The sequence below is a fragment of the Sphingobacteriaceae bacterium genome (assembly GCA_016715905.1).
Lineage (GTDB): Bacteria > Bacteroidota > Bacteroidia > B-17B0 > Aurantibacillaceae > Aurantibacillus.
This window is the reverse complement of the sequence record JADJXI010000005.1, coordinates 1-115,343: the sequence shown is the minus strand read 5'-3', so window position 1 is coordinate 115,343 and position 115,343 is coordinate 1. Positions and strand designations below refer to the sequence as shown.

The 115,343-nt window shown below is 35.6% G+C and carries 103 protein-coding genes and 1 tRNA gene (1 of these 104 running past the window's edge); 40 read left to right on the top strand and 64 right to left on the bottom strand.

What is annotated here, in order from left to right; all coding sequences use genetic code 11:
• The 8 genes from IPM51_08430 to IPM51_08395 form a co-directional block, all read left to right on the top strand.
• Positions 1–1,585, top strand: the 3' portion of a protein-coding gene (locus tag IPM51_08430; protein ID MBK9284337.1) for a TonB-dependent receptor. Its footprint begins 857 nt before the window's first position; only the last 1,585 of its 2,442 coding nucleotides appear in the window; its start codon lies beyond the left edge, outside the window; the stop codon is at positions 1,583–1,585.
• A complete protein-coding gene (locus IPM51_08425; GenBank protein MBK9284336.1) occupies positions 1,582–2,448 on the top strand; it encodes a DUF4249 domain-containing protein in 867 nt (288 codons plus the stop codon). Before IPM51_08430 ends, IPM51_08425 begins: the two co-directional genes overlap by 4 nt.
• Positions 2,445–2,882: a PaaI family thioesterase gene (locus IPM51_08420; protein MBK9284335.1), complete on the top strand. Its 438-nt coding sequence runs from the start codon at positions 2,445–2,447 to the stop codon at positions 2,880–2,882. The genes IPM51_08425 and IPM51_08420 overlap by 4 nt, the downstream gene beginning before the upstream one ends.
• Before the next feature lie 57 nt (positions 2,883–2,939).
• Complete coding sequence (locus tag IPM51_08415; GenBank protein ID MBK9284334.1) at positions 2,940–3,935, top strand: tryptophan 2,3-dioxygenase; 996 nt, start codon at positions 2,940–2,942, stop codon at positions 3,933–3,935.
• A 92-nt stretch (positions 3,936–4,027) separates the two neighbouring features.
• Entirely contained in the window at positions 4,028–4,930 is a 903-nt protein-coding gene (gene gldA, locus IPM51_08410) for a gliding motility-associated ABC transporter ATP-binding subunit GldA (protein MBK9284333.1), read from the top strand.
• A gap of 473 nt (positions 4,931–5,403) precedes the next feature.
• Positions 5,404–7,830 (top strand): phenylalanine--tRNA ligase subunit beta, encoded by a 2,427-nt coding sequence (locus IPM51_08405; GenBank protein MBK9284332.1) that lies wholly within the window; start codon positions 5,404–5,406, stop codon positions 7,828–7,830.
• Positions 7,831–7,833: 3 nt separating this feature from the next.
• The gene (locus IPM51_08400) at positions 7,834–8,904 is read left to right on the top strand and encodes a CoA transferase (protein ID MBK9284331.1); all 1,071 of its coding nucleotides are present in this window, start codon (positions 7,834–7,836) and stop codon (positions 8,902–8,904) included.
• Positions 8,901–9,347 (top strand): GNAT family N-acetyltransferase, encoded by a 447-nt coding sequence (locus IPM51_08395; GenBank protein MBK9284330.1) that lies wholly within the window; start codon positions 8,901–8,903, stop codon positions 9,345–9,347. The genes IPM51_08400 and IPM51_08395 overlap by 4 nt, the downstream gene beginning before the upstream one ends.
• Positions 9,348–9,353: 6 nt before the next feature.
• Here IPM51_08395 and IPM51_08390 read toward each other — a convergent pair whose 3' ends face one another.
• The 6 genes from IPM51_08390 to IPM51_08365 form a co-directional block, all read right to left on the bottom strand.
• Entirely contained in the window at positions 9,354–10,067 is a 714-nt protein-coding gene (locus tag IPM51_08390; GenBank protein ID MBK9284329.1) for a methyltransferase, read from the bottom strand.
• An 82-nt stretch (positions 10,068–10,149) separates the two neighbouring features.
• Positions 10,150–11,202, bottom strand: a complete 1,053-nt coding sequence (locus IPM51_08385; protein ID MBK9284328.1) for a PorP/SprF family type IX secretion system membrane protein — start codon at positions 11,200–11,202, stop codon at positions 10,150–10,152.
• 7 nt (positions 11,203–11,209) lie between these two features.
• Positions 11,210–14,323 (bottom strand): gliding motility-associated C-terminal domain-containing protein, encoded by a 3,114-nt coding sequence (locus IPM51_08380; protein ID MBK9284327.1) that lies wholly within the window; start codon positions 14,321–14,323, stop codon positions 11,210–11,212.
• A 265-nt stretch (positions 14,324–14,588) separates the two neighbouring features.
• Positions 14,589–17,030 (bottom strand): TonB-dependent receptor, encoded by a 2,442-nt coding sequence (locus IPM51_08375; GenBank protein ID MBK9284326.1) that lies wholly within the window; start codon positions 17,028–17,030, stop codon positions 14,589–14,591.
• A 73-nt stretch (positions 17,031–17,103) separates the two neighbouring features.
• Positions 17,104–17,637 (bottom strand): hypothetical protein, encoded by a 534-nt coding sequence (locus IPM51_08370; protein ID MBK9284325.1) that lies wholly within the window; start codon positions 17,635–17,637, stop codon positions 17,104–17,106.
• 18 nt (positions 17,638–17,655) lie between these two features.
• On the bottom strand, positions 17,656–18,465 hold the full coding sequence (locus IPM51_08365; protein ID MBK9284324.1) for a 2,3,4,5-tetrahydropyridine-2,6-dicarboxylate N-succinyltransferase: 810 nt from the start codon (positions 18,463–18,465) through the stop codon (positions 17,656–17,658).
• A 58-nt stretch (positions 18,466–18,523) separates the two neighbouring features.
• Here IPM51_08365 and IPM51_08360 point away from each other — a divergent pair.
• Together IPM51_08360 and IPM51_08355 are read left to right on the top strand one after the other, a co-directional pair.
• A tRNA-Arg gene (locus IPM51_08360) sits at positions 18,524–18,597 on the top strand.
• A gap of 94 nt (positions 18,598–18,691) precedes the next feature.
• A complete protein-coding gene (locus IPM51_08355; GenBank protein ID MBK9284323.1) occupies positions 18,692–19,066 on the top strand; it encodes a hypothetical protein in 375 nt (124 codons plus the stop codon).
• Here the strand turns inward: IPM51_08355 and IPM51_08350 are convergent.
• Positions 19,061–19,774 (bottom strand): (d)CMP kinase, encoded by a 714-nt coding sequence (locus tag IPM51_08350; protein MBK9284322.1) that lies wholly within the window; start codon positions 19,772–19,774, stop codon positions 19,061–19,063. The genes IPM51_08355 and IPM51_08350 overlap by 6 nt on opposite strands.
• 125 nt (positions 19,775–19,899) lie before the next feature.
• On the opposite strand from IPM51_08350, the gene IPM51_08345 reads away from it, so the two are divergent.
• Positions 19,900–21,255 carry an adenylosuccinate synthase gene (locus tag IPM51_08345; GenBank protein MBK9284321.1) on the top strand — a complete coding sequence of 452 codons (1,356 nt, stop codon included), beginning with the start codon at positions 19,900–19,902 and terminating at the stop codon, positions 21,253–21,255.
• A gap of 5 nt (positions 21,256–21,260) precedes the next feature.
• Here the strand turns inward: IPM51_08345 and dnaJ are convergent, their stop codons facing one another.
• From dnaJ to IPM51_08315, 6 genes are all read right to left on the bottom strand, one after another.
• On the bottom strand, positions 21,261–22,400 hold the full coding sequence (gene dnaJ / locus IPM51_08340; GenBank protein ID MBK9284320.1) for a molecular chaperone DnaJ: 1,140 nt from the start codon (positions 22,398–22,400) through the stop codon (positions 21,261–21,263).
• Between the two features lie 4 nt (positions 22,401–22,404).
• The gene (locus tag IPM51_08335) at positions 22,405–22,980 is read right to left on the bottom strand and encodes a nucleotide exchange factor GrpE (protein ID MBK9284319.1); all 576 of its coding nucleotides are present in this window, start codon (positions 22,978–22,980) and stop codon (positions 22,405–22,407) included.
• Between the two features lie 75 nt (positions 22,981–23,055).
• Entirely contained in the window at positions 23,056–24,273 is a 1,218-nt protein-coding gene (locus IPM51_08330) for an OmpA family protein (protein MBK9284318.1), read from the bottom strand.
• Positions 24,274–24,798, bottom strand: coding sequence for a TlpA family protein disulfide reductase (locus IPM51_08325; protein ID MBK9284317.1), 525 nt, complete (start codon positions 24,796–24,798; stop codon positions 24,274–24,276).
• Positions 24,799–24,839: 41 nt separating this feature from the next.
• The gene (gene murA / locus IPM51_08320) at positions 24,840–26,147 is read right to left on the bottom strand and encodes a UDP-N-acetylglucosamine 1-carboxyvinyltransferase (protein MBK9284316.1); all 1,308 of its coding nucleotides are present in this window, start codon (positions 26,145–26,147) and stop codon (positions 24,840–24,842) included.
• A gap of 8 nt (positions 26,148–26,155) precedes the next feature.
• Positions 26,156–26,794 (bottom strand): DUF4290 domain-containing protein, encoded by a 639-nt coding sequence (locus IPM51_08315; GenBank protein ID MBK9284315.1) that lies wholly within the window; start codon positions 26,792–26,794, stop codon positions 26,156–26,158.
• A gap of 277 nt (positions 26,795–27,071) precedes the next feature.
• Between IPM51_08315 and obgE the strand changes: the two genes are divergently transcribed.
• Positions 27,072–28,076, top strand: a complete 1,005-nt coding sequence (obgE, locus tag IPM51_08310; protein ID MBK9284314.1) for a GTPase ObgE — start codon at positions 27,072–27,074, stop codon at positions 28,074–28,076.
• On the opposite strand, the gene ybeY is transcribed toward obgE, so the two are convergent.
• The 6 genes from ybeY to IPM51_08280 all read right to left on the bottom strand — a co-directional run bounded on the left by ybeY (position 28,053) and on the right by IPM51_08280 (position 32,167).
• On the bottom strand, positions 28,053–28,484 hold the full coding sequence (gene ybeY / locus IPM51_08305; GenBank protein ID MBK9284313.1) for an rRNA maturation RNase YbeY: 432 nt from the start codon (positions 28,482–28,484) through the stop codon (positions 28,053–28,055). The genes obgE and ybeY overlap by 24 nt on opposite strands.
• 4 nt (positions 28,485–28,488) lie before the next feature.
• A complete protein-coding gene (locus IPM51_08300) occupies positions 28,489–29,055 on the bottom strand; it encodes a hypothetical protein (protein ID MBK9284312.1) in 567 nt (188 codons plus the stop codon).
• The gene (gene serS, locus IPM51_08295; protein ID MBK9284311.1) at positions 29,055–30,329 is read right to left on the bottom strand and encodes a serine--tRNA ligase; all 1,275 of its coding nucleotides are present in this window, start codon (positions 30,327–30,329) and stop codon (positions 29,055–29,057) included. The genes IPM51_08300 and serS overlap by 1 nt, the downstream gene beginning before the upstream one ends.
• A gap of 67 nt (positions 30,330–30,396) precedes the next feature.
• Complete coding sequence (rpmA, locus tag IPM51_08290) at positions 30,397–30,654, bottom strand: 50S ribosomal protein L27 (GenBank protein ID MBK9284310.1); 258 nt, start codon at positions 30,652–30,654, stop codon at positions 30,397–30,399.
• 60 nt (positions 30,655–30,714) lie between these two features.
• A complete protein-coding gene (gene rplU, locus IPM51_08285) occupies positions 30,715–31,212 on the bottom strand; it encodes a 50S ribosomal protein L21 (protein ID MBK9284309.1) in 498 nt (165 codons plus the stop codon).
• A 79-nt stretch (positions 31,213–31,291) separates the two neighbouring features.
• Positions 31,292–32,167: a DMT family transporter gene (locus tag IPM51_08280; GenBank protein ID MBK9284308.1), complete on the bottom strand. Its 876-nt coding sequence runs from the start codon at positions 32,165–32,167 to the stop codon at positions 31,292–31,294.
• Between the two features lie 95 nt (positions 32,168–32,262).
• On the opposite strand from IPM51_08280, the gene IPM51_08275 reads away from it, so the two are divergent.
• The 5 genes from IPM51_08275 to IPM51_08255 all read left to right on the top strand — a co-directional run bounded on the left by IPM51_08275 (position 32,263) and on the right by IPM51_08255 (position 36,495).
• Complete coding sequence (locus tag IPM51_08275) at positions 32,263–33,255, top strand: aspartate-semialdehyde dehydrogenase (GenBank protein MBK9284307.1); 993 nt, start codon at positions 32,263–32,265, stop codon at positions 33,253–33,255.
• Between the two features lie 67 nt (positions 33,256–33,322).
• Complete coding sequence (locus tag IPM51_08270) at positions 33,323–34,432, top strand: T9SS type A sorting domain-containing protein (protein ID MBK9284306.1); 1,110 nt, start codon at positions 33,323–33,325, stop codon at positions 34,430–34,432.
• Between the two features lie 39 nt (positions 34,433–34,471).
• Entirely contained in the window at positions 34,472–34,993 is a 522-nt protein-coding gene (locus IPM51_08265; GenBank protein MBK9284305.1) for a 3-hydroxyanthranilate 3,4-dioxygenase, read from the top strand.
• 81 nt (positions 34,994–35,074) lie between these two features.
• Positions 35,075–35,773: a phosphoribosylformylglycinamidine synthase subunit PurQ gene (purQ, locus tag IPM51_08260; protein ID MBK9284304.1), complete on the top strand. Its 699-nt coding sequence runs from the start codon at positions 35,075–35,077 to the stop codon at positions 35,771–35,773.
• Between the two features lie 5 nt (positions 35,774–35,778).
• A complete protein-coding gene (locus IPM51_08255) occupies positions 35,779–36,495 on the top strand; it encodes a glycosyltransferase family 2 protein (protein MBK9284303.1) in 717 nt (238 codons plus the stop codon).
• On the opposite strand, the gene IPM51_08250 is transcribed toward IPM51_08255, so the two are convergent.
• The 13 genes from IPM51_08250 to IPM51_08190 all read right to left on the bottom strand — a co-directional run bounded on the left by IPM51_08250 (position 36,496) and on the right by IPM51_08190 (position 53,274).
• On the bottom strand, positions 36,496–37,926 hold the full coding sequence (locus IPM51_08250) for a hypothetical protein (GenBank protein MBK9284302.1): 1,431 nt from the start codon (positions 37,924–37,926) through the stop codon (positions 36,496–36,498). It abuts the gene before it with no gap.
• Positions 37,923–38,267, bottom strand: a complete 345-nt coding sequence (locus IPM51_08245) for a DUF2304 domain-containing protein (GenBank protein ID MBK9284301.1) — start codon at positions 38,265–38,267, stop codon at positions 37,923–37,925. Before IPM51_08245 ends, IPM51_08250 begins: the two co-directional genes overlap by 4 nt.
• The gene (locus IPM51_08240; GenBank protein ID MBK9284300.1) at positions 38,260–38,976 is read right to left on the bottom strand and encodes a glycosyltransferase family 2 protein; all 717 of its coding nucleotides are present in this window, start codon (positions 38,974–38,976) and stop codon (positions 38,260–38,262) included. Before IPM51_08240 ends, IPM51_08245 begins: the two co-directional genes overlap by 8 nt.
• Entirely contained in the window at positions 38,969–40,279 is a 1,311-nt protein-coding gene (locus tag IPM51_08235; protein MBK9284299.1) for a hypothetical protein, read from the bottom strand. The genes IPM51_08240 and IPM51_08235 overlap by 8 nt, the downstream gene beginning before the upstream one ends.
• A gap of 154 nt (positions 40,280–40,433) precedes the next feature.
• Positions 40,434–42,026 carry a glycosyltransferase family 39 protein gene (locus IPM51_08230; protein ID MBK9284298.1) on the bottom strand — a complete coding sequence of 531 codons (1,593 nt, stop codon included), beginning with the start codon at positions 42,024–42,026 and terminating at the stop codon, positions 40,434–40,436.
• Positions 42,023–42,559 (bottom strand): hypothetical protein, encoded by a 537-nt coding sequence (locus IPM51_08225; protein MBK9284297.1) that lies wholly within the window; start codon positions 42,557–42,559, stop codon positions 42,023–42,025. Before IPM51_08225 ends, IPM51_08230 begins: the two co-directional genes overlap by 4 nt.
• Positions 42,559–43,215: a CoA transferase subunit B gene (locus IPM51_08220; protein MBK9284296.1), complete on the bottom strand. Its 657-nt coding sequence runs from the start codon at positions 43,213–43,215 to the stop codon at positions 42,559–42,561. Before IPM51_08220 ends, IPM51_08225 begins: the two co-directional genes overlap by 1 nt.
• Position 43,216: 1 nt before the next feature.
• On the bottom strand, positions 43,217–44,263 hold the full coding sequence (locus IPM51_08215) for a hypothetical protein (protein MBK9284295.1): 1,047 nt from the start codon (positions 44,261–44,263) through the stop codon (positions 43,217–43,219).
• Entirely contained in the window at positions 44,263–45,669 is a 1,407-nt protein-coding gene (locus tag IPM51_08210) for an MBOAT family protein (GenBank protein ID MBK9284294.1), read from the bottom strand. Before IPM51_08210 ends, IPM51_08215 begins: the two co-directional genes overlap by 1 nt.
• A gap of 12 nt (positions 45,670–45,681) precedes the next feature.
• A complete protein-coding gene (locus IPM51_08205) occupies positions 45,682–46,395 on the bottom strand; it encodes a CoA transferase subunit A (GenBank protein MBK9284293.1) in 714 nt (237 codons plus the stop codon).
• 80 nt (positions 46,396–46,475) lie between these two features.
• Entirely contained in the window at positions 46,476–48,032 is a 1,557-nt protein-coding gene (locus IPM51_08200) for a hypothetical protein (protein ID MBK9284292.1), read from the bottom strand.
• Between the two features lie 28 nt (positions 48,033–48,060).
• The gene (locus IPM51_08195) at positions 48,061–50,319 is read right to left on the bottom strand and encodes a transglycosylase domain-containing protein (GenBank protein MBK9284291.1); all 2,259 of its coding nucleotides are present in this window, start codon (positions 50,317–50,319) and stop codon (positions 48,061–48,063) included.
• A gap of 90 nt (positions 50,320–50,409) precedes the next feature.
• Positions 50,410–53,274 (bottom strand): T9SS type A sorting domain-containing protein, encoded by a 2,865-nt coding sequence (locus tag IPM51_08190; GenBank protein ID MBK9284290.1) that lies wholly within the window; start codon positions 53,272–53,274, stop codon positions 50,410–50,412.
• 192 nt (positions 53,275–53,466) lie between these two features.
• On the opposite strand from IPM51_08190, the gene IPM51_08185 reads away from it, so the two are divergent.
• The 5 genes from IPM51_08185 to IPM51_08165 all read left to right on the top strand — a co-directional run bounded on the left by IPM51_08185 (position 53,467) and on the right by IPM51_08165 (position 56,600).
• Positions 53,467–54,234 (top strand): LexA family transcriptional regulator, encoded by a 768-nt coding sequence (locus tag IPM51_08185; protein MBK9284289.1) that lies wholly within the window; start codon positions 53,467–53,469, stop codon positions 54,232–54,234.
• Positions 54,235–54,269: 35 nt separating this feature from the next.
• Positions 54,270–54,872, top strand: a complete 603-nt coding sequence (locus IPM51_08180) for a hypothetical protein (protein ID MBK9284288.1) — start codon at positions 54,270–54,272, stop codon at positions 54,870–54,872.
• A 56-nt stretch (positions 54,873–54,928) separates the two neighbouring features.
• Positions 54,929–55,576: a hypothetical protein gene (locus IPM51_08175; GenBank protein ID MBK9284287.1), complete on the top strand. Its 648-nt coding sequence runs from the start codon at positions 54,929–54,931 to the stop codon at positions 55,574–55,576.
• Between the two features lie 116 nt (positions 55,577–55,692).
• Positions 55,693–56,181 (top strand): hypothetical protein, encoded by a 489-nt coding sequence (locus IPM51_08170; protein MBK9284286.1) that lies wholly within the window; start codon positions 55,693–55,695, stop codon positions 56,179–56,181.
• 83 nt (positions 56,182–56,264) lie between these two features.
• Positions 56,265–56,600 (top strand): hypothetical protein, encoded by a 336-nt coding sequence (locus IPM51_08165; protein ID MBK9284285.1) that lies wholly within the window; start codon positions 56,265–56,267, stop codon positions 56,598–56,600.
• A gap of 68 nt (positions 56,601–56,668) precedes the next feature.
• Here the strand turns inward: IPM51_08165 and IPM51_08160 are convergent, their stop codons facing one another.
• From IPM51_08160 to IPM51_08120, 9 genes are all read right to left on the bottom strand, one after another.
• Positions 56,669–57,613, bottom strand: coding sequence for a WD40 repeat domain-containing protein (locus IPM51_08160; GenBank protein ID MBK9284284.1), 945 nt, complete (start codon positions 57,611–57,613; stop codon positions 56,669–56,671).
• On the bottom strand, positions 57,603–58,490 hold the full coding sequence (locus IPM51_08155) for a hypothetical protein (GenBank protein ID MBK9284283.1): 888 nt from the start codon (positions 58,488–58,490) through the stop codon (positions 57,603–57,605). Before IPM51_08155 ends, IPM51_08160 begins: the two co-directional genes overlap by 11 nt.
• Positions 58,429–59,304, bottom strand: coding sequence for a hypothetical protein (locus IPM51_08150; GenBank protein ID MBK9284282.1), 876 nt, complete (start codon positions 59,302–59,304; stop codon positions 58,429–58,431). The genes IPM51_08155 and IPM51_08150 overlap by 62 nt, the downstream gene beginning before the upstream one ends.
• A complete protein-coding gene (locus IPM51_08145; GenBank protein ID MBK9284281.1) occupies positions 59,301–59,738 on the bottom strand; it encodes a membrane protein insertion efficiency factor YidD in 438 nt (145 codons plus the stop codon). The genes IPM51_08150 and IPM51_08145 overlap by 4 nt, the downstream gene beginning before the upstream one ends.
• A gap of 2 nt (positions 59,739–59,740) precedes the next feature.
• Positions 59,741–60,367, bottom strand: coding sequence for a VTT domain-containing protein (locus IPM51_08140; protein ID MBK9284280.1), 627 nt, complete (start codon positions 60,365–60,367; stop codon positions 59,741–59,743).
• A complete protein-coding gene (locus IPM51_08135; protein ID MBK9284279.1) occupies positions 60,364–60,666 on the bottom strand; it encodes a rhodanese-like domain-containing protein in 303 nt (100 codons plus the stop codon). The genes IPM51_08140 and IPM51_08135 overlap by 4 nt, the downstream gene beginning before the upstream one ends.
• 16 nt (positions 60,667–60,682) lie before the next feature.
• A complete protein-coding gene (locus IPM51_08130; protein MBK9284278.1) occupies positions 60,683–61,477 on the bottom strand; it encodes a phosphosulfolactate synthase in 795 nt (264 codons plus the stop codon).
• 2 nt (positions 61,478–61,479) lie between these two features.
• Positions 61,480–62,892: a tetratricopeptide repeat protein gene (locus tag IPM51_08125; GenBank protein MBK9284277.1), complete on the bottom strand. Its 1,413-nt coding sequence runs from the start codon at positions 62,890–62,892 to the stop codon at positions 61,480–61,482.
• 175 nt (positions 62,893–63,067) lie between these two features.
• Positions 63,068–64,207, bottom strand: coding sequence for an acyl-CoA dehydrogenase (locus IPM51_08120; GenBank protein ID MBK9284276.1), 1,140 nt, complete (start codon positions 64,205–64,207; stop codon positions 63,068–63,070).
• Between the two features lie 82 nt (positions 64,208–64,289).
• Between IPM51_08120 and IPM51_08115 the strand changes: the two genes are divergently transcribed.
• The gene (locus IPM51_08115; GenBank protein MBK9284275.1) at positions 64,290–65,363 is read left to right on the top strand and encodes an anhydro-N-acetylmuramic acid kinase; all 1,074 of its coding nucleotides are present in this window, start codon (positions 64,290–64,292) and stop codon (positions 65,361–65,363) included.
• 83 nt (positions 65,364–65,446) lie between these two features.
• Here the strand turns inward: IPM51_08115 and IPM51_08110 are convergent, their stop codons facing one another.
• The 7 genes from IPM51_08110 to ychF all read right to left on the bottom strand — a co-directional run bounded on the left by IPM51_08110 (position 65,447) and on the right by ychF (position 75,693).
• The gene (locus IPM51_08110) at positions 65,447–68,101 is read right to left on the bottom strand and encodes a DNA gyrase/topoisomerase IV subunit A (protein ID MBK9284274.1); all 2,655 of its coding nucleotides are present in this window, start codon (positions 68,099–68,101) and stop codon (positions 65,447–65,449) included.
• 181 nt (positions 68,102–68,282) lie between these two features.
• The gene (locus tag IPM51_08105; GenBank protein MBK9284273.1) at positions 68,283–69,695 is read right to left on the bottom strand and encodes an LPP20 family lipoprotein; all 1,413 of its coding nucleotides are present in this window, start codon (positions 69,693–69,695) and stop codon (positions 68,283–68,285) included.
• A gap of 1 nt (position 69,696) precedes the next feature.
• Positions 69,697–71,052 (bottom strand): hypothetical protein, encoded by a 1,356-nt coding sequence (locus IPM51_08100; GenBank protein MBK9284272.1) that lies wholly within the window; start codon positions 71,050–71,052, stop codon positions 69,697–69,699.
• A 59-nt stretch (positions 71,053–71,111) separates the two neighbouring features.
• The gene (locus IPM51_08095) at positions 71,112–71,690 is read right to left on the bottom strand and encodes a hypothetical protein (GenBank protein ID MBK9284271.1); all 579 of its coding nucleotides are present in this window, start codon (positions 71,688–71,690) and stop codon (positions 71,112–71,114) included.
• A gap of 140 nt (positions 71,691–71,830) precedes the next feature.
• Positions 71,831–73,690: a type IIA DNA topoisomerase subunit B gene (locus tag IPM51_08090; protein MBK9284270.1), complete on the bottom strand. Its 1,860-nt coding sequence runs from the start codon at positions 73,688–73,690 to the stop codon at positions 71,831–71,833.
• 32 nt (positions 73,691–73,722) lie between these two features.
• Positions 73,723–74,499: a TIGR00266 family protein gene (locus tag IPM51_08085; protein ID MBK9284269.1), complete on the bottom strand. Its 777-nt coding sequence runs from the start codon at positions 74,497–74,499 to the stop codon at positions 73,723–73,725.
• A gap of 93 nt (positions 74,500–74,592) precedes the next feature.
• A complete protein-coding gene (gene ychF, locus IPM51_08080; GenBank protein MBK9284268.1) occupies positions 74,593–75,693 on the bottom strand; it encodes a redox-regulated ATPase YchF in 1,101 nt (366 codons plus the stop codon).
• A 204-nt stretch (positions 75,694–75,897) separates the two neighbouring features.
• On the opposite strand from ychF, the gene IPM51_08075 reads away from it, so the two are divergent.
• From IPM51_08075 to pgeF, 6 genes are all read left to right on the top strand, one after another.
• Positions 75,898–76,746 (top strand): transketolase, encoded by an 849-nt coding sequence (locus IPM51_08075; protein MBK9284267.1) that lies wholly within the window; start codon positions 75,898–75,900, stop codon positions 76,744–76,746.
• A gap of 33 nt (positions 76,747–76,779) precedes the next feature.
• Positions 76,780–78,150 carry a VWA domain-containing protein gene (locus IPM51_08070; GenBank protein ID MBK9284266.1) on the top strand — a complete coding sequence of 457 codons (1,371 nt, stop codon included), beginning with the start codon at positions 76,780–76,782 and terminating at the stop codon, positions 78,148–78,150.
• On the top strand, positions 78,150–79,109 hold the full coding sequence (locus IPM51_08065) for a transketolase family protein (GenBank protein ID MBK9284265.1): 960 nt from the start codon (positions 78,150–78,152) through the stop codon (positions 79,107–79,109). The genes IPM51_08070 and IPM51_08065 overlap by 1 nt, the downstream gene beginning before the upstream one ends.
• Positions 79,106–79,543 (top strand): hypothetical protein, encoded by a 438-nt coding sequence (locus IPM51_08060; GenBank protein ID MBK9284264.1) that lies wholly within the window; start codon positions 79,106–79,108, stop codon positions 79,541–79,543. Before IPM51_08065 ends, IPM51_08060 begins: the two co-directional genes overlap by 4 nt.
• A gap of 72 nt (positions 79,544–79,615) precedes the next feature.
• Entirely contained in the window at positions 79,616–81,043 is a 1,428-nt protein-coding gene (gene pyk / locus IPM51_08055; GenBank protein MBK9284263.1) for a pyruvate kinase, read from the top strand.
• Positions 81,044–81,051: 8 nt separating this feature from the next.
• Positions 81,052–81,753, top strand: coding sequence for a peptidoglycan editing factor PgeF (gene pgeF / locus IPM51_08050; GenBank protein ID MBK9284262.1), 702 nt, complete (start codon positions 81,052–81,054; stop codon positions 81,751–81,753).
• A 5-nt stretch (positions 81,754–81,758) separates the two neighbouring features.
• Here the strand turns inward: pgeF and dut are convergent, their stop codons facing one another.
• The 5 genes from dut to IPM51_08025 all read right to left on the bottom strand — a co-directional run bounded on the left by dut (position 81,759) and on the right by IPM51_08025 (position 86,186).
• On the bottom strand, positions 81,759–82,196 hold the full coding sequence (dut, locus tag IPM51_08045; protein MBK9284261.1) for a dUTP diphosphatase: 438 nt from the start codon (positions 82,194–82,196) through the stop codon (positions 81,759–81,761).
• Positions 82,150–83,679 (bottom strand): polysaccharide biosynthesis C-terminal domain-containing protein, encoded by a 1,530-nt coding sequence (locus IPM51_08040; protein ID MBK9284260.1) that lies wholly within the window; start codon positions 83,677–83,679, stop codon positions 82,150–82,152. The genes dut and IPM51_08040 overlap by 47 nt, the downstream gene beginning before the upstream one ends.
• A 106-nt stretch (positions 83,680–83,785) precedes the next feature.
• Positions 83,786–84,721: an SDR family oxidoreductase gene (locus IPM51_08035; GenBank protein ID MBK9284259.1), complete on the bottom strand. Its 936-nt coding sequence runs from the start codon at positions 84,719–84,721 to the stop codon at positions 83,786–83,788.
• Between the two features lie 8 nt (positions 84,722–84,729).
• Positions 84,730–85,308: a DUF3109 family protein gene (locus tag IPM51_08030; GenBank protein ID MBK9284258.1), complete on the bottom strand. Its 579-nt coding sequence runs from the start codon at positions 85,306–85,308 to the stop codon at positions 84,730–84,732.
• A gap of 59 nt (positions 85,309–85,367) precedes the next feature.
• The gene (locus tag IPM51_08025; protein MBK9284257.1) at positions 85,368–86,186 is read right to left on the bottom strand and encodes a transporter substrate-binding domain-containing protein; all 819 of its coding nucleotides are present in this window, start codon (positions 86,184–86,186) and stop codon (positions 85,368–85,370) included.
• A 274-nt stretch (positions 86,187–86,460) separates the two neighbouring features.
• Here IPM51_08025 and IPM51_08020 point away from each other — a divergent pair, with 274 nt between their 5' ends.
• From IPM51_08020 to IPM51_07980, 9 genes are all read left to right on the top strand, one after another.
• On the top strand, positions 86,461–86,787 hold the full coding sequence (locus tag IPM51_08020) for an iron-sulfur cluster assembly accessory protein (GenBank protein ID MBK9284256.1): 327 nt from the start codon (positions 86,461–86,463) through the stop codon (positions 86,785–86,787).
• Between the two features lie 14 nt (positions 86,788–86,801).
• A complete protein-coding gene (sufB, locus tag IPM51_08015; GenBank protein MBK9284255.1) occupies positions 86,802–88,256 on the top strand; it encodes a Fe-S cluster assembly protein SufB in 1,455 nt (484 codons plus the stop codon).
• A gap of 11 nt (positions 88,257–88,267) precedes the next feature.
• Positions 88,268–89,029: a Fe-S cluster assembly ATPase SufC gene (gene sufC, locus IPM51_08010; protein ID MBK9284254.1), complete on the top strand. Its 762-nt coding sequence runs from the start codon at positions 88,268–88,270 to the stop codon at positions 89,027–89,029.
• 11 nt (positions 89,030–89,040) lie between these two features.
• The gene (gene sufD, locus IPM51_08005; GenBank protein ID MBK9284253.1) at positions 89,041–90,309 is read left to right on the top strand and encodes a Fe-S cluster assembly protein SufD; all 1,269 of its coding nucleotides are present in this window, start codon (positions 89,041–89,043) and stop codon (positions 90,307–90,309) included.
• 9 nt (positions 90,310–90,318) lie between these two features.
• A complete protein-coding gene (locus tag IPM51_08000; GenBank protein MBK9284252.1) occupies positions 90,319–91,554 on the top strand; it encodes a cysteine desulfurase in 1,236 nt (411 codons plus the stop codon).
• The gene (locus IPM51_07995; protein MBK9284251.1) at positions 91,551–91,967 is read left to right on the top strand and encodes a SufE family protein; all 417 of its coding nucleotides are present in this window, start codon (positions 91,551–91,553) and stop codon (positions 91,965–91,967) included. The genes IPM51_08000 and IPM51_07995 overlap by 4 nt, the downstream gene beginning before the upstream one ends.
• Before the next feature lies 1 nt (position 91,968).
• Positions 91,969–92,298: a DUF59 domain-containing protein gene (locus tag IPM51_07990; protein ID MBK9284250.1), complete on the top strand. Its 330-nt coding sequence runs from the start codon at positions 91,969–91,971 to the stop codon at positions 92,296–92,298.
• Positions 92,299–92,309: 11 nt separating this feature from the next.
• Complete coding sequence (locus tag IPM51_07985; GenBank protein ID MBK9284249.1) at positions 92,310–92,819, top strand: DUF2480 family protein; 510 nt, start codon at positions 92,310–92,312, stop codon at positions 92,817–92,819.
• A gap of 73 nt (positions 92,820–92,892) precedes the next feature.
• Positions 92,893–93,174 carry a hypothetical protein gene (locus IPM51_07980; protein MBK9284248.1) on the top strand — a complete coding sequence of 94 codons (282 nt, stop codon included), beginning with the start codon at positions 92,893–92,895 and terminating at the stop codon, positions 93,172–93,174.
• A gap of 2 nt (positions 93,175–93,176) precedes the next feature.
• Here IPM51_07980 and IPM51_07975 read toward each other — a convergent pair whose 3' ends face one another.
• Positions 93,177–93,830, bottom strand: a complete 654-nt coding sequence (locus IPM51_07975) for a carboxypeptidase-like regulatory domain-containing protein (GenBank protein MBK9284247.1) — start codon at positions 93,828–93,830, stop codon at positions 93,177–93,179.
• A gap of 85 nt (positions 93,831–93,915) precedes the next feature.
• Between IPM51_07975 and IPM51_07970 the strand changes: the two genes are divergently transcribed.
• On the top strand, positions 93,916–94,599 hold the full coding sequence (locus IPM51_07970; protein ID MBK9284246.1) for a hypothetical protein: 684 nt from the start codon (positions 93,916–93,918) through the stop codon (positions 94,597–94,599).
• A 45-nt stretch (positions 94,600–94,644) separates the two neighbouring features.
• Complete coding sequence (locus tag IPM51_07965; protein MBK9284245.1) at positions 94,645–96,750, top strand: cation:proton antiporter; 2,106 nt, start codon at positions 94,645–94,647, stop codon at positions 96,748–96,750.
• Between the two features lie 64 nt (positions 96,751–96,814).
• On the opposite strand, the gene IPM51_07960 is transcribed toward IPM51_07965, so the two are convergent.
• The 10 genes from IPM51_07960 to IPM51_07915 form a co-directional block, all read right to left on the bottom strand.
• On the bottom strand, positions 96,815–100,399 hold the full coding sequence (locus IPM51_07960) for a gliding motility-associated C-terminal domain-containing protein (protein ID MBK9284244.1): 3,585 nt from the start codon (positions 100,397–100,399) through the stop codon (positions 96,815–96,817).
• A 213-nt stretch (positions 100,400–100,612) separates the two neighbouring features.
• Complete coding sequence (locus tag IPM51_07955) at positions 100,613–101,542, bottom strand: gliding motility-associated C-terminal domain-containing protein (GenBank protein MBK9284243.1); 930 nt, start codon at positions 101,540–101,542, stop codon at positions 100,613–100,615.
• Positions 101,518–104,196, bottom strand: coding sequence for a hypothetical protein (locus IPM51_07950; protein MBK9284242.1), 2,679 nt, complete (start codon positions 104,194–104,196; stop codon positions 101,518–101,520). Before IPM51_07950 ends, IPM51_07955 begins: the two co-directional genes overlap by 25 nt.
• Before the next feature lie 213 nt (positions 104,197–104,409).
• The gene (locus IPM51_07945; protein ID MBK9284241.1) at positions 104,410–110,580 is read right to left on the bottom strand and encodes a gliding motility-associated C-terminal domain-containing protein; all 6,171 of its coding nucleotides are present in this window, start codon (positions 110,578–110,580) and stop codon (positions 104,410–104,412) included.
• A 12-nt stretch (positions 110,581–110,592) separates the two neighbouring features.
• Positions 110,593–111,057: a hypothetical protein gene (locus tag IPM51_07940; GenBank protein MBK9284240.1), complete on the bottom strand. Its 465-nt coding sequence runs from the start codon at positions 111,055–111,057 to the stop codon at positions 110,593–110,595.
• 163 nt (positions 111,058–111,220) lie between these two features.
• Entirely contained in the window at positions 111,221–111,982 is a 762-nt protein-coding gene (locus tag IPM51_07935) for a glycosyltransferase (GenBank protein ID MBK9284239.1), read from the bottom strand.
• Positions 111,979–112,524: an HAD family hydrolase gene (locus tag IPM51_07930; protein MBK9284238.1), complete on the bottom strand. Its 546-nt coding sequence runs from the start codon at positions 112,522–112,524 to the stop codon at positions 111,979–111,981. The genes IPM51_07935 and IPM51_07930 overlap by 4 nt, the downstream gene beginning before the upstream one ends.
• Positions 112,499–113,206: a nucleotidyltransferase family protein gene (locus tag IPM51_07925; protein MBK9284237.1), complete on the bottom strand. Its 708-nt coding sequence runs from the start codon at positions 113,204–113,206 to the stop codon at positions 112,499–112,501. Before IPM51_07925 ends, IPM51_07930 begins: the two co-directional genes overlap by 26 nt.
• Positions 113,206–115,194, bottom strand: coding sequence for a tetratricopeptide repeat protein (locus IPM51_07920; GenBank protein MBK9284236.1), 1,989 nt, complete (start codon positions 115,192–115,194; stop codon positions 113,206–113,208). Before IPM51_07920 ends, IPM51_07925 begins: the two co-directional genes overlap by 1 nt.
• A partial coding sequence (locus IPM51_07915; GenBank protein ID MBK9284235.1) for a hypothetical protein occupies positions 115,191–115,343 on the bottom strand: 153 nt, incomplete at its 5' end. The genes IPM51_07920 and IPM51_07915, both read right to left, overlap by 4 nt.

Below are 115,343 nucleotides of genomic sequence, written 5' to 3'. Positions count from 1 at the left end.
TTATTACTTCTATGATCTTAATGCCAAAGTTAATTACATCCTTAACGATAAAGACCGCATTTATTTAAGTGGGTATTATGGCCGCGACCGCTTTTATTTTAAAAGTGATGAGGATGAATTTGCTACTGAAATTCCTTGGGGAAATGCAAGCGCTTGCCTGAGATGGAATCATATTTATAACACCAAATTATTTTCTAATACTTCGGCCATTTTTACAAATTATGATTTTAGTTTTATTGCCAGTCAAGACGACTTTGAAGCAACCATAAAATCCGGCATAAGCGATTATACTATTAAACATGATATTAATTATTATCCAAACTCCAGACATAATATCAAAACCGGCATTCAATATATTTTCCATGTTTTTGTACCTACCAGTGTTAGTGCCAAACAAGGTGAAACCGTATTTGATTTAGGAAAAGTAGTAAAACTTTACGCACACGACGCTTCCGTCTACATTGGGGATGATTGGGAAATAAGTCAAAAAATAAAATTAAATGCGGGATTACGTTTTGGGAATTTTACTCAAATTGGTCCCTTCTCTCGCTATAAAAAAGATTTTTTAGGGCGTATTTCCGATACGGTAAATTATAAAAACGGAGAAGTAGTTGCCAATTATAATGGATTAGAACCCCGCCTATCTTTACGTTACGCTATTACGCCAAAATCATCTTTAAAAGTAGCCTACACACGCAATTTTCAATACATACATTTAGGAAGTATTTCTTCCGTAAGTTTACCAACCGATGTTTGGATGCCAAGCACCGAAGAAGTAAAACCTCAACAAAGTGATCAGTATGCGATCGGTTATTTTCAAAATTTTAAAGAAAATAATTATGAGGCCAGCGTTGAAGCCTATTACAAAACCATGACCAATCAAATTGAATATAAAGAAGGAGCTACACCTTCCGACAATGTTTATGATAATCCGGATAATGCATTTACTTACGGCAATGGCTGGGCATATGGTGTTGAGTTTTTCTTGAAAAAAAATCGCGGAAAATTTTCAGGATGGATTGGATATACTTTATCATGGACCTGGCGACAATTTGAAGCCATAAATTATGGAGAAAAATTTTTAGCGAAATATGATCGCAGGCATGATGCCTCATTAGTTTTAACTTACGATGCCAATAAATTATTCAACTTTGGTTTGGTTTGGGTATACGGAACAGGCAATAGAGGAACTTTGCCTCAGGGATTTTTCCTATATGAAGGAAGCCAAAGTCATGATTACGGATTACGAAATTCATATCGTTTTGCGCCTTATCATCGACTGGACTTAAACGCAACTTATACACCTGATAGAATTAAAAAACTCGAAAGAAGAAAAAACAAATTAATAAAAGAATATTTAGAAGCCGGCAAAGACACGGCCAATATTGTTAACACCAAAAAAATATTTAAAAAATTTCATCACAGCTTTACCTTAAGTGTGTTTAATGCCTACAACCGTTATAATCCGTATTTTATTTATATAACACGTCAGGGTGATTTCACCAACGGAACACTTAAAGTTGGAGCTAAACAAGTATCTTTATTTCCCCTATTACCCAGTATAACTTGGAATTTTAAATTTTGAAAATTACCATCACATATTTGATTCTTTTCGCTTTGCTTTTTAATTCTTGCCGAAAAGATATAAAACTAAATATACCCGATTACCAGCAAAAAGTGGTAGTTGAAGCCTCCATTGAAACTAACGGTCCGCCTATTGTATTACTTTCCTGGTCGGTTCCCTATTTCGGAACGTTTGATTTCACTACACCGGAAAAAGCATTTATAAAAGGCGCAAAAGTAATTGTGAGCGATGGAATTTTAACGGATACTTTGGTGGAGTTAGACCCAAGCATAGGTTACTTTTATGCCGGATTAAAAATAAAGGGAGAAGTTGGTAAAACTTATCAATTGCAAATAGAAGTAAACGGAAAAACCTATAATGCAAGTTCCAGCATTCGCACTCCGGCAAAACTGGATTCCCTCTATTTTAAAGGTGAGCAAGATAGTTTAGGATATATTTGGCAACGCTTTTCAGAACCGGCCGGTGTTGGAGATTTTTATCGCTGGTTTGCCAAACGAATAACTAAGGATGATTTTTATGCGGCACCATTTGGCTCTGCATTTGATGATAAATACATTGACGGAAAATCCTTTGATTTTGCGTATGACCGCGGACCACAACCCAATAAAATTCAGGAATTCAGAGATGATCCGGAACAAGGTTATTTTAAAAGAGGAGATACCGTTATAGTGAAATTTTGTAAAATCGGAAAAGAAGAATACGATTTCTGGAATACCTATTATCAAAACAAAGCCAGTAACAGCAATCCGTTTAGTGCACCTTCTAATATTAAAAGCATGCTCAATAGTAATGACAAAGATGTTTTTGGTTCTTTCACCGCATACTCACCTTCCTTTGACACTATAATTATACCTAAAAAATGATGCAACACCCACTTATTTCAGATTACATTAAACACAATCAATACGGCCAATTAATTGGCATGGATTTTGAAATTATTAAGTCCGGCTTGTTACATTATCGTTTAAACATTCAAGCCAAACATTTAGCTACTCCATTAGCAGCACATGGTGGTTTAATTGCTTCCCTGTGCGATGCTGCCTTAGGCGTAGTAGCATTAAGTGCGGTTTGTGAACAAAACAAAGTAGTGAGCACGGTAGAATATAAAATCAATTTTATTTCTCCGGCTCAATTAAATAATACTTTACTGGCTGTTTCTAAAGTAGAAAGCAAAGGAAATAGAATTATAGTAAGCAGTTGTGATGTTTTTTGCGAAAATGATAATATGCGTTTAGTAGCCAAAGCATTGGGAACATTTAACGCCTATCCCGCTGAAAAGGCCGGATATTCAAAATAGTTAATATGACTAAACTCATTTATCCTTAAAAAAAGAAATTCTTACATTTATAAAATCATGGAAAAACAAATTATAGATAAAATAAAGTTACTAGAAGAGAAATATGCCCAAATGGGTCAGAATTTAGACGGTTATTTAGACGGTTTATTACTTTCCAACTATTTAACGTATTGGGACTATACCCAAGTGGATACCTTATTAACTCTTCAAAATCCGAAGACTGATTTTCCGGATGAGTTAATTTTTATCATGTACCATCAAATAACCGAGCTTTATTTCAAATTAGTTATTCACGAACTACAACAAATTGCCAATAACGGAAGAGACATACAACCAAACGGCCAGGACAACGGTTGGAAAGATAAATTGGATCCGGCATTTATGGCAGAACGCATTATGCGGGTAAATCGTTATTTTGAGGCCCTAACCAAATCATTTGAAATTATGATTAATGGTATGGAGAAGGAACAGTTTTTACGTTACAGAATGGCCTTATTACCGGCTAGTGGATTTCAAAGTGCGCAATACCGTATGATTGAAATTATGAGTGCAGATTTTATTAATTTGGTAGATAAAGATGTTCGTGCTAACTATACGGGAAAAAATGCAAGCATTGAAGAAATGTTTCAGTACATCTATTGGAATAAAGGCGCTACTGAATTAGAGAGCGGCAAGAAAACACTTACTTTAAAACAATTCGAAAAGAAATATTCAGCTCAATTTATTGCTTTGGCCAACGAATTCAAAACAAAAAACATGTGGCAGAAATATCTTTCCGTAAATGATAAAGAAAAGAGCAACACCAATTTAATCAACGCCATGAAACAGTTGGATGTAAATGTTAATATCAACTGGCCTTTGGTTCATTACAAATCTGCAGTGCGTTATTTACAACAAAATGAAGGAGATGTTGCAGCTACCGGAGGAACTAACTGGCAAAAATACTTGCCACCGCGTTTTCAAAAAAGAATTTTCTTCCCTGAATTATGGACAGAACAGGAAAAAAATGATTGGGGAAGAGGTTGGGTAGAAACCAATGTGCTCAAAATTTAACCTTGGTTTTCCTTTTCCAATTATTTTGTTCAAAATTTATTGAGCCGCAGTTTTGATTTCCCTCTATTTAAGAATACCTTTAGGGAAAGAAAATGTCAATTTCCGTACAAAATATTACCAAACTTTACGGCACGCAAAAAGCGCTTAACAATGTTTCATTTGAGGTGGGCAACAATGAAATTGTAGGTTTCTTGGGTCCGAATGGTGCCGGTAAAAGTACCATGATGAAAATTCTTACCTGTTATATTCCCCCAACTTCCGGAAGTGCTCAGGTTTGTAATCACGATATCATCACCTCAAGTATGGAAGTTCGCAAACAAATTGGATACTTACCGGAACACAATCCTTTGTACCTCGATATGTACGTAAAAGAATTTTTGGAATTTACTGCGGGCTTGCATCACATTGAAAAAATAAAGGAAAGAGTAAAAGAAATGATTGAGCTAACCGGCTTACAAATTGAACAAAAGAAAAAAATAGGCGCTTTAAGTAAAGGATATCGTCAGCGTGTAGGTTTAGCGCAAGCCATGATTCACAACCCTAAAGTTTTAATTATGGATGAACCTACAACAGGTTTAGACCCTAATCAATTAGATGAAATTCGCGCTTTAATAAAATCGCTCGGTAAAGAAAAAACGGTTATGCTAAGCACCCACATTATGCAGGAAGTGGAAGCGGTTTGCGATAGAGTAATTATTATCAATAAAGGTGAAATTGTAGCAAACGATATCACTAAAAATCTTCAGTCTAGTGCCATAAGTCAAATCATCACTGTAGAATTTGATAAAGCAGTTAGCCACGAAAAACTCAAAGAAATTCCTCAAATCGAAAAAATCATAAACATAAAAGAAAACACCTATCAATTGGTATCCTCCACTCAGGACGATTTAAGAAAATCTATTTTTGATTTTGCAGTTCATAATAAATTATCCGTTTTAACCTTAAATCGTGAAATTCAAAAGATGGAAGATGTGTTTAAGGAGTTAACCAAGTAATAAAGAGCAATATTTACAAAAATTGCCAGTGCTATTCAATGCCCTTTTCTAAAGATCCAATTGGCAGAAGTTTCAATGCTAATGAGATTAAAAATAACAAGCATTGCGGTTAATTTTAAAACAACAAAAATTTATACAGCCTAACATTAATACATCGGAAATCTAGTCTTTGTAAAAGGAAAATTAAAAGAAATGGATGGAATTATGCCGCTTTTTGCCGGCTTTTCTCTTCCGCAGTACCGAAATTAAAAAGTTGGAATAAAAAAGATTAAGCATTAATTCAAGACACTAGCGTTTCATTTTATGGTTATCCACTTCCTTAAAAAGGCTAAGGAAATATCAATTAATCCTATATTTTTATTTTCAAAATAGGTAAAAATCTTTGCATAGTTCTCATATTTCATTGAGAAAATTAATAATCTACATTTAATTCTTACACAATTAAATGTATCTTTATTCTCTATTTTAAACGCATGAAAATTTCATATAATTGGTTAAAAACCCTCCTTCCTGTTCAGCTTTCTGCCGAAGAAGTTGCTGCCTTATTAACTGATTCAGGTTTAGAGGTTGAGTCGGTAGAGAACTATGAATCTATTCCCGGTGGCCTGAAAGGACTAATTGCCGGAGAGGTTTTGGAATGTACCAAACACCCGGATGCCGACCGATTAAGTTTAACCAAAGTGGATGTTGGTAACGGCAATCCCCTATCAATTGTTTGCGGCGCACCCAATGTTCAAGCCGGACAAAAAGTTATAGTTGCAATGGTTGGTACTAAATTATTTCCCGTAACCGGAGAACCCTTCGAAATCAAAAAGTCCAAAATACGTGGCGCACTTAGCGAAGGCATGTTATGTGCAGAAGACGAAATTGGCATTGGTGTTGGACATGCTGGTATATATGTTTTACCTCAGGATACCCCGGTAGGAAAACCCATTTCCGAATATTTTAAAATAGAAAACGATAGCGTTTTTGAAATAGGATTAACGCCAAACCGAAGTGATGCCGCATCTCATTTAGGCGTTGCCCGCGATTTACAAGCCATACTAAATTCTAAAAATAAGGATTCGCAGATTCAGATTATAGAAAATGGCTATCAGGAATTACCGGAATCCAGTAACATCAATAAAATTGAAATAGAAGTTACCAATCACGAAGATTGTCCACGTTATTCGGGCATTATAATCAGCGGAATTGAAGTGAAAGAAAGTCCTGATTGGTTAAAAACCAGAATAAAATCTATTGGATTAAGAACCATTAATAATATTGTTGATATCACCAATTTTGTGATGCATGAATTAGGTCAACCCTTACATGCTTTTGATTTAGAAAAAATCGAAGGCAAAAAAATTATTGTAAGAAGAGCCACAAAAGGTGAAAAATTTAAAACACTAGATGAAATTGAACGAACATTGCACGAAGAAGATTTAATGATTTGTGATGCTGTAAAACCCATGTGCATTGCCGGTGTTTTCGGCGGTTTGCATAGTGGGGTAAGCGCCAATACAAATTCTATTTTTATAGAAAGCGCTTATTTTAATCCGGCTGCTGTTCGCAAAAGTTCAAAGCGACATGGATTAAAAACCGACGCATCATTTCGTTTTGAACGTGGCGCTGATCCGGATTCTACTTCAAAAGCTTTAGTTCGCGCAGCTAATTTAATTTTAGAAATTGCAGGTGGCACTTTAAGCATGGGATTAAAAGATATTTATCCCAATATTTTAGAACCTTTCAAAGTTGCATTTTCCTATAATAACTGCAATAATTTAATCGGAAAAGAAATTGATAAGAGTATCATCAAATCCATTATTCAAAATTTGGGCATCCAAATTGAAAAAGAAGGTGCCGATGGATTACTTTTAAAAGTTCCCTGTTTTAAAAGTGATGTAACCCGAGAGGCTGATGTTATTGAAGAAGTTTTACGGATTTACGGATATAATAATGTAGAGTCTGCAAAAAACATTCATTACAGCACCGGCACCAATACCAATAATGAAACCGTACTATTTGAACGGAGAGTTGCAGAAACTTTAATGGGTTGTGGCTATCACGAAATGATGGGCTTATCACTCAGTTCTGATCGTAATTATTCAAACATTGATCACTTGGTTAAAGTTATAAATCCGCTTAGTTCAGATTTAAATGTTTTACGTGCAGAAATGCTCTATGGTGGACTCGAAGCGATAGCCTATAATATAAACAGAAAATCCTCTGATCTCCGGTTTTTTGAAATTGGCAGAACTTATCAAATTAACCCCGATTCGGAATTTAAATATGCAGAACAAAAGCACATTGCCTTATTTCTTACCGGAGAGGTATATCCCGAAAATGCTTATGGGTTAAAAATGAAAACCGATCTTTCGGTTTTAAAGGCAGCGCTACAAACTTTATTTTTAAAATGTGGTGTTAACGCATATAAAGTATCAGAAAGCAATCATGAGTGTTTTGAATACGGCTTGGACTTTTCTCTGAATGGAAAAATAATTGCTGAGGCCGGTTTGGTTAAAAAAATGATTTGTAAAAAATCAGATGTAAATCAGGCTGTCTATTATGCGAAAATAAATTGGGAACTATTATTAAAGGCATTTAAAAAACGGCATATCGAATTTAGTGAAATATCTAAATTCCCTGCTGTGCGTCGTGATTTAGCTTTACTACTAAATTCTTCCGTTAAATATAATAGTATTGAAGAAATTGCTTTTGCGTCGGAGAAAAAATTATTAAAAGAAGTGAATCTATTTGACATCTATAGTGACGCTAAGCTTGGAGATAAAAAATCTTATGCTTTGTCATTTGTGTTACAAGACGATCAGGCAACATTAACCGACAAGCAAATAGACGGAGTAATGGATAAATTGCTTAAAAATTTCAAAGAAAAATTAGGCGCTGAATTAAGACAATAAATTTTGAAAGAAATTTTTAAAAACCTTAAAATTGTAGAACTCGCAAGTGTACTAGCCGGTCCTTCGGTTGGGTATTTTTTTTCGGAATTGGGCGCTCAAGTTATCAAAATTGAAAACCCAACCAACAATGGTGATATTACCAGAAGTTGGAAATTAAAAACAGAAGATGCTAACGATAAAGAAAGTGCATATTATTGGAGCGTAAATGGAGGCAAAGAAATTTGCTGGCTTGATTTAAATATTCCATCTCAGATAAAAAACTTTTACGCTTTAATTAAAGACGCAGATATATTAATTTGTAATTTCAAAAAAGGAGATGCGCAGAAATTAAAAGCAGATTACAAAACGCTTTCCAAAATAAATAACCAATTAATTTGGGCAAACATCAATGGGTTTGGAGCAAACTCCAAAAGAACGGCTTATGACTTAATACTTCAGGCAGAAAGCGGATTTATGTCTATGAATGGAGAACCAGGATCACAACCCGTAAAAATGCCTGTAGCTTTAATTGATGTATTAGCCGGTCATCAAATGAAGGAAGCTATCCTGATAGCCCTTCTTCACCGCTTTCAAACAGGAAAAGGTGCGGAAATTCATGTTTCGCTTTTTCAAAGTGCTATTGCATCATTGGTAAATCAAGCCACCAATTGGCTTATCGCAAATCATTTACCAAAAGCAAGCGGCAGCCTTCACCCTAATATTGCCCCTTACGGCGAGTTATTTGAAACCAAAGACAAACAACTGATAACCTTTGCAATTGGCAGCAACAAACAATTTATAGCGTTATGCGCATTAATTAATTACCCGAACTTGGCCAATGACAGAAATTACTCCAGCAATCAATTAAGAGTAAAAAACAGAAGTCAACTCTATCATATATTATACAATTACATAAATAAAATTCCTTTTAAAAAACTGTTTCAATCTTGTTTAGACAAAAATATTCCCATCGGAAAAATAAGGGATTTGAAGGAAGTTTTTGAATTACCGGAGGCTAAGGAAATGCTCCGGAATTTTGAAAACAAAAAAAAGAAGATAACAACTGTATCCGGAATTGCTTTTAAAATAAAATGAATATCCAATACAAAGTATTAAAAGCTTCATCCGTTGAGGAGCTTCAAAAAATAATTCAACTACGCGTGAAAATTCTACGCGCTCCCTGGAAACAACCTGCCGAAACTGCCACTGACGAATTTGAATCCAATGCAATTAATGCTTACGTATTAAATGATCTAAATGCAGTTATTGCCTGTGGTCGATTGCAAATTAATTCAGAGGAAACCGGGCAAATCCGTTTTATGGCCGTAGATGAAAATTATCAGGGTTTGGGCTTAGGTAAACATATTCTTTCATTTTTAGAAGAAGAAGTTAAAAAAATAAATCTTAAATACATTGAACTGCAAGCTCGTGAAAATGCAGTTTCCTTTTACGAAAAAAACGGATACCATATAGTTGAAAAATCATTTTTACTTTGGGGGATCATTCAACATTTTAAAATGGTAAAAAAAATAAATTAAACAATTCTAGAAATTGATGTAATAATCTCTGGTTAACATTTTATACGCTTCGCTGTATGTTCCGGCTTTTTCGCCTTCAATTATTAATGTTGCTTCAGAAAATTCAGTTTGTTTAAATTCAAACAACATAATATGTCTCTTTTCGTTTGAATTATCAGCTCTCGTTTTTATTCGTAGTAATTTAGAAAGGTATAGTCCCTTTTCTTTAGCTTCTTCTCTAAAAATTGAAGCTTCTTTGGTGGGCAAAATCAAACAGAGTTTTCCGTTTTCAGTGAGTAATTTTTTAGCGCCGGATAAAATATCAGTAAAAGATAAATTCTGATTATGTCTGGCTATTTTCCTATTCTCATCCTGACTTTTGAGTGAGTCGATAAAGTAAGGGGGATTTGTTACAATCAAATCGAATTTATAAGCTGTAGTTTCAGATAACTCTTGAAAAGAAATGTGTTGTACAATAATATTTTTAAAAATGCTGCTTTTTACATTTAAATGGGCTTGTTCTGTAGCGTGCTTGTCAATATCAATGGCTAAAATCTGCGCATTGGATTTCTGTGCAAGCATAAGTGCAATTACCCCGGTTCCGGTTCCTATATCCAATATATTTGTACTCCCATTTGGAATTACCCAGGCACCAAGTAACACCGCATCGGTATTCACTTTCATAGCGCATTTATCCTGCTCTACTTTAAATTGCTTAAAAACAAAACTTGCATTGGGCATATAGCTATTTTGATGCTTGCAATTTAGCCGGTATCAAATATTTTAATATTAAAAAAGCGTTAATAAATTAACGCTTTAAATTTTAATAGGAGGCTTTACTGTTACTTCTGCCTAAATTCTTTCCGTATCCCGGAGAAGTATTGTACCTCAACATAACCTCTAATCCTCCCGCTCTTTTTGAAGCCGGTGTTAATGCAGATACGTTGATATCATAAGACAAACCTAATGCGTATTTATCGTATTGCCATAAAATAGTTGGCACAATTGCATCTTTATAACGGTACTGGCCTCCAATGGAGAAAGCGGATGGTTTACGGATATTAGTGCGAATAGATTGATCAGACAAAATAAACTTAAATAATGCGCCAATCATTAACTCAGAGCTTGTTCCCTGACGCATATAAATAACGCTGGGCATAATTGCATTTTTAGAGCGAGGTATATTTATATCCCCTGAAGCATGTAGAACAAAACGGGTTTTTAATTTTTCTGATGTAACAAAAAAGGAGTTATTTGGAATGTTGTAGTGATACGCTGCAGCCCCGATATTTAGTTTGTTACCATCTTTAGAACTAATAAATTTTTCGCTTTGTGCATAATTAAAGTTAATACCTCCACCAACGTCATAAGAAGATATTGCACTCCTAGGCACTTCAGCTTCACCACTTGGTCGGGTTTCATCAAACTCATAACCGTTAAATTGTCGGTCCCAACGTAAACTGTTTACGTCAATAGTTTTATACATAAATCCACCGGAAATTCCGGCCGACACTTTCATTTGCTTATTAATTTTTTGAACAGCGGTAATTCCTAAATTTGGATTTAAATTGCCCAATTTAGCATCACCGGCCATGTCTCTGAAAATACTTCCACTCATCGCGAAATAATTTTTCTTTAGTTTTTTGTGCTTAATAGCCTGTTCAAATGCTACTCCAAAAGTACGATAAGCAGCAGAAACTTTTCCCCACTGTGTTCTATAAGAACCAATGAGGCGTGTATCATACATAACGCCTGTTAATGCAGGATTTAATGCACTCGACATCTCGGTGTATTGCGAAAAATGTCTGTCCTGAGCCTGGTATGATTGCACCAAAGCTACAGTCAAAACTATTCCGTATATTTTTTTCAGTTGCATAATTTCTTTACCTAATTAGTGTGACATTGCCTTTTTGCGAAAAGGCCTTCCCATCAAATGTGATACCTTCTACTCTATAAACAAATACATCGGTGTTCAACGGTTCTCCTTTAAATGTTCCATCCCATCCCACTTCTTTATCATTGGTTTCGAATACTTTTTGTCCCCATTTATTGAATATCATAAAGGTCATGGTTTCTAAACAATATCCCCTTACATACAATACATCATTGGCACCGTCATTATTTGGCGAGAAAGCATTAGGTATGAAGGTTTCGCCACAATCCTCTAACACAATTATATTAATAGTATCACTGCTATAACATGCTTTACTGGCATAACCCCATACATGATAGGCTGTTGTTTTTCTTGGAGTAACAGTTACCACCGAACCGGTTGTTGCAGAAATATTGTAATTCGGATCCCATTCATAGCTGGCACAATTAGTTGCCGTTAATGTTATACTCTGTCCATACCTAATCGTAGTATCCTTTTTACCTCCGGTTAAAAACGGAAGTATTTTGGGATTTGGCACGTCGACGACTTTGATATAATTCATCCGTGCCTCAAAATCATAACTACCCGTGACCGTATTGGTATACGGATTTCGGACATGTAAGACGACATTATAATTACCTGGAAGGTTATAACAAATAGTTGGATTCATTGCGTTTGATATGGATGGTTGTCCACCTGCAAATGTCCAGGTATAAGTTTGCGGTCCGCCCGCAGCCGTATCGGTTAAATTTACAAAAGTGATACAAGTTCTTGAACAAATAGTATCATTAGGAATAGAAGTTGTAAACTGTGCTGATGTTGTAGTTAATGACCTACAATCAACAACTCGTATGGAAACAGTATCCATTCGTTTACATCCTTTTCCGTCAACCGGAATTCCATTATACCCAGATTGAACGCTAAATGTAACTATTCCCGGTGTTCGTAAAGGTGCTGCCAGTATCACTGAAAAATCATTAACTGGCACAGGAATGGATGCTTGTGAATAAGTTGGTGAATATGGCGAAATCCATGTGTAAGTTGGAACAACGCCAGGTGGAAGCACGTTAGAATTGCTATTAGTAGCTAATACATTTATTAAAGCAGCTGGATTGGATCCCGTGGAAGAACCTACGTAACAAATGGAATTGGTAACCAAACCGTTTACTATTGGTAATGCAATGGCTGTTAAAGGTTGCGGTAATACCGTTACAGGAACATATTTAGGAACTGAAGCACATCCTCTTCCATCAACGACCTCAGCTGAATAAGTAACCGGTTGCGCCATATTGGTTGGAGAAATGACGACGGTTTGTGAGAGCGGATTGGTTAAACTTGGTGGAGGCGCATTAGCCGGTTCCGTCCAATAAAATTGATGTGGTGTATAACTGGAAGTTATTTGAGTCATATACATGGAAAGAGAATCTCCAACACACATATAAGGTTGTTTAGGTACCACATTCATACTGAATTGTGGAATTACGGTAACACAAACAATAGCTGATCCGGAACAAACTGAGGTATATCCGGTAACTGTGTAACAGGTAGAAACTAATGGTTTAGCGGCCACACATGGACCAATTGAATAATTCAATGAGGATGTGGGGTTCCACAAGTAAACGCCTGCACCCGTAGCGCAAAGATTCACAGGCTTTGATGTCGCAGGATAATTTGCCGCAATACAAGTAGTGGCGGTTTGCGGAGACGTTGATAATTGAAGATTCAAAGGTGGTGCTAAAGTTATATTTACAACCGTATAAGCTGCGCAAGGCAAACCGTTAGTTAAAGCTTCTACAGTGTAAATTCCAGGGCCAACAACAATACTGGAAGATGCTATTGGTGGAGCTATCCCGGTACCCGACCAAGTGTAACTTCCGGCTCCGGCTGCGGTTAATGTAGATTGAAATCCAACACAAACGGCCGAAGCTGTAGCTACAACAGAAATTAATGGGAATTGACCCATAGTTACTAAAACTGTACCACTTCCCGGACATCCGCTTAAATCTGTACCACTAACAGTAAATACAGTTGGAACCGAAGGAGTAGCTAAAACCGGAGTACCAAACAAGGGACCGGGTGTCCAAGTATGATTTGTTCCACCTACAACATTTAAAGTTGTTGTTTCATTTGGACAAATCAAAGTAGGAGAAGCTGTTGCTGTAAAATTTAATTGAGCAACAGCGTTAACAGTAAAACTCACACTTGAAGTTAAAACTCCAAGATTTGTTGCATAGGATGTTAAAGTATATATACCCGGTGCCGGTATTAAAATAGCCGGATTAGCAACATTGGAAGGAGTAAATATTACGCCACCCGGTGAAGAAGTCCAGGAATAAGAATCTGTAGGGGCCACTGTATTTGTAGGCGTTGGCTGCCAGGTAAAGTTAGCACAAACTTGCGCCGGTACTGTATAAGTAATTTGAGGAGCCGTTAATTCAACATTATCAATAGCTACAGCAACGGCGCCAGGACCCGGAACGTTAGTGTTTGTCCAAACAAATCCAACTCTTAAATTATTAACCCCATCACATGCTGCCGGTAAGGCGTATGTAGTTGCAGTCCATTGTGCAGTTGGAGCACAAGGCCCGGGCGTTGAAGATAAAAAACCTAAAGACTGCCAAGGACCATTAGCGATTGAATATAAAACTTCACAAGCATCAACTGTTGGATTTCCAACCGCCATGTAATCAAAATTCAACATAATGTTGTTTTTTCCGGTGCAGTTGGCCACCGGCGATTCCATCCTTTTATTCGTTTCAGAGTTTGCAGCTTGGGTATAAAATGCTCCAGCGTCCAAAGCCGGTAAAATTAAATTTTGTCCTACATGTAAACTTCTATTGGTAAAACCGGCATTATTTAAACATCCGTCGCCGCAAGTACCTACAGGTCTTCCTGCTTCGGTGGCGGAAATAAACCACTCGTTTGCAGCAGCACCGTTGGGTCCAGTATTTGTTGCAACCCAAATACCATTAGTTGGAGTAGCAACAAATCCTGCTGCTACCTGGCCTTGGTTACATCCTAAGCCAAATGATTCTAACCAAAATGTGGTTTGATTTACCTGAGATTTTACCGAAGTAAAAACAAAAAGGAAAAAGAGAAAAAAGTAAACGAATAATCGTTTCATACAGTTATTTTTAAAAGTCCTAAAATTAAACAGTTCACTTTATCTGAAATCAGGTATTTAGCCTAAAATTCAAATACTTGCTAACCCGTAAATGTAAACAAAATATCAGTTATTTCATAGGGAATTCATTCCTAAATTACCACTCATAACAGGTTATTGGAGGTTTATACGAGTTTAAAGCCGAAAAGGTTTGAATTTTCGCTCATTCAAAATGTAGTTCGACTCAGGCCTTAACTCAAATAATTGTTAATCAATAACTTATAATTTACAATTTATAACGCAGACTTAGTAAAAAGTTACGTCCCGGACCATTTATTCCGGATGAAAAAGGCCTGTAAAGTGCGTCCAAAATGTTTTCCACCCCGACCATAAGGTTAAAATTCTTACTTATAAATACACCTGCCTTAAAATTTAAGGTGTGCCATGCCGGAACAAATGGTTTTTTATCGGCTGAAATGGCGTAAATATAAGGCTCTAAAATTTCCGATAAAGGAAAATCTTCATATTGCATTTTAGCATGGTAATTAACATAAAAGTCTAACTTAATTTTCCGAGCGGCGTACATTAAATGAATATTTCCAAATACAGGTGTGGCATGTGCTAAGGCATAATAGCGTGCGCTGTCTGAATTATTTTCTTTAGCAACTTGCCATGTAATGTGATTGGTAAGAGAAATTCCTTTTCCAAAATAAATTTCTACACCGGATTGGGCTCCATAAACATAAGCATGATTCGCATTTTGAAGAGCATATATTCTACTGTTTTGTCCATTGTAAAAAAGACTATCCACTCCATTATAAGTAAAAGGTCTCCTTACTAAAGCATTGGATAAATAAGTATAATACAAAGCCAAATCGAGTTTCAAAAAATTGGAGAATGCTTTTGTACTTCCAATTTCAGCGTTATAAGCATATTCCGGTTTTAAGTTTGGATTTGGAATTATTACAGATCCGGGTTGCGAATCAAATACTTTACCAATATCATCAATATTAGGTGCCCTGAAACCTGTTGAAGTATTCATATATACCTGCAAGCTTTTTTGCGGTGTAAACACAAAACCTAAACTTCCATTCAATGCGCCATTGCCAATGTTGGCTTCTGTTATTGGGTATACAAACAAACTAGTATCAAATAAAGCCTTAATTCTGTATATAGAATAACGCATTCCGCTTGTTATTAAAAATTTTGAATTCATTTGGTGTTTTGCACTTAAATACAAACCCATCGTTTGCCAGGTAGAAGCATTTGGATAACGGGGATTTAGTTGTTGTTGCGCTCCGGTATAAACGTTTATCCGTTCGGAATTTGAATTAATTAAATTATAAACGTATTCAGCGCCATAAAATATACTTGTACTTTCTCCCACTTTTTTATCAAGATCGAGGTTGGCTGAATAAGCATCTAATTTTTCATATTGATGTCGTAGATTAGATGATCCGCTTGTTTTACTACCGTATAAATTCATTCGCCTATCGTGTCGACTTTCTTCAAAATGCTGATAAGCTGCCACAAAGCGAAGGTTGTTATATATTCCTGTATTTCTTTTGTGTTGTATTCCTATTCGGTGCATTTGCCATAATTGCGGACCGTAATACCACTCTGAAAAATCTAATATTCCATCGGAATTAGCATCAGTAATTAAACGATCATAACGTGGCGCATCGGTACTTTCTGAGTGATGAATAGCGTAATCAATCTGTAAATTTTGAGTGGGTTTAAATGCAATCTTCTGCATAAAATTAATTTGACTGTATTTTGAATTCACCTGCAAATGTGGATTAGTATTTACCAATTGCGTGTCTTTATCTGCGCGAACAACCTGAATTTTTTTTCTTAGATAGGAGGTGTCGCCTCCTATAGTTCCTGAAAGTAAATCCTCGTATTTTGCCGTTGTGAAAGAAGTGACAAAAGCAATTTTTTTAAATCCCACTTGCAAATCCAGGTGTCCTGTGTTTTCAATATTAGCTGTTGAAAAACGAGCTAAACCGTTAGCTTTAACAAGTCCATTGGCTGAATCTGAGAATAGCGTTTTTTTGGTGTGAAAGTCCATAACTCCACCAATAGCGTCGCTACCATACATCACCGCTCCCGGCCCGAATAAAATTTCAGCGTTTTCCATCGCATTTGCATCCAAAGAAATAACGTTCTGCACATTCCCACTTCTGAATATTGCGTTGTTCATCCGAACTCCATCAATAACCAGTAAAACTCTATTTGTTCCAAATCCACGAAGCATGGGCGAGCCGCCCGCCTGTTGGCTTTTTTGAATGTAAACGTTGCCTCCAGAACCTAACATGTCGGCCGTGGTTTGCGCATTCTGAAATTCAATCTCTTTCCTTTTTATCACATTAATTCTCCCCGGATTTTCAATTTTTGATTCCTCCCATCGATTAGCCGAAACAATTACTTCATTCAAATTTATATTCGATTCTCTAAGCTGAATTTTTTCTTTAATTTGCTCAACTTGTGAACGAGTAAATAATTTTTTTTCATAACCCATAATTACACACCAAACTGTATCCACTTGCTTAATGTCGTTTAAATTAAGCTCTCCTTTTGAGTTGGTGACAGCCAGTGTTTTTCCTTTACTATCATAAAATACTACTCCGGGTAAAGGTTCACGGGTAGTAAGCTCAACCACTTTAATGGTTTGTGCTTTACACAAACTTGAAACGAGAAAAAATATTAAAATAATTACATTTTTCACAATAATGAATTAAAAAAACAATTGATTAAAAGCGCAAAAATAATTGCGTTAAAAAATTAAAGCAGATGTTAGTTCAACTAATTGGAGGTTTGATCTCCGGTAGAAAATACTTGGCAACAATTTTCTGCTCTAAAGGCTTTGCCCGATTGAAAAGATCAACAACATTTAACATGCTATAAATATTATCGTTGCTTGTGAATTTTAATGAAAGAAATTGTTTGAGCAATTTTAAAAGACCGGATGATGAATCGGAAGAATCATACTTGTTGTAAATAGCAGCGAAATTCCGTTTCAAAAATTCTTCCTTCTCATCTGCAATTAATTTCAATACCACATTTTTACTTTTTACCGTGTAGGTTAACACATCGTGTAATTTTCCATTCAAAACAACTTCATGATTATTATCCACCCATTGAATGAGCGCGGTGTTTTTAAAAAGTTCAGCAATTGGTATGGTTAACTCAATAATGGCTCTATTATTTTCCTGAACTGCCCAAGCTCTGAATTCTTGTTTATAGGATTTTATATAGGCTTGATAAACAAAGAAAGTGCCAGATGAAAAAAAAAGTACACAAACTAAACTGAATATGGCGAAAATTTTTTTCAATATTTTTCTTTTCAAATTTTAAACAGCAACATTATGCTCACGCAATGCATTGTTTAATGAAGTTTTTAAATCAGTACTTTCTTTTCGCTTTCCGATAATAAGGGCGCAAGGCACATGAAAATCACCGGCCGGAAAATTTTTTGTATAACTTCCCGGAATAACAACCGAACGTTCGGGCACATAACCCTTAGTTTCAACAGGCGTTTTTCCGGTCACATCAATAATTTTAGTTGACATGGTTAATACCACATTAGCACCCAACACGGCCTGTTTACCAACATGCACGCCTTCTACCACAATACAACGTGAACCAATAAAACAATCATCTTCAATAATTACAGGGGCTGCTTGCACAGGTTCTAACACACCACCAATACCAACCCCGCCACTTAAATGAACATTTTTTCCGATTTGCGCACAACTGCCAACAGTTGCCCAAGTATCCACCATGGTTCCGGAATCTACATAAGCACCAATATTTACATAAGAGGGCATCATAATTACACCCGAAGCTAAATAAGATCCGTAACGTGCAATAGCATGCGGTACAACACGAACCCCTAATTTAGCATAGTCTTTTTTTAAGGCCATTTTATCATGAAATTCCATTGGGCCTGCTTCAATTGTTTGCATTTGTCGGGTAGGAAAATACAGGATTACCGCTTTTTTTATCCAATCATTTACTTGCCAAGTACCATCACTCTTAGGTTCGGCAACTCTTAACTTTCCTTTATCAAGTTGCTCAATAACATCTTCAATAACTTTAACTACCGCAGAATCTTTCAATAATTCGCGGTTTTCCCAGGCTTTTTCAATAGTGTTTTGCATAATAGAATTGATTTGCAAGTTAAATAAAAAATGTATATTTGCAGTTCTTAAAAATGCAGGTCCCGTAGCTCAACTGAATAGAGTATCTGACTACGGATCAGAAGGTTAGGGGTTTGAATCCCTTCGGGATCACGATCAAAGAAAAAACACCTCCAAAACAATGGAGGTGTTTTTGTTTTTAATAACTCTCAAAAACAAAAATGAAATTTTTATCTTCACACTACACATGGGCGAAACCGCAACTCAGGAAATAAACGAAACCATAACAGCAGAAAGTACACAACGCATCACTTTAGAAGAAGTAGAACGGCAAACCATCGTTCATTGCAATTGCGGTGATGTTTATGCGTACCGAGTTTGGCCAAGCACTTTTTTGATTGAACAGGAAAGTGGTAATCGTTTACGTTTACTCAATATTTTTAATATTACTTACGCTCCGGATTGGACCATTAATAACGGACAAGGATTTACCTTGGTATTTGAAGGTTTGAGTAAAGATTGTAAAATGTTTGATTTGATGGAAATTATTGATGAGCCCGGAGGATTTGAAGTGAAAGGAATTCAAAGAAATAAAACAGACGTATATAATGTGAAATTATAAATGCTTATGTTTTTCAGGAGTTAGGTACAAATCTTCAATTAGCTTCATCACAAATTCCAACTGTTGTTCTCTGTTTAAATCAGTATTATCTAAAACAATGGCATCATCTGCTTTTGTCAACGGATTTTCCTTACGCGTGGTGTCTGCATGATCCCTTTCTATTAAATTTTTTTCTACTTCTTCCAAAGTATAAATTTGTCCTTTACTGCTTAATTCATCCAATCGTCTTTGTGCCCGCACTTTAGTATCGGCGGTCATAAAAATTTTCAATTCTGCTTTAGGAAATACATTAGTGCCAATATCTCGTCCATCCATCACCATTTCCTTTTTTTTACCCAGATTTCTTTGAATGGAAATCATTTTTTCACGCACTTCCTTTACCGCACTTACTCGGCTTACTATATTACTAATTTCCATGGTTCGGATTAGTTTTTCCACATCTTCCCCATTTAAAATAGTGTGTGAACTTTTATTGGTAGAGTCGTACTTGAAATTTAATTCAATTTTATCCAAGGAGCGGATTAATTTAGCTGTATTCAAAGAATAATTTTCGTCAATTATTTTATTCCGTAGGGCAAATAATGTAACTGCTCTATACATGGCTCCGGTATCTACATAACTGTAATTCAGTTTTTGAGCCAGCGCACGGGCTAAGGTACTTTTTCCGCAGCTGCTATATCCGTCTATTGCAATTGTAATTTTTTGCATTGCTTAAATGTACTCATTGCCCAACAATTCTCAAATGAAAAAAATTAAAACAATGTTTTTAAAATGTTATTAAAATTATGGCGTAAACTTAAAAGGAAGACTACATTTGTTCTTTAATTTTTACTATGAGCAAAGCAGATGTTTTATTAGGACTCCAATGGGGAGATGAAGGCAAAGGAAAAATTGTAGATGTACTTACCCCTTCGTTTGATATTATTGCACGATTTCAGGGCGGACCCAATGCCGGTCATACACTAGAATTTAATGGAATTAAACATGTGCTTCACACAATCCCCAGTGGTATATTTCATCCTACAGCAATCAACATTATAGGTAATGGAGTTGTTATTGATCCGGTTATTTTTAAAAAAGAAATAGATGCTTTAAAAAAACTAGGCGTTGATGTGCGTAAAAAACTTATTGTATCAAAAAGAGCCCATTTAATTCTCCCAACACATCGATTATTGGACGCAGCCAGTGAAGCAGCCAAAGGAAAAAATAAAATCGGATCTACCTTAAAAGGAATTGGTCCAACGTATATGGATAAAACCGGAAGAAATGGTTTACGTATTGGGGATATTGAAACCAAGGAGTTTAAGGAAAAATATGACGTATTGGTTGAAAAACATAAACAATTATTGGCCTATCATAATTTTGAATACAATTTAAATGAACTTGAACCGGCCTGGTTTGAGGGGATAGAAGCCTTGAAAGAATTACGTTTTGCTGATACCGAACATTTAGTGAATAAGGCATTAATGGATGGAAAAAAAGTTTTAGCCGAAGGTGCGCAAGGCAGTTTACTGGATATTGACTTTGGCTCTTACCCTTTTGTAACCAGCAGCAATACCATTTGTGCCGGAGCCTGCAATGGCTTAGGCATTGCGCCCAATAGAATTGGAAATGTAATTGGAATATTTAAAGCTTATTGTACACGCGTTGGAAGCGGTCCGTTTCCAACTGAATTAGAAGATGCTACCGGTGAAAAAATCAGACAAATAGGAAGAGAATTCGGAAGCACAACAGGACGTGCAAGAAGAACAGGCTGGTTGGATATACCTGCACTTAACTATGCCATTATGGTAAACGGTGTAACCGAATTAATGATGATGAAAGCTGACGTGCTGAGTGATTTTGAAGAAATAGAAATTTGTACACACTATATCTACAACAACGAAAAAATAGATTATCTGCCATACAACATCGATCCTAATTATTTGAAAATTGTAACTACTAAAGTTAAAGGGTGGAATTGCGATTTAACCGGAATAAAAAGGCAAAGCGATTTACCAAAAGCTTTAATGAATTATGTAAAATTTATTGAAAAGGCAACCGGCACACCAATCAGTATTGTTTCGGTTGGACCAGACCGCACCCAAACCATTCGGATGAAAAAAGAAAAGGCAGTGAAAAAAATCGCAGTTAAAAAGAAGGTGGTTAAAAAATCGAAATTAAAAGTTAAGGCCAAAAAGAAACGCTGATTTAATTAATCAAAATATTCTTTCATTCGATCAAAAAAGCCTCTTTCCTTTTTATTAGGATTAGGTTCAAAGTTTTTTGATTCGCGCAATTGCTCCATTATTTTCTTTTCTTCATTACTTAAATTAGTTGGCGTGAACACACTAATTTCAACCAATAAATCTCCTTTACCATATCCATTAATATCGGGCAAACCTTTACCTTTCAAACGAAGCACTTTGCCACCCTGAGTACCCGGATCAATTTTAATTTTTGCTTTACTGTCAACTGTTGGAATTTCAACAGAAGTTCCTAGTGTTGCATCCGGAATACTAACGCTTAAACTATAAATTAAGTGATTGCCTTCGCGCTTTAAGAGAGGATGTTCCTCTTCTTCCACAAGAATTAATAAATCGCCATTAATGCCTCCCCGGGGTGCAGCATTCCCTTTGCCACTCATGCTCAATTGCATGCCATCGGCTACACCGGCAGGAATATTAATATTAATAACCTCTTCATTTCTTACCACGCCATCCCCGTGACAAGAACCGCATTTATCTCTGATTATTTTTCCTTCCCCCGAACATGCGCTACAAGGTGTTTGTGTTTGCATGGCACCTAAAATAGTTTGTTGTACACGGGTTACTACTCCACTTCCGTTACATTGTTTGCAAGTATCATATTGTCCGTTTTTTGCTCCACTCCCACTACATGTTTTGCAACCAATGAATTTGTTCACTTTGATTTTTTTCTCAACACCATGAGCAATTTCACTCAAATTCAATTTTACTTTTACTCGTAAATTTGAGCCTCTGTTCACTCTTCGTCCACCTCTGCTTCCGCCGCCGCCTCCAAAACCAAATGCTCCTCCAAAAATATCTCCAAACTGGCTGAAAATATCATCCATATTCATACCGCCTCCGCCAAATCCGCCTTGTCCACCATTTACACCTGCATGACCAAACTGATCATATCGCTGTTTCTTTTCTGCATTACTTAAAACTTCATACGCTTCAGCCGCTTCTTTGAATTTTTCTTCGGCTGTTTTATCATCCGGGTTTTTATCCGGGTGATATTTAATAGCCAATTTACGATAAGCTTTTTTTATCTCATCATCTGAAGCACCTTTTTGCACTCCTAAAATTTCGTAATAATCTCTTTTTGCCATATGCTTATTGTGCAATCACAACCTTTGCGAATCGTATTACTTTATCTCCTAATTTATATCCTTTTTCAATTTCATCTACAACTTTACCTTTTTGCGAATCATCCGTGGCCGGAATGTGTGTAATGGCTTCCATGGTATCTGCATCAAATGTTATACCTGCACAATCAAAGGCAGTTAATCCTTTTTGCTGTACGGTAGATTTTAATTTGTTATGAATTAATTTTAATCCTTCTTTGATTGATTGAATATCATCAATTGTTTCATTTGCCTTAATGGCTCTGTCAAAATCGTCAATAACGGGAAGTAAGGCCTTAAAAACATCTTCAGCAGCTGTTTTTATTAAATCAGAGCGTTCTTTAATTGTTCGCTTCCGATAATTATCAAATTCAGAATATAGGCGAAGATATTTATCATTTAACTCGGCAATTTTTGCATCTTGATTAACTGAGCTTTCATTTGAATCAGAATTAATGACTGAATCGTCAGTCTGATCTGTATTTTCAGCCTTAATGTCAGTATTTTCGCTATCTAAATTCACGTTTTCGATGTTCTCTTTATCGGTTTTTTCATTCTCTCCCATAGTAAATGCTTTTTTGTTATAATTCCAAAGGTATTATGCAATTCTCTTGCCAGAAGGAAATAAATGGAAAAATTGTCAGTTTTTATACACTACAAACTCTATACGTCGGTTTGATTTATGGTCATCTTCACTACAATTGGTACATTTTTTACGGGGATTTGACTTGCCCTTAGGACTTTGTTTTATTCGAGATTCCTCCACCCCTTTATTGATTAGATAATTTTTGACTGTATTGCATTGCGTTTTAGTTAGTAAATAGGATTCAGCATCTTTTAATTTTGAATCTGTATATGCCTTAACCTCTACTGCCAATGACTTATTTTTTTGGAGAATTAAAACTATAGCATTTAATTCCGTTTCATCTTTGGGTAAAAGTCCGGTTCCGTTATTTTTGAATACCAGATCCTTGATTACATTTACAGTACCAATTTTCCCGCCTAAGGTTGAATGATCACCTTCTGTTATTTGATTAGCCATACCCGATGGAATATAGAAAATAAAACCGCCCTTGTGGGTTTTGCCTTCCATGATTTTTTCTCCGCTTTGCGAATAGAGCGCAATTGGATCAGAGGTGATAATATCCGACTGATTATCTACTTTCAAAATGAAATCCTGATTTAATTTAATATTTCCGAAAACAAACCCGCCATTTTGATTTGTGGTGGTTAATCCCAATGAATCACCATATGCATCAAACAAATATAATTTACTGTAGCGCAAAAGATCAGAAGGATTGGAGGAAAGTGCCAACGTTCCAACAACATTTTTTTTGACCGGTAAAAAATTCTTCTTTTCGTCCAGAATATCTTCCAGCACTCTTACATGTGGATTAATTGCTAAAATGGTCCCTTCATGATCAATTAATATATCGGTTGGCACTTGTGTAATTCTGTATAATTTACAAACTTCTTCCTTATATCCTCTTAAGGCTATTCCATGTGTAAAATTATTTAGAGTATCTTCTTTTATCGAATTATTCCAGGCAGTTTTATCACTTTGTACCGCAATAGCTACAACTTCAAATCCATCTGCATTTCTATATAAAGCATTTTTATATCTTCCGGCAATACGATTTAATGTTTTGTTATACACTTTTGACCGACCTACTGAACTGCTCCAAAAATGTAAAAGCACCAAACGATTCATGTACGGCATATTAAAACTTTGTACACTGTTTTGCTGAAGGTTTATTAAAAAAGAGGGCGCTTTATCTCCCACTTTTAAAATAACAGGTTCATCCTGTGCAATAATTTTTGCGCATAAAAAAATTAATATGAATGCTAATTTTTTCACTTATTGGTTCACCCATTTATTTAAAGTTTTCTCCAGATTTTCTCCCCTCAAATTTTTTGCCACAATAATTCCTTCGCCATTAATTAAAAAATTGGTGGGTATACCTTTCACATCATAAGTGTTTACGGTTGCTCCATCCCACATTTTTAAATCACTTACGTGATAAGGCCACACTAATCCGTCACTTTCTACAGCATTTTTCCACTTTGCTTTATTTACATCTAAAGAAACAGAATACACCGTAAATCCACTGGCGTTTTTAAACTCCTGACTTTTGAATTTGTTATAAGCTGAAACCACTATCGGATTTTCTTGTCGGCAAGGCCCGCACCAAGCTGCCCAAAAATCAATAAGTACCATTTTACCTTTTAAAGAAGAAAGTTCGATTAAACTGTCGTTAAATGATTTCAAATTTATATCAGGTGCTTTGTTTCCCAGATTTAAGCCAATATTTGAAGATGACGGAGGAGAATTTTGGGGTTTGGAATCAACAACAGGCTGTTTATTCGATTTGCACGAACTCATTCCGGTCAAAATAATTAATGCTATGTAAATTTTATTCTTAATCAATTTTTGCGGTTTATTTGAGCGCCTATGGCATTTAATCTTCCATCAATATTTTGATATCCCCGGTCAATTTGATTTATATTATAGATAACGCTTTTCCCTTTGGCACTCATGGCAGCAATTAATAAGGCAACGCCGGCGCGTATATCCGGACTCGCCATTTGAATTGCTTTTAATTGGGTTCGTCGATCTAGTCCCATAACGGTTGCCCGGTGCGGATCGCACAAAATAATTTGTGCACCCATATCAATTAATTTATCTACAAAAAACAATCGGCTTTCGAACATTTTTTGATGAATCAGCACATTACCTCTAGCCTGAATAGCAGTTACTAAAGCAATACTAATTAAATCCGGAGTAAAGCCCGGCCAAATTGCATCACTAACGGTTAGGATAGACCCGTCGATGAAGGTATCAATTTCATAATGTTCTTGTTCAGGGATAAATAAATCATCGCCTCTTCTTTCCATCTGTACACCTAGTCTACCGAAAATAGTAGGTATAATACCAAGGTTGTCGTAACTTACATTTTTAATTGTAATTTCAGATTGCGTTACTGCTGCTAAACCAATGAATGAACCAATTTCAATCATATCAGGCAACATCATGTGCGTTGTTCCCTTCAATTCCTTTACACCTTCAATAGTTAATAGATTTGAACCTACACCTGTAATTTTTGCCCCCATTCTATTGAGCATTTTACACAATTGTTGTAAATAAGGTTCGCAAGCTGCATTATAAATAGTTGTAATTCCCTCTGCTAAAACTGCAGCCATTACAATATTAGCCGTACCGGTTACCGAAGCTTCATCCAGCAACATGTAGGTTCCCCTTAAATTTTTACCTTCTACTTCAAATATTTCATTCTCCTGATTATATTTGAACTTAGCCCCTAAGGCTTCAAAGCCCATAAAGTGTGTATCTACTCTTCTTCTTCCGATTTTGTCTCCTCCCGGTTTTGGCATATACGCTTTTCCGAAACGCGTAAGCATAGGGCCTACAATCATCATACTTCCTCTTAAACTTCCGCCCTTTTTCTTAAACTCAGGCGATACCAAATAATCTACATTTACCTGATCGGCCTGAAAAGTATATTCTTCATGTCCGGTTTTTTCAACCTTTACACCTAAATCAGCAAGTAGTTCAATTAATTTATTGATATCTACAATATCAGGCACTTTGCCTATTACAACTTTCTCTTTGGTGAGTAATACCGCGCATAAAATTTGTAATGCTTCGTTTTTTGCGCCTTGTGGAATTATTTCCCCTTTTAATTTGTGACCACCATGTACTTCAAAAATTGCCATAGATCTGTTTAATATTTTCTGTTATTGTTCTTATGCTTGTGATGTCCACCCTTGTGTTTATTATTTTTATTGTGATAGAATTTTTTTCCGGAATTTCCTCTCAATTCCTGATGCGAACTTAATGCAGCATTCGCATCCATCTTTAATTCACCACCGGAAAGCTCTTCCAAATTTTTAAAAATAACATCATCGGTGATGTGATCTTTATTCCAATTGAAGTACGACTTTTTTAAATGATTGGCAATTTGCCTGGTTAACTCAGCCTTTTCAGCGCCTTCCGGCAACTCCTTAGCTTTACGAATAATGTCTTCTATGGTTTTACCATAATGCTTGTAACGAATTTTACCCTTAGGATAATCGAGTTTTTTAGGTTTCTCTTTAAACGATTCCGGACTTGGAATAGGATATGGACTTTCAACATCCAGCTTAAATTTTGAGATGATGAACAAATGATCCCACAATTTATGCGTGTAATCACTGGCATCCCGCAAATGCGGATTCAATTGACCCATTACCTGAATAATTGCTTTAGCACAAAGATTGCGTTCATCTTTATCTTTAATTCCTACGCAATGTTCTATCATGCCTTGAATATTTCTGCCGTATTCCGGTATGATTAATCGCTCTAATTGAGTATTGTATTCCATAATAATTTAAAATACTAATATAACCAAAATAGACCTATCTTTTTATGGCAAATCATTAATAATCACCAATGATTTGTTAGTAAAAGTTTACGAAGAAGATTTTATTTTATTACTCGAAAAAAGCCTTTGGTCGTAATATAGATTGATTTAATACGCTTTTATTGTAGGCCATTGTAGAGATTTAATTTATTCTTGCAATCCCAATTTCCCTTAAAAACAGCGTTAACGGCATTTTGAATAAATCCATTTTCTCTGTTTTAATACTATCTTTGCCTCAATGGACTCGAATTTTGTTGACTATGTAAAGATTTGTTGCCGAAGCGGAAAAGGCGGTGCGGGCTCAATGCATTTTCATAGAGACAAATTTACGGCTATGGGCGGACCCGATGGTGGAAATGGAGGCAGAGGCGGACATATCATTGTGAGAGGAAATAAACAATTATGGACGCTCATACACTTAAAATATCGCAAACATGTTATTGCCAAAGAAGGCGAAAAAGGAGGAAGTGCACTTTGTAGCGGAAAACAAGGGGCTGATGAAATTTTAGAAGTGCCCTTAGGTACAATAGCCAAAGATGCAGAAACCGGTGAAGTACATTTTGAAATTACAGAAGATGGGCAAGAAGTAATATTAGTACAAGGAGGCCGTGGAGGATTAGGCAATGCGAATTTTAAAACTGCGACCTTGCAAGCACCGCGACATGCACAGCCCGGAGAAGATGGCAAAACAGAGTGGAAAATATTAGAATTAAAAGTTTTGGCCGATGTGGGTTTAGTTGGTTTTCCGAATGCCGGCAAATCGACTTTATTATCGGTGGTAAGCGCTGCAAAACCTGAAATTGCCAATTATCCGTTTACCACATTAGTACCTAATTTAGGCATTGTAGCCTACCGCGATTACAAAAGTTTTGTGATGGCCGATATTCCAGGAATCATTGAAGGAGCTCATGAAGGAAAAGGAATTGGCTTGCGATTTTTAAGGCATATTGAGAGAAACTCTACGCTATTATTCATGATCAGCTGCGATACATCAGATATTTTATCTGAATATAAAATTTTGCTGAAGGAATTGGAAGAATTTAATCCGGATTTATTGGATAAAAAAAGATTGCTGGCGATAACCAAATGCGATTTAATGGATGAGGAATTAGAAACAGAAATGCAGAAAGAACTTACCAAGAAGTTTAAAGGAAAATATAAAATACCGTTTATTTTTATTTCAGCGGTGAGTGGTAAAAATATTACCGAACTAAAAGATTTACTTTGGAAAATGCTTAACTAATTTCTTTAAAGCACTTTCTTCCTTTTTTCGCATTTCTAATTTGGCTTCTTTAGATTTGTCTTTATATCCACACAAATGTAAAATCCCATGAATCATTACCCGATGTAATTCCTCTTCAAAGGGAACTGATAACTTGTTTGCATTATCTCTAACTCGTTCGGTACTGATAAAAATTTCTGCGCTCAATTTTTTATCGGAAGAATAATCAAATGTTATAATATCCGTATACGTATTATGCTTAAGAAATTTCTTATTGTATTTCAGCAATTCATCATCATTCAAAAAAACGTAATAAATTTTTCCCAATTCTTTTTTTTCGGCAAGTATAATTTTTTTAATCCAAGTTTTTAACAAACTTGCATTTTTTAATTTGAAACTAGTGTCAGTATTTGTGAAGTGAATGGCCATGATTTTATTTTTCAATAAGCGGTAAAACACCGGCATTTTTTGATTTTAATACCTCTTCAATTCCGGGCAAAATTAAATTGAACTGTTCCATTAATCGTTCAAATGCCTTTTGTTGTCCATACGTTTTTTTAGTTAACTCCTTTACACCCGAAATCTCCTGATTCAAATAAATTTGTGTTTTACTATATTCAGCTGTTCCGTTTTTAATATCTGTACTCAATTTGTTAATTTGAGAATTAAGCAATTCACTCCGGGCCATTAACGATTTTCGATTCTCGTTAAACTCCATTAAATTTTTTCCACATAAAAAGAATTTCTGTAATAAATCGCCCTGTTGCACATTTAAAGTATCATTTACATTTTGCTTTATAAATAATCGGTAATTCTCAAATTTCAGAATAGCAGCCCGACGAGAAACAGAATCTATCATTTTAAGTTCCTGAACTTTAGTTTGCAATGCACCACTCAAACTATCCAGCGTGTGCAATTGACTTTCTTCTTCACCTGAACCTAAACATGAGGTAAAAAAACTAACGAAACAAATTAATATGAGAATAAAATATTTCTTCATTAGGAAATCATATCAAATCCGCAATAAGGAATTAATACCTTAGGGATTTTTATTCCGCTTTCAGTTTGATTATTTTCTAACAGCGCAGCCACAATTCGGGGTAAGGCTAACGCACTACCATTTAAACTATGAGCCAATTGCGTTTTACCGTTTGCATCTTTAAATCTGCACTTTAATCGGTTGGTTTGAAATGATTCGAAATTACTTACGCTACTTACTTCCAACCAACGTTGTTGTGCGGCACTCCATACTTCTAAATCGTAAGTTAATGCACTTGCAAAACTCATATCCCCTCCACATAATTTTAATGTCCTAAACGGTAATTCTAATTCAACCAATAATCCGGATACATATTCCCGCATTTGCTCCAGTATTTCGTAACTTTTATCGGGATGCGCAATTTGAACAATTTCTACTTTATCAAACTGATGCAAACGATTTAAGCCTCTTACATCTTTTCCATAACTACCTGCTTCTCTTCTAAAACAAGGCGTATAAGCTGTGTTTTTTATCGGTAATTCGCTTTCTTTTAAAATAACATCTCTGTAAATATTAGTAACCGGAACCTCAGCGGTTGGAATCAAATATAAATTATCAATTGTAGCATGATACATTTGCCCTTCTTTATCCGGTAATTGTCCGGTTCCATATCCACTTTCTTCATTTACTACAATTGGAGGTTGAATTTCTAAATATCCTGCTGCAGTAGCTTTTTCTAAAAAATAATTGATAAGTGCTCTTTGCAAACGTGCACCTTTTCCTTTGTAAACCGGAAATCCTGCTCCCGTAATTTTTACACCCAATTCAAAATCTATTAAATCGTATTTGGTGGTTAAATCCCAATGAGGTTTTGCTTGGGGACCTAAATTTGGTTTCACACCCTGTTCATTGACAATCTCATTATCTTGTGCCGTTTTACCTTTGGGTACGCTTATATTCGCTGTGTTTGGGACGCTAAGCAAAATTGAATTAATATCGCTTTCTAATTTTTTGAGTTCATCATCCAGTAATTTTTCTTTCCCTTTTATTTCAGCCGTTTTTAATTTAACCCCTTCCGCTTCTTCTTTTTTTCCGGACTTCATCAGCTCTCCTATTTGCTTGGCAATTAAATTAGCTTCCGCTTTCAAATCATCGCTTTGTTTTTGAATATTTCTTCTGGCCGCATCCAATTCAATGATTTTATTCATCACTTCTTCAGCAGCAGAAAAGTTTTTTATTAATAAACGTTGTATTACCTCTTCTTTTTTTTCGCGAATGTAATTTAATTGTAACATATTGAATTTTTAAAAATAAAAAAGCCTACCGAATACGATAGGCTTTTACTTATTTAAATGAATAAATTTAAGCCTGTGGAATAACTGAAACGTACGAACGATCGTCTTTCTTCTTCTTAAAAACCACGGTACCTGCAGTTAATGCATACAAAGTGTGATCTTTTCCGATTCCTACATTCTCGCCCGGATTATGTTTTGTTCCGCGTTGACGCACGATGATGTTACCCGCAATACATGCCTGTCCACCATAAATTTTTACGCCTAAACGTTTACTATGTGATTCGCGACCGTTCTTTACTTTACCTTCGCCTTTTTTGTGTGCCATGCTATTTTATTTTTTATTTCTTGAATAATTGATTAAGATCAACTGTTCTGAAATTGGTTATTAATCTTCTTTTTTCTTTGCCGTTTTTTTAGCGGCTGCCTTTTTAGCCGGCGCTTTTTTAGCGGCTACTTTTTTCGCAGGTGCCTTTTTTACTGGCGCTTCAACATCTGTGGTTGCATCTGCCCCTACTCTTTTCACTTCCCAAACTTTTCTTTCTGCTTTTAACTCTTCTTTCAAAGTTTCTCCTTTTGGAAGAACGCCTTGAATTAAAATCTGAGTTAAAGCCTGACGGTGGTTGTTCCACTTTTGAGTTGTTTTACGTCTCTTTTTCTTAAATACAATCACCTTATCTCCTTTAAGATGACTGATTACTGTTGCGGCAACTTTTGCTCCCTCAACAGTTGGGTTTCCAACTGATATTTTACCTGCGTTATCAATTAATAATACACGGTCAAACTCAACTTTGGTACCCTCATTAGCCTCAAGGCGGTGAACGTAAACTTTGTGTCCACGTTCCACTTTAAATTGTTGCCCGGCTATTTCTACGATTGCGTACATGTTGGTTAATTTAAATGGTTTATAATTTTCCCTTTAAAAAGGGAGGCAAATATAGGTAATTTAGTGAAATTGAACAAATTTATTTAGAACGGTTTATGTAATAAACACTTAAAATAATTACCAAAATAGCAAAAACTTGCACCGGATGTATTGCTTCGTAATCCACTAATCCCCAAATAATTGCAACAATTGGGATTAAATACGTACAGGTACTGGCAAAAACAGCGCCGGCCTCGCGGATGAGCACATTAAAGGCAATAACAGAAAGGGCCGTACCAATAATGGCTAATATTCCAATATAAAGTAAAGAACTTTGCGCATTCGTGTTTTCCGTTACATGTATAGTAAAATCAGTAAAAGTGAATAAATAAATTAAACTTAAAGGTCCGGTAAAGGTGAAGGCCCAAACGGTAGCTTTAACCGGATTTAAATCGTGTAAATAATATCGGATTCCGTTTACCGAAATGGCGTAAGATAAGGTAGCGCCTACCACCAACAAACCAAAAAGTGCATTTTTAGACTGTGAGTTATTTCCATCAAAATACAATAACAAAATCGCTGCAATTAATCCGCTAATTATTCCAACGCCTTGAATTTTTGTGGGCTTAACTTTTAACCACAAAACACCAACCACAATAGTAAACATAGGTGTTAAGGCATTCAGCATTCCGGCTAAACTGCTGCTTATTTCCGTTTCGGCTTTGGTGAATAAAAAAGCGGGGAAAAAATTACCAAAAAACCCCATTAATAAAATACCGGGTAAATACTTTTTAAAATCGATTTTATGGTGTTTTATTATTAAGGGCGATAAAAAAACAAAAGCTATTCCTATTCGTAAGGCGGCCACTTCATCACTGCCAAAAGCCATCATGCCCTTTTTCATCAAAATAAATGAACTTCCCCAAATTATTGAAAGTAATATTAAAAGAAACCACGAAAGTGTTTTGCCCCGCATGGCCGCAAATGTATTGAATTAAATGAGAGTGTTTGTAAAAAGCTGAGCCGGAATAAAATGAATTTGTAATTTTGTTTTTCTAAAATTAAAAAATTATGAAAGTTGCCGTGGTTGGCGCTACCGGATTGGTAGGCACAAAAATGTTGGAAGTATTAAATGAAAGAAATTTTATGGTAAGCGAATTAATACCGGTTGCCTCTGAAAGATCAGTTGGAAAAGAAATTGAATTCAAGGGAAAAAAATACAAAGTACACAGTATGCAGCAAGCCATCGATGCAAAACCAAATGTGGCTTTATTCTCAGCCGGGGGAAGCACATCATTAGAGTGGGCTCCTAAATTTGCAGCAGCCGGTATTACGGTAATAGATAACTCTTCCGCCTGGCGCATGGATGAAACTAAAAAATTAGTAGTGCCTGAAGTAAATGCACATGTGTTAACGGCAAACGATAAAATTATTGCCAATCCCAATTGTTCCACTATACAAATGGTGGTAGTATTACAACCCTTACATGCCAAATATAAAATTAAACGCGTAGTGGTTTCAACTTATCAAAGCGTAACCGGCACGGGCGTAAAAGCGGTAAATCAATTAATGAATGAAAGAAAAAACGGCAGTAGTGATGAAATGGCCTATAAATACAAAATTGATTTAAATGTTATTCCGCAAATTGATGTATTTATGGATAATGGTTACACCAAGGAAGAAATGAAAATGGTAAAGGAAACCAATAAAATTATGGGAGATAACTCCATTAAAGTTACAGCCACTACGGTTAGAATTCCGGTAATGGGCGGACATAGTGAAAGTATAAATATTGAATTTGAAAATGAATTTGACTTGAAAGAAGTTACTGCTCTATTAAAAAATACAGCGGGAGTAATTGTAGAAGATGATATACAAAATCAAATTTATCCCATGCCCATGAATGCGCATAACCGCGATGAAGTTTTTGTAGGGAGAATCCGAAGGGATGAATCGCAGGATAAAACACTTAACCTTTGGGTGGTGGCTGATAATTTACGCAAAGGTGCTGCCACCAATGCAGTACAGATAGCGGAATATTTATTAGGAAAGAATTTGATTTAACAATCTCTGGCATCAAACTTGCTAATGAGTAAATGTGAAAAATTGTGTTACTCTATTATTTGTTCTTTTGGCGAAGTTTTTTGTTGGACAATGTCCGCCCCACGTGGATTTTTTTACGCATAATCTTTCACGCACTTTAACGTGCAACAATCCTACCTTATTGGCAAGTGGGACTTCAACTACAAATAACACCGAATTAAGTTGGATTGTTCCTTCCACTCCGTCTCTGATTAATTCACCAACCATAATCATAGGTTCACAAACCGGACCTCCAACTTCAACATCAACTTTGATATACGCTCAATATACCCTTGTTGCAACAAACACTTTACTTTCCTGCTCAACAACTTCTGTTATTCAGATCTATCAGAATTTTAAACCTCCTACCGTTAACATCGCCATTTCTATCGCTACTCCTACCACTATCTGCAATAATTCTTTTCCGGTTTTAACTACTGGTACATCTATAAGTATTGGACTGCCTTGGCCATTTTTGAATAATCCATGTTGGTCCGGCCCTCCTCCTCAAACTTACACTTGTGGTCCTTCTTCTTATACTTGTAATGTTCCGGGTATCTATAGTTTAACATTAACTGACTACTACAACGGTTGCTCAGGTTCTGATACCATAAACGTAAAAGACACCCGCCCTCAATTCGGTTTGCAAGGTAGCGCTCCTACTTCATCCCTCAATTGCGATGGTTCATTAATTGTTACTACGCAAATTCCTAATGGATATACTTTGTCTGCAAGCTCAGGTTCCTTAAACGGTACCACATTAAATAATTTATGTTACGGCTGGGTAAAATTATGCATGACCTTTACCGATACCCAATGTTATAAATGCGATTCAATTTTAATGAACGAAGCCACGGCTATAAAAGAAATAAATCCGACAGCTATCGGATTAGAAGAACAAGTTTTAATTTATCCGAATCCAACTAACTCAGATTTTTTTATAGAGAATAAGTCTAACGAAAATTTGAGCGTGAAAATTTACAATGTAGATGGAGAATCTATGGAGGCTGAGGCTCTAGAAGCCGGAGCTTTAACAAACACAGTTGCTTCCTATAAAACTACAAAAATAAAAGCGGGCAATTTAGAAAACGGACTTTATATTCTTGAACTAAAAATAGATACCCAAATCATACGCAAGAAAATCCTCATTCAAAAATAATTTCTTGTGCTTTTCCCTTTAAAGGCTTAACTTTAAAGTATGGTAACACGTCCCTTTAATTTTAAAAAATGGATAGATGAAAATCGTCATCTCCTTAAACCTCCGGTAAACAATAAAGTAGTTTATAAGGATGCTGAATTTATTGTTATGGTGGTTGGCGGGCCCAACTCCCGTAAAGATTATCATTACAACGAGAGCGAAGAATTTTTCTATCAGTTAGAGGGTGATGTTACTGTTCAAATACAGGAAAACGGAAAAGCCATAGATGTACCCATTAAAGAAGGGGATATTTTTTTGTTACCTCCTAAAATTCCACATAACCCTAAACGAGGACCCAATACCATTGGCTTGGTGATGGAAAGAAAAAGAAGCGCAAGTGAAAAAGATGGTTTACTGTGGTTCTGTGAAAAGTGCAATCATAAATTACATGAGGCCTATTTTCAATTAACCGATATAACCACGCAATTTCAAACAGAATTCAAACTGTTCTACGAAAATGAAAACTTGAGAACCTGTAAAAAATGCGGACATGTTATGGAACCGCCTCCTGTAATTAGTTAGTTTCAGGGTTTTATAAGCTGTTCAAAAAGTATTCACTTAAATGCTATAAATTTTCTAATTTTATAGTCTAATTCTATTCAAATGAAATTTGGTGTTGTTGTATTTCCCGGTTCTAATTGTGATGAGGACATGGTGTATGTTTTAAAAAACATCATGGGACAAGAAACCGTAAAACTCTGGCATAAAAATACCGACCTGGAAGGTTGTACCCATATTATTTTACCCGGCGGGTTTTCTTATGGTGATTATTTACGCAGCGGTGCTATTGCTCGTTTTTCGCCAATTATGGAAAAAGTAATTGAGCACGCCAATAATGGCGGATTTTTATTTGGTGTTTGTAATGGTTTTCAAATTTTATGCGAAGCCGGTTTATTACCCGGTGCCTTATTGCATAATAACAGCCGTAAATTTATCTGTAAAAACATTTTTATTAAAGCCGAAAATAATTCAACAGTTTTAACCGCCAAAGTTCCCGCAGGAAAAGCATTAAAAATTCCGATTGCTCATGGTGAAGGAAAATACTATGCCGATGAAGCAACTTTAAAAAAGTTAAACGCCGACGGTCAGGTGTTATTTAGATATTGTGATGAAAGCGGAAATGTGAATGAAATCGGAAACCCGAATGGCGCTTTAGAAAATATTGCCGGAGTATGTAACGAGGGAAAAAATGTTTTCGGAATGATGCCACATCCGGAACGTGCAGCAGATCAAGAATTGGGAAATGAAGATGGAAAATTCTTATTTGAAAGTATACTTGCCAGTGCTTTAGTGAAATCCTGATCATTATGCCCGGAACACTTTCCATTCTAATTCCAGCATACAATGAGGCGAAGACAATACATCTTATCCTTGATAAAATATTAGCGGCTGAATTACCCGGGCAATTAAAAAAAGAAATTGTTATAGTAAATGATTGTTCAACAGACGGAACAAAAGAAACTGTTGAAAAATACTTTGCGGATAAAAAAGAAATTAGTTTTCAGTTGTTTAATCAACCTGTTAATTCAGGAAAAGGAGCGGCCATACATAAAGCCATTGAATTAGCAAAGGGCGATTATATACTTGTACAAGATGCAGATTTAGAATATGATCCCAATGAATACCAAATCTTATTAAATCCCATATTAAATAATTTTGCCGATGTAGTTTACGGTTCTCGATTTATTGGAGGAAAGCCGCACCGGATTTTATTTTTCTGGCACAGTTTAGGCAATAAATTTTTGACCTTTTTAAGCAATATGTTTAATAATTTAAACTTAACCGACATGGAAACCTGTTACAAGGTATTTCGTGCCGATATTTTAAAGGGAATTAAACTGAAAGAAAAAAGATTTGGATTTGAACCTGAAGTAACCGCCAAAATGGCTCGAATAAAAAATGTTCGGGTGTATGAAGTAGGCATCTCTTATTACGGTAGAACATATGAAGAGGGAAAAAAAATTGGATGGAAAGATGGCTTCAGAGCTATTTATTGTATTGTGAAATACGGTTTATTTAGTTAATCACTTCGATTCAAAAAAAACAAGATGAAATAAATCTCCATCTTTAAATTCCCGCATCTTTTTTAAATTGGGGCAGTTTTCTATATCTGATAATTTATTTCCGCAGGAAGATTCACAAAACCACGAATCCCAGATGTAATAAAATTTCTGATTACCCTCATAAGGAATGCAATTACTATTTGGAAATCCAAAACATTCCTTATTGTCTTCATCAAAGGGATTATAATCCGCGTAAAATACAAAGGCAGGGTGCGCATAATAAATTTTAGAACCGGGTTCTCTGATTTTGGTAAACCATTGCGCTGCTTCCATTTCTACTTTCTCGGCACCATAAGCCGTTGTCGGATAACTGAAGTGCAAAAAAGTAGCGTCCTGTAAAAAATAAAAATAAACCATAAATAATGGAATACGAATTAAATTAAATCTAATGGATGCCAAAATATTTACACCACCCATGGCAACAATAACAACTAAGGGCACTATGGAGGCCATCACTCTTTCTAATCCTGCCGAAGCATATTTTCCCGCATACCAGGCATAGGCATGAAATGCAAAAAAAGTAAGAGACGGAACAAAGGCTAAGCAGAATATTTTAAATTCATTGCTTTTCGCTTTCCAAAAAATATAATCTTTATTTAAAACCATTTTTCCGATAATAATAAATAAACCGATAAAAAACAGAAGCAATAATGGCAATCCAAAACTGTAATCATACCTGATAATAAAGTGGTTCCAAGTACCGTGTCCGTAGGGACTCACCGGATTGTAAGGATTCTCCGTAAAATACCAAAGAAAACCACGTCCGGCTAACAAACCAATAAAAGAATAAATAATAAACGTGGTTGCCAACAGGGGAATATATTTCCATTCTTTGCGGATTAATAGATAAAATGCATAAATAGGCATAATCAGTAATCCTTCCGTGCGGGTATACATTAAAGTAGACGCGAGTAAAGCTCCCCAAAAATATTTCTCTTTAAAGAATAAGAAGGAAGAAGCTAACAGAATAAAACTAAATAAAGGCTCTGTTAATGCACTTTGTACAGCTGATAAATAAATGGGCGCTGCCATTAGTAAAATAATAGCAAAAAAAGCGAATCGATAATTTAAAAGCTTGGACCATTTGAATAAAAGATAAGCGCTCGATAATCCACAAAGAATATTAAAAAGATTAAGCGCATAAAAACCAAAGTGAGAAACCGGTGCTGTTAACAAAATAAAAAAGGGTTTTCCCCAATGGTGTAAAAAAAACTTTGGGAATTGAAAAGCGTATTTTGAAAAATAATAATGCCAGTAATTATCTGCGTCACCTAACCAAATCACATTCTTTTTTGCAACAATGCAAACCGGTATAGCTATTATTAGAATTATTAATAAGGCAAAATACTTGCTATTAACAAAAGACCTGCATTTTAACCAAAAAGAATTCATGCACTTTTGTTTTCCACTTTATCTTTAAGAATAGCCATTTCCTGTGCCAGTTTTTTAATTTGCTCGTGTTGTTTAGAATTAACCACAGAAAGATGAATGAGAAATACAAAAATCATGAAAAAGAAAAACATAAATACAAGTGAAGGCGCGTAATACACGCCGAAAAAACCGGCTAATAAATCTAAACTCTCTCTCCATAACGCAAAAACCAATAAGGTTAAGCCCATTAATATCCAAACTATAGAATATTCTGTTCTTAATTTTCCCTTTATGATAAAACGGACTATCAGTGTTATAAAAAGTACAACGGCTGCAATAGCCACGATTTGAATCTTATCCATTCAATTTTAATTTTAAATGTAAAAATAGAGAATTAAGTGAAACTTTAATCATGTAATATAAGCTGTTAAAGCTACCTATTGAAGATACCCCTTCTACCCTTTCATCCATAATAACCGGAATTTCCAACAATTTCATTTTTTTATGCGAGAGATAAATAATGGCTTCCGGCTCCGGATATTCATCGGGGTAATATTCGGTTAATAACTGAATGGCCTTTTTATTGTATGCCCTATAACCGGATGTAGAATCATGAATGGTGATTCCAACAAGCATTTTATTTAACGTGGTAAAGAATTTAATTCCGAATCGGCGCATAACTGATGATTGAAATCCCTCTTTTTGAATAAACCGAGAGCCAATAACCACATCAGCTTCATCATTTAATAAAGGCCTGATTAATTTTGATAATTCCTTAGGTGGATGTTGACCATCTCCATCCATTTGTACTGCTATATCATAACCATATTCCCAAGCATATAAAAATCCGGTTTGCACTGTTCCACCTATTCTCAAATTAATTGGGTTATCCAAATAATTTACGTCCATTTCATCCAAAACTTTTAAGGTGTTGTCACTAGAATAATCATTAATAAACAAGGGTGTAATCCTACAATGCGGAATCTCAATTTCCTTAATTTTTTGATATAATGTGCGGACATTACCCTCTTCATTATAGCAAGGAATAATTATCAAAATATTCTTATTGATCTCTGTCTTCACCGCTTTTTAGCTTTTCATAATCCGGAGATTTAATTAAACCCCACCATTTCCCAATTTCATCTTCATTTAAATAATAACGACCCCAAATATACCAGTATGATTCTTTAGACATAGCGTTAAAGTGTATGTATAACTTCACGTATTGATAAGTTTGTCCGATTGAAAGAGAAATGCCTGAGAATACAATAGCAATTACCAATAATCTAAGATAATTTAATAAACCCTTAATTTTTTCACTATGAAAAATGAAATTAAAAAAAGAAGCCAGTGGTAATGAAAGATAGGCTATATGTTGTGTAAACCCTCTGGCACCAAACCCCCCTCCAAAAAACCAGTCCCACCAACAACTAAGCATGTATATATTTAGGATTAATAGAATTAAAATTACAGGTCGCAGTTTTTTAACTTCATCTTTCATAAAGAAAAAACCAATAAATACCAGCCAAATTAAAGGGCTATACGTTAACCATCCTTTGCGATAAGAAAACAAAATATTAATGATTTGTGGATCTGTCCAGAAAAACTTTTCATCTCCATAAGAAAAGAAAAAGTAATTACCACTAATATTTTTCCAAAATAAAAATTGGGGAATCCAAATCAACAAAATAATCAATCCAATTAACACCAAGTGAAATTTATTTTGCCAAAACTTTTGCATGTTATTTTTAAGTGATTGAAAATTATTTACACCCCAAAAAATAAAAATAGCACCCACTAAAATTTCCGTAGGGCGAATTAAACTGATAATACCCAACAAAATACCTATAAAAGTTGTTCTAAGCCAGGTTACTTTTTCATGCCAATTATAACAAAGCAACAAAAAGCCACTGATGAGAAAAAACAAATAGGTATGCGACATTTCACTATTGCCCATGGTGTAATAAAACAAAGTGGTTCCAAAAAAACACACCGCCAAAGTGAAAACCGTAACTATTTCGCTAAAAAATTTGACCAAAAAATTACGCAGAAATATTAAACCTATAAGGCCATACAAAATACTTCCCCAGTGAATACAAATTCGAAAAGGTTGACTAAAGCCATCAAGTGCTTCTTTTTCATTATAGGCAATTTTATATCCTAATGCAAAAAAAGGCGCGTATAAAATAGACATTCCGTATGTTACCTTAGGCATTTTTTGTCCGTTGGGTCCGTTAGGTAAATACATTTCGGTACCATTTTTAAAATCGAAGGAATTATTATTGCAAAACTTTGCCGGAAGATAACTGTAATAATTGGCCACGTCCCAAACAAAATTTGTTTGATCAAAATGCCAGGCTCGCCATAAATCCATAGTAAACGTGCAAAAGCAAAAACAAAAAATAACAAATAAGGATGAGGGCTTGCTTAATGCAGATGTATTTAAAGTGAATTTCAATGCCTAGGCTTTTTCAAATATAATTAAAAATAGCTTTGATTACTTTTGAAATCCGTTTGAATTATAAGCATCAGGGTTTTAATTTATAAATGATAAGTCCCCTATGGTATCCAACAATTTTATCCGGCATATGGTAACCAAAATTAGTTCTGAATGAAGCCGAATCATTAAGTATCAAAAATTGGGCATTGGGGTGTATCATTAAACTATCTAGAATATATTTAGGTGTTTTTTCTTCAAAAGTGGAGCCCAATTGATTCATTAAATATAAACTGGCGCAATCGGTATAATCATAGCCACTGATAACACGTTGTTCGCGGGTGATGCCCATTTTTCGTAATTTGGGCTCAAGGTCTTCATAAGCTCTAAAATCACCTGACCAATAATAAATGGCGTTGCTGTTTCTGTTGGCATAATTAGTACGAGCATACGCAAAACTTTCTTTCAGATTGAAAAACAAAATCATCATTACTATATATTTTAAGGGATAAAAATATTTTTCGCTTAGCTTTATCACTACATCCACAAATAGCAGAAACATAAAAAATAGCACCGGCATCATGGTAATGACATAATAATCATGATGCATAAACTGATTCAAAAATAAAAAGAAATAACATGCAGAACCCATTATGTAGAATAGTGTTATAAAGAGTAAGATGCGGTTAGCCAATTTTATGGCTAACAGAATGGTAAGTGTTACAGCTAAAATTAACACATAACCTTCGTAAGCATAATAATGTTCCATCCATAATTTTTTCATCCAGCTCAATACTTCCAATAATCCATCCCAACTTTCATACATATTGGTAGAAAGTAAAAAGGTGGAACCACCATGAGTTTTAGGAAACCAGGTAGAATATTTATACCATCCGGTTACGATTAAAACGGACAAAAACATCCGAACAATAATTTTCTTTTTATTCAGGAAAAAATATTCTGAATTTTCTTTCTTGAAAAATTTATAATGATCGGCTACCAGCAGCAATGCCAGAACACCATAACAAATTGCGCCGGATACCTTGAGTAAAACACCCAGGGTTACAAAAAAAGTAAACCAGTTTAAATTTGAAATTTTATTAGTTTTTGCATAACGAAATAAAAAATACCAAGAGGCTAGAATAAAAGCTATACTAGGTGGGTCTGGCATAAAATTAGGCGTGTAAAAAATAAAAACAGGTGAACAAATTACAGCAAAAAGGATGCCGAGTGACAATAGAAAACTTTTAGAATACTTTAAGGAAAAAAGATAGAAAAATAATAAACCAAGAAAAGTAAATGTTAAACTGATGGCACGGATATACATTTCATTAAACCCAAATATTTTGTAAAAAACCGCGCCTAGGTAATATACAATGGGAAACTCCATTCCGGTATATCCTTTCCCTTCCATCGTTCGCTGATATTGTGGTGTAAAAAAATTCAAATCATTTTCGTAATAATTTAATGCTATACTTGCACGTGAAGTTTGCGCGGATATATGAATTGATGATGGTCTATTATTTATAAAATTGTAAATACCTAAATAACTACAAAAAAAATGCATGGCCATTACAAATATTAATGTGCCTATAATATATTTTCGTTTGGTATTATTGAAAAGCAAAGATTCGACAGATCTAATGCCGGCCTCAAATGATTTATATTTAACTAACCAATTCAATCCGTTACCTCTACTCTATATTCTACTTTAAGCGTATCTACATCAAAATTTTCATTTTCTGAATTTCCTAAAAAAGCCATCGTGTTAATCATGGAATACTTTTGTTCTAATTTTTCACGCGGTAACAGTATTGAATCTTTAAACGGACACCATTGATTAATTTCTGTAACAAAATATTTAAGGAATGAGGCATTCCAAACTACAATGGTTTGATTTAAACCAATTGCTGCAATTGAAATGGTTGCATTGGAGTGTGCATAGTTCGTTCTTAACCTTCCACTAAAAATCACCCAAATTTTTTTATTTCTGTTTTCTTCAGAAATATTAATTAGCGCCGTTAAACCGGCTTCATTTTTTTTTACGATTCTGGAAAAATCAAAATTCCCTTGATTGTCGTGCATAATAGTATCCCCCTTGGGTTCTCTATTTGCCGGAGTAACGGTAAATTTTTGAATAGTTTTGTAATCCTCTTTACAAGCTGAGAGAAAAATAAAAATGCCGGTTAAAAGTATTAATCTGCAACCGTTCAACATTAAAGCTGCATTTCTTTTATATCACCTTCAATAATCAATTTTCCGCTTGTAGCTTTTTTTACCTGTTCAATTGTAACACCAGGAGCTAACTCAAGTAACTTAAACCCTCCTTCAGGTACAATATCATATACACCCAACTCGGTTACTACCTTTTTTACACAATTAACTCCGGTAAGAGGCAAATCACATTTAGGCAGAAATTTTGATTGGCCGGCTTTGTTAACTTGCTGCATTGCTACAATAATATTTTTTGCACTAGCCACTAAATCCATGGCGCCCCCCATTCCCTTCACCATTTTTCCGGGAATCTTCCAATTGGCTATATCTCCATTTTCACTCACTTCCATAGCACCCAATATTGTCAGATCTACTTTTTGGGAACGAATCATACCAAAACTCATGGCGCTATCGAAAATACTTGAGCCTTTTAACAAAGTAATTGTTTGTTTACCTGCATTTATCAAATCGGCATCTTCCTCACCCTCGAAAGGAAAGGGGCCCATGCCTAAAATTCCATTTTCAGATTGTAACACTACGTTATATCCTTCCGGAATATAATTAGCGACAAGTGTTGGGATACCAATTCCAAGATTAACATACATGCCATCTTTTACTTCCTTTGCAATTCTTTTTGCGATTCCATTTTTATCTAACATATCAGTACGCTTTTATATATTCGTTTTTAAATTGATTCCTTAAAGTTTCCGCTAAATTTCTAGCAATAATCATTCTTCCTTTATAACCATAATGTTCTGTTGTCCAGGTTTGATCAGAAAACTCTAAACCATTTATTTTTTCTAAATTATCAATTACTTTACAATTACCCGTGTTGTATCGATTCATTAAAAAATCTCTATTTTCCTTCATTAAAAATACTAAATCTTTACCTACCAGGCTATCGGCATATTCAATATTTTCGGCAAGCAAGTTGAAATAAAGCGGGATACCATTTTTTTCACTCCATTTCACAATAAAATCAAAGTCTTTAATCCGCGGATTAGTTTCTTTAATATTAAAGGCATAAGCTTTCACATAATGACAAGCCAATCTGATCTTATCAAAATCCCAAGAGCCATCTTCCTTTAAATACGAACCCTCCCCCATTGCTTTATCCCAGTCCCAGGTATTTTTATATTTTAAGTCGCCATTTTTCAATGTTAACTTCTCTTTTTTCCATAATCCTTTCATTTTAAATTCTCTTTCGGTTTCTGTTATATCATTAAACGCTTGAAGTGAGAGTAAAAAACGATTGATTATAGGAGGATAGGGTTGTAGAAGTGCGATTGATTCTTGCAAAGAACTTTCCGCCGGAGAATATATCCAAGCCGCATCAAAAGATCGCATGTTTAAGGCCACTACAATTGCTTTTGGTTTATTATTTTTTAAATCAATTTGATTTAACCAATAGCGATAAATTCCAGCATGAGAAGCAGGTTGATTAACCGCATGAATTTTAATTGAAGGATAAAATAAATTACTGAGTTCGGATATACTGAGATAGGTTGAATCATCTTCGCGGGCATTAAAGTTAGACGACTCAGAAAAATAAAGCACATCGGTTGAGTCGGACTTTTGTTTCATGATTAATACATGTTCACATAAGTCACGCAAGTTCATGGGATAAAACGTATAGATATATATATAATTTACACCTGTAATCAAAACAAGAATAAACATTATACGTATCAATACTTTCTTTATCATTAAAACTGAAAATATATAAATGTGTATTTATGTATACCGGATAGTGCCATTACACAAAAAATTAATACTGAATAAAAGGTCCAGCGAGCCGGAATTTTGTAATTGGATATTTTAACATCAAATCGGCTTTTGTATAAAAACAATTCAAAAATCAACATGGCTATTGCCGGTACGACTGAATAAATGACCGGCATTTCTACACCCGGCATATGAATATTGGAAAACAAAGAATTTAAAACCAAAAAAGCTTTATCAAAAGATTCTGCTCTGAAAAACACCCAGATGAAAGAGACGATTAAAAATGTTTTAACTGCCAATAAAATATTCACTATTCCCCAACCCGCTTTGCTTTTAAATCCAGTTATGTAATTAAACCCTCTTTCTAAAAAAATCATAATTCCATGCAAGGCTCCCCATATAACAAAGGTCCAATTTGCTCCGTGCCATAAGCCACTAACCATAAACACGATTAAAATATTGAAAATCCATCGCGGAAGCTTCACTCTATTTCCTCCCAACGGGATATATAAATAATCTCTAAACCAGGAACTTAATGAAATGTGCCACCTGCTCCAAAACTCACCAATACTTTTAGATAAATAAGGCGTTTTAAAATTATCCATGATATTAACGCCCAATAAACGTGCGCTACCTAGTGCAATGGTAGAATAGCCGAAGAAATCGGCATAAATTTGAATGGAAAAAAGTAAAATACCGTAAAATATTTGAGAAGAATGAAAGTTTTGAGGGTCGGCATAAATTTCATTTACATAAGGTGCAATATTATCTGCCACGCACATTTTAATAAAGAAACCAAATAAAATAAGCCGAAATCCATTTGAAAAATTTTCATAAAGAGGTGTAACTTCTTTTCTCAACTCATTGCCCAAACCGCTATAACGTTCAATAGGTCCTGCCACCATTTGCGGAAAAAATAAAACGTAATTCGCAAAATAACCCAAATGTTTTTCCGCTTTTTGTTTTCCCTTATACACTTCAATCGTATAACTCATGGATTGAAAAGTGTGAAATGAAAGTCCGATCGGTAAAATCACATCTAAATTGTATTTATGCAAATCCTTACCGAACACAGAAAACAATTCGATTACATTCTCATTGATGAAATTAAAATATTTAAAAAAAGCGAGCAGACCGATATTGGTAAGCAAACTGGCAATTAAATAAAATAATTTTAAACGGCCGTTTACTTGTTCTATGGTTAGTGCGGCGATATAATCAACCAGAATAATAAAAAATAAAATGAGAATGTATTTAGGCACAAACACCATGTAGAAGTAGCAACTACCCAAAAAAATTAACATCCATCTGAATCGATGCGGCAAGAGATAATAGGCTGCCACCAGTACAGGCAGAAAAATTAAGAAGTGGAGTGAATTAAACAGCACGATTAATACGGCTTATGATTTTTTTCTGGTTGTTCTTTGCTCAATTCTTTTCTCGTATTTTTCTCCTTGAAAGATACGATGTACAAAAATACCGGGTGTATGAATATGATCAGGATCCAACTCGCCGGCAGGCACTAAATGTTCAACCTCAGCAATAGTAATTTTACCGGCCATAGCCATCATGGGATTAAAATTACGGGCTGTACTTTTAAAAATTAAATTTCCGGCAGTATCGCCCTTCCAGGCTTTCACAATCGCAAAATCAGGTTCGAAAGCTTTTTCCATTAAATATTCTTTTTCTTCGCCATTGTATTTAAATTTTCGGGTTTCCTTTCCATTAGCTACTTCAGTACCAACGCCGGCCGGAGTATAAATTACCGGCATGCCATAACCGGCGGCCAAACAACGTGTAGCTAAAGTCCCCTGCGGAATTAATTCAACTTCCAATTCGCCACTTAGCATTTGACGTTCAAACTCATCATTTTCTCCCACATAACTTGAAATCATTTTTTTTATTTGTTTAGTTTGTAAAAGCAAACCTAAACCAAAATCATCCACCCCGGCATTATTACTAATGCAGGTTAAATTTTTTACCCCCATTTTCACTAATTGGGCAATGCAATTTTCGGGAATACCACACAAACCAAACCCACCAAGCATAATCGTCATACCGTCTTTAATTCCTTGTGTAGCTTCCACTACATCTTTTACAGTTCTATTAATCATAAAATAAATTTTGGTGATACAAATATAAGTGAATTTATCCTTTTTACAGAGAGAAAGGATTCAAATTAACTCAATAAAATTTATCTATTAACCGGATTGTAAGTTTTATTTGGGTAATAAAAATCTTTAACCTTCAAAATGGTAATCTCTTGCTTAAATTCTTCATCCCAAAACCGAATTGTATCTTGTATTTCAAATTTATTTCCAACATCGGGATTCAATAAATTAGTGACAATGAAATTAAAATTTTTCTCATTATAATACCAACTTATGTTTGAGCCTATTTCAGCTATGCAAGCATCGTTTTGGACAGCAAGAACTTCAATTTTCTTTTTTGAAAACAAGGTTAGCACTTTTGAATGTGTTTGCGTAGATATGCCTCTTTTTAAATTATATATTTCACTTATGCTATCCAATTTCCGTGTTCTTTCGGGGTAATAATTAGCATATTTTGTTAATCCGGATGGTTGAAATTTTATTGTGATTAATAGCAAAAAAGTAATTATTATAATTGGAATAATAAATTTTTGAACGTGCTCTCTTTTTAATTTACGCTCTAAAACATAAGCAATTATATAAGCCAATGGAATTAAAGAAAAATAAAAAACAGAAGCTGAATATCGCAACGTGGTAGCATTAATATAGCTTCCATTTAATATTGGAGCCCCGATAACGGCTAATGAAAAACAAAATGAAAAAACTAGTAAAAAATACACATTAGGTGCAATTTTCTTACGCAACATCAATATTGATATTCCGATAATCGGAATACTGATAAATGTAAAAATCATTTGGATTTGCCTGAAACCCGGCAACTGAATCCAAAAAAGCATATGATCCCTGAATACTGTCCAAGAACTTAATATGTCTTCATAGGCGAAAATCTTTTCAGGCGCATAAAAATAGGTGATGCCTGAATCTTTAATATACTTATAAAATAAAAATCCTCCTACGCTTCCGGTAATTATCATTAATGCCGCGCGAACAGAAGCTTTCCAATTCAATTTATTCATTGTAAAGAATAGTGAGAAAACAAAAGGAGCACTAAGCATCACTACAAATAAAAGATCACAAAATGTTGCGATAAATGAAAAAACTAAAATAAAAATACTTTTTATCCAATCGTTCCATCCGTTTAAAAAAACTGCGTAAATAATTAATGCATTTAAAAACGGCCCCGAATGATAATAAGCAGAAGTGAGTAATTGTGCCAAAATAATGTCATGAGTAAAATAATAAGATTCGAGAAAAACGAGAGAAAATAAAAGAGGTATTAGCCAACTATATTCTTTTAAATAATCCGGAACAGATTTTTCGAAAATATACATACTAGTTATGGAAAGCATTATCATGAATAAAATGGCATAAATTAATATGCTAATCATGAAGTTCTGATGAAATAATTGAGTTACACAATAAAGAAAAACATCGGGAAAAACGGAAGGAGCAACCGGAAAATACCAATCTTTTAAATTACCTTGCCCAATTATAAAATCATCATAAAGAAATTGTATTCCTAGCGCATCAGAAACGGTTAACCAATGATGTGAATTAGAATCAAAAACAGAAAAATAACACAGAACGCTATAAATCAACAAAAAAAAGCTTACTGTTTTTATAATAAAATTTCGTTTCATTAAAAATGCATAGGCTTTCATCTTTAAATTATTCTATTCTCTTTTCATCAAATTCATTTACATCAGATGATCCGTAATTATCAGCTGCATCATACTTGGTACAATCCAGTTCCAAATTAGGATCTAAAAATTTTGGTCTTTCAAAATCACCTTTGCTCACTTTCAGCTTGGCATCGGCATACACTTTATTAAAAAATTTACCCCAAATAGGTAAAGCCATGGTTGCTCCTTGTCCTTCTACCATTGAATTAAAATGTATACTTCTGTCTTCACCACCAACCCAGGCACCTGCCGCTAATTCAGGCGTTAATCCAATAAACCAACCATCGGCATTTTTTTGTGTTGTGCCTGTTTTACCGGCTATTTGATTTTTTAGATTATGTCTAAAACGCAAACGTGAACCTGTACCACCATCCACCACGCCACGCATCAATTGTATCATGGCATAAGCGCGCTCTTCGCTAAAAACCTCATCGGTATTTGGAATAAATTCTTCCAACACTTTTCCGTTCTTATCTTCAATACGGGTAATGAATGTTGGTTGAATATAAGTTCCTTTATTGGCAAAAGTTGACATGGCGGCCACCATTTCAAACACACTTATATCAGCAGTTCCTAAACAGATAGAAGGCACTTCCGGTATTTCAGAAGAAACCCCTAATCGCTTCACTAGTTTCACCACAGCTTGTGGCCCGTATTGTTTCATCACCCAAGCGGTAATATAGTTTATTGAATTGGCTAATGCTTTTTTGAGCGTAAGCATTTTACCATTGTTTTTATCGTTAGGACCATCGGAGTTTTCCGGACACCAATCCTTTCCTTCCGGTAAAGAAATACAAGTGCGCACGTTTGGTACTTGATGGCATGGAGAATATCCTTCCTGTATAGCCAGCGCATAAACAAACGGCTTAAACGTTGAACCAACTTGTCGTTTACTCACTTTTACGTGATCATATTTAAAGTGTTTATGATTGATGCCTCCTACCCAGGCTTTCACATAACCTGTTTGCGGCTCCAGAGCCATAAATCCGGTTTGTAAAAAACTTTTGTAATACTTAATACTATCAAATGGTGTTAGGGTAGTATCAATATCTCCTCTTAAACTATACACTTTCATTTGTGCAGGTTTGTGAAAGGTGGCTATTATTTCATCATGTTTTAGTCCTGATTTTTTTGCCAGGCGATAACGGTCACTTCTTTTCATAGAAGCATCCATTATTTTTTTAATTTCATCTTTACTCACGTTCCAGGCAAAAGGATAGTTTCTTTTTGTAGCTAAATCTTTATTAAACATACGTTGCAGATCCTGCATGTGTTCATACACGGCTTCTTCGGCATACTTTTGCATTCGCGAATCAACTGTGGTATAAATTCTTAAACCATCTTTGTAAATATTGTAAGGTTCATTCGTTTCGGGATTGATATGTTTTTCGCACCAACCTTTTAGAAAATTATCGCGTATATATTCGCGCATATAAGGTGCCGGTCCATCATTATGATCTTCGGGATGGAAATTTAAACCCAGCGGAAGTGTTTTTAAACTATCGTATTTTTCCTTTTGAAGATAACCGTACTTTACCATTTGGTGCAATACAACATTTCTACGGTGCATGGTAGTATCGGGATGACGGATTGGATTAAACAAGGAAGGATTTTTGGCCATACCCACCAACATGGCGGCTTGCTCAATTTTTAAACTATCCTGCCCCCGGTTAAAATAAATTTGAGAAGCAGATTTTACACCAACAGCCAGATTTAAAAAATCGAACTTATTTAAATAAAGGGCCATAATTTCTTCCTTGGTGTACAGCTTTTCCAAGCGGGAAGCGATAATCCATTCCTTCATTTTACGAATAACCAATTCGGGCTTACTTAATTTTTCACGTGGGAACATCATTTTAGCTAACTGTTGCGTAATGGTGCTTCCTCCTCCTTTGCTTCCGCCGGTGAAAATTCCGGAAACTGAACGAAGTAATGCTTTTACATCCACGCCGCTATGCTCAAAAAAACGAGCATCTTCTGTAGCCACCAATGCACTTACCAAATCTGAATCGAGTTGATTAAAATTTACATTTACTCTGTTTTCGCTGTAATACTTTCCCAAAATTTTCATATCTCCACTGTACACGATGGTGGCCAGGCTGTTTTTGGGATTCAGTAATTCATCCACTTTAGGCAAAGTACCGAAGGTACCCGAAGAAATTAAAAATAAAAGAAGAAATAGTAATAAAACCGGCCCCATGAATAATATCCAAAGCCAACGAATGTATTTTTTGTTTTTATTCATTTCCTCTAAAAGCGTAAAAATAACAAAAAGGTGTAATGAGGACTTGTATTTATCATAATTTAATTACTAATTTATTCATACTTGCATCAATTACAATTGATGAATAATAATCCGATTAGCTATTAACTTTTCTCCGCTTACAATTTGCAAATAAAACATTCCATGAGGCAACTGATCCAAATTTAAAGAAGCTGATTCGGAATTTATCTCAGCGCTGAATACCACTTGACCCAGTAAATTAATGATTTTTATTTCACAGGTGTTTGCAGGGTTGTTGAAGTTCAAATGTAGAACATTCTTAAACGGATTCGGAAATATTTTTACTTCTTCGGAATAATTTATCCCTATTAATCCACTGCATATTACCACACTTTGATTAACTATTGCAATATTTGTACAACCATTAATTGCTGTACCCAATACTGTATAGCTTGTTGAAATTGTAGGAGTCACAATTTCATTTACAGAAGACCCCCCTGAATTCCATGAATAAGAGTTTGCTCCGGATGCTGTTAAGGTTACAGATTGTCCTGCACAAATAGTATTTGCATTTGAACTTGCTAATACTGTAGGTGTAATGTTTACCGTTGCTGATTGGTTCACTAAACTAGTGCAAGAGCCTACGGCAGCCACCACGGTATAATTACCACTTGCATTACTTCCAGCATTTGAAATGACTGTATTTTGAGCTGTGCTGTTGAAAGAATTAGGTCCGGTCCATGTGTAGGTTGCACCACCCGATACGCTTAACGATAAAGTTTGACCTGAACAAATTGGAGAATTAATCACAATAGTTGGTGAAGGTGGTGGTGAAATGGTTGCATTTGTTACCGCAGAATTTGTGCAACCGAACGCACCGCTAATAGTTAATGTATAATTTCCACTGTTAATTATTTGTGCATTGCTAATGGTTGGATTTTGTATAGCAGAAGTGTATGAATTAGGCCCACTCCAAACAAATGAAGTTCCACCTGTAGAAGTAAGTAACAGATTATTCCCAACACAAACCGGAGAATTATTACCAACATTAATCGCAGGGGTCGGATTAACAGTAGCAGTAACTGCAACGGAATTTGTACAACCCAATGAGTTAGTAACAGTTGAAATATATGTTCCGCTGTGAATGGGCATTGCGTTAGTTATAGTAAAATTTGCTACGGATACCGAAAAATTATTCGGACCTGTCCACGTATATGTACTACCTCCACTACTTGATAAAATTAAATTTGCTCCCTGACAAACAGGACTTGTAATACTTGCTGATATAATTGGTAATGGATTAACCGTAATATTAATTGTTCGTGCCGGACTTGAACCACAAGTACCATTGGCCACCACAGAAATAACTCCGCTTAATCCGGCAGTTGTACCAATGGTATTCGTACTACTACTGCCGATCCAGCCGCCGGGCAAAAACCAAGAATAGCTCACGGCCTGAGGATCGTTAGTCACACTATAGTTTTGAGAAGAGCCTACGCAAACCGAAGTGTTACCGGAAATTGCTGATGGCTGTGCCGGTGCAGAGCCGTTGCATAAATTGTATTTTGCAAAAAAAGCGTCATTACTTCCGGTAGCTGTTAATGTTGCTGTACCAACACCAAAATCAAAATCAGCAATGGAGGCAAACATGCCCGATAGATAAATAGTAGAACCTGAAATATAAGCGCATCTTCCTTCAGACGCAATATTTCCAAAGGAATTTGCAAAAATGATTGCTCCTGCTGAATTATATCCGGCAACATAAAATGTATTTGCACTTCCGGTTAATGTTGCTGTTCCCGGACCCGGGTCAAAATCAATTCCTGTTCCTAAAAATCTTCCGGTTATATAAACATTGTTTGAACCATCAATAGCCAAACCATAACAATAATCATTGGTTGTGCCACCCGTTCCGTAGGCCCAAATGTAATTTCCTGAAGCGTCATATTTAGCTACAAACAAATCACCCTGACCATTGCTGGTAATTGTAGTAACACCAATACCCGGATCAAAATCACAAACATTGGAAAACACGCCCCCAAGATATACATTACCAGAAGCGTCGGGTTGCAGACCAAAACCAATATCAACACCAGTTCCACCAATTTGTTTTGCATAAACAAAGTTTCCGCTAGAATTATATTTTGCTAAATAAATATCCAATTGAAGTGCGCCACTTGTGGTTAAGTTAAACGTTCCTATGCCCGGATCAAAATCATTAAGTTGAGAAAACGATCCTGTAATGTAAATATTATTAGATGCATCAATACTTATCTGATCACCTTCCGAATAGGATCCTATAATCTGACGGGCAAACACCAATGCGCCTGCTGAAGTGTATTTTGCAAAATATGCATTATATGTTCCACTTACTGATAAAGTAAGTACACCTGGACCTGGATCAAAATCTGTATTTGCACCTATGAAACCCGTTACATAAACATTTGTGCTAGCGTCTATCGCCAAACTTATTGCACGGTCGTTGGCGGTACTTCCTAACCTATTCACCCAATTCAAAGTACCTGCTGTTGAATAACTGGCAAAAAAACCATCACCGTCTGTACCCCCACCCAGTGAAGTCAAGTTAGCTGGGCTGCCTCCGATATTAAAATTACATGTACCAATAAAATTTCCGGCTACATAAACTCCATTTGCATCAGCAGACATGTCGTAAATCCAATCTGTATTTGTTCCGCCAATATGTTTTACCCAAATAAATGCTCCACTTGAATTATATTTTGCAATAAATGCATCTTGTCCACCTAAACTTGACAGTGTAGTTGTACCCGGACCCGGATCAAAATCAGCCGTTCCGTTAAAGTGGCCGGCTACATACACATTTCCCGATGGATCACTTGCCACTGCTGTTGCACTTTCAGACATCGTAGATCCTATTTTGCCAGCCCATTGATAATTTATTTGCGCGCTTAGCTTAAAACTCAACAATGCACAAATTATAGCACCTATTCTTTTCATTTTTATTTGCTTTGGTTTACAAATTTAATTTAAAATTGTTCCTAACTAACAAATTTATTTGAGCTTAGTTTGTTGATATTCAGCACAAATAACAAATGACCGCATTATTAGCTACAAGGCTGTTTAAAAATTATTTTAGGGCACTTGCAAATAACTACAAATAATAGTAATTTAGCGCTATAATTTATAGCAATGAGTAAAATAGCCAACAACATTCGGTTTCTTCGTCAGTTAAAAGGATTATCGCAAGAGCAATTAGCCGATGAATTAAGTATTACCCGTTCACGTATTGGCGGGTATGAAGAGGCGAGGAATGAGCCGCCCATTGATTTACTGATACGTTTATCTGAGTTTTTTCACATTGCCATTGATGCTTTGGTGAGGGGAGATTTGCGAAAAACAAATTTAGATGGTTTAATGAAAATCGGTAAAAACAGGATTCTCTTTCCGATTTTACTGGATAATGAAGGGAATGACATGGTTGAATTAATTCCATTAAAAGCATCGGCCGGTTATTTAAAAGGTTATGCTGATCCTGAGTACATCGAAAAATTACCTCAAATGAAATTACCTTTTTTGCCTACCGGCAAACACAGAGCCTTTCCAATAAAAGGAGACAGTATGCCGCCGATAAAAGAAGGTTCTTATGTAATTGGTAAATATTTAGAAAAAATGGAGGAGTTAAAACCGGGTAACACCTATGTTGTTGTTACTAAAGATGACGGCTTATCCTATAAGCGAATTATGAGTTACTCCAAAAAAGAGGGGGCTTTGGAGTTGCATTCCGACAATAAAATATACCAACCCTATAAAGTAAAAACCGAAGATGTATTAGAGTTATGGGAATATACCTGCTGCTTAAATATGAATCAATACGATGATAATGAGTTGAATTTAGACAGTATCATGAATATGTTAAGAGGTCTTAAAGTTGAAATTGAGCAGATAAAGAAGAAATAATATATTGTATCTTTAATCAATCAAATTAAAGACGCATGAGGAATATTTTGGTTTTTTGCATTGCATCATTATTTCTGGCATCCTGTGCCGGTAAATACAGTTTACAAAAAAGAAAGTATAATAAGGGTTATTATTTTGCGCATTCAGGTCGTACCAATAACACGCTAAAAAAATCAGAACCTGAAAAACAAAATAAAAACAAGAAAGAGCTGATTGAAAGTGTACCTGCCGAAGTAATGGTACTGCATAAGGAGGCTGAAAGTCAAAAAAATTCCATTCCCCAACCAATAAAAAAAGAACAAAAATTATTGGCGGTAGCAAAAGCTAAATTAGCTGAACCCTTAAAAGCGTACCAACTTAAACACCATAATCAATTCCATTCCCTTTATAACAATCAAAAAGTAAAACACCCACCCTATCAATACGGATACGCCAATGGCGGTATGGGTGTTTGGGGAATAATTGGAGCTATTTCATCTATAATCTCATTAATTTTTTTATTTATTTATTTAGCTATAATGTTTGATGCAGTGACTGGCGGGGCATTTACCACTGCAATAATAACGGGCTTTGCTATATTAGCAGTAATACTAATTATTGCCGTAATTGCAGTAGCCGTTTCCGGCATGGGAGGCTAAAATTTTAAACTTTTAATAATTAAAAAAACTATTATTTTTGTAAAAAACAAATTATCATGAAAAAATTACTTCTACTTACACTTTGCTTGGTTTTTAACTTTTACCTAAACGCACAGGATATTATTGTAAAGTCCGACGGCTCTATCATTAAGGGGAAAATAACTGAAGTGGGAGAAGAAACCATTAAATACAAAAAGGCCGATAATCCGGATGGCCCCACTTATAGTGTTTCCAAATCAAATCTTTCATCCATCAATTACGAAAACGGGGATGTAGAAAAATTTACTTCCAGTGAAAAAAAGGCTTCTTCAAAAGAAGCATACGATGAAGATAAAATGGAAGATGAAGACCGAGAGGAAAAACCGGTAAAAAAGGGCCCATCCCTAGCTGAAGAGCCGGGTATGAAAAACACCATTGAAGGAATTGCCAAAGATGTGGGCGAACAATTATTAAGAAGTTGTGCAAATGGTAAAATAGACAATTCCACTTCAGAGGTATATTGGGACCAAACCTTTAGAGATGCCATAACCAAAGAAATTTCAATTGCCATGCGTACCAGCTGGAAACCAAAATGGACCGACGGAGCCGGAAAATGGATTAAAGGGAAAGTAGTAGTTGGAACGGATGGTTCAAAAAAATGGGTATATCAAAATGATCACGGTTTAACATTTTCGGGTTGCGCAAAAGGATTTCGCATTAAGTGATCGGCAAAAAAAGAATATGTTTATTACTGCTACTGTTTAAGATTACACTAAACTATTCACAGAACGACAGTATTTTTTTTCATAAAACGCTTCCCGTAGCTTGTAAAGTAGAGGAAGTGAGTGATGATTATATCGTTTTTACGGTACCCGGTTCAACCAGAACTTTATCCACTTCAACACATAAAATCGAAAAAATTAAGTACAGAAACGGAAAAACCGACTTCTTCTCCAAATCAAGTGAAAACGAAGAAAATAATTCCGAAATAAAGCCTAAATCACCCAAAATAGATGCTGAACTAAAATCTAAAATTGAAACATTAGTTCAGAAAAGCGCCAAAAAAATCAAACACTGTGCAATTGGCTCAACCGATAATTTTTCAAGCGGAATTGATTGGGGATTAACTCATTTTGACGAGTTTAATTCCGATATTTTATTGGTTTATTTTACAGTACATTACGATCATAAGCTGGAAAGTCAACGCGAATCATTTAACATTAGATTAACAGTAAATAATGCCGAAAAAACAATTGTATGGAAACTATTAAAAGCTTCCGATTCCAAGGCAGAAAATGCGCTACTGCGGTGCCAAAGCAATAAATATTAGGGTAATTTTTGGGAAAAAAACTTGCAAATATTAAACTTTATCTTTTTCTTTGAGTTATTAACCAATAACATTAATTTAAAAACATGAAAAAATTATTAATCCCTGCAGTTGCCGTTGTAGCTTTGACTCTTGCAAGCTGTAACCAACGTCTGATCGATTTTACAATGATTAGTTCTAAAAACGTAACCTTACGTTTACCGGATGATGGAAAAGGTCCTCGTACAACCGGAAAAGAAATGAAAATGTGTACTGCTCCTCAATTAAAATCTGCTGTTGACAAAGCTATTGAAAATGCTGGTCCGGGTTATGATGCTTTAATTGACGGTGTTGTTTACCAAAGAAATGAATTTTTTAGAGCTGGTTGGGTAGTTGAAGGAACTCCAATCAAAACCGGAAAATTAAAAGCTTCAAATAACTAATATTGAAACTTATAAATTTAAAAAGCCGTTCATAAGAACGGCTTTTTTTTTGAGTAAAAATTGATAAATTATAGTTCTAATAAATTCCAGCCTTTAATTGTTTTATCCAATGAAGCGGAATACAATGTTTTTGAATCCTTGCTAAATTTAAGATCCGTTACAGCATCGGCATGCGCTTTAATTCGTTTTACCTCCGAATTATCAGATAAATTCCAAATAATAATCTCCTTATCTGTTCCGCCACTTGCCAACCATTTACCGTCCGGTGAAATATCAATACAAACCACGCCTTCTGAATGACCTTTTAACGTAGCGATATTTTTTCGTGAATTTAAATCCCATACTTTAATTAGTTTATCAAATCCGGCTGAATAAATAAATTTTTCATCAGAAGAAAGCGCAATATCATATACCCAGTCATCGTGTCCGGCCAAAGCGTAAATCATATTTCCCGTAGTAACATCCCAAGCTTTTATTTGATTATCATGTCCACCTGAATAAACAATATTTCCTTTCTTATTAAACAATGCGTTATCCACCCAATATATTTCCTTTAAATCAATCACTTTTTTAAAATTGCTGCTTTTCCAAATGCTCAACGTATTATCTCTCCAACTGGAAGTTAAAATAAAATCGCCTGCTTCTGAATAAATACTTGTTTCGGCAAAAGCCGTATGAGATTTTTTCTTCGATAATTTCTTTTTACCACTTTTAATATCAATTTCCGCAAACCGCTCGTATATTGAAATAAGTAATTTGCTTGCGTCTTTATTGAAAGAAACTCTTTTAACTGACGAATGATCAATCACAATTGATTTAATGCTCTCCTTCTTCTCTAAATCCCAAAAACGTATGGTTTCATCTTTAGAACCGGACACCAAAGTTTTTCCATCGGGTGATAAGGCTATGGAATTGATGCCGCCGGAATGACCCTGTAAAATAAAAAGAGGTTCATCTTGTCCCTTAGTTAAACTAAGCGTAAAAATGAATAAAAATAAAAGTTTAATACGCATAATACTTTTGCAATTTAGTTAAATAATTTTTACGAAAGTCGTCATTAAATTTCCTTGATCTCTTATAATTTACTTTGGGCACAACTTCATTTAATTGATTTATTCCACCGGTATAAAATGAACGCAGCATAAATACACCTGCCGTTGCAGCGGTTACATAATTTTCGAAGAATAGGTTGGCACCGGTGTAACCCAAGGCTCCTAATTGTAAAGTAATATTGAGTAATGCCTTACCGGGCTTACCTGCATAAAACAAACCTGCACCGGGAAGAACTTTAGATAATCTTCTTGCCTTTCGAAGTGATTTTAATTTTGGTAATTTCTTTTTTGAGTAGTAAGAATTTACAAATAAGTTTAAACTATCTATTTGAAATTTATCCAAAGTAATATTATCCTGATATTCTAATACTTTTTGTTTAGCATAAGCGTAATCGTTTAATTCATTTAAAATTAAAGCGTGAAGTAATATTGTGCGTTTGTATTCCGGTGTATTAACAGGCAAGCTTCTGTTTTTAGCGCAATACTTTTCAGCATCCTTATAAAATTTACCTAAATATAAATTTAATGCCAATTCATATTGTGCCGCGCATTTTAGCGAATCATTTAGATTATAGGGCAGTACACGCACTAAGCTCTTATAAGCCTCATGATGTTTGTTCAGTTGTTTAAAGCAATAGGCTCGTTTAAATAATGCATCAACTCTATCTTCCTCAGATTGACCGAAAAAATAAGCTTTTTCAAAAGCCGTAGCTGCTTCCATAAATTTTTCTTCCCCCAATAAATGTTCGGCATTTTGCAGCGAAACATTTTGTGCACTAATGGAAAAATTTACTAATAGGCAGCTTAATGCCAACCAATATGTTATGTTTATTTTCAAGTTCTTTTTCAGTTTTTACAAGTTGTACCGACACGGCACTTCCCCAAATATTTCCAATATAAAATAAGCTAAACACGCTTGCAAAAAAAATAGTTTGCGGGTGTTCAATTCCTAATTTAAAATAATTCTCTACAGTTATTCCTCCCATCACTCCTACCGTTAAAAAACTAGCCAAAGCCTGCCCGTTATTTCCTACATACACTTTTCCTAAGCCGGGCACAACTGCAGAAAGCATTCCTGCAGCAAAAGCTGATTTGCGTTTTATTTTTTTTTGCACCTGAGCGCATTCTTTCAATTTAACAGCTTCCTCCTGTAACAAAGTATTAGTAAATGAATTTTTATTAAGAATTGAATCGAAAGTTTGTACATTATGATTCAATAAATGAGTGGCTGCCAATTCAAAATTTTTCAATTCATTAATAATATCGTTGTTGCTGCTATCTATAGAATTTATTATTTCTACTGCTCTTTTTGCATTACCTTTTTCTGCTTCCAATATAGCTGCCTGATATCTTGCCGGATAAAATAAAAAAGATTCATTGGAAACTTCTAAAAACCGGTCGCGCGATAATTCATTATTGTGTTCAGACTGATAAGACATTCCCAAAACATAATTCACCGAATCTTTATACAATTGATTTAAATTTTTGTAAGAAAAGAAATTCTCCTTTTCAATTTCCGCTTCTTCAATTAATCCATTTTTAGTGAGATGAATAATAAAGTTGAAATTAGAATACGAATCACTGTCGTTAATTTGTGCATTAACTGAATTAACACAAATGATAGTAAAAATAAATACAATTAAATACTTCATTTTTTACTCCGCAATCTGTAATATTCAGGGATGTCATTTACCTTATTATTATTATTAAATAATACAGGATGAAAATCTATAGACGATAAACGCGTGCATCTGGTCAAACGATCGGTAGATAAGGAAATGCCTTTTATTAGTCCAAATTCATGTATACAAGCTTTGCTAAAAGCTGAACAGCTGGGCTCAAAGGCACAGCCTTGCATAATTTGTGGTGAAATTACACCCTGATAAAAAAATAATGCTCCACCAAAAACAAGTGATAATGGATTGTATTTTACAAACCAATTTTTGCCTTTAAAAACGTAATTAATCTTTCTTTTGGAAGCAAGCGTAGAGTCTGTGTGATTTGCGTTTAGTAGTCGATTTAAATCACTTTGACCTTTTAATAAGGAAGTGAGGAAAAAAAATAAAATTATGACATACCTATTCAAGTCTATTTTTTTCTGCCCTTTAAATAACCGATTATAATAGGAAGAACGGAAAGCAAAATAATTCCTAAGCAAACCAAATCAATTCTTTTACGAATAAATTCAACTTCACCTAATAAATACCCGGCCATGGTTAAACTACCAATCCATAATGCGCCACCTAATATATCAAAGCTGAAGAATTTTTTATAATTCATTTCGCCTACACCTGCTGCAAAAGGAGCAAAAGTTCGCACTAAGGGTACAAATCGTGCCATAATAATTGCTTTGGTACCATACTTTTCGTAAAAGGCGTGGGTTTTATCGAGGTATTCTTTTTTAACCAGCGGTTTTCCTCTTAAATTAAATTTAAACACCCGTAAACCTATTTTACGTCCAACCCAATAATTAATATTATCACCTAATACTGCGGCAATAAATAACAAAATAAGCAAATAAGACAAATTCAAATAGCCAGAACGTGCAAACAAACCTGCGGTGAATAAAAGGGAGTCGCCCGGTAAAAATGGCATGGCCACAAGGCCGGTTTCAACAAAAATGACTAAAAATAAAATAATGTAGACATAAGCTCCATAATTCTGAAAGAGCCAATCGAAATCTAAATGAAGGATGTGTTTAAAAAGTTCTATCATAATCCAATTTCTTCTATATACGCTAAAATACCGCCTTTTAAATTATACAAATTATCATACCCATGCTGTTTTTCTAAAGCTTGAATTACGCCGGCGCTACGTTTTCCGCTTCTGCAGTGAACAATTACTTTTTTATCGCGAGCAATTTTATCCAGATTATCCATCACCTCTCCCATTGGAATTAAAATTCCGTTTAAGTTAGCTTCATCAAATTCATACTGTTCGCGCACATCTACCAATTGATAATTTGCGTTTTCGTCTTTCAGTTGTTTTAATTCGGTTACACTTATTTCTTTCATGATCGTTGTTATTAGATTATACAGTATCTTGTTTTAATTCATCGGGTAAAAAAGTAAAAAAAGTGTCGCCACGCAATCCAAGGCGTAAAGTTTCGAGCGGAATCACGTCATCCACACCAATATTTCCGACATTTACATTTGCGCCAAATAATTTTATAAAATAAACCTGCTGACTTTTTTGCGGAGTTTCCCAAATAATATTTTCAAGTTTTATTTTATTTACAATTCGGTGAATTAATAAAGTGTGAGCGCTTCCGTTTTTATGGAATATTCCAACCGTGCCACTTTCACGGGCCTCTGCAATAACTTTAGAAGAACCTGCATCCAATTCGCTTTGCATCATTTTTATCCAACGAGCAGGATGTATGATTACCCCTTCTTCCTTACTGCCAACCTCACTTAATACGTGGAAATTTTTAGCGAGCTTACTGATATAATCGCATTTCACTTCATGTTCTAACTCTATACTTCCATCACTTACTTCTGCACAATCTAAACCCAAATCGTTTATGTATTTTAAATAATCATCAAATTTATTTCGAATCACAAAAGCTTCAAATAAAGTACCGCCTACATACACCTTCATGCCGGCACTCTGGTAAAGTTTTACTTTTTCAAGCACATTTGGAGTAAAAACAGATGTACCAAAGCCTAACTTTACATAATCAACATAGGGAGCCGATACTTCAACAAAGTCGTGCGCCTGACGAAGACTAATGCCTTTATCCATTACCATGGTAACACCTTCCTTACGGGGTTTTACCGTGCGTTCGGGCAGATGTGGTAGATTAACGTTATACTTAGGCGCCATAACTATTTTTTATAATGAGAAATTAATTGCAAAATTTCCGAATCGTTTTGTAAAACCGGAGCGTACTCAAATAGCTGCTCATGTTTTGAGGGATCAATTTCTAAACCTTTAGTGATATAATCCAAGGACTCTTTCCTGTCTTTATTTTCAATCAGCATAACACCCATGCGATAATGAAGTTCAGCCGAACCGGGAAAATGTTTTATCCCTTCGCTTAAAGTTGCAATAGCATCATTAAGGTAGCCTGCTTCGTGCAAAAGTTTACTGTAATCTAACCAAACATCTGCTTCGTTATAATCCAATTCAATTACACGTTGAAAAGCCATAGCTGATTCTTCCAAAAACCCGAGTTTATGCTGAATTTCGGCAAACACATACCAGTACTCAGCGTCATTTGGATTAATTTCAATAGCTTTTTTAATATAATGAATGCCTTCTGTTAATCTGTTCATGGCATCCAGCACAACTCCAATACCTAACCAGGCATCGGCATGAGCCGGATCTAACTTTACACACTTATTGTAATTGACTAAGGCCTCTTCAAATTTTTCTAAATTTTCGTAACATTCCCCTATGTAATAATAGGTGGAAGGTTCATGATCCTCATACTTTAATGTTTCTTTATATACATCAATAGCCTCGGCAAATCTTTCCAACTGAGCTAAAGAATTTGCTTTGTTGAAATAAGCAGAACTAAACTGATCATTAATTGCCGTTGCATAATCATACGCATCAATTGCTTTTTCAAATAATCCTATTCGGGCATAGGCAACACCCAAATTAAACCATGCATAATAACTATAGGGGTGTTGATCGATGTAATTTCCAAAAAAGGAAATGGCTTCATCAGAACGCGATGTTAAATCAAAACAAAGCGAAAGTTCATTCAATGCAACTTCATTATTCGGATTAATTTTAATTGCTTTTTTTAAATAATACAAAGCATCATCGGGTTTTTCTTCATTTAAAAACTCAATGCCTAAAGCCACATATACCTCATCTTTAAATTCCGCCAAAGGCAAAGCATGTTTAAAATTCTCAATGGCTTGTTCACCCAATCCCATTTGGCTATAAATATACCCTCGGGCCATATATAACTCAAAGCTGTTTTGTTCTATTTGTTCAACTTCATTTAAGATGGAAAGAGCTTCATGGGTATGATGTTGGCTAGATAAATACTGTGCATATCTGATTTTGATTATTGTGGAATAAGGAAAGCGTTCTAAACCATAATCAATTGCTTTTTTGGCTAATTCGTAATTAAGCCATTGCAGATAATAATCTATAATTTCTTCTAAATCGTCGGCGTCAAAAAACTCGGGCTGACCTGTAGAAATCATGTCCTCAAAACGTTTTAAGTTTTTCTCAAATTCTTTATCGTCGCGTCCTTCTGAGTCGTCGTGAAAATCACCCATAGTTGTACAATTTACCCCAAAATTAAGGCTCTTAAATTTACGAGTTTATTTTAGGCTTTTCTACTTGTTTTTTAAAAATTTAATTAAAAAAAGCATGTTCTGCCATTGGCAATTAGATGAAGACAATGCAAATTAACCGGAAGTATTTCCTTTAATTAAACCGAAAAAACGTGAATTAGTTTAATACCTGGCGCGAAATAACGATACGCTGAACCTCACTGGTTCCTTCATAAATTTGAGTGATTTTGGCATCTCTCATTAGTCTTTCCACATGATATTCTTTCACATATCCATAACCGCCGTGTACCTGTACAGCTTCAGTAGTTACCCACATAGCGGTTTCACTGGCAAATACTTTAGCCATGGCACTTTCTTTATCCATTGGTAAGTGCTGATCTTTTAACCAAGCGGCTCTAAAAATTAGTAAGCGGGATGCTTCTATTCTTGTGGCCATATCAGCCAATTTAAACTGTATAATTTGATGTTTACTGATCTCTTTTCCGAAGGCCTTACGTTCTTTTGAATATTGTAAAGCTAATTCGTACGCTCCACTAGCAATCCCCAGGGCCTGAGAAGCTATTCCAATTCTTCCTCCACTCAATGTTTTCATGGCAAATTTAAACCCAAAACCATCTTCGCCAATTCTGTTTTCTTTTGGAACTTTAACATTATCAAACATGAGAGAATGTGTATCACTTCCTCGGATTCCCATCTTATTCTCTTTAGGTCCTATTGTAAATCCGGGCATCCCTTTTTCTACTATTAATGCATTAATTCCTTTATGACCGGCCTCTATATTAGTTTGTGCTATTACTAAATAAACAGATGCGCTATTTCCATTGGTAATCCAGTTTTTGGTTCCGTTTAAAAGATAATGGTCGCCTTTATCAATTGCTGTTGTTTTTTGTGAAGTAGCATCACTTCCGGCTTCCGGCTCACTTAAACAAAATGCGCCAATTTTTTCACCTTTCGCCAAGGGAACTAAATATTTTTGTTTTTGTTCTTCGGTTCCAAAAGTTTCAAGTCCCCAGCATACTAATGAATTATTTACACTCATCACAACACTAGCACTCGCATCCACTTTACTAATCTCTTCCATAGCCAATACGTATGAAATGGCATCCATTCCACCACCGCCGTATTTTGGATCAACCATCATGCCCATAAAACCTAGCTCACCCATTTTTTTGATTTGCTCGGCCGGAAAAGTTTGATTCTCATCTCGGTCAATTACTCCCGGCTTTAGTTCATTTTGTGCAAATTCTCGGGCCGCTTTTTGTATCATCAAATGTTCTTCAGATAAATCAAAATACATGGTAATGGTTTTTAAGTTTTAAAATTTTTTGTATCCTTGCAAATATAACCGATTTAGTACTTGAAAACAAACCCCGTTATGAATGAGTAAATCACGTAATTTGAAGGTTTTAGGCATCATGAGCGGAACGTCGTTAGACGGTCTGGATTTAGCATTATGCGAATTCAACCTTGAAAACGATCTATATGTTTACAAAGTATTAAAAGCAAATACGTTAACCTACAGTAAAGAACAACGTAAAAAACTGGAAGAAATTAAAAATGGCAATGCACAGCAATATTTAGCCATGAACCATCTTTATGGTAAATACATTGGACTTGAAGTCAAAAAATTTATTGAAGAATGCGGTATTAAACCCGATTTAATCAGCTCGCATGGGCATACCATTTACCACCAACCCCAACATGGTTTTAGCGCTCAATTGGGTTGCGGGGCTACCATAGCTGCCATTTCTAAAACAACCACTGTTTGCGATTTCAGAATTTTAGACGTAGTGAATGGCGGACAAGGCGCGCCACTTGTACCCATAGGTGATAAACTGTTGTTTTCGGATTATGATGCCTGTTTAAATTTGGGAGGTATTGCAAATATTTCATTTGAATTTGAAGAAGAAAGAAAAGCGTTTGATATCTGTTTTTTAAATATGGCCCTAAACTATCTGGCCGAAAAATTAGGTAAAGCATTTGACGAGGATGGTAAATTAGCGGATGCCGGCAAAACGGATGAATTTTTATTGAAAGAATTGAAAGAAACACTACACATTGATAAAAAAATTTCATTAGCACGCGAGCGATACGAAAATTTACTGCTGCCCATTTTAGGAAATTACAGAATTACCATTGAAGATAAATTGGCCACATTTTGCGAATATGCTGCTGAAGCTATTGCCGAAATTTTAAACGAATTTAAACTGAAAAAAGTTTTGCTTACCGGCGGGGGCACTTACAATCAACATGTATTAAAGCTTCTCAAACAAAAATACAAAGGTGAATTGGTAATTCCCGATCATGAAACTATTCAGTTTAAGGAGGCTATTATTTTTGGCTTTTTGGGATACTTACGCGTGAATGAAAAAATTAATACGCTAAAAACTGTTACCGGTGCCGTATCAAATTCAGTTGGGGGGGCAGTTTATTATTTTAATGAGGAATTTTAATTTTCTTGCCGTAATTTAAAATTGAACTATCGGTAGATAAATCTCAATCCGCAAATTTGAATTAAAAAAATCTGAGAGAATTCTTAAAAATCAAAAGTGATTTGGCCATCATCATCGAAAAAATCTTTACCCCCTTTTTTATTTAATTTTTCCATAGCACGGCGATGCAGCTCAACAGGGCTTAATCCCGTTTTTTCGTCGTTCTCAGCGTTTTTTTTTAAGAACTTTCTAGCAGCTTTTATTTCCTCGGGTTCCTTTAAATTGATTTCTTTAACCTTGTGATCACTTAATTTTTTGCCTTTGGCTTTCATGTTTATCACAGGAGAAAATTCAACCATATTGATATTCTCATCATCGGGTTGCTTGCCTTTTTCTTTGGCAAATTTCACTTCTATAATCGGGTTTACCTGGGCCGTTACCAATTCAATGCGAGAATCTTCGTGTTCGGTTACCAATAATACTTTGGAGTTTGTATTCTCCGGTTCAAATCGTTTGGTGAAATAAGCTTTTCCTTTACCATCGTAATAAATGACAGTGAGTGTTTGATTGGAGAAGTATTTTTCAATTAAAATGATGTCCTCGTCAAAGTGATTCAGCAAATCATAAGTGTATAATTTGTAATACCCGCTTGATGTTATGGTCATTATTTTATCTTCTCCGCTGAATTTACCGAGGTAGGTTCCGCGTTCTTCTTTATTTAAACGATGTACGCTTTCATCAAACCAATAATCTTCTCCTTCTAAAGTAGACACACCTTTTTCTTTTAGTGTAACATTGTTGATGGTATACTTTGTTACAATATTGCCTACTGCTCCTCTTGCTTTAATTTCCATTTCCGCAAAATCAACATCTAATTCTAATTTTCTTACTCCGGTAGCTTGACGTAAACGAACTATAACCTTTTCACTTTCGCCGTTTGGATTTACGGTAAACCAAAACACCGTACTGCCGGGAGTGCCTTTGGTTAAATTATATTCCTTATCGCGCGTAACACCGGTAACAAAAAAACGTTTCATAAAGGTAATTCCTTTTGGTCCGTCGCGATAAATCATATTGTAAGTAGTACGTTCATCATTTTTCTGGAAAACCGCAACATGTATAATATCTTTTCCAACAAAAAATTTATCACTTACCTTAAAAACTTTCATTTTACCTTCTTTGGTAAAAGCTATAATATCATCAATGCTGCTGCAATCGCAAACAAATTCATCCTTTTTTAAACCTGTACCTACAAATCCTTCAGCACGATTTACATAAAGTTTTTCATTGGCCATAATTACCTGTGTGGCAACAATGGTTTCTAATTGTTTGGTTTCTGTTTTTCTTTCACGTCCTTCGCCGTATTTCTTTTTTAAATTTTTAAAATACTCAATGGCAAATTCCACCATATTAGCCAGATGATTTTTCACCTCCTCAATACGCGCGCTTAATTCCTTCATGTGATCTTCAGCCTTGATGCTATCAAAGCGCGTGATACGAATCATCGGAATCTGCGTAAGTTTGTGTAAATCTTCATCCAGTATATCTCTGATTAATTTCTTTTTGTGCGGTTTAAAGCACGTGTAGAGGTATTCGTATAAAGTTTCTTTGGTGCTGTACTTTTTAAAATCTATATACATCTCCTCCTTAATGAATATTTTCTCAAGCGAGGCAAAATGCCATTTTTCTTCCAGTTCTTTTTTCTCAATTTCAAGTTCCAGCTTTAATAATTCCAATGTACGTTGTGCTGAAAGTTTTAAAATTTCACTTACGCCAATAAACCGAGGTTTATCTTTTTCAATAATACAAGCATTGGGCGAAATACTTACTTCGCAATTGGTAAAGGCATATAAAGCATCAATTGTTTTATCGGTACTGATTCCGGGTTGTAAATGAATTAATATTTCAACATTTTCAGCCGTGTTATCTTCAACTTTTTTAATTTTTATTTTCCCTTTATCATTAGCCGCTAAAATGCTGTCGATTAATGAAGATGTTGTTGTGCCAAACGGAATTTCATTTATTACTAAAGTTTTGGCGTTTAATTCTTTAATGCGCGCACGAACCTTAATTTTTCCACCTCTTAAACCATCTTTGTACTCGCTGCAGTCTGCAATTCCTCCGGTTTGAAAATCGGGATAGATGCTTACTTTTTTTCCTTTTAATGACTGAATAGAGGCATCAATAAGTTCGTTAAAGTTGTGCGGAAGAATTTTGCAGGCTAAACCTACGGCAATTCCTTCAACCCCTTGCGCAAGAAGCAATGGAAATTTAACCGGCAAATTGTTTGGCTCTTTGTTTCTGCCATCGTAACTAAGTCCCCAATCGGTTGTTTTTGGGTTAAATAAAATTTCTAATCCAAGTTTTGAAAGACGTGCTTCAATATAACGGGGTGCTGCAGCGCTATCGCCGGTAAATACATTACCCCAGTTTCCCTGACAATCAATTAATAAATCCTTTTGACCAATACTTACCAAAGCATCGCCTATACTTGCATCACCATGCGGGTGATACTTCATGGTATTTCCGATTAAGTTGGCTACTTTGTTATAGCGCCCGTCTTCCAGCTCCCACATGCTGTGCAAAATTCTACGTTGCACAGGTTTTAATCCATCTTCAACTGCGGGCACTGCTCGTTCAAGAATTACGTAAGATGCGTAATCAATAAACCAGTTTTTAAACATACCACTGACATGCGTAACATTATCAATGTTGTGATGACTCTCACTATCAAACCCTTCAAAAATATCTTTACTCATGTGTACTTAAAGAAAATAGATTTGCAAATATAAGTTTTGAAAAATAAAAAAGGGGATGATTGTAAATAATAATGGGTTAAAATGTGAATGAAATATTCACAATTGAAGTTTAAAATGTTGAAGATTAAATCAATAAGGAGGAAAAATAAAAGTGTAAGTGATTAATTGCCAATTAAAAAACTCAGTAAACGAGCATTTTGCCTTTTAGGAAAAAAAGCGCCTCACCTAACTTAAAATTTAATTTATTACTGGAATACGTATTGATGCCTGCTTTTTCACCGCTATTGGCGTAACCATAAATATCATTTATTTGTGCATGGTAAATAACTTCACCCGAAACACTTCGCTTCAAATTTAAATCAATTACCAAGGCGGCCATTTTTAATCCGTAGTTCACATCTAAAACATGACTGCTTACATCCTCTCTGGTGTCGGCATTTACGTCAATGATATAGTCGGCATTTTCCGGTTTGTCGGCATAGGTTATTTCTTGGCCACTGAATCTGCTTTGTATAAAAGTGCTGATGATTGTTGAGCCGGTTGGTTTTCCGAAATTTTTCTCATTGCAATTCACAAACAAGTTTACCGGACTCACTTTAGCCTGAACCTTTAAAGCTGAAGTTTGAATGAATTGCTTAAGTACATTGATGCCAGCTTTGCCTACTGAATCAGCACCCATTAAACCTGAAATGTCGGGATTTAAATTAAAGGCCACCATTTGGTTTAAAGGATCTACGTGACTTACCTTAACCTGAACTTCGCCGGAATTATTGCTCGATGTTTTTTCAATCACTTTTATTTTATCCTCTTCACTTTCTACTACAAATGGGAAATTTTGTAATGGACTTTTACCTTTAACTTGCAATTGATAAACCAAGGGCTCATACGTTTTTTGATAAGGTTTTAATATGCTTTTGGCATTTATATTGGCGATGGTGATAGATTGAAGTTGTTGCTGAATTAAATTGGTAAGATCGAATACATTTTTTAATCCTTTTGTAATACTTGCATCAAAATTTATTTCTTCGTTCAGGTAAGGCGTGAGTACACCAAAAGCCTGTATGCGTTTTTTTAAGCTGGATGAAAAATCCTGACTTTGTTCGTCGGCATAAGCCGATGCGATTAAATTGGAAGCCTTTGTGATGATTTGCTGCTTTTTTTGTTCTTTCTGTTTGGCATATTCCGCTTTATCCAATGTATAATAAACCCAATATTGTTTATCATTTTCATACGTATCTACTTGTTGATACCCTTCAATATTTTCGGAATTACTCATTTTAATTAAAGAGTTATAATTTTCATTAAAGGACTTATTGTTTTGTACTGTGTAAATAACCGAATTGGAGGAAATATCAACTTTAATTTCAGAAGACAAATCGTATAATGCATTTTTTTTGGCTTCTATAGCATAGGAAGAAGTTTTAGCTTTATCAGCAAATCCAATACCTACAAATTTAAATCCGCTATTGGGCCTGCTGCTAACCCACAAAGGTGCAGGTTTTGATTCGGCAACCACCGGCCCGGATTCCAATTCTTTCTTGCTTTTGCAAGCAAATAAAATTAGTGCGGTTAATATGTAAATAGTTTTTTTCAATTTACTTCATGTTATTTAAAATTGATTTGGTGAACAAATCAATTGCCTTATTATTCGCTTCTTCTTTTAATACGTCAAAACTTTTTAAATTAGAATTTGCATTAAATTGCTGGCGCCATTTATTTGGATTATAACGTGCAGCGGGGGCAGTTTGTTCCGGATTGTAAGGATATAATTGATTAATATTTCCTCCGTATGTTTTTACAAATTCGTTGTATTCTACGGCATCCTGAGCATTTACTTGTTGACTTTGAGAAGAAATAATTTGATTAGAAACAGCATTAATTAATTTATAATTGTACATATAATTATAGGCTCTACTGGCCTGTACCACATTATAATCCACTTGTTTGTAAGAGATTATAATAGTTGTATCATTCTTTTTCGTTTTAATTTCCTGAAAAGCCTTATACGTTATTTTTTTTGGTCCGCTATTAATTTCCTTAATATCTGTAATATCATAAGAATAAAAATAATCGGCTCCGGTAGCTTTTCGAATAGCCTGAATTAAATCAACATCTGCAGCCTTACCACCTGAAACATCAGGAATGTAATTGAAAGGTGTGTTATTAATTACTTTCGCAAATGTGAATTTTTGCACTGCAATTTGATTAAAGTTGTTGAATAAATAATCTTCTAAATCTTTTTCTGTTTTGGTATTTGCTTTTTTAGGTTCAAAAAGCATAAAATGTTTTGTTTGACCTTCGGATGCGAGTTCATATAAATCCTTGGTATCTTTATAAGTTGGACTTTTGTGATTCACCTTGCTTAAAAGATTGTAAGCATTGGTGTAATTTTTATTTCCTAATTGTACAACCGCTGCCTGATAAATGGGCTCACAAACTGCAATAACCTCTAACTGTTGCGTGGTTTTGTAAGTAGGATTATATTTATTTACTTTATTAATGTAGGTAACTGCATCACTGTACTTTCCTTGATTAACTAAAGTAAAAGCGATATCGTGATTTTTAGAGCAATAAGATTCCACTACCTTTTGATAATCTTCATCATATTGTTTAGGATAATCTAAAGTCACATTCAGCACAGCCGTTTTATTGGTAAATTCTTTTAATTTTTCAAAAGAGTTTAAGGAAGCTTCTAATTGGTTGGTGTTATAATTCCGGAAAAAATCAGAAGCCATATTCGAAACACATTTTTGGCCAACTTCCTTTAATTTTATTCGGGCTTCAACGTTAGTGATTTTACGTTGTAAAGATTGTAAATAATACTCAGCTGCTTCATTTACTAAACCTTGCTTTTCCAATTTTTCTGCGGCTTTAAAGTATTTTTTAGAACCGGAGCAGGAAATCAGCAATAATAAAGCAGTGCAATAAAATATGTATAATGTGTTTTTCAAATCTGAATTAAAAAGAGCATCTTTTTTTGAAAGATGCTCTTTTATTAAAGGTTGATGAATTATTTTCCTTCGTCAGCCAATTTTTTCATTTCGGCATCGAAGATTTGTTGGAATTTTTGTTTATCGTAATCCAATTTCAATTTTGCATTGTTTGAAATTTTAGCATCTAGCTTTTCGAACACTTCTTTTTTTCCGGCTTCAACGGCAATCCAGTAGCTGTACGAACCATCCGGCTCTTTGAAAATCTTTTCGCCAATTTCTTTAACGTTAGACATTTCAAGATTTACAACTTCGCGCGCTAACTCTTCGAATTTATTTTCGAATTCTTGAGCATTTCCGATTGTACGCTGATTCGTGTACTGATCAGTTACTCTTTTAATAGTACTGTTGATGTTAGCAGCCATTTCAGATTTAGCATTTTGGAATGCAATCTTTTTAGCAGTGGCTAAATCCGGAGACTTTCCAACTTGTTTTGCACGAAAAGCATCATTATCGCTACGATACTTGCTTTCGCTAAAAGGAACACTGATTTCAACAGCCCCTGTTTCCTTTTGAATAGTTTGTTTCTTTTTTGATTTACATCCGGTTAAAGATAATAAGGCAATAGCCGGGATTAAAAGTAATTGAGTAGTTTTCATTTTATTTTGTTTTTATTGTTACTTATTCCAATTCACGTTTCATGCCAAAGATATCTTTTTTTTCGATATTAACAGGCTTTAACACGACAAAGTGGTCTTTAATGTTTTAGTTTTATGCAAAAGTTAAAATAATTTAACATTTACTTAAGGCTTTCTTCAGCCACTTCCTTTTCCACTCTTAAATTATCAATAATAAACTCCTGACGCTCTTGTGTGTTCTTGCCCATGTAATAATTTAGAAGTTCCTGTATACTTGCTTTTTGATCTATCAGTACAGGTTCTAATCGAATATCCTTACCGATAAAATGTTTAAACTCATCCGGACTAATTTCACCCAAACCTTTAAATCGTGTTATTTCCGGTTTTGGTCCTAATTTAGCCACTGCGGCTTTTCGTTCTTCCTCACTATAACAATAAGCCGTTTCTTTTTTATTTCTAACTCTGAATAAAGGAGTTTGTAATATTTTAACGTGATTGTTTTTTACCAGATCAGGGAAAAATTGAAGGAAGAAAGTGAGTAATAATAAACGAATATGCATGCCATCCACATCAGCATCGGTAGCAATAACTACATTATTATATCTTAAGTCATCCAAGCCTTCTTCAATATTCAAGGCCGATTGTAACAAATTAAATTCTTCATTTTCATAAACTACTTTTTTTCCAAGGCCAAAGCAATTTAATGGTTTTCCTTTTAAACTAAATACAGCTTGTGTATTCACATCACGCGTTTTAGTAATAGAGCCACTGGCCGAATCGCCCTCGCAAATAAATATAGTGGTTTCTAATCGACGTGCATCTTTAGAATCATCTAAATGAATGCGGCAATCGCGCAATTTTTTATTGTGTAATGACGCTTTTTTAGCTCGTTCTCTGGCTAATTTTTGAATACCCGAAAGTTCTTTTCTTTCTCTTTCATTCGCAATAATTTTAGCTTCGATGGCTTTTGCGGTATCCGGATTTTTATGCAAATAATTATCTACCTGTTGTTTTATAAAATCTCCGATAAAACTTCGAATACTTTGTCCACCCGGCGCAATTTCACTGGAGCCTAACTTTGTTTTGGTTTGCGATTCAAAAACCGGCTCTTGCACCTTAACCGAAATTGCAGCCACTATAGATTTTCTGACGTCTGTTGGATCAAAATCTTTTTTATAAAACTCCCTAACGGTCTTAACAATAGCTTCCCTAAAGGCAGCTAAATGCGTTCCTCCTTGCGTGGTATATTGACCATTCACATAACTATAGTATTCCTCACTAAAATGCTCATTGCTATGTGTCATTGCCAATTCAATATCTTCTCCTTTCAAATGAATAATGGGGTACAAGGTTTCTCCGCTAATATTTTTCTCCAATAAATCTTTTAATCCGTGCAAGGATTTATATTCATTGCCGTTTAAAATTAATGTTAGGCCGGTATTTAAGAAAGCATAATTCCACATCATGCGATCTATATATTCATGTACAAAATGATACTTTTTAAAAATGGTGTCATCCGGTTTAAATTCAACGTAGGTTCCGTTTTTTTCACCCGGCGCAGCGGTTAATCGATGTTCTTTCACTAATTCGCCTTTCTTAAATTCGGCCGTTTTAGCTTGTTTATCACGATAGGCAGTAACTTTGAAATGTATAGAAAGTGCATTTACTGCTTTGGTACCCACTCCATTTAATCCAATTGATTTTTTAAATGCATCGCTATCGTATTTACCACCGGTATTCATTTTAGAAACCACATCTACCACTTTTCCTAACGGAATACCTCGCCCATAATCGCGGATAGAAACAACACCATCTTTTACATTTACTTCTATTTTATCTCCTTCACCCATCATAAATTCATCAATACAATTATCCATTACTTCTTTCAGTAATACATAAATTCCATCATCAAATGCGCTTCCGTCACCTAATTTCCCGATATACATTCCCGGACGAGTACGAATGTGTTCTTTCCAATCTAACGATCGTATATTATCCTCTGTGTAATTTGATTTAGCCATTTCTTATTTCAATTAAATTCAACTTTAAACTATTAATCACCATCTAATAAATTTCCAATTCCTCCTAAAATGCTTCCTTCTTCCTTTCTGCTCCCTTTTCCGTAAGAAAGAATTCTCCCGGCTAGCCTGCTTATTGGTAAAGTTTGTATCCATACTTTTCCCGGCCCTCTTAGTACCGCATAAAATAATCCTTCACCCCCAAACAAAGAATTTTTTACACCACCAACAAACTGAATGTCGTATTGAACTGTGGATGTGAAAGCCACAATACAACCGGTATCAATTTTAAACATATCTCCTGCTTTTAATTCTTTTTCGATAACGTGTCCTCCACTGTGAACAAATGCTAAACCATCTCCTTCCAGTTTTTGCATAATAAATCCTTCACCGCCAAAAAGTCCGGTTCCTAATTTTTTTTGAAACTCAATACCAACCGATACACCTTTAGCCGCACATAAAAAACTATCTTTCTGACAAATTACTTTATTTCCCAATTCTTGTAAGTTGAGCGGAATAATTTTACCGGCATAAGGCGCAGCAAAAGAAACCTGACGTTTTTGTGAGGAGTTATTGGTATAAACGGTCATGAATAAATTTTCACCGGTGAGTAAACGTTTACCGGCCGAAAACAATTTATCCATAATGCCCTTTTCATTTCCATCTCCAAATAAAGTTTGCATTTGAATGCCATCTGTCATCATCATAAAACTTCCGGGTTCTGCAATAACTGCTTCCTGAGGATCTAATTCAATTTCCACGCATTGCATTTCCTCGCCCATCAATTTATAATCTATTTCGTGATTTTTCATGCTTTACTGTTTAAAGTTTTTAGTTTGAGGTTTCTTGTTTGAGGTTTATTTTAAATGATTATGAATCATTTATATTATAATAAAACAGCTTACTTATACATTAAATCTAAAATGCATTACATCTCCATCATTCACCACATATTCTTTTCCTTCCACGCGTAGTTTACCGTTATCGCGACAAGCAGCTTCTGACCCCAGGGTAACAAAATCGTTATAGCTCATCACTTCAGCTTTAATAAATCCTTTTTCAAAATCGGTATGAATTACACCGGCAGCTTGAGGTGCCTTGTATCCTTTTTCAATTGTCCACGCTCTTACTTCTTTCACTCCGGCAGTAAAATAGGTCTGTAAATTCAACAATCTGTAAGCCGCTTTAATTAGTTTATTTACGCCCGGCTCTTCCAAACCCATATCTTGTAAAAACATTTGCTTTTCTTCAAAAGTTTCTAAGGCTGCAATTTCACTTTCCATTTGTGCAGTAATAATCATTAATTCTGCATTTTCATTTTTAATTGCTTCTTTTACAGCATCCACATATTTATTTCCGGTATTGGCCGATGCTTCATCTACATTACACACATACAATACCGGTTTAATGGTTAACAAATGTAAATCGGCAATATAGGGTAATTCCGTTTCATCCAAATTAGCTGAACGGGCAGATTGACCCGCCTCCAATGTATTTTTCACCTTCATAGCTACCTGATAAATTTTTACCGCTTCCTTATCTGTTCCGGTTTTGGCCAGCTTTTCATATTTTTTAATTTTAGCATCAATGCTTTCCAAATCTTTCAACTGTAATTCGGTATCAATTATTTCCTTATCACGAACAGGGTCAACACTACCATCCACATGCACTACATTGGGATCGTCGAAACAACGAAGCACATGCAAAATAGCATTACATTCGCGTATATTTCCTAAAAACTTATTTCCTAAACCTTCGCCCTTACTTGCGCCTTTAACCAAACCGGCTATATCCACAATTTCAACCGTAGTAGGTAAAATTCGTTCCGGATGAACCAAATCTGCTAATTTATTTAATCGCTCATCGGGAACAGTAATTGTACCCACATTCGGATCAATGGTACAAAAAGGAAAATTGGCAGCCTGTGCCTTTGCGTTACTTAAACAATTAAACAAGGTTGATTTTCCAACATTTGGTAATCCTACTATTCCACATTTTAGTGCCATAAATACTATTAATTAATATTTACAAAATAATTCATTCCTAAAAAACCGAATATTTTGCAAAATGCAAATATACTTAACTTATAGTGAGTACATTCGATTTATGTGTGTTTTGAGTTTCAGAGTTTTTAACATGAATGCTAGTTTTTAACAAAGATTAATATTCCCCATTATTAAGGGTAATTTTAAATTCTTAAAAAAATTATTATGCCAAATATGGAAGAGTTGCAAGCCCTATGCACCCAGGTTAGAAGAGATATTGTTAGAATGGTTCATGCCGTAAGCAGCGGACATCCCGGCGGTTCATTAGGTTGTGTGGAATATTTTGTAGCCCTTTATAAGGTTGTGCTAAAACATAACCCATCTGACTTTAAAATGGATGGACACCAGGAAGATTTATTTTTTCTGAGCAACGGACATATTTCTCCAGTATTTTACAGCGTATTAGCTCGTAGCGGATATTTTCCCGTTAACGAATTAAATACGTTTAGAAAATTAAATACCCGCTTACAGGGTCACCCAACAACACACGAGGGATTGCCCGGCGTGCGTATTGCCAGCGGTTCTTTAGGGCAAGGTATGAGTGTAGCCATAGGCGCAGCACTTGCTAAAAAATTAAACAAGGATAACACCACAGTTTATTCCTTGCACGGTGATGGAGAATTACAGGAAGGACAAATTTGGGAAGCAGCCATGTATGCAGCAGCCAATAAAGTGGATAATTTGATTGCCACGGTGGATTATAACGGTCGACAAATTGACGGAGATGTTGATAAAGTGCTTTCTTTAGGTAATTTGAAGGCAAAATTTGAAGCCTTTGGATGGACTGTATTGGAAAACAACAACGGAAATGATTTAAATGCGGTAATACAGGGATTGGAGGAAGCTAAAAAACTTTGCGGGAAGGGAAAACCGGTGATGATATTGATGAGAACAGAAATGGGCCAAGGAGTAGATTACATGATGGGCACGCACAAGTGGCACGGATCAGCTCCTAACGACGAGCAACTGAAAAAAGCATTGGAACAGTTACCGGTAACACTGGGAGATTATTAAAAGTAAGATTTTAGAATTTAGAATAAATATTTAATGAGGCGCTATAAAAAACAATTTCTTTTTATTTTTCTAATTTCTGCCGTTTTAAATTTTAATTCCCAAACCACTAACCGCATTCTGTTTATTTTTGATGACTCATACAGCATGTATGCAGGATGGAATAGTCCTGTTCCTAAAATTGAAGTTGCCAAAAGAGTAATGGGCGAATTTTTAGATAGCCTGAAAAATTATCCGAATTTGGAATTGGCACTTCGTTGTTACGGACATAATTATGATTTTAAAGAAAGAAATTGCAAAGACAGTAAACTGGAAGTTCCCTTTGAACCGGTTTCAACAGCCTATCTTAAAATCAAACAACGCATAAACAGATTAGAGCCCAAAGGCACAACGCCTATTGCTTATTCATTAGGTGAGTGTACGGCAGATTTCACTCCTAAGGGGGGCGTTAGAAATATTGTGATTTTGATTACCGATGGTATTGAGGAGTGCAACGGAAATCCATGTCAGGTAAGTATTGAACTTCAGAAAAAAGGAATTTTTCTTCGTCCGTTTGTAATTGGGGTTGGTTTAGATATAAAATTTGCGGATATATTCGGTTGCATGGGTAAATTTTACGATGTAAGTAATGAAGCCAATTTTAAAAATGTACTAAAACTAGTTATTACGGAGGCTTTAAGCCAAACCACTGTACAAGTTGACTTGTTAGACATATTAAAAAAGCCCAGCGAAACGGATGTAGACATGACATTTTACGAAGCCGGAACCAATCATGTAAAATATAATTATTTACATACCATAAACCATAGAGGTAAACCCGATACATTGGTATTAGATCCTGACCTGAAATATGATTTAGTGGTGCACACCATTCCCCCACAGGAGAAAAAAGACATTACTATTATAAAAGGAAAACATAACATCATTCCCGTAGATGCACCTCAGGGTTATTTAAAAATGGAAATTGAAGGCTCATTGAGCAAATATTTTCCAACTAGTATAGTAAGAAAAAAATCAGAAATGAAAACATTAAACGTGCATGATTTTGGAAAAACCGAAAAATATATTGTGGGCAAATACGATTTAGAGATTCTTACGCTGCCCCGTATTTATCTTAAAGATGTTGAAATAAAACAAAGCAGCACCAACACCATTAAAATTCCAGCCAGCGGAACAGTTTTGTTTAGCCGACAGAGTTTAGGGAGCGGAAGTATTTATGTAGATGATGGAAAAACCGTAACTTGGGTTTGTAACTTAAATACCGCCATACCAAATGAAATTATATATTTACAACCCGGTAAGTATAAAGTGTTATTCAGAAATCAACACGATAAAATGACCACCCATACTATTGAAAGAAATTTTGAAGTGAAATCGAGTACACAACAAACTATAAAGTTATTTTAATGAAAAAATATACCTATACTGAAAAAAAAGATACCCGTTCCGGATTTGGAGCAGGATTGTCAGAACTTGGAAAAACGAACGAAAATGTTGTTGCCTTATGCGCTGATTTAACCGGTTCATTAAAAATGGATGCCTTTGAAAAAGCTCATCCTGATCGATTTTTTCAAGTGGGTATTGCTGAAGCCAATATGATTGGAATTGCTGCCGGACTTACCATTGGCGGAAAAATTCCATTCACCGGAACCTTCGCTAATTTTAGTACCGGCCGAGTATATGATCAAATCAGACAAAGCGTGGCATACTCCCATAAAAATGTAAAAATTTGCGCTTCACATGCCGGTTTAACTTTAGGAGAAGACGGAGCTACCCATCAAATTCTGGAAGATATTGGATTAATGAAAATGTTACCCGGAATGACCGTAATTAATCCCTGCGACTTTAATCAAACTAAAGCAGCCACTATTGCCATTGCACAACATAAAGGTCCGGTTTATTTACGATTCGGTCGACCAGCAGTTCCCAACTTTACTGCACCGGATCAAAAATTTGAAATCGGCAAAGCTGTAATGCTGAATGAAGGTTCAGATGTAACCATAGTTGCCACTGGACATCTAGTTTGGAAAGCTATTGAAGCCGGAGAAAAATTGGCAGAAAAAGGAATACATGCTGAAATTATAAATATTCATACCATTAAACCATTAGACGAATCTGCAATTTTAAAATCCGTTCAAAAAACCAAATGCATAGTAACTGCAGAAGAGCATCAAATGCACGGAGGATTAGGAGATAGCGTGGCACAATTATTAGCGCGAAATACACCCACTCCGCAGGAATTTGTTGCTGTAAAAGATAGTTTTGGAGAAAGCGGAACGCCCGATCAATTAATGACCAAATACGGATTAGACAGTGAACATATTGTAGAATCAGTCATGCAAGTTTTAAAAAGAAAAAATAAATGAAACAATTATTCTGTTTCTTAACTATTATTTTATTTTCAGCTTGTTCTAATTCCACTTCCGAAAAAGAATTGTTGAAAGCAGTAGAAAAAATTGAAGATCAGGTAAAAGCAGATTCACTATTCCCTGAAATTTTAAAACCCTTGTTAATAGCAAGAGGCAGTGAGTCGGGCTGGTATATGGAAGTTTACGCACATGAAATAAAAATTTCATTGGATTACGATGAAGTAAAACTGGTTTGTGCCTACCCCATAGTGAATTTTGACAAAGAGCAGCTGGAACTCAATTTAACCGACAAAACAAATAATAATCCACTTAAGCTTATCATTAAGAAAGAAAAATGCACCGAGGAAGCTAGTGGAGAAATTAAGGAAAGATCCGTAATCCTTGAATATAATTCTAAATCTTATAAAGGTTGCGCTACCATTGAGTTATAAAATTATAACTTAATTGTTATTTGTTTTTTGGCCAATCCTTTTTTATACCTTTACATAAAATTTATCAGACCTATGAGTCACTTTAACAGAACCAAAATTGTTGCTACGATGGGGCCGGCTACAGAAAATATTGCTGTATTGGAAGAAATGTTTAACGCCGGATTAAATATTTGCCGAATTAACTTCTCACATGGCGATTATGATGCTGTAAATCATATTGTAGAAAACATCAAAAGCTTAAACAAAAAATTAAATACACATGTTGGGATATTGGCGGATTTACAAGGACCCAAATTAAGAATTGGAACAGTAAAAAATAATAAGGTAATACTTACGCAAAATCAATACATAAATATAGTTACCAAAGAGTGTGAAGGAACTGAAGAACAAATTTATATTACTTATCCGCAATTTCCCCAAGATGTAAATGTTGGCGAAACGGTTTTGATTGATGACGGAAAAATACATTTGAAGGTTATTGAAACCAACAATAAAGATTTAGTAAAATGTTTAATCACCGTTGGAGGTGAGCTCTCTTCTAAAAAAGGGGTAAATCTTCCAAATACCAAAATATCATTACCCTGTTTAACAGTAAAAGATATCAGAGATTTAAATTTCGCATTAGAACACGATTTTGATTGGATTGGTTTGTCTTTTGTCAGAAGTGTAACCGATGTTGTAGATTTAAAAGAAATAATTAAGAGTAAAAACAAAAGAGCCAAGGTAATTGCAAAAATTGAAAAACCCGAAGCCATACGTGAAATTGATAATATTATTGATGTGAGTGATGGAATAATGGTAGCTCGTGGCGACTTAGGTGTTGAACTACCCATGGAAAAAGTACCCATTTTACAAAAAATGATTGTACAAAAATGCGTTGAAATTGGTAAACCGGTTATTATTGCCACACAAATGATGGAAAGTATGATTACCAGTTATACACCAACACGGGCAGAAGTAAATGACGTGGCCAATGCCGTAATGGATGGTGCAGATGCCGTGATGTTGAGTGCAGAAACATCAGTTGGAAAATATCCTGTTAAGGTAATCGAAACTATGTATCGCATTATTAAACAAGTTGAAGAAGTTGATACCATTTATTACAAAGAACATACACCTTCCATAAAAACGATAACGTATATAACAGATAGTATTTGTTATAATGCTTGTTCATTGGCACATCATGCAGGTGCGCAAGCTATCATCAGTATGACCAATAGCGGATATACCGCATTTAAACTTTCTTCGCATCGTCCCAAAGCACATTTATTTATTTTTACAGATAACATTGCTTTACTAACCACTTTAAGTTTGGTTTGGGGTATTCGCGGATTTTATTACGATAAATACGAAAGCACAGATGAAACCATCAATGATTTAAAAAAGTTTATTAAATCAAGAGGTTTTGTAAAAGACGATGATTTGGTGATTAATATTGCCAGTATGCCCATGAAAGAAAAAGGCAGAACCAACATGATGAAGTTGAGCTATATTAATTAATCTGTTTCATGTGGATACATGCTCCTAATATTTCATGCACACACGGATTTTCTGACCGCAAAGGCGGAATTTCACAAGGAGAATTTTCGAGTTTGAATTTAGGAGGTACAGATGATAATGAGCAGTCTATTTTACAAAACAGAAATTTTGCTTTAAACGAATTGGGTTATTCCATTCAAAATTTATCTTTTCTTAAGCAAGTACATGGAACCAAGGTAAATATTGCTAAAAAAGGTCAGCAGGAAGGAGATGCTTTGGTAAGTAAAGAAAAAGGTTTGATTCTTGCTGTAAGTGTTGCCGATTGTTACCCGATTTTATTTCACGATATAAAAAATAATGTAATTGGTGCGGCACATGCCGGCTGGAGAGGAACAGTTGGGAAAATTGCCTTTGAAGTGGTAAAAGAAATGGAAAATCTGGGAGCACATCCTTCTTCTATAAAAATTGCCATTGGACAAGGAATTTGTCAGAAAAATTTTGAAGTTGGCGATGAAGTGATTGCAGAATTTAAGGAAGCCGGATTTCCGGAATCTATTATTTCCGGCAGAACTATAGATTTGGTTGCTGCAAATACATTCATTTTAAAGTGGGCAAATATTCCAACTAAAAATATTTGGAGCATGAACAGATGTAGCTTTGAAGATGATTTTTTTAGTTACCGGAGAGATAAAGGAAAAACAGGAAGGATGTGGGGAGTGATTGCCTTATGATAAGTTTACTTTTTTCCGGTACTTCCAAAACCCCCTGCTCCTCGGTCACTTTCCTCCAATGAATTTACTTTTTCCCAGTTTACTTGTTCGTGTTTTGCAATAACCATTTGGCCAATTCTTTCGCCGTCATTTATGGTGAAATCATCTGCCGATAAATTCACCAACAAAACTTTTATTTCTCCTCTATAATCCGCATCAATAGTTCCCGGTGAATTTAAAACGGTGATTCCGTGTTTAAAAGCTAATCCGCTTCTTGGTCTTATTTGAGCCTCATAACCTGCCGGTAATTGTAAAAATAATCCGGTTTCAATTAATACTCTCTGTAAAGGTTTAAGAACTATTGATGAATTTAAATTAGCCTTAAGATCAAGGCCTGCCGCTAAAGTTGTTGCGTACTCAGGTAGCGGATGTTTGCCCTTGTTGATTATTTTGACTTGAAGCATTGGCTCGAATTTTTTTAATGTTTGAAATTTCCAGTTTATAAACCAACCAAACAAAAAGTATTACCAACAAATTATTCAGAACTAATCGCAAAGAAACACTTTGAAGGTTAGAATAAGTCATAGAAACAAAATATAAACCAATAGCAATAACCGAATAAACGGTTACGGCTTTTAGATTATATTTAATGGGATAATATTTTTTTCCGAGAAAATAAGATAACAGCATCATACCCGCGTAGGATGAAAAAGTAGCCCAGGCACAGGCCACATAAGAGAATTTAGGGATAAAAATCACATTTATAACAATTGTGATTATAGCGCCAAATATAGAAATGATGGCGCCAAATTTTGTTTGTCCGGTGAGTTTATATCCCATTCCTAAATTATAAACCACACCTAAAAATAAATAGGATAAAAGTAGAATTGGTACGATTTTTAATCCGGACCGATAGGATTCATCAATAAAATATTTTATCCAGTCCATATTCATCATCGTGCCTAAAAAAATCAATAAACAAAAAATTATATAATACTTCATTATTAAGGCGTACGATTTCTGTGAATCTTTTTCTTTGGCTTTACCAAAAATAAACGGCTCAACTGCATATCGGAATGCTTGTGTAAAAATGGCCATAAGAATCGCTATTTTATAACAAGCTCCGTAAATACCCTGAGCAATTTGCGCTTCCGCCTTATCCACCATGAATTCTTTTAAAATAATTCTATCCAAAGTTTCATTCACCATTCCAGCTAAACCTAATATAAGTAAAGGCCATGTATAACGAAGCATTTCTTTAAGCAAAGCAACATTTAAACTTAAATTAATGCTTAAAATACTTTTACTTAAAAATAGGACTGTAAAAATATTGGCAATTAAGTTGGCCAAAAAATAATACCCTATACCAATTTCAGGATTGTATAGCGTTGAGAAAAAATTAGTTTCGTTATTATCATATGCTTTTTTACAAACAACAATAAAAAAAAGCGTTAAGCATACATTAATAACAACATTACTAATTTTTAATAATGAAAATTTAAGTGCTTTTCTCTCTGATCTTAATTTAGCAAATGGCACTACCATAATGGCATCTGAAGCAATAATAAAAATGCACCATAAAATAAATTGTTTGGGGTAATTAGCATTAGGTGTTGCTAATCCACCGGCAATAGTAGAAGAAAAAATCATCAGGAGAAGGGTGAAAATAATGGTGGATGACAAAACAGAAATCAAAGCCGTATCATATACTTCTTTTTTATTTTCAAGCTTAGCATTGAAATTAAAAAAAGTAGTTTCCATGCCATAAGTAAAAATCACATTCAGAAATGAAATGTAAGCAAAGAGTTCGCTATTAATACCGTATTCGGCCGGAGTAAATGAATAAGTTAGAATTGGTGTGATGAAGTAATTGATAAAGCGGGGCACTATTGTACCTAAACCATAAATAACCGTTTGACCGGCCAGTTTTTTTATTCCGCTTCCCACAATTTATTCTTAGAATACTAAAATTAGTGAATAGGGGTAATACTGACTTCAAAATAAAATGAAGATATTAACTAAACTTTGTAAAAAGATTTGAATTTTAGCCCAATTAACCCTTATTGTGTATGGCCTCAATTTGTTGTTCCATAATTTTAATACCTTCAGTAAAGCTATGTGGTTTATATCCTAATTCTCGCTTGGCCTTTTCAATGATAAAACCGGTAATAGGCGGTCGTTTGGCGGGTTGTTTAATATCAGCACTTTTGGAAGGATTTATCAATGATTTATCCAATTTGTAGTAATCTGCTACAATTTGTGCCAATTCTAAAATACTGTAAAAATCTTCTCCCGAAATATTATAAATGCCTTTTGCACGTTTCTTCGCTATTAAAATACAACCATCAGCCAAATCTTCAGCCAATGTTGGCGTTCGGAATTGATCATCCACCACATTAATTTTTTTACCTTGTTCTAAATTGGACTTCACCCATAATACAATATTAGATCGGCTCATATTATCTACAATACCATAAACCAACACGGTACGGGCAATTGACCAACTAAGTTTTGAATGTTGCGTTATTTCTTCGGCCTTTAATTTGCTTTCGGCGTAATAACTAAGTGGATTTGGTTTTTCAAGTTCATCTAAAGGTCCGTGAGTACCGTCGAAAATAAAATCTGTACTCAATTGTATAAAATGAGGATTATAATTTTTGTTGAGTTCCATTAGTGTTTCTAAACAGGCTACCTGATTTTTAACGGCTATCACATTCAGTTTATCACATGCCTCTTGTTCTGATTCGCAGGCATCCACATTGGTCATAGCTGCAGTATTTATAACCACATCCGGTAAATATTTTGAAAATATTTCATGAACGTTTTTCGCATCCGTTATATCCAATGATTCAAACTGATAACCTTCTCTGCTCACCAATCTATTATTTCCTTTAGCGGTTGCAATACAAATACAATTTTTGTTTTTTTTAAGCTTGTAAACAAGTTTTTGTCCTAAAAGACCGTTAGATCCGGTAATTAATATTTTTATTTTGTCCATTATTTTTTCTTCACAAATAATTTTGCGCTTTCTTCCAATTGCTTGTACCAGTTTTTACCGTACTTTCTAATTAAAGGCGTTTTTAAAAATTTGTATACGGGTACTTTTAATTTTTCGCCACAGGCACAAGCTGGTTTACAAACATCCCATTTGTTATAATTAACAGCGTCAAAGGTTTTATGCTTGGTAATTCTTATCGGGTACAAATGGCAACTTATAGGTTTTTGCCAATCTATCAACCCTTCTGCATGTGCTTTTTCAATGGCACATTTTGCAATTTTATTTTCATCAAAATAAACAAAAGCACATTCGGCTCCTTCACTCACCAAGGTGGTGGTATAATCTCCATCACTATCTTTTTCCCATGCACCAAATTTCTCAACCGCTTTTACTCCTTTCTTTACCATAAATGGTTTCACCTTTTCGACAATTGATTCCAAAATGGGTAATTCTTCTTTATCCAACGGAGCCCCGCTGTCGCCGGCAACACAACACGCTCCTTTGCATGCATTTAAATCGCAAACAAAATTTTTTTCAATCACATCCTCACTTATCAAAGTCTTATCAATTGCAATCATAATATTTTCTAATAGGTAAAATCAAAATTAAAAACTGTTGATTTGAATTTAGATAAAATTCAATACACGGCCATGTTTTGAGTCATGTAAGAGCCCACATATTTCTCCAATATTGTTCTGTAATTTTTCTGGGTTTTAAATCCTCCGGGGCCATCAAAAAATTCATCAAATAAGGCTTTATGTTTTCCGCCTTTTGGTATAATACAAGCCAACTGTTCCTTATCTTGATTCAATGGTTTTTGCATTTTTAAAAATTTCTGTGGATTGTTCTTTAAATAAAACCAAAACTCAACTGCCTCTACATAACCAAAATTAAGTACATTTTTGGCAATGTCATCCAGTATTTTTGTTTGATCAGCCACTTCCACAATTTTCAAATCTTTAATATACAATTTCTTAATATCGGCTACGCACTGCGCTAAATGTGAATTTACTATGGTTAACGCCGTCATGCTTCCTAGCGTTCGTATAACATCGTTCGATGTTTTTGTTCGGATATCCGGCGCATTACCATTCGTAATACAAAAAGCTACATTTTTTAAATACCCGGTAGTAAAATCTATTTCTTTTGCTTTAGTCAAATTTTTCACCATGCCTCCAATGCCAATTGTGTTTTTTGAGGAAACTTTAGTTTGATTGTAAAAAGCCTGTCGATCGGTGAACTGATTAAAATTTACTACCACTTCCATATTTTTTTTGGTCTTTAGCCATGTGGTATATTCATTTATTATTTCAATTTCAATACCACTAAGCGCACCTTTTTGATCAATAGTAAATGGTGGATCAAGTAAATAATTCACATGTAATGTATCCGTTTGAGAGAAATAAATTAAACTTCGAATACAAAGTAAAATTGATATGGTTATACGAGTTTTCAAATTGTTAATAGATGAAGGTATTTAAAATACATAGTGCTGTTTTTTCTATATTTTGTATTTATTATCATTGCTGTGTTAATTGCTTTTTTATTAAATTTTAATTCAAATTATATTAAAAAATTAATCGCCATTTGTTAATGATAAAAATCATTCCAATTAATGTTATTAAATGCCAAAAAATTTGAATTTATACCGTAAATGTGGTATTTTTGTACTCAAATTAGAATTATTCTAATTAAAGATAAGGGTATAACAATCTAATAATCAATATAATATGATAACTGTTAGTGAAAATGCAAAAGCTCATGCGCTAGAATTAATGAAGGCGGAAAACAGCCCGGCTGATACATTTATTCGTGTTGGCGTTGAAGGTGGAGGGTGCAGCGGATTATCCTACAAGCTGGAATTTGATTCATTAATTAAAGAAGGCGATCAGGTATTTGAAGACAAAGGAATAAAAATAGTAGTTGATCGTAAAAGTTTTTTATACCTGGTAGGTACAGAACTGGAATATACCGGAGGATTAAATGGTAAAGGTTTTGTTTTTAATAATCCAAATGCCAACAGAACTTGTGGCTGTGGTGAATCTTTTTCAGTTTAAACCCAAGCAATAAAATGAGTAAAGATATTCTTGAAGAACATATTCAAAACGAATATAAGTGGGGATTTACAACCGACATTGATTCAGACACATTTAAACCGGGTTTGAACGAAGACGTTATTCATGCCTTAAGTAAAAAGAAAAACGAACCACAATGGTTATTGGATTACCGATTAAACGCCTTTAAAGCTTGGAAAAACATGAAGGAGCCTGATCATTGGGCGCATATACCTTATCCTAAAATAGATTTTCAAAATATTTCGTATTACTCTGCTCCAAAGAAAAAACCTGAATTAAAAAGTTTAGACGAAGTTGATCCGGAGTTATTAAAAACATTTGAAAAATTAGGTATTTCATTAGAAGAGCAAAAAAGACTTACCGGTGTTAGTTCTAATATTGCTGTGGATGCAGTGTTTGACAGTATTTCGGTTAAAACTACCTTTCGCGAAACGCTAGCTGAAAAAGGTATAATATTTTGTTCATTCAGCGAAGCCGTTCAGGAACATCCGGATTTAATCAAAAAATACATGAGCATGGTAGTGCCCGCTACCGATAATTTCTATGCAGCACTTAATAGCGCAGTTTTTAGTGATGGATCATTTTGTTACATACCTAAAGGCGTACGGTGTCCAATGGAATTAAGCACCTATTTCAGAATAAATGCCAGCGGTACCGGACAATTTGAAAGAACATTAATAGTTGCCGAAGAAGATTCATACGTTTCATATTTAGAAGGATGCACAGCTCCGCAGAGAGATGAGAATCAATTACACGCAGCAGTAGTAGAAATTATTGCATTAAAAAATGCCGAAGTAAAATATAGCACAGTACAAAACTGGTATCCCGGAGATAAGGAAGGTAAAGGTGGGATATTTAATTTTGTAACCAAGCGTGGTATCTGCGCCGGAGATCATGCTAAAATTTCGTGGACACAAGTTGAAACCGGATCAGCTATTACCTGGAAATATCCATCCGTAATTTTAAAAGGAAATAATACAACAGGTGAGTTTTATTCCGTTGCCGTAACTAATAACAGACAGGAAGCAGATACCGGTACAAAAATGATTCACATCGGTAATAACACCAAATCAACCATTATATCTAAAGGAATTTCTGCCGGCAAAAGCAACAATAGTTACCGGGGTTTGGTACAAATAAGAAAGGGTGCAAAAAATGCGAGGAACTTTTCGCAGTGCGATAGCTTATTAATGGGTGACCAATGCGGCGCACATACTTTTCCCTATATTGAAATTAAAGATAAAAGTGCGGTGGTAGAGCATGAAGCAACTACCAGTAAAATTGGAGAGGATCAACTTTTCTATTGCAAGCAAAGAGGATTAGATACCGAAAAAGCAATTGGACTAATTGTGAACGGGTATTGTAAAGAAGTGTTAAATAAATTACCTATGGAATTTGCTGTTGAAGCGCAAAAACTTTTAGCAATAAGCTTGGAAGGTAGTGTCGGATAAAAATAAAATATATGATCTCAATTAAAAATTTACATGCCTCAGTTGATGGCAAAGAAATACTAAAAGGAATAAATTTAGAAGTTAAAGCAGGAGAAATTCATGCTATCATGGGCCCTAACGGTTCGGGCAAATCTACTCTTTCAAGTGTATTGGCCGGTAAAGAAGATTATGAGGTTACTCAAGGTGAAGTAGTATTTAACGGCAAAAATTTATTGGAAATGGATCCGGATGTTCGCGCAAAAGAAGGATTGTTTTTGGCTTTTCAATATCCGGTAGAAATTCCGGGTGTTAGCAATATTAATTTTCTAAAAACTGCGATTAGCGAAAAAAATATTTATCAGGGCAAAGAGCCTATGGCCGCCAAAGATTTTTTAGGCTTAGTAAAAGAAAAACAAAAATTGGTTGAACTAGATTCAAAATTAGTAAGTCGTAGTGTAAACGAGGGATTTAGCGGAGGCGAGAAAAAAAGAAATGAAATATTTCAAATGGCTATGCTTGAACCTAAACTAGCCATATTGGATGAAACAGATTCGGGATTAGATATCGATGCCTTAAAGGTTGTTGCCAACGGTGTAAATTCATTAAAATCTAAAAATAACGCATACATTGTAATTACACACTATCAGCGTTTATTGGATTATATTGTACCTGATTTTGTGCATATATTATATCAGGGCAGAATTGTAAAATCTGGTGATAAAAATCTAGCCCTGGAACTTGAAGAAAAAGGCTACGAGGAAATTAAAAAGGAATTTGAAACGAGCAACGCCTAATTTGTATTAAAATGCTTGCAGAAAAAATCAATACCACTAAAGTACTTACGGATTACCTTACTCACACTGCAGGTAAGGTAAGTTTTATCAAGAATTCATTAATTACAGATGCGCTTGCTAAAATTGAAAAATCCGGATTACCAAACTCCAAACACGAAGATTACAAATACTGTAACCTGGAGGCTTTTTTACTCAAAGAATTTACAGCGCTTAATTCTAAAACTGAAAGCCAACCTATATCAATACCAAAAAATAAAAATCACCTGAACATAGTTGTCGTTAACGGAAATTATGTTCGTGAATTGAGTGATCAGAATACTATAAAAGGTTTGCATATCACCAAATTCAGTGAACTACCGGAAAGTAAAATAAACAATATTGGCACATTAGCAGATCCGAATAAAGATTTATTTATAGCCTTGAATACGGCTTATAGCGGTGATGGTTTTTATCTTGAGGTTGATAAAAATGCAATAATTAAAAACGTTGTGAAAATCTGGTACATACAAACCAATCAAAATCAAAGTGCTGTTAATCCCAGAAGTTTTATTGAGTTACAAGAAGGATCATCTATTCAAATTATAGAGGAACATCTTAATCAAGGAAAGGAAAAGGTTTTTACCAATTATCTGAGTGAAAAAAAATTACACAGCAAAGCTAAATTAGAGACCGTTCATATACAGGACGAAAAAGAAAAAGGATTCTCAGTAAACACTAATGAAGTTCACGTACATAAACAAGCCAATTATTTGAATACCACAATTACCATAAGCGGTAACGTGGTGAGAAATAATCATAACGTAATTATGAATGGTGAATTTTGTGAAACCCATTTGTACGGTTTATTCTTAACTAAAAACGCACAGCTAGTAGATAATCACACCTTAATGGATCATCAGGTAGCCAATTGCGAAAGCTTTGAACTATATAAAGGAGTTGTAAACGATAAAAGCGTTGGTGTATTTAATGGTAAAATATTTGTAAGAAAAGACGCTCAAAAAACCAATGCCTATCAAAGCAGTAAAAATATTTTATTAAGCGATGATGCCACATTAAATACCAAACCACAATTAGAGATTTATGCAGATGACGTAAAATGTTCGCACGGCACATCAACTGGTAAAATTGATACGGAAGCTTTGTTTTATTTGAATGCCCGAGGAATAAATAATGATAGTGCCAATAAATTATTATTGAATGCATTTGCACTTGAAGTTTTAGAAAAAATTTCAATAGAAAATGTTAAAGAAGAATTAGAGGAACGATTAGGTTTTAATTAAATGCCGGTGATGTTGCAAAATGAAAGTAAATGGGTAGAAAAAATCAGAAATGATTTTCCTATCTTAAATCGAAAGGTTAACAATAATCCTTTGATATATTTTGACAACGGCGCTACCACTCAAAAACCAAATCAGGTTATTCAATGCATCACAAATTATTATACGAATTACAATTCTAATATACATCGCGGCGTACATAGTTTGAGTAGGGAAGCCTCGGAAGCTTTTGAAAACAGCAGAAATCATGTAGCTCAATTTTTTGGAGTTAAAAATACACAACAAATTGTTTTTACCTCGGGCACAACCGCTTCCATTAATTTAGTAGTAAATAGTTTAGCTGATAATGTTTTAAAGCAAGGCGACGAGATTATCCTATCTACCTATGAACATCATTCCAATATTTTACCATGGCAATTATGGGCCCAAAAAAATAATGGAAGTTTAAAAGTTATTCCATTGAAAAGTGATCATACACTTGATTTGGATCAACTTGAAAATATGATTAGCCCTAAAACCAAAGTGATTTCCGTTGCCCATGTTTCAAATACACTTGGTATAATATCCGACATTCAAAGAATAAAAGAAATAGCATTAAAATATAATCTCATTTTATTTATCGACGGGGCGCAGTCTGCCCCTCATATGCAAATTGATTTACAAAAAATTGCGCCTGATTTTTTTGCGTGTAGCGCACACAAAATGTACGGACCTACCGGAACAGGCATGTTGTATATGAGTGAAAAATGGTTACAGGAACTTCCGGTTTCCGGTCCTGGTGGAGGAACTATTAAATCGGTAAGTTTTGAGCAAACCGAATATGCCGAAGGAGCTTTACGTTTTGAAGCCGGAACACCCCATATTTCAGGGGTCATAGCCTTTGGAGAAGCTGTAAATTATATGAATTCAATTGGTGTTGCTGAAATTTCAAAACACGAGAACGAACTAACCATTTACGCTCAAAATAAACTAAAAGAAATAAATGAAGTGGAATTATATGGAATAGCCGATGAAAAAGCAGGTGTTATTTCTTTCAATGTAAAAAATGTACACCCATTTGATGTTGGTTCAATATTAGATAAGTATGGTATTGCAGTTAGAACCGGACATCATTGCACTCAACCCTTAATGAAAAATTTAGGTATACCGGGAACCGTTAGGATATCATTTGCAGCTTACAACCAAAATAATGAAATCGATTTTTTTATTGAAAAATTAAAAAAAGCAATAAGCATGTTAGCGCCATGAGTATTCAGGAAAAAGAAAATGAAATAATCGAGGAATTTCAGTTATTTGGAGATAATTGGGAATCTAAATACGAGCATATTATCGATTTGGGAAGAACCATGCCCTTGATTAATCCGGAAGATAAAACAGATGACAGATTAATTAAAGGCTGTCAAAGTAGAGTTTGGTTAAAAACGGAACAAGAAGGTGATAAGCTGTTTTTTAAAGCCGATAGTGAAGCCATCATTACTAAAGGATTAATTGCATTAATCATTCGGGTTTTTAATGGAGAAAAGATGAAAGATATCATTAATGCAAAAGCTGATTTTATTGGTAAAATTGGTTTACAGGAACATTTATCACCTACCCGCGCTAACGGATTAATTAGCATGATCAATAGAATGAAATCAGAAGCACTACAACGAAGTAAATAATATGGCAGCCATTATAATTACAAAAAATACTGAATTGATGCAGCGGGTAATTGATGAAATTAAAACCTGTTTTGATCCTGAAATTCCGGTTGATATTTGGGAGTTGGGATTAATTTATGAATTAGAATTAAACGAAGAGAATGATTTACGTGTTGTTATGACTTTAACTTCCCCAAATTGTCCGGTAGCAGAAACACTTCCCGCTGAAGTGCAAACAAAACTTGAACAACTACCGGGAATTAAATCCGTTGACTTTAAACTTACTTTTGAGCCTATGTGGGAAAAAGAAATGATGAGTGAAGTAGCGCAGCTTGAACTGGGTTTCATGTAATTTAGACACAAATGGATAACACAATAAAAAATAAGGTTGCTGAAAGCGGAATAATCAGTATTGATCTTGAATCATTTTTACCAACCGAGGAAATTGTGGTATTTGATATTAAAACGCTACTTTTTCAGGAGTTAATTTTAAAGGAAAAGGAATTCAGAGCATTTATAAAAGAAAACGATTGGACTATCTATAAAGATAAATTTGTTACACTAACTTGTTCCAATGATGCTATTGTTCCTACCTGGGCTTATATGCTATTAGCAATTGCTCTTGAGCCCTTCGCGAAAAAAATACATCATGGCACCAAAGAAGAATTTCAAAAAATTATTTTAATTGAAGCTATTCAGAAAATAAATGTGAATGAATTCGAAAATGCCAGGGTGGTTATTAAAGGTTGTGGTAATAATGTTATACCCGAAAGTGCCTTTGTATTAATAAGTGCGCTGCTTAAGCCTCACGTAAAAAGTTTAATGTTTGGGGAGCCCTGTAGCACGGTTCCATTATATAAAGTTGCTAAATAATTCATTTTTACCGGTTAATAAATACTTTTTATGACCTTGTAACCAAATTATAAATGTGCGTTATTTGTAAAGCATGCGCAAAATTGTTTCATACCTGCTTTTTCTAACATTCATCAGTTTCTTCAATTCAAAAATTCTTGCCCAGCAAGATAAAATGTTTAAGGAGAAAAAAGAAAGAAAACGAGTTTGGAGAAAATGGAGAAAAGACAGGGGTTCATACAATCCTTACTTAAAGAAGAAGGCCAGCGAAAAGCCAAGTGCAAAAATGGCCAAAGAAAATCGCCGGGAACAAAGAAGAGCGAAAAAAGCCTGGAAAAAACAACTTAAAACGAACAAGAAGAATATTAATAAATAAGATTAATCTTTTTTCTTCTTTTTACTATACTTTCCCTTTTTTACATTATCAATAAACTGAGCCCAGGCAAAAGGGTTTAATAAGGAAATACTTGGCGACTGACCATTAGAATAAGCCTTAGTATAATAAGCAAGCATCACATATTTGTAATTTTCAGAAGCGCTGGCTGTTTGATTTCTTTCCAAATAAGTCATGGCTTCTCTTTCCAAATTCTTCTGCGCCCGGTCAACATCCGTATCGTTTAAATTAAGGGCCAAAAATGCGCGCTTGAATTCCTCCTTAGTTGGCCAAGGAAAAACCTCTACCTGTGGTAATTGAATTGTGTCTTTCGTTAAAACTTGTACGGCATAATAATACTTTTGTCGCAAAGTATCAGCCACTTTATACGTTCTTTTCTTGTGAATTAATGAAACAAACTCCAGTTCATCACCGGGCTTAACCACCAAACTAAAAAATCCGTAAAAATCTGAATTTGCTCCTCTATTTGTACCCTTAATTACAACAGAAACAAATGGAATAGGAGTTAAACTATCCTGATCAAGAACAACACCTGAGAATTGTATTAATTCTTGCGCTTTAGCTTTATTGGCATTTTCCTGAGTATAGCCTCGTACGCAAGCAAATACCAAAGCCACTACCCAAAACAAATGTTTCATGCCTTAAAAATACTCAATGTTTGTATTCCATTTCTGCTATTTAACAAATATTGCACCTATAGGTATTTTAAACTAAATTTGTTGTATGCGATTAATCTATTGGATAGCTACTTATTTGATTAGTACCAATTTAATGGTAGCACAATTACACACCGTTAAGCCAATCGTAAAGAAAGAAAAAAATACAAACTTAAGTATAGCTGCGAGTTTTGTGAGGAGTGAAATATTTTTAGAACAAAAAATAAAAGAAGACTCGAAACCCCCCGGTGTATCATTGCGATTAGCCTATAGTGGGAAAAAAATAACCCGATTAGAAATTGAATATGTACACTTTTTCCCTAGAATCATTGAGCCCAAATGGTATGCTATGAATCTCAATTCTCTTGAAGCAAATTGTCATTTTACAACCCGTTTCAACAATACCAACGCTATGTTTTATCCATTAATTGGAATTAGCTATTACTCGTTTTCAGGTTATTTCAGTGGTAAAAATGATTCTAAAAATGTAGCGCGGTTATATATGCCCGGCACAACAATTCTATTGAATATGTTAGCCCTAAATATTGGAACAGGCTACGAACATAGAATTAAAAAAATTGGATTATTTGCCGAATATAAATTGCGTTTTGCTGGAGATAATTGGGGAATAAAAAATTTCGGAATAAAAGATGTTTGTATTGCCGGTGGAATAAAATATTACATGCACGTTAAATCTTTAGGTACTATTTTTAAAGGCACGCGAAACAGATACTTTCTAAATACAGATTAATAGATGAATTATCTTTTGGAGTATCTTTCAAAAATCCGGGAATTCTTGGATCAATATCTCCCTTTAAAAAATCCGGTATTAATTCTTTCAGTTACCTTATTAATTATACTTTTTGCTCCTTTGCTTTTTCGCAGATTCAAAATCCCCGGTATTATTGGATTAATCCTCGCGGGTGTGTTTATTGGTCCGAATTGTTTACACATTATTGAATCCACCAATAGCTTTGAATTGCTTTCAAAAACAGGTTTGTTGTATATCATGTTTTTAGCGGGCCTCGAAATCGACACCCATGAATTTAAGCACAACAGAAATAAAAGTATTGTTTTTGGTTTTTTCACTTTCATTATTCCAATCAGCATCGGTTATATCGTTAGTATTTATGTTTTTCATTTTTCAATTTGGCAGGCTTTGTTACTGGCCAGTATGTTTAGCACGCACACCCTGTTAAGCTTTCCTATAGTAAGTTCAATGGGAATTATCAAAAACCGAGCTGTGCAAATTACTTTTGGCGGAACATTAATAACCGACGCAGCAGTACTTATTTTATTAGGTGTAATCACTAATATTGTTTCTGGCGAAATTGACGCCTCGTTTTGGATTAGAATTATTCTTTCGCTTTGTTTTCTTGTTTTTTCAACACTTTATTTGCTACCCAGAATTAGTAGATGGTTTTTTAGAAATATCGAAGCTCAGGCTAGTTCTCAATACATCTATGTTTTGGCCATGGTTTTTATTTCCGGATTTTTAAGTGAAATCGCAGGAGTAGAACCTATTATTGGAGCATTTTTAGCGGGATTAGGACTTAACAAAGTAATTCCGCACAACAGTATATTAATGAATAGGGTTAATTTTATTGGCAATACGCTTTTTATTCCCTTCTTTTTAATTAGCGCGGGTATGCTTGTTGATTTATCTATGTATTTCAAAAGCTCAAGCCTAATCATTTTTGCTGTGATCTTATGTTTGATCGGATTTATAAGTAAATATTTAGCCGCTTGGCTTACCGCTTTCATTTATAAGTTTAATGCTAACGAAAGAAGTATCATCTATGGATTAAGCGTTTCCAGGGCGGCAGCAACGTTAGCTGTTGTGAAAGTGGGTTTTGATATTGGATTATTTGATCAGAATGTAATCAATGGTACTATGCTTTTAATTTTACTTTCCTGTTTGGTAAGTTCAATAGTTACTGAACGAGCTGCACGTAAAATAGCAATTCATGAAAAAGAGGTGTCTCATAAAAATATAGATAGAATTGAAAGAATTTTAATACCTGTTAGTAACCCTGAAAATATTCAAAGATTAATCGATTTTTCTTTGTTGATTAAAAGCAGTGCTTCCAATGAACCTTTATATCCTTTATCCATTGTGGAAGATAATGAAGAGGCTGACGAACAAATAAATGTTGTTAAAAAAACAATTGAAGGAGCTATCGAACAAATATCTAGTGGCGACAAAAAAGTTGAAGTACTTAAAAAAGTTGATTTAAGTATTGTAGACGGCATTGCCAGAACTGCTAAAGCCTATAATATTTCTGACATTCTAATCAGTTATAAATCTCAGCAGTCAGGCACAAATATTTTTGGCAGTATTGCAGAAAACCTTTTAAACAAATGCAAGCAGATTGTCATTATTTCTAAAATTCTGCAGCCACTAAACTCTTTCAAACGCGTTATAATTATTTTATCGCCAAATATTGAACTTGAAAATGGATTTTTTAATGTAAGTGCAAAAATTAATTCAATAATAAAACAGCTCGGAAGTCAAGTACATATTTTTGGATTGCAGGATACCTTAAATGACTTTGCCATCACAGTTAATGACAATAAAAAACAATTATTTAAATACTTCCCCTTAACTGACTACGAGAATTTTAATATTCTTAAAATTATTGCTGAAGATGATTTAATTTTAATTTTTAATGGCAGAACTCATACTGTAGGTTTTGATTTCCACATTGAACAAATTTCAAAAGACCTGAACAAACAAAGCGAATTCTCCAGTTTTGTTTTATTTTATCCGGAGATCAGTAAATCAATTAAAGAAAATGTTATCAACACAATTACTGTTCCTGCATTCGATAAAAATGTAGAAAAAGTAAAACACATAACCGAAAAAATTACGGGTATATTTAAGAAAGATCCTAATGAATAAAAATCTGACGGCAACAAAAAAAGGGATGTATTGAACATCCCTTTTTCTTTATACTTTTTGTTTGTTATTTAATGATGGATACTTTTCCGGTTACTTCACTTGATTTACCATGGATATTCGTGTATCGGATTTGCCATACATACACATCCTGTTTCACATCGGTATTGGCTCGCTTGGTAAACTTACCATCCCAACCTTGTGCTAAATCCGTGCTTGTAAATAATTTCTCTCCCCAACGATCAAAAATCATTAACTCGTACTTCGCAATTCCAAAACCTTTTGGTTGGAAAACATCATTTATTCCGTCTCCGTTTGGTGAGAAAGCATCAGGTACATAAATTCCAAAATCATCTCCTATAACTACTTCTTTTACTATTGTATCCACGCAACCTTTATCACTTCTCACAATCAATACCGCTGCATATGCGCCGGCCGTTTCGTAATTAAGTGTTTGGTTCTGGCCAAACATCACCTGATTGGCTTTGAGATGAGAAAAACTCCAAGTCCAACCGGTTACATTGGCATTGTAAGAAGCATCGGTAAATTCTACATTCTCATATATCACAGGCTTTACCGGCGATATATTAAAATCAGCTGTTGGTATTGGATACCCTTCTACAGAATAGTAAGCCTTGTTGGCACATCCGTATATATCCACAAAACTGCTTGATATATTGTAATTACCCGGCTTAGTGAAACAAGCCATGCCTGTGTTACCATTGCCTACATTACCATTACCAAAATCCCAACTGGTTGTACTTAAATTCGCACTTGTTTCAACTCCAAAGTTGATACACACCGGTATACATCCTCCAACTTTATCAGATGTGATTTTTACCTGTGGCAATGCTCTAATCACTACCGGAACATACTGGTAACCGGTACAACCAATATTGTCTGTTACCATTACCGTATAAACTCCTGTTCCCTCTACTCCAACATTTTTTAAAGTTGGGTTTTGGGTCGTATTTAAAAATCCGTTTGGTCCGCTCCAAAAGTATTGTACCCCTGATGCCGCATTGGCATTAAACACAATATCTTGATTTGCACATAACGGTCCGTTGTATCCCGCATTTAATACAGGGGTTGGATTAATGTGTACGTTCACCACCGAGGTGCTGCTGCAACCATTTAAATCATTTACCGTTATGGTGTAGTTTCCGCTATGTTCATTCTGCGCATTGGGTATAGTTACCGATGCTCCGCTAGAGGTAAATCCTAATGGCCCGCTCCAAGCATACAAGGTACCTCCTGTGGCTGCCATGGATATGGTTTTTGTAGCACACAAGGTTGAACCTACTGCGCTGATTGCAGGTAATGGGTTTACATTGATTGCTAATGTAGCTGTATTTACACAACCATTTAAATCTGTTGCCGTTGCCGTATAAGTACCAATATGCACCACGTTAGCGTTTGATATAGTTAGATTGTTACCTGATGAAGTAAAGTTATTTGGTCCTATCCAAGTGTAGGTCATTCCTCCCGAACCGTTAATTAATATGGTTTGTTTGGCACACACCGGAGAGTTTGAGTTTAACACCGGATTTGGTAATGGATTTACCGTTACATCATACACCGCTGCGTTGGTACATATACCCACCGTTACTACTAAACTGTATAATCCACCATCCAATAAACTAACATTGTTTACTGATGGAGAGGATAAGTTGCTGGCAAAACCATTTGGACCTAACCAAGAATAGGAATTTCCTCCGGAACCATTTAAGTTTAAGGTGCCTCCCACGCAAGGTGCGTTAGCGCTGATACTTGCTACAGGTAAAGCAATCACACTTACATTGGAAACTGCTGATGCTGTACAGCCCGGCGCACTGGTTCCTACTACCACAAACTGTCCATTATGTACTAATGCGGCTGCCGGTATAATCGGGTTCTGAACTCCGGATATAAATCCACCCGGACCGGTCCATGCATAAGTTGCTGCACCATTGGCAAAGTGATTGATCGGTGAGTTTTCACACACCGTGTGATTTCCTGTAGTTACTATTGGGGTTGGGTTTACTGTTACTGTTGTGGTTATAGATGTTGAACATCCTCCTACTCCTGTTCCCATTAAAGTATATACGCCTGAGTGAACAGGTAATGCCGGATTGATTACCGGATTTTGTTGATTTGAGCTAAAACCTAACGGTCCGCTCCAGGTATATGTAGTTGCTCCCGATCCGGTTAAATTTAATGCTGTGTTTTCACACAATGGACTATTGCTTCCTATAATAAGGGTTGGTGATGGATTAATCACTACGTTGGTAGTAGCTGTATTACTGCAACCACCCATGCCTGTAAAGTTAACCGTATACACCCCGCCATTGGCCAATGTGGTCACAGGTATCGTAGGAAACTGTGTGTTATCAACAAATCCACCAGGTCCACTCCATGTGTAGCTGGCCTGCGTGCTCACTGATAAATTCAATGCTGCTCCTTCACATAACGGACCATTGTTTTGTACCTGCGCAGTTGGTAATGGAACTACTTGTAATTGGAAAGTTCCGCTTCCTACGCATCCCGCTGTAGAAGTTCCTGTGGTTGTATAGTTTGTGGTAACTGTTGGTGATAATACAATTGGTGAACCTACTATATTACCCAAATTGGTTGTATAAGTGTTCGCTCCATTTAAAGTAACGGTTGCTGATGATCCTATGCATACAAAAGTTGGATTAGCTACTGCAGTTATAGTTGGTGTTGGATTTACCAGCACTTGCACGGTTTGTGTTCCTGTACAATTTAAACTCGTAGTTCCGGATACTGTATAAATCGTAGTAGCCGTTGGACTTACTACTGCCGTAGCGCCTACTATTGCTCCAGGGTTCCAAGTATATGTGCCTCCTACTCCCGCGCCTCCCGCTGTTAATGTGGATGATTGTCCTGAACAAATAGCCGTTGGATTGGCTACCGCAGTTACGGTTGGCTGTATACAGCATACCGCTAACCAAGTTAACATATTAGCGCGGAGGTTAAGTGCGCTCGGTTGCGGAGTGTGCCAGTTTGTATTGGTCATTGAACCAAATAAACACATACCCGAACCCCAAGGTTTTGATGCGAGAATTATTTTCGGTGCAGGAGGTTGAGTACCTGACCAATTTGTAACTGTGTTATTGATAATCACACTTAATCCCGGACCTGTAACGTAACCGTGACAATACCAGTTTCCATTATGAACAGTTGTGGTAACAACGGCAGGACCAACATAAATTGGATGTGCCGGAGAAGTAGCTGCATAACCGGGGGCTGAATAAGGGCCCCAGGCATAATTTAAAGTAACGCCACCAAATCCGTAATTCATATTTGCACCAGTATTTGGAGCTGCATTTAAAAATAAACGTCCTCCGTTAAATACCCAAGTTTGAATTGCCGCCATATTGGCCACTAAAAAATTATTCATTGCTGTAGCAGCCATTGATCCACCATCACAATAGATTAAACAAACAGAAGGCTGTAATAATGCATTAACATTTACTGCTTGAAATGAACTTTGTATCCAGTTACCGGCACCAAAAGCCGTGTTCATGGCTGTAATATTGGTGATTGAACCCCAAGGTTGACCTGCCTGATCAGTTAAATAATATTTTAACTGTTGTGCATTAAAAGTTAAGCTTGAAATTACCAAAGCTAAAAGAAGAATAATTTTTTTCATCACCGAGGGTTTTATTATGGGACTAAGTTCGCTAAAAAGCAAGGAAAAAGCCAATTTTTTAATAAAGTATAAAGAAGCTATACTCGTGTTAACACACAATTCACCCAAAAGTTCAAAATAAGGTGAAATCTAAAATATTTAGATTTTGTTTTGCTATGGGCAACAAAAAAAGGGATGTATTGAACATCCCTTTTTCTTTATACTTTTTGTTTGTTATTTAATGATGGATACTTTTCCGGTTACTTCACTTGATTTACCATGGATATTCGTGTATCGGATTTGCCATACATACACATCCTGTTTCACATCGGTATTGGCTCGCTTGGTAAACTTACCATCCCAACCTTGTGCTAAATCCGTGCTTGTAAATAATTTCTCTCCCCAACGATCAAAAATCATTAACTCGTACTTCGCAATTCCAAAACCTTTTGGTTGGAAAACATCATTTATTCCGTCTCCGTTTGGTGAGAAAGCATCAGGTACATAAATTCCAAAATCATCTCCTATAACTACTTCTTTTACTATTGTATCCACGCAACCTTTATCACTTCTCACAATCAATACCGCTGCATATGCGCCGGCCGTTTCGTAATTAAGTGTTTGGTTCTGGCCAAACATCACCTGATTGGCTTTGAGATGAGAAAAACTCCAAGTCCAACCGGTTACATTGGCATTGTAAGAAGCATCGGTAAATTCTACATTCTCATATATCACAGGCTTTACCGGCGATATATTAAAATCAGCTGTTGGTATTGGATACCCTTCTACAGAATAGTAAGCCTTGTTGGCACATCCGTATATATCCACAAAACTGCTTGATATATTGTAATTACCCGGCTTAGTGAAACAAGCCATGCCTGTGTTACCATTGCCTACATTACCGTTACCAAAATCCCAACTGGTTGTACTTAAATTCGCACTTGTTTCAACTCCAAAGTTGATACACACCGGTATACAGCCTCCAACTTTATCAGATGTGATTTTTACCTGTGGCAATGCTCTAATCACTACCGGAACATACTGGTAACCGGTACAACCAATATTGTCTGTTACCATTACCGTATAAACTCCTGTTCCCTCTACTCCAACATTTTTTAAAGTTGGGTTTTGGGTCGTATTTAAAATCCGTTTGGTCCGCTCCAAAAGTATTGTACCCCTGATGCCGCATTGGCATTAAACACAATATCTTGATTTGCACATAACGGTCCGTTGTATCCCGCATTTAATACAGGGGTTGGATTAATGTGTACGTTCACCACCGAGGTGCTGCTGCAACCATTTAAATCATTTACCGTTATGGTGTAGTTTCCGCTATGTTCATTCTGCGCATTGGGTATAGTTACCGATGCTCCGCTGGAGGTAAATCCTAATGGCCCGCTCCAAGCATACAAGGTACCTCCTGTGGCTGCCATGGATATGGTTTTTGTAGCACACAAGGTTGAACCTACTGCGCTGATTGCAGGTAATGGGTTTACATTGATTGCTAATGTAGCTGTATTTACACAACCATTTAAATCTGTTGCCGTTGCCGTATAAGTACCAATATGCACCACGTTAGCGTTTGATATAGTTAGATTGTTACCTGATGAAGTAAAGTTATTTGGTCCTATCCAAGTGTAGGTCATTCCTCCCGAACCGTTAATTAATATGGTTTGTTTGGCACACACCGGAGAGTTTGAGTTTAACACCGGATTTGGTAATGGATTTACCGTTACATCATACACCGCTGCGTTGGTACATATACCCACCGTTACTACTAAACTGTATAATCCACCATCCAATAAACTAACATTGTTTACTGATGGAGAGGATAAGTTGCTGGCAAAACCATTTGGACCTAACCAAGAATAGGAATTTCCTCCGGAACCATTTAAGTTTAAGGTGCCTCCCACGCAAGGTGCGTTAGCGCTGATACTTGCTACAGGTAAAGCAATCACACTTACATTGGAAACTGCTGATGCTGTACAGCCCGGCGCACTGGTTCCTACTACCACAAACTGTCCATTATGTACTAATGCGGCTGCCGGTATAATCGGGTTCTGAACTCCGGATATAAATCCACCCGGACCGGTCCATGCATAAGTTGCTGCACCATTGGCAAAGTGATTGATCGGTGAGTTTTCACACACCGTGTGATTTCCTGTAGTTACTATTGGGGTTGGGTTTACTGTTACTGTTGTGGTTATAGATGTTGAACATCCTCCTACTCCTGTTCCCATTAAAGTATATACGCCTGAGTGAACAGGTAATGCCGGATTGATTACCGGATTTTGTTGATTTGAGCTAAAACCTAACGGTCCGCTCCAGGTATATGTAGTTGCTCCCGATCCGGTTAAATTTAATGCTGTGTTTTCACACAATGGACTATTGCTTCCTATAATAAGGGTTGGTGATGGATTAATCACTACGTTGGTAGTAGCTGTATTACTGCAACCACCCATGCCTGTAAAGTTAACCGTATACACCCCGCCATTGGCCAATGTGGTCACAGGTATCGTAGGAAACTGTGTGTTATCAACAAATCCACCAGGTCCACTCCATGTGTAGCTGGCCTGCGTGCTCACTGATAAATTCAATGCTGCTCCTTCACATAACGGACCATTGTTTTGTACCTGCGCAGTTGGTAATGGAACTACTTGTAATTGGAAAGTTCCGCTTCCTACGCATCCCGCTGTAGAAGTTCCTGTGGTTGTATAGTTTGTGGTAACTGTTGGTGATAATACAATTGGTGAACCTACTATATTACCCAAATTGGTTGTATAAGTGTTCGCTCCATTTAAAGTAACGGTTGCTGATGATCCTATGCATACAAAAGTTGGATTAGCTACTGCAGTTATAGTTGGTGTTGGATTTACCAGCACTTGCACGGTTTGTGTTCCTGTACAATTTAAACTCGTAGTTCCGGATACTGTATAAATCGTAGTAGCCGTTGGACTTACTACTGCCGTAGCGCCTACTATTGCTCCAGGGTTCCAAGTATATGTGCCTCCTACTCCCGCGCCTCCCGCTGTTAATGTGGATGATTGTCCTGAACAAATAGCCGTTGGATTGGCTACCGCAGTTACGGTTGGCTGTATACAGCATACCGCTAACCAGGTTAACATGTTGGCACGGAGGTTACCAGCACTTGGCTGAGGATTATGAAAACTAGTATTGGTCATTGAACCAAATAAACACATACCCGAACCCCAAGGTTTTGATGCGAGAATACATTTTGGGTTAGGAGGCTGTACACCTTGCCATGCCGTAACTGTATTAATAATAATTGGAGTTATTCCGGGACCAGTAATGTATCCATGACAATAATAATTATCATTATGAACTGTAGCGGTAATAGGTGCAGGTCCGGCATAAATAGGATGTGGGGGAACAGTGGCAGCATAACCCGGTTGTGAATATGGACCAGTAGCATAATTTAAAGTAACGCCACCAAATCCATAGTTCATATTACCACCTTGATTAGGTCCGGCATTTAAGAATAAACGTCCTCCGTTAAATACCCAAGTTTGAATTGCCGCCATATTGGCCACTAAAAAGTTATTCATTGCTGTAGCATTCATTGAGCCACCATCACAATAGATTAAACAAACAGAAGGCTGTAATAATGCATTAACGTTTACTGTTTGAAAAGCACCTTGTACCCAGTTACCGGCACCAAAGGCCGTGTTCATATTTAAAATATTAGAAGTAGATCCCCAAGGCTGCCCTGTAGAACTAGTTAAATAATATTTTAACTGCTGCGCATTTGTAAAAAGTGCAATTAAACTTAATGAGCAAATAAATAGGATTTTTTTCATAATAACAGTAACATTAGATACCCAAATTTCGTTATAATTTGTCACTTCTCATTGAAATTTAAGTAATCATTTAAATCATTGCACTCGATTATAACATAGCTTTACTCATGTTAGAGAAATTACAAGAATCTAAATAATTTTAGGAGCTCTTCTTATAACAGAAAAAGCCCCCGAATTTTTCGACTCGGGGGCTTAAACATTTTGAATGATTTTTTATTTAATCAAAGTTACTTTGCCACTTAATTCTTTGGCTTTTCCTCTAACGCTCATGAGTTTGATGTGCCAAACATATACATCTTGTTTGATCTCCTGATCTGTTCTTCTTGGGAATGTTCCGTCCCATCCAATTTCCATGTCATTGGTTGTGAAAATACGCTCACCCCAGCGATCAAAAATGTTCATCTCATAATTGGTAATGCCCACTCCTTTTGGCTGGAAAACATCATTCACTCCATCTCCGTTAGGTGTAAAGGCATCTGGCACATAGATGGCAAAATCTTCTTCTACTACAATTTGTTTTACAATGGTGTCTTTACACCCATGATCACTCACTACCATTAATGCTACAGCATAGGCTCCCGGATTTTCATAAATCACACCTACTTGCGAACTAAAGGCCGGCTTGGCATATTGATGCGAGAAGTTCCAGGTCCACTGCACCACGTTAGCCTCTGAACTGGCATCTCTGAAATCGATAAGTTCATTCACTGTTGGCTTGGTAGGCGCATAATTAAAGTCAGCTACCGGTATTGGATAGGCTTGTATAGCTAAATCACTTACATTCTTACATCCTGTTTTATTTGTGTAGGTTGCTTTAACAAAGTAATTACCCGCTTTATTGTAACAGGTTGACGCACTCATGCCGTTAGCCACACTGCCATCTCCGAACTCCCAGATAATATTACTTAAATCTCCTGCATTACTTGGTGTAATATTTACACACAAAGGAACACAACCATTGAGCTTATCGCTAGCGATATTAATTTGCGGTGCACGTTTTACTTCCACTTGTATCACTGTAAATCCAACACAACCTATAGGATCAGTTACCTGAACGGTATACGTTCCTCCGGCTGCCTGATTTACATCTATCACTTTTGGATTTTGCTGCGTGGTTAAAAAGCCATTTGGCCCACTCCAGAAGTAAGTGTTCCCCGTTGGAGCAAAGGCCGTTAACTGAATGGTGTGGTTGGCACAAATTGGTGAAGTTGCCGTAACATCAATGGCCGGTGAGGGCATCACACTCACATGGGCTACTCCCGTATTGTTACAACTGTTGCCATCCGTTACAATAACAGTATACGTTCCGCTCATATCCGGTGTTGCATTTGGGATTTGTATGCTTGAACTGGTAGAACTAAATCCTAATGGTCCACTCCAATTATAAGTTAATCCTCCTCCTACTTCTAATGAAACTGTTTTTGTTGCGCAAAGCGTTGAACCTTTAGTACCAACAACAGGTAACGGATTTACCGCAATGGATATGGTTTCTGTATTCACACATCCAAATATATCGGTAGCCGTTGCGGTATAGGTTCCCACATGCGAGAATGATGCATTTAATAAGTTAATGGTAGTGCCTGAACCGTTGTAATTGTTAGGTCCCGACCAGGTGTATGCATTCCCCGCCGAACCTGACATGGTAATCATCTCCTTTAAACAAATCGGACTGTTGCTGGTTAATATCGGTATAGGTAACGGATGTACCGTAACAGAATGACTGGTTGAGCCGCTGCAAGGACCAACAGTAACCGTTAGATTGTAAATTCCGCTTTCTGCTAAAGTAACATTATTGATCACTGGATTTGAGAACGAACTGGTGAAGCCATTTGGTCCCGTCCAGTTATAGCTTGTTCCTCCGTTACCTATCAATATCAAATTTCCTCCAATACAAGGGTCCGCTGCGCTGATACTGGCAACCGGTAATGCAATTACTGTTACATTGGCCACCGCCTGTGCCGTACAACCTTGGGCGCTGGTGCCTATAACCGTGTACTGACCGCTGTGAGACATGTTAGCAATTGGAATCACCGGGTTTTGCTGGTTAGAAGTAAATCCACTTGGACCACTCCAGCTATAAAGCGCCGCTCCAAACGAAGTTAAATTAATTGGTGTACTTAAACAGGCCGCCGCTCCATTGGCGGATACTGCAGGTAATGGATTTACAACCACTACACTGGTTATTGTATTAGTACAATTATTATTATCTGTAACGGTTAGGGTATATGTACCGGCATTATTGTTCTGAACTACGGCTATGGTTGGGTTTTGGGTAATGTCTAAATATCCTGCTGGACCTGTCCAAGTGTAAGTTGTTCCACCACTACCACTCAAAGTTAATGGCTGATTCAAACATACCGGACTGTTGCTGATGATATTTGGTGTTGGCAATGGATTGATAACCACATTTACCGTAGTAGAATTTGTACAAGTATTGGCAGTAGAAACTAAAGTATAAACTCCCCCGGCTGCTAATTGTACATTAGTAATTACAGGATTTTGAGTTGCACTGAAAAAACCGTTTGGTCCTACCCAGCTAAATGTCATTCCACCGCTGCCCAATAATTGTAAGTTCTGCCCAACGCACTTTGGCCCGTTGCTATTTGCCGTTGGTTGAGGCAAGGCAATAACTGATACGTTTGCAACCGATTGGGCCGTACAACCATTTACCGTGGTAACTGTTACCGTATATGCTCCTGACATATTTACCTGTGCTAAAGGAATACTCGGGTTTTGAAGTATGGATGTAAAGCCTAAAGGCCCACTCCAGGAATAACCCACTCCGCCACTTGATGTCAAGTTAATGTTTGTGTTTACGCAGGTTGTTGGGTTATTAACCACAATCACAGGTAATGGATTTATTACCACATTGGTCACTACATTATTCACACAGCCGTTGGCATCTGTTACAGTTAAAGTATAATTACCTGCATTGGTGTTTTGTGCTACTGCAATGGTCGGATTCTGTTGAATGGTGTTTAAACCAGGTCCACTCCAAGTGTAAGTTACTCCGCCAAGTCCCGTAAAATTAATTGGCTGTAATAAACACACCGGACTATTAGATTGAGCCGTTGGTGTTGGTAAGGCATTTACTGTTACCGATGCCGTAGTGGCATTCGTACAAGTTCCCACTGATACAATTAATGAATAAATTCCGCTTGCCGCTAGAGGCACATTAGGTATGCTTGGGTTTTGTAATAAACTGGCAAATCCATTTGGTCCACTCCAGTTGTACGTAGCTCCTCCACTTCCTGTGAAGGATAAGGTAGATCCAAAACATACCGGACTGTTACTGGTTATAGTAGCCTGTGGTAATGGTAATACTGTTACCTGGGCTACCGCCGAGGCTGTACAGCCTTGTGCGCTAGTTGCTACCATTGTATAACCTCCACTCATGTTCAATTGCGCATTTAATATGGTTGGATTTTGTTGATTGGATGTATACCCTAACGGTCCGCTCCAGGCATAGGCCGTGCCCCCGCTGGCCGTTAAGTTAATAGGTTGATTTAAGCATACCGTTAAGTTACTCACCACCGGAACCGGAAGTGGATTCACTACAACGTTTGTTGTTGTAAAATTAACACATCCATTTGCATTGGTTACCGTTAACGTATACACACCTGCATTAGAGCCTTGTGCTACTGCAATCACCGGGTTTTGTTGGTTAGAAGTATATCCTCCCGGACCACTCCAAGTATAAGTCGTTCCTCCACTGCCTGTTAAGTTGATCGACTGCAACACACATACCGGACTATTTGACTGTGCTGTAGGTGTTGGTAATGGATTTATCATTACTGAGGCTGTTGTTACATTTGAACAAGTTCCTGCAGTTACTATTAAAGTGTATATGCCATTTGCATTTAACTGCACGTTAGGAATGCTAGGATTTTGTAAGGCGCTGGCAAAACCATTTGGTCCACTCCAGTTGTAGGTAGCTCCACCGCTTCCGGTAAAGGTTAAGGTAGATCCCACACAATTCGGACTGCTGCTTTGGATAATCGGTTGCGGTAAAGTAATGACTGTTACGTTGGCTACCGCTTGAGCGGTACAACCTTGCGCGCTGGTTACAATTACCGAATATCCCCCGCTCATGTTTAACTGTGCGTTTAATATGGTTGGGTTTTGTTGATTGGATGTATATCCTAACGGTCCGCTCCAGGCATAAGCTGTGCCCCCGCTTGCCGTTAAGTTAATAGGTTGATTTAAGCAAACTAATGGGTTGTTTACAATGGGTACAGGTAATGGATTTACGATCACATTTACCGTGGTATTGTTTACACAGTTATTAGCATTGGTTACTGTTAATGTATAAGTGCCCGCATTACTAAACTGTGCCGAAGCAATTACCGGATTTTGTTGGTTACTCAAATATCCTCCGGGACCTGTCCAAGTATACGTCGTTCCTCCGCTGCCTGTTAAATTAATGGGTTGATTTAAACATACAGGACTATTAGACTGCGCCGTTGGCGTTGGTAATGGATTTATCGTTACTGAAGCTGTTACTATGTTGGTACAGGTTCCTACCGTTACCATTAAAGAATAAATACCACTTGCTGCTAATGGAACATTGGCAATGAATGGTGTTTGCAAGTTGCTCGCAAATCCATTAGGTCCGGTCCAAGTATAAGTTGTTCCTCCACTTCCAATTAAGTTTAAAACACCTCCCTGACAAACCGGAGAATTTGTAGTAAGTGTTGGTTGTGGTAAGGTGATGACCGTTACGTTGGCAACCGCTTGAGCAGTACAACCTGCCGCGCTGGTTACAACTACAGAATATCCACCACTCATATTTAACTGAGCGTTTGGAATTACCGGGTTCTGTACATTTGAATTATATCCTAACGGTCCGCTCCAGGCATATGCCGTTCCTCCGCTTGCGGTTAAATTAATGGGTTGACCTAAACAAACCAACGGGTTGTTTACAATTGGTGTGGGTAATGGATTTACAATAACATTAATTGTGGTGGTCCCTACGCATCCGCTTCCATTAGTTACCGCTAAGGTATATACCCCGGCATTACTGAATTGCGCCGAGGCAATTACCGGATTTTGTTGGGTAGAGGTATATCCGTTTGGTCCTGTCCATGTGTAAGTAACCCCGCCAAGGCCTATTAAATTTAATGGCTTATTTAAACAAACAGGGCTATTACTATTGGCTATAGGGGTAGGAGCAGGATTAATTACCACCGAGGTAGTTGTAACATTAGTACAACCATTAACGGTAACCATCAAGGAATATACTCCCGCTACCGAAGGCTGAGCATTGGCTATAAACGGAGATTGTCCGGGACTTGTATATCCATTAGGCCCGGTCCAATTATAGGTACCACCACCACCGCCTGTTAATAGCAAAAATGCACCGGGACACAGCGGACCGTTATTGGTTGCTGTTGGTGTAGGGTTAGGTGTGACAATTACATTTACAATGGCTGTATTGGTACAGCCAAGAGCTGAAGTAGCAATAAGAGTATATGCTCCTGCGACGACAGGATTACGTGTTGGGTTCTGTAAGTTAGAAGACCAACCGCCTGGTCCCGACCAGGTATATGAACTCATGGCATTGGTTGTGAGACTTAAGGTTTTACCGGCACAAATTGGACTATTACTATTAGGTGTTAATACAGGTAAAGGATTTACTGTAACCTGAACAGTGCGAGTACTAGAGCAATTTAAACTGGTTGTACCTGTTACTGTATAAATTGTAGTAGCGCCGGGAGTAACCACTACGTTTTGACCAACTAATCCACCAGGTTGCCATGTGTATGTTCCACCAATTCCGGCACCACTAGCGGTTAGCGTACTACTTTTACCCGGACAAACTGATGCCGGATTGGCAGTTGCTAAAATAGTTGGCGTTGGGCAACAAGTCATGTATGTTAAAGTGATAACTGCATTGTTCACACAAAGGTTACCGGTATTCACTAATTGAATTTGATTATTTCCGTTTAAATTAAAATTAGGGAGACCGGTTGGACAAGGAAATGCTTGGCAAAAAGTCATTGGCCAGCAAGCACCGCAACTACAATTGGTTCCGGGAGGTACGTTTTGACATCCGATCAATACACCATTGATGTTCACACAAAGATTGGTAAGACCGCAATCCACTTTATTCACAGTAACACAAACGCCTGTAACCACATTTCCCGGAGGAATTGCAGTGGCAAATGTTCTAATTCCATTGTTCCAATTTCCAGAACCGGAACCTTGTGCACAAGCATAATTTCCGGTTTGAGGGCCGCAAATATTACACCAACCTGTAGTCCAAGTAACAGTATTAGTAATAACTACTTGTGATTTTAATTGAAAAGTGAAAAGCAAAAATAAAATCGCTACAAATTTGCTACCGAAAGATACTTTTGCGTTGTGCAAATAATTAATTTTCATTTTAAATTTTTTCTATTGAATAATTTTTAATCCTGAAACTGTGAAATACTCGAATGTTTGTGGCACATCCTGAATTGAATTTTTCGATAATTTCAAATTCAGAGCACCTTGACAAGAACCTTCTGCCGTAGAATTGGCAGGAATATTTAAAGTTTTATTATTTGGATTTGAAGCGTAATACCAATTTCCATTATGAAATACAGCATCTTTCCATTCTACGTTAACCGCATAATTATTTTTATTAATAAATTTTATAATGATAAACTCTTGTTGATTACACACAGTTAGTTGACAGAATGCTTCCACCCCATCAATTTCGGTTAAGCCGTCGGCGCGGAGTATGGCATTTTGCCAATTACCAATAACCAAATTACTTGGTAATTGATTGTTTTGTCCGATTATAAAATTTGTCGGGTCAATAGCTAAGCAAAAAATGAATGAAAGCCAAAAAAGTCGAAAAGTTGTATTCTTATTCATCCTCTGAATTTCGTAATAAATGACCAATCTTCAAACCTTTATTGCTACCTGATTAGCCCTATTTACTCGGTTAAGCGGTTAATTCCCTCAATTAACAGGTTATGAACAAAGATAAATGGCTTAAAATCTGTCTTTTGGATATGAAAAGCAAAGAATAAATATACTATTTTGACATGTTGGATTTGCGAAATTGGAGCAATTTTCTGAAAGGTTTCAGATATCTAGTGTAAGGCCTGGGTTTTAAATCATTTATTCTCCAGGCGAGTCTATCTTCTTTATTCGCTATCAATCTGTTTTTTAAACTCTTATTACTTTTTCCGCCAACCCGCATGCTCACCGTTAATTCGTTTAAATAGGCTAAATTGATTTTGAATTTATGAATGAACCTCAACATCAATTCATAATCGCCCGAAGAAGTAAAACTGCTATTAAAATTTCCGTATTTCTCAAATACTCTTTTTCGGATAAAAAGTGTTGGATGAGGAGGCATCCAACCATTCATAAATGCGCCGGGTTTATATTTTCCACTTATCCATTTTCTCACAATTTTATCAGGTTTTTCCTGCGATATATATACTAAATCAGCATAAACAGCATCAGCATGGGTAACTGAAAAAACATTGGCGTATTTTTCAAGTACCTCATTATTCGCATACACATCATCGGCATGCAAAAAAGCAATAACATCGCCGCTTGCTAAATTCAATCCCTTATTTAATGCATCATACAAACCTTTATCCTTTTCTGAAATTATTTTTTGAATTTTAGATTTGTGTTTATTTACAATGTCCATTGTACTATCCGTTGAGCCACCATCAATTATAATATATTCAAGTTGTTTATAATTTTGATTAATTACAGATAGGATTGTTTTCTCAATCGTTTCAGCAGCATTAAAGCAAATGGTTATGATAGAAATTTTCAAATGATGGCTTGGCTAAATGCTAATAAGGAAGGGAAATGAAAATCAATGAACTCATTTTTACTTTCGGCATCTGAAATAAAAACAGTTTTCATACCCAAATTTTTACCGAATTGCATATCCGTTATGCTATCCCCAACTATAATACTTTTACTAAAATCGATCTGCGGAAAATCTTTTTGTGCCGCCAATCCCATACCAGTGGAAGGTTTTCTGGTAGGGTGATTTAATTCATTTAAATAGGGCGAATGATACACTTTATCAATTCTTCCGCCCATATAATTAATTTCATAAATCATATTTTTATGAATGATTTCCAAATCTTCTTCTCTATACAATCCTTTACCAATGCCTTGTTGATTGGTTACCACCACAATAATCTGAAAAAAGGAATTTAAATTTTTAAGTGCCTCTAAGCTTCCGGTTAAAAACTCAAACTCTATCCAATGTTTAACATAATCATTGTCGAGTTTTTTATTAATAACTCCATCTCGATCTAAAAAGAGCGTCCAGCTTTTATCAATATTTAAATTTCTTAAAGTCATTTTGTGCTTTGTTATAATCTTCCGGAATGCCAATATCTATGAAAAAACCGTTAAACTCAAATCCGCTAATTTGTTTTTGTTTTACCGATTCGGGAAAACAATCTCTTTCAATAGAAAAATTAGTATCAGGTATTGTATTTGTGAGGAAATACTTTTTATTTAATAAATATACCCCTCCATTAATTAAACCGGCAGCGGTCACGGCACTTTTTTCATTGAAAACTGTAATATTATTTACGCTATCCACTTCAACACAACCATATCTGGAAGCATTTGGCACTTTTCTAAGCGCAATACTCATTTCAACTTTTGAATTTTCATGAAGTTGATACATCTTTTTCAAATCCACATCAAAAAAAGAATCGCCGTTTAATACCCAACATTGTTCGCCGGTAATTTTATTCATCGCCAGGCGAATACCTCCTCCTGTACCTAAGGGGGAGTTTTCGAGAGAATACTCAATACTAATATTATTAAATTCTTTACCGAAATATTGCTCAATAACTTCGCCTAAGTAACCGGTAGAAAAAACAATTTTATTAACCCCATAATGTTTAAGATAATTAACGAGATAAACCAAAAAAGGCTGACCATTTACTGGAGCCATGGGCTTAGGAACATCGGACACTACATTTTTTAATCGCGTACCAAAACCACCTGCTAATATTATTGCTTCATTTATCAAACTTCAAATCCAAATAATGTTACATCATCCAATTGCTCTAAATTACCTTTCCATTTCTCAAATTCCAATTCGAGATTTAAGGCTTGTTCCTGCAAAGATTGCGTAGATGTGCTTTTTAAAATTTCGAGCAGCGTTTTAAACTTTAATTTTTTACCGTTAGCGCCACCGAACTGATCATAATAACCATCCGTTGTTAAATAAAACTTATCGCCGGTATTGTAACTGATTTCATGATTGGTGAAAAATAATTGCTGTGCGGTGTTAGTACCGCTAATACCCCAACGATCTGCTTTATATTCTCTTACTTCGTTTTTGCTTATCGATATTAATCCATTTCGGGCGCCGGCAAAATAAATTTTTTGATTGGCTTTATCTATTACACACATAGCCATATCAACGCCATCATTTATAGAAACACTGGAGTTATCGGAAATTAAATTGCTTTTAAACTGAAAACATAAATCACTTAAAATAGCAGCCGGATTATCTCTAAAACTATTGCTTGCAATGGTGTTTTTAATTGTGGAATTAGCAAACACACTTAACATGGCACCGGGAACACCATGACCCGTACAATCCACCACGGCCACATAAATTAAACCCACTACTTCATCCACCAAATAAAAATCTCCACTCACAATGTCCTTAGGTTTAAAAAGAACAAAAGAGTTTTTTAAATGAAATTTAATGTATTTATCAGCCGGTAAAATGGCACGCTGAATGTGTTTAGAATAATTTATACTATCGGTAATATCCTTATTCTTCTCTTCAATCAAATGGTTCTTTTGTTCAATCTCTTTGTTTTTATTGGTGAGTAAATCGTTTGCTTTTTTCTTTTCCTTATAAGATCTGAAAACAAAAAATAAAAGAACAACAAAAATCATAGATGCGATAGCAAAAACAACGAGCAAATTATTTCGTTGGGTAACCTTTAAATGTGATTTTTCTATTTCAGCGTTTTGCAATTGCAATTGCTGTTCTTTTTTTTCTGATTCGTATTTGGATTCGGATTCGGCTATGGCTTTATTTCTTTCTGTATTAATCACAGAATCTTTATACTGCATGTAAATTTTATGATAGTCCAAAGCCTCTTTATACAGTCCTTGCTTTTCATACAAATCACTTAGCTTTTGTGCAGCACCTCTGATATTATCTAATGCCTTACGTTTAAGATTTATTGCGTACGACTCTTCATAATATTGTGCGGCCTTTTTATAATTTTTTTTACCTATTTCTATATCCCCCAAATTAATCAAATTTAAAGCTAAACCATATTCATCATTTACACTACGCGACATGGCATCCACCATCACAAAACATTTTTCTGCCTCTACCAAATTAGAATCAAGTTTAAAGCTTTCTCCCATCATACTTAAAGCCAAGGCTTCATAGGCTACATTATTTATCTTTTTAAAATAACTCCTGCATAATTTATATTTTTCTATCGCCTTTTTGTATTCCCCTTTCTTTCCCAACATATTCCCAATTCCGAAAGAAGCCACCGCCAACATATCTTCCAATGCCGAATTGGTTTTAGAAATATCATAAGTTTTAAAAAAGAATTCAGTTGCTTTTTCGTCATCACCCAAACCCATATAAGCATTGGCCAAATTGTTATAACAATTGGCTAGCTGCCTTGCATTGCCGGTAGTTTCCAAAATTCGCATGGCACTCAAATGTAAATCTATGGATTCGTCATATTTACCAATAGTACACAAACAACTGCCTTTAGAACTATAGGCTGAAGCCATCCACTTATCACTTAATTTTTTTCCATACTTAAAACAACTATCGGCAAATTTTAATGCAGTTGTTGGATCATTGGACTCATAAAACCGGGAAATATTGACAAAAGTGATTACTTTGTCGGTATCATGCATGGTGTGGATTACCGACAATAAACTGTCTATTTTTTTGTTTTGAGCTTTTACAGTAGCCAAAAACAAAATGCAACAAACAATACTTAAGGCAATTTTAAAATTCATATTTTAAAACCTATTAAAGTTATGTCATCAATCTGTTCTAAATTACCTTTCCACTCGTCGTATTTTTTTTCCAGTATGTTTTTCTGTTCTGCAAAATCAATTGCATTCATATTCACCAATTCATCCACCAATTGTTTTTGTTTGAATTT

Bases quoted from the DNA above. Each gene is read 5' to 3' on its own strand.
- IPM51_08420 (MBK9284335.1), top strand. From the start codon at position 2,445: ATGATGCAACACCCACTTATTTCAGATTACATTAAACACAATCAATAC.
- IPM51_08415 (MBK9284334.1), top strand. From the start codon at position 2,940: ATGGAAAAACAAATTATAGATAAAATAAAGTTACTAGAAGAGAAATAT.
- gldA (MBK9284333.1), top strand. From the start codon at position 4,028: ATGTCAATTTCCGTACAAAATATTACCAAACTTTACGGCACGCAAAAA.
- IPM51_08405 (MBK9284332.1), top strand. From the start codon at position 5,404: ATGAAAATTTCATATAATTGGTTAAAAACCCTCCTTCCTGTTCAGCTT.
- IPM51_08395 (MBK9284330.1), top strand. From the start codon at position 8,901: ATGAATATCCAATACAAAGTATTAAAAGCTTCATCCGTTGAGGAGCTT.
- IPM51_08390 (MBK9284329.1), bottom strand. From the start codon at position 10,067: ATGCCCAATGCAAGTTTTGTTTTTAAGCAATTTAAAGTAGAGCAGGAT.
- IPM51_08385 (MBK9284328.1), bottom strand. From the start codon at position 11,202: ATGCAACTGAAAAAAATATACGGAATAGTTTTGACTGTAGCTTTGGTG.
- IPM51_08380 (MBK9284327.1), bottom strand. From the start codon at position 14,323: ATGAAACGATTATTCGTTTACTTTTTTCTCTTTTTCCTTTTTGTTTTT.
- IPM51_08365 (MBK9284324.1), bottom strand. From the start codon at position 18,465: ATGCAAAACACTATTGAAAAAGCCTGGGAAAACCGCGAATTATTGAAA.
- IPM51_08355 (MBK9284323.1), top strand. From the start codon at position 18,692: ATGGGCGAAACCGCAACTCAGGAAATAAACGAAACCATAACAGCAGAA.
- IPM51_08350 (MBK9284322.1), bottom strand. From the start codon at position 19,774: ATGCAAAAAATTACAATTGCAATAGACGGATATAGCAGCTGCGGAAAA.
- IPM51_08345 (MBK9284321.1), top strand. From the start codon at position 19,900: ATGAGCAAAGCAGATGTTTTATTAGGACTCCAATGGGGAGATGAAGGC.
- dnaJ (MBK9284320.1), bottom strand. From the start codon at position 22,400: ATGGCAAAAAGAGATTATTACGAAATTTTAGGAGTGCAAAAAGGTGCT.
- IPM51_08335 (MBK9284319.1), bottom strand. From the start codon at position 22,980: ATGGGAGAGAATGAAAAAACCGATAAAGAGAACATCGAAAACGTGAAT.
- IPM51_08325 (MBK9284317.1), bottom strand. From the start codon at position 24,798: ATGAGTTCGTGCAAATCGAATAAACAGCCTGTTGTTGATTCCAAACCC.
- murA (MBK9284316.1), bottom strand. From the start codon at position 26,147: ATGGCAATTTTTGAAGTACATGGTGGTCACAAATTAAAAGGGGAAATA.
- IPM51_08315 (MBK9284315.1), bottom strand. From the start codon at position 26,794: ATGGAATACAATACTCAATTAGAGCGATTAATCATACCGGAATACGGC.
- obgE (MBK9284314.1), top strand. From the start codon at position 27,072: ATGGACTCGAATTTTGTTGACTATGTAAAGATTTGTTGCCGAAGCGGA.
- ybeY (MBK9284313.1), bottom strand. From the start codon at position 28,484: ATGGCCATTCACTTCACAAATACTGACACTAGTTTCAAATTAAAAAAT.
- IPM51_08300 (MBK9284312.1), bottom strand. From the start codon at position 29,055: ATGAAGAAATATTTTATTCTCATATTAATTTGTTTCGTTAGTTTTTTT.
- serS (MBK9284311.1), bottom strand. From the start codon at position 30,329: ATGTTACAATTAAATTACATTCGCGAAAAAAAAGAAGAGGTAATACAA.
- rpmA (MBK9284310.1), bottom strand. From the start codon at position 30,654: ATGGCACACAAAAAAGGCGAAGGTAAAGTAAAGAACGGTCGCGAATCA.
- rplU (MBK9284309.1), bottom strand. From the start codon at position 31,212: ATGTACGCAATCGTAGAAATAGCCGGGCAACAATTTAAAGTGGAACGT.
- IPM51_08280 (MBK9284308.1), bottom strand. From the start codon at position 32,167: ATGCGGGGCAAAACACTTTCGTGGTTTCTTTTAATATTACTTTCAATA.
- IPM51_08275 (MBK9284307.1), top strand. From the start codon at position 32,263: ATGAAAGTTGCCGTGGTTGGCGCTACCGGATTGGTAGGCACAAAAATG.
- IPM51_08265 (MBK9284305.1), top strand. From the start codon at position 34,472: ATGGTAACACGTCCCTTTAATTTTAAAAAATGGATAGATGAAAATCGT.
- purQ (MBK9284304.1), top strand. From the start codon at position 35,075: ATGAAATTTGGTGTTGTTGTATTTCCCGGTTCTAATTGTGATGAGGAC.
- IPM51_08255 (MBK9284303.1), top strand. From the start codon at position 35,779: ATGCCCGGAACACTTTCCATTCTAATTCCAGCATACAATGAGGCGAAG.
- IPM51_08250 (MBK9284302.1), bottom strand. From the start codon at position 37,926: ATGAATTCTTTTTGGTTAAAATGCAGGTCTTTTGTTAATAGCAAGTAT.
- IPM51_08245 (MBK9284301.1), bottom strand. From the start codon at position 38,267: ATGGATAAGATTCAAATCGTGGCTATTGCAGCCGTTGTACTTTTTATA.
- IPM51_08235 (MBK9284299.1), bottom strand. From the start codon at position 40,279: ATGGATTTATGGCGAGCCTGGCATTTTGATCAAACAAATTTTGTTTGG.
- IPM51_08225 (MBK9284297.1), bottom strand. From the start codon at position 42,559: ATGTTGAACGGTTGCAGATTAATACTTTTAACCGGCATTTTTATTTTT.
- IPM51_08220 (MBK9284296.1), bottom strand. From the start codon at position 43,215: ATGTTAGATAAAAATGGAATCGCAAAAAGAATTGCAAAGGAAGTAAAA.
- IPM51_08215 (MBK9284295.1), bottom strand. From the start codon at position 44,263: ATGATAAAGAAAGTATTGATACGTATAATGTTTATTCTTGTTTTGATT.
- IPM51_08205 (MBK9284293.1), bottom strand. From the start codon at position 46,395: ATGATTAATAGAACTGTAAAAGATGTAGTGGAAGCTACACAAGGAATT.
- IPM51_08200 (MBK9284292.1), bottom strand. From the start codon at position 48,032: ATGAAACGAAATTTTATTATAAAAACAGTAAGCTTTTTTTTGTTGATT.
- IPM51_08195 (MBK9284291.1), bottom strand. From the start codon at position 50,319: ATGAATAAAAACAAAAAATACATTCGTTGGCTTTGGATATTATTCATG.
- IPM51_08190 (MBK9284290.1), bottom strand. From the start codon at position 53,274: ATGAAAAGAATAGGTGCTATAATTTGTGCATTGTTGAGTTTTAAGCTA.
- IPM51_08185 (MBK9284289.1), top strand. From the start codon at position 53,467: ATGAGTAAAATAGCCAACAACATTCGGTTTCTTCGTCAGTTAAAAGGA.
- IPM51_08180 (MBK9284288.1), top strand. From the start codon at position 54,270: ATGAGGAATATTTTGGTTTTTTGCATTGCATCATTATTTCTGGCATCC.
- IPM51_08175 (MBK9284287.1), top strand. From the start codon at position 54,929: ATGAAAAAATTACTTCTACTTACACTTTGCTTGGTTTTTAACTTTTAC.
- IPM51_08165 (MBK9284285.1), top strand. From the start codon at position 56,265: ATGAAAAAATTATTAATCCCTGCAGTTGCCGTTGTAGCTTTGACTCTT.
- IPM51_08160 (MBK9284284.1), bottom strand. From the start codon at position 57,613: ATGCGTATTAAACTTTTATTTTTATTCATTTTTACGCTTAGTTTAACT.
- IPM51_08150 (MBK9284282.1), bottom strand. From the start codon at position 59,304: ATGAAGTATTTAATTGTATTTATTTTTACTATCATTTGTGTTAATTCA.
- IPM51_08140 (MBK9284280.1), bottom strand. From the start codon at position 60,367: ATGATAGAACTTTTTAAACACATCCTTCATTTAGATTTCGATTGGCTC.
- IPM51_08135 (MBK9284279.1), bottom strand. From the start codon at position 60,666: ATGAAAGAAATAAGTGTAACCGAATTAAAACAACTGAAAGACGAAAAC.
- IPM51_08130 (MBK9284278.1), bottom strand. From the start codon at position 61,477: ATGGCGCCTAAGTATAACGTTAATCTACCACATCTGCCCGAACGCACG.
- IPM51_08125 (MBK9284277.1), bottom strand. From the start codon at position 62,892: ATGGGTGATTTTCACGACGACTCAGAAGGACGCGACGATAAAGAATTT.
- IPM51_08120 (MBK9284276.1), bottom strand. From the start codon at position 64,207: ATGTATTTTGATTTATCTGAAGAACATTTGATGATACAAAAAGCGGCC.
- IPM51_08115 (MBK9284275.1), top strand. From the start codon at position 64,290: ATGAGTAAATCACGTAATTTGAAGGTTTTAGGCATCATGAGCGGAACG.
- IPM51_08110 (MBK9284274.1), bottom strand. From the start codon at position 68,101: ATGAGTAAAGATATTTTTGAAGGGTTTGATAGTGAGAGTCATCACAAC.
- IPM51_08095 (MBK9284271.1), bottom strand. From the start codon at position 71,690: ATGAAAACTACTCAATTACTTTTAATCCCGGCTATTGCCTTATTATCT.
- IPM51_08090 (MBK9284270.1), bottom strand. From the start codon at position 73,690: ATGGCTAAATCAAATTACACAGAGGATAATATACGATCGTTAGATTGG.
- IPM51_08085 (MBK9284269.1), bottom strand. From the start codon at position 74,499: ATGAAAAATCACGAAATAGATTATAAATTGATGGGCGAGGAAATGCAA.
- ychF (MBK9284268.1), bottom strand. From the start codon at position 75,693: ATGGCACTAAAATGTGGAATAGTAGGATTACCAAATGTTGGAAAATCA.
- IPM51_08075 (MBK9284267.1), top strand. From the start codon at position 75,898: ATGCCAAATATGGAAGAGTTGCAAGCCCTATGCACCCAGGTTAGAAGA.
- IPM51_08070 (MBK9284266.1), top strand. From the start codon at position 76,780: ATGAGGCGCTATAAAAAACAATTTCTTTTTATTTTTCTAATTTCTGCC.
- IPM51_08065 (MBK9284265.1), top strand. From the start codon at position 78,150: ATGAAAAAATATACCTATACTGAAAAAAAAGATACCCGTTCCGGATTT.
- IPM51_08060 (MBK9284264.1), top strand. From the start codon at position 79,106: ATGAAACAATTATTCTGTTTCTTAACTATTATTTTATTTTCAGCTTGT.
- pyk (MBK9284263.1), top strand. From the start codon at position 79,616: ATGAGTCACTTTAACAGAACCAAAATTGTTGCTACGATGGGGCCGGCT.
- pgeF (MBK9284262.1), top strand. From the start codon at position 81,052: ATGTGGATACATGCTCCTAATATTTCATGCACACACGGATTTTCTGAC.
- dut (MBK9284261.1), bottom strand. From the start codon at position 82,196: ATGCTTCAAGTCAAAATAATCAACAAGGGCAAACATCCGCTACCTGAG.
- IPM51_08030 (MBK9284258.1), bottom strand. From the start codon at position 85,308: ATGATTGCAATTGATAAGACTTTGATAAGTGAGGATGTGATTGAAAAA.
- IPM51_08020 (MBK9284256.1), top strand. From the start codon at position 86,461: ATGATAACTGTTAGTGAAAATGCAAAAGCTCATGCGCTAGAATTAATG.
- sufB (MBK9284255.1), top strand. From the start codon at position 86,802: ATGAGTAAAGATATTCTTGAAGAACATATTCAAAACGAATATAAGTGG.
- sufC (MBK9284254.1), top strand. From the start codon at position 88,268: ATGATCTCAATTAAAAATTTACATGCCTCAGTTGATGGCAAAGAAATA.
- sufD (MBK9284253.1), top strand. From the start codon at position 89,041: ATGCTTGCAGAAAAAATCAATACCACTAAAGTACTTACGGATTACCTT.
- IPM51_08000 (MBK9284252.1), top strand. From the start codon at position 90,319: ATGTTGCAAAATGAAAGTAAATGGGTAGAAAAAATCAGAAATGATTTT.
- IPM51_07995 (MBK9284251.1), top strand. From the start codon at position 91,551: ATGAGTATTCAGGAAAAAGAAAATGAAATAATCGAGGAATTTCAGTTA.
- IPM51_07990 (MBK9284250.1), top strand. From the start codon at position 91,969: ATGGCAGCCATTATAATTACAAAAAATACTGAATTGATGCAGCGGGTA.
- IPM51_07985 (MBK9284249.1), top strand. From the start codon at position 92,310: ATGGATAACACAATAAAAAATAAGGTTGCTGAAAGCGGAATAATCAGT.
- IPM51_07980 (MBK9284248.1), top strand. From the start codon at position 92,893: ATGCGCAAAATTGTTTCATACCTGCTTTTTCTAACATTCATCAGTTTC.
- IPM51_07975 (MBK9284247.1), bottom strand. From the start codon at position 93,830: ATGAAACATTTGTTTTGGGTAGTGGCTTTGGTATTTGCTTGCGTACGA.
- IPM51_07970 (MBK9284246.1), top strand. From the start codon at position 93,916: ATGCGATTAATCTATTGGATAGCTACTTATTTGATTAGTACCAATTTA.
- IPM51_07960 (MBK9284244.1), bottom strand. From the start codon at position 100,399: ATGAAAAAAATTATTCTTCTTTTAGCTTTGGTAATTTCAAGCTTAACT.
- IPM51_07950 (MBK9284242.1), bottom strand. From the start codon at position 104,196: ATGAAAAAAATCCTATTTATTTGCTCATTAAGTTTAATTGCACTTTTT.
- IPM51_07945 (MBK9284241.1), bottom strand. From the start codon at position 110,580: ATGAAAATTAATTATTTGCACAACGCAAAAGTATCTTTCGGTAGCAAA.
- IPM51_07940 (MBK9284240.1), bottom strand. From the start codon at position 111,057: ATGAATAAGAATACAACTTTTCGACTTTTTTGGCTTTCATTCATTTTT.
- IPM51_07930 (MBK9284238.1), bottom strand. From the start codon at position 112,524: ATGACTTTAAGAAATTTAAATATTGATAAAAGCTGGACGCTCTTTTTA.
- IPM51_07920 (MBK9284236.1), bottom strand. From the start codon at position 115,194: ATGAATTTTAAAATTGCCTTAAGTATTGTTTGTTGCATTTTGTTTTTG.